We start from the raw sequence: 111,335 nt of genomic DNA, 5'->3' as shown, positions 1-111,335 counted from the left end.
TGTGCACATCGGCACGCCAGGATTGCCGCGCGCAAGTGCAGCAAGCCACGGAAAACGATAGCAGCCCCATCTTGTCGATGAAGCCCAGCAGCAATCCCTACGCTGCCGCGAGCCGCGAAACGGGACCCCAGTCGCAGCAGCTGCAACCGACGCAAGCCCAGGCCTTCCGCGCCCGGCGCGCCGAACGCCAGCAAGCGTGTGAAGTGCAATACCGCAGCTGCACGCGCGCCTGCGGCTAAGTCACACACCAACGCATGCGCAGTGCGCCAAAAATCAAATAATCTAGATTAACTTGGTGACGCAAGCTATTGATTTCATTGGCAACTTGAGGCGTAGTCGAGCAACATGTCTTCCAGGAACAGCTTGGGCGATAAGGGGTGTTCGGCAATCGCCCGGCGCTCGTTGGCGGCCTTGATGGCGGCCATCAGGCGGCTGACGTTGATGCGCCCGGCCAGCGCTTCGAGCTCGCGCCGGTGGCGCGGGTAGTAGCGGATGGTGCCCGACAGCTTGACGGAAAACACGTCGTACAGCCAGCGCTGCAAGGACGCCACCAGCGGCGCCAGCGGCGCCTTCTGCAATTTGTCCGCCGCCTTCAGGGCCGCTTCCACGCCGGGATTGGCCAGCACTTGCAGCAACTGTTCCGTTTCTTCGCGGCCACCCGATTCGGACTGGGCCAGCGCGGCCAGCGGCGCGCCGCCCTGCTCGCGCAGCCAGCTGTCCGCATCGTTCAAGCCTTGTTGCTTGAGCCAGCTCAAGGCCTGCTCATGGCTGGGCATGGGCAAGGCAAATTTCCTGCAGCGCGACAGGATGGTCGGCAGCAATCGGTCCAGGCTGTTCGATGCCAGCAAGAACAAGGTGCCCGGCGGCGGCTCTTCCAGGGTCTTCAGCAAGGCGTTCGAGGCGGGTGTGTTGAGCGCTTCGGCCGGATACAGCACCACCACGCGCAAGCCTTGCCGGTGCGTGGAAATGTTCATGAAGTCGGCCAGATTGCGGATCTGCTCGATCTTGATGTCTTTCGACGGCGTCTTGGTCTTGGCGCTTTTCTTCGCGCCGTCGCCCTCTTCGCCATCGTCGGCCACCTCGTCTTCCAGCGCTTCCGGACGGACCCTGCGGTAATCGGGATGGTTGCCCTGGCTAAACCAGCCACACGAGGCGCACGCGCCGCATGCATGGCCATCGGCACGCACGTCTTCGCACAGCAAAGCCTGCGCGAAATGCTCGATGAAGTCGGCCTTGCCGATGCCTTGCGCGCCATGGAACAGAATGGCGTGCGGCATGCGCGGGCGCAGGGCTTGCAACTGCTGCCACGCGTCCTGTTGCCACGGATAGAGAGGATTGTTCATTTTATTCCTTGTCAATCAGTGGCTTGCAATACTTTTCTCAAGCAATACATCAAGCAGTTTTGCCAGCTGCACCTGGATATCGGCAATGCTTTGCGTGGAATCGATGATGCGGAAGCGTTCAGGGAACTGCGCCGCGCGGCGCAGATACTCGTTGCGCGTGGAGGCAAAGAAGTCAGATCGCTCCTGCTCGAACTTGTCGAGCGCGCGCGTGGCGTCCAGGCGGGCGCGGGCCACGGCCAAGGGCACGTCGAACAGGAACGTCAGGTCCGGCTGCAAGTGCGGGTGCACCCACGCTTCCAGCGCTTCCATCTTGCGCAAATCCATGCCCCGTCCGCCGCCCTGGTAGGCGAAGCTGGCATCGGTAAAGCGGTCGGAAATGACCCATTCGCCCCGCTCCAGGGCGGGCGCGATGACTTGCGCGATGTGTTCGCGGCGGCTGGCGAACATCAGCAAGGCTTCCGTTTCCAGGTGCATTTTTTCATGCAGCAGCAGTTCGCGCAGCTTTTCACCCAGGCTGGTGCCGCCCGGTTCGCGCGACGCCACGAGGGTCACGCCCCGCTGCTGCAGGTAGTCGGTGACAAAGCCAATATGCGTCGACTTGCCCGCGCCATCGATGCCTTCGAAGGTGATGAAGCGGGGTTGATAGTGTTGTGTCATGAAACTCTTAATCTGGTGATGATGAATGCTGCCAATTACCGCTGATACTGGTTCACGGCGCGGTTATGGTCGGGCAAGTTGGCCGAGAACTGGCTGGTGCCGTCGCCGCGCGCGACGAAATACAGCGCTTGCGTGCGTGCCGGCGCCAGCGCCGCCGTCAGCGATTGCGCGCCAGCCAGAGCGATCGGCGTGGGTGGCAAGCCACCGCGCGTGTAGGTATTGAAAGGGGTGTCCGCTTCCAGGTCGCGTTTGCGGATCTTGCCCTGGTAGTTATCGCCCATGCCATAGATCACGGTCGGGTCCGTCTGCAGCAGCATGCCTGTTTTCAGGCGGTTGACGAAGACGCCGGCGATCATGGCGCGCTCGGACTTTTGTCCCGTTTCCTTTTCCACGATGGAAGCCATGATCAGCGCCTCGTAAGGGTTTTTATATGGCAGGGCCGGATCGCGCTTGAACCACGCCTCCGACAGGCGCCCTATCATGGCCGTGTGCGCCTGCTTGAAAATCTGCATTTCGCTGGCGCCCTTGGCGAACAGATAGGTATCCGGGAAGAACAGGCCTTCCGGCAACATGTATTCCGGGCTGATCTTCGCCATCAGTTCCTTGTCGGAGAGACCGGCCGTATCGTGCTTGAGGCCCGGGTGGCTGGCCATCGCCAGGCGCATCTGCTTGAAAGTCCAGCCTTCGATGATGGTCAGCGACTCTTGCGCGAATTCACCGCGTGCCAGCTGCGTGATCAAACGCTGTGGCGTGGTGCCCGGTTTCAGCTCGTAGGAACCGGCCTTGATCTTCGAAGTCTTGCCTTCGACGCGCGCCAGCAAGTTGAACAGGATGGGCACAATGGGCACGCCCGCATCCGCGATCTGCTGGCCGGCCGCATGCGCGCCGCTGCCCGGGCTGATCGTAAACGGGATCGCTACACCTTCCGTGGTGATGGGCTGCTGCGCCCAGTACACAAAAGTACCACCGACGCCGATGGCGGCGATGACTGAACTGACTACAAGTTTTTTAAAGAAAGCCATTGTTCCGATTCTTGTGATGCGGGCGCTGGCGGGCAGCACGCGCTTGTTATGATCGTTCATTTGTGAAGAAAGTGCGCGCAAAGCGGCGCCAGCACTGGCAATCTTGCCGCCGCCGACGCAATCTGCGCGACATCACTATAATGAACCCGTAATGATAATGCTTAATCGCTGATCTAATGGAAATTATGAATAACTGGAATCAATTTTTAACTGCCCAAGGCGCCCGCCCCGCTGCCATCGATGGCGCGCCTGACAGCACAGCCCCCATCGCCGCCGCCACTATCCACGATTTCGGCCAGTCCCTGACAGTGCCCCAGTTGCAAGAAGGTTTTGTCGCGGCCATCACGGACCAGGGCTTGATCGGCTTGAACGGCGACGAGGCAGCCAGTTTCCTGCACGGCCAGCTGACCAACGATGTGGAACACCTGGACCAGGAGCAAGTGCGCCTGGCCGGCTACTGCACGCCGAAGGGCCGGCTGCTGGCCAGTTTCCTGATGTGGCGCAATGCCACCACCATTTATTTGCAATTGCCGCGCGCCATACAGCCTGCCATCCAGAAGCGCTTGCAGATGTTCGTGCTGCGCGCCAAGGCCAAGCTGCATGACGCGTCCTCCGATGCGGCGAACCAGGTTGTGCTGGGCCTCGGCGGCAAGCAAGCCAGCGCCGCCCTGTCCGCCTGGTTCCCGGTGCTGCCCGCCGTGCCGTTCAGCAAGGTCGAACATGCGCTGGGCACCCTGCTGCGCGTGGCCGATGCCTTTGGCAGCGCCCGCTATGAATGGCTGACCTCCGCCGCCACGGCGCGCGAGGTGTGGCCGCCACTTGCGCAACAGCTGGCGAAAGGCGGCAATGATTGCTGGCGCCTGTCGGAAATCCACGCGGGCATCCCGCAGATCACGGCCACCACGCAAGAGCAATTCGTGCCGCAAATGATCAACTTTGAGCTGCTGGGCGGCGTCAATTTCAAGAAAGGCTGCTACCCGGGCCAGGAAATCGTCGCGCGCAGCCAGTACCTGGGCAAGCTCAAGCGCCGTACCACCCTCGTCAGCATCGATGATGCCTCTGTCGTGGCCGGCGGCGAACTGTTTGCCGTCAGCGACCCCGAGCAACCTTGCGGCATGGTCGTCAACGCCGCGCCGAACGGTGCCTGCGGCATCGACGCCCTCGTTGAAATGAAGTTGGGGGCGATCGCAGAAGGTTCAAGCGCAGCCGGCGCCGTGCGCTACGGCTCGGCCCAGGGTGCTCACGTGCATTTCCTGCCCATGCCTTACGTGCTCGACGCACTCGACTTGTGAGAATGCCATGAAAGATTTATACATCTACTATCAAGTGAAGGAAGAACACGCCCAGGCGCTGGAAGCGCGCGTGCGTGCCTTGCAGGCGAAACTGGCCGCCGCCTCTGGCGTGGCGCCGCAACTGAAGCGCCGCCCGGAAGTGAAGGATGGCTGGCAGACGTGGATGGAAATCTATCCCGTCGTCGGCGAAGGCTTTGCCGAACTGCTGGCCGCTGCCGCCGACGAGGCAGGCTTGCTGGCCCTGACGGCCGGCGCGCGCCATACGGAAGTGTTCATGGATTTGCCTCCATGTGCCTGATCGTTTTTGCCTGGAAAGTCAATCCGCACATCCCACTGATTGCCGCCGCCAACCGCGACGAATTCTATGAACGCGCCAGCGCCCCCGCCGGCGCCTGGTCCGAGCACCCGCAAGTGTATGCGGGCCGCGACCTGCAGGCGGGCGGCAGTTGGATGGGTATCACCCAGGCCGGCAGCGGCAGCTCGCGCTTTGCCGCCATCACGAATATCCGCAGCCCGCAAGACCGCAACCCGGACGCCCCCTCGCGCGGCGCCCTGGTGGCCGACTATCTGGCCGGCAATATGTCGCCGCAAGACTACATCGCGCAAATCCGCCCCGGATGCAAAGCCTACAACGGTTTTAATCTGGTGTTGGGCGACGCGCATACGCTGATCTGGTTTTCCAACCGGGGCGATGGCGATGCGCGCAATGGCCTGCCCCTGGAACCGGGCATCTACGGCTTGTCGAAGGCCCTGCTGGACGCGCCGTGGCCAAAGGTGTTGAAGACCAAGGCTCAGTTCGCCAGCCTGCTGTGCCAGGGCGCGCCCGACGACGCCTATTTCGACATGCTGGCCGACACCACGCGCGCGCCCGACTTCCGCTTGCCCGACACGGGCGTGCCGCTCGACCTCGAGCGCGTGCTGTCCGCCGTCTGCATCGAAACGCCGGGCTACGGCACGCGCACTTCCACCGTCGTGAAACTGTTCCCGGATTCCCCCGGCGAATTGCATGAGCTGGTAATTCAGTAATTTTTAACGGAGCCGGCAAAGCCCGGCTCCACCCTGTTTTCCTCCCGTTTCCCCTCCCCCTTGCATCTGCAACCGCTGCTCGCACAAAAAAAGAAAGCGCTTGCGCAAGCGCTTTCTTTTGTTTACGATAGATTCAAACGCGGCGACACAGCCGCACCCAATCGCAGCACACAATAATAATAAAAAATCATCAGGAGACACCATGGCCACCATGGAAGATGTAGCGCGGGCGGCGGACGTATCGCTGTCGACCGTTTCGCACGTACTCAACGGCACCCGCAAGGTCAGCCCGAAAACCGTCGCCGCCGTCAACGCGGCCATGCAGCAGATCGGCTATGTACCGAACATGCTGGCCCGTGCGCTGGCCGGTTCGTCCTCGGGCACCATCGGCGTGGCCATTTCCGCCTTCACCAATCATTACTTCAGCGAAACCGTGCGCGCCATCGAGGCGGCCTGCACGCGCCACGGCTTGATGATGCTGTTTTCCGATACGCATGATGATCCCGCGCAAGAACTCAAAGTGGTGCAGAACTTGCATCAGCGCCGGGTCGACGGCATCGTGCTGGCACCCTCCGGCGATCCGCATAACCGTACCCTCGACTATCTGACCAGCAACAAGATCGCTTCCGTGCTGGTCGACCGCATGTCGGAGCAAGCGTTCGACCAGGTGGGCGTGGAAAACATCGAGGCGACGGCCCAGCTGGTCAGCCATCTGATCACGGCCCACGGCCACCGCCGCATCGGCTTCATCGCCGGCGCGCCCGGCCTGTCCACGACGGACGAGCGCATCGAAGGCTACCGCCTGGCCTTGCAGCGCGCCAATATCGCCTTCGATGCGGATTTGCTGCGCTCGGGCGACTCCAATCTGGAGCGCAGCGGCGCGGCCACGCGCGAACTGCTGGCGCTGGCGCCCGGACAAAGCCCCACGGCCATCGTGGCGGGCAATAACCTGATGACCATCGGCACCATGCACGCCTTGCGCGACGCGCACATTGCGGTACCGCAAGACGTGGCCCTGGCCGGCTTCGATGATTTTGACTGGGCCGATTACTTCAGCCCGCGCCTGACCGTGATGGCCCAGCCGCTCGAAGAGCTGGGCGCCATGGCCGTCGACCTGTTGATCGAACGTATCGCCAACCCGGGCCACGCCCAGCATGTGCAGCGCTTGTCACCGACCTTGCGCGTGCGCAATTCCTGCGGCTGCCCCTGACCTTTTACACTAAACAAATATGCATCCAGCGATTTCCCTCGGTATCGACCTCGGTACCTCCGAACTGAAAACCGTGCTGATGGACAGCACTGGCAGCGTGCGCGGCCAGGCGTCCGTGCGCCTGGACGTGAGCCGCCCGCAGCCGGGCTGGTCCGAACAAGCGCCGCAGGACTGGTGGGCCGCCTGCGTCAACGCGCTGGGCCAGCTGCGCGCCGGCTGGCCGCAGGAATATGCCCAAATTGCCTGCATCGGCCTGTCTGGCCAGATGCATGGCGCCGTACTGCTCGACGCCAACGATAGCGTGATCCGTCCCGCCATCCTGTGGAACGATGCGCGCGCCGAGGCCGAAGCGGCCGCCCTGGCGCGCGACTATCCCGCGTATGCGGACGTGACGGGCAGCCTGCCAATGGCGGGACTGACGGCGCCAAAACTGCTGTGGCTGCGAGCCCACGAGCCTGAGGCCTTTGCCGCCATCGCCTGCCTGCTGTCGCCGAAAGACTATCTGCGCCTGCGCTTGACGGGGCTCAAACTGACGGACATGTCCGACGCGGCCGGCACCCTGTGGCTGGACGAAGCCAAGCGCGCCTGGTTCCCGCCCATGCTGGCCGCCTGCGGCTTGGCGTTGGATCAGATGCCGGCGCTGGCCGAAGGCGACGCGGCCACGGGCACCGTGCTGGCATCCATCGCCGACCAGCTGGGCTTGCCCATGGACGTGGTGGTGGCCGGTGGCGGCGGTGATAACCCCGTCTCAGCCGTGGGCATCGGCGCCGTCAACGGCGGCGACAGTTTTATTTCCCTGGGTACCAGCGCCGCCATCGTTTCCGTCACCGAAGCGCCTTTGGGCAACCCGGCCGGCGGCGTGCACAGCTTTTGCCACGCCCTGCCCGGGCGCTGGTATGCGATGGGCGCAATCCTTTCCGGCGCCAGCTGTCTGCGCTGGGCGACGACCGTGCTGGGCCAGCCCGACGAGGCGGCCCTGCTGGCGCTGGTGGAAGCGGGCTTGCCACTCGATACGCCTGTCGCGCCGTCCGCGCCCCTGTTCCTGCCGTATCTGTCGGGCGAGCGCACGCCGCATAACGACCCGCAGGTGCGGGGCGCCTTCCTGCAGCTGGGCCACGACAGCACGCCGGCGCAGCTGGGCTATGCCGTGCTCGAAGGCGTGGCCTTTGCCTTGCGCGACGCCATGGCGGCAGTCACCTCGACCGGTGCAGTGGTTCCCCATTGCATGCTGGTGGGCGGCGGCGCGCGCAGCCAGTATTGGGCGCAGCTGCTGGCCAATGTGCTGGGACGCGAAATGCGCACCCTGCACAACAGCGAACTGTCGGCCAGCCTGGGCGCGGCCAAGCTGGGCTTTGCCGCCATCGGCGACACCAGCCTGCTGACGCAGGGCTTGCCCATCAAAAACACTTTCCTGCCCGATGCCGCGCACAGCGCAGCCTTGAGCATCCGCTACGGCCGCTACCGTAGCCTGTTTCCAGCCGTGCAAGCTCTGCACCAACTCAGTGATAAGGAATAGTAATGACTCAGCTGCAACATCAACTGCAACAATTGAAGCAATACAGCACCGTCGTCGCCGACACGGGTGACTTCTTGCAACTGGCCCGTTTCGCCCCGCAAGACGCTACCACCAACCCGTCGCTGATCCTGAAGGCCGTGCTGCAGCCCGATTACGCGCCCTTGCTGGAAAGCACGGTCGCCGCGCATAAAAGCGCGTCGCTGGACGATATCGTCGACCAAGTGCTGGTGCGCTTCGGCCTGGAAATTTTAAAGGTCGTGCCGGGCCGCGTATCGACGGAAGTCGATGCCCGTCTGAGCTTTGACCGCGACGCCACCGTCGCCCGCGGACGCCGCCTGATCGCCCTCTACGAGCAAGCTGGCGTCAGCCGCGAGCGTGTGCTGATCAAGGTCGCCGCCACCTGGGAAGGCATCCAGGCGGCGCGTGAACTGGAAAAAGATGGCATCTTTTGCAACCTGACCCTGCTGTTCGCGTTTTGCCAGGCCGTCGCCTGCGCCGATGCCAAAGTACGCCTGATTTCGCCGTTTGTGGGCCGCATCTACGACTGGCACAAGAAATCCCTGGGCGCGGCATGGGACGAAACGGCGCGCAGCCTGTCCAACGATCCAGGTGTACAGTCGGTTACGCGCATCTTCAATTACTACAAACAACACGGCATCGCCACGCAAGTGATGGGCGCCAGCTTCCGCAACGTGGGCCAGATCACGGCCCTGTCCGGCTGCGACTTGCTGACCATCAGTCCCGACTTGCTGGCCAAGTTGGAAGCATCAAGCGCACCGTTCGAGCGCGCGCTGGGCGGCGACCTGGGCCCAGCGCAGCCGGCCATCACGTATGACGAGGCGGCCTTCCGCTACGCCTTGAACGACGATGCGATGGCAACAGAGAAACTTGCCGAAGGCATCCGCGGCTTTGCCGTCGACGCTGGCAAGCTGGACGCCATGATCGAGAAATTACGCAACCGCTAGCTTGCACGCAGTTTTCACCCGTAGCACCGTTTGTTTTTACAATAAAAACCCTTGGAGATCCTCATGAAAAAAGTCATTACCGCCACCCTGCTGCTGTCCGCCGCCTGCGGCGCCTTTGCTGCCGACAAGCCATTGAAATCGATCGGCGTGAGCGTGGGCGACCTGGCCAACCCGTTTTTTGTGGCGATTGGCCGCGGCGCGGAAGAAAGCGCGAAAAAGCTGGGTGGCCCTGGAGTCAAAGTCACGACTGTTTCCAGCAAGTATGACCTGAACACCCAGGTGGACCAGATTGAAAACTTTATTGCCAACAAGACCGACATCATCATCCTGAACGCCGTCGACTCCAAGGGCATCGCCCCAGCCATCAAGAAAGCGCGCAACGCGGGCGTGGTCGTGATCGCCGTCGACGTGGGCGCCGTGGGCGCTTCGGCCACCGTGATGTCCGACAACACCATGGCGGGCGACGTGTCATGCGCCTACCTGGCCAAGCAGATCGGCGGCAAGGGCAATGTGGTGATCCTCAACGGCCCACCGGTCACGTCCGTGATCGACCGCGTCAACGGTTGCAAGAAAACCCTAGCCGCGTTCAAGGATATCAAGATCCTGTCCGACAACCAGAACGCGGGCGGCAGCCGCGACGGCGGCATGACCGTGATGTCGAACTTGCTGACGGCCTATCCGAAGATCGATGCCGTGTTTGCCATCAATGATCCGACGGGCATCGGCGCCGAACTGGCGATCAAGCAATCGAAGCGCACGGACGTGAAACTGATCACGGCCGTCGATGGCGCACCGGACGGCCAGAACGCCCTGAAAAACAAGGCCGGCCTGTTTGCCGCCACCTCGGCGCAAAACCCCTACCGCATGGCCACCGACGCCGTGCAGATGGGCTACGACATCATGAATGGCCGTACGCCGAAACAGACCATGGTGCTGCTGCCGACCCCGGCCATCACCAAGGAAAACGTCGCCACCTACACGGGCTGGGTAAAGAACTGATCTGCCTAACCTGAACCACGTGGCGCCGCCGGCCAGTTGGCAGGCGGCGCCAGTTTCACCAGCTAGGAAGGACAGTCATGAGCGACGATATTATTTTTGAAATGCGCGGCATCGAGAAGCGCTTCGGCGCCACGCGCGCGCTGCGCGGCGTGCACCTGACGGTGCGCAGCGGCGAAATCCATGCCGTGATGGGCGAGAATGGCGCCGGCAAGAGCACCCTGATGAAGATTTTATCGGGCGTGTACACGCCGGACGCGGGTGAAATCATCCTCGACGGTAAACCGATTCGTATCCGCAACCCGGGCGAGGCCCGCGCGCTGGGCATCAACCTGATTTACCAGGAACTCAGCGTGGCCAAGAACATGACGGTGGCGCAAAACGTCTTCATGGGCAGCGAGCCGCAAGGACCGTTCTGGACCGTCAAGGGCGGCGAAATGCGCGCGCGCACCAATGCCATCCTGGCCGACCTCGGTTCCCGTTTCGACGCCGACACCATGGTGGCCAGCCTCTCGATCGCCGAGCAGCAGCAGGTGGAAATCGCCCGCGCCCTCGTGCATGAAAGCCGCATCCTGATCATGGACGAGCCCACTGCCGCCCTGTCCGACCGGGAAACCGAACAATTGTTCCGCATCATCGAAGAGCAGCGCGACAAGGGCCTGGCCGTGCTGTACATCAGCCACCGCATGGCCGAAGTGGAACGCCTGGCGCGCCGCATCACGGTGCTGCGCGACGGCGCCTATGTAGGCGAGCTGGGCAAGGATGAGCTGGATCAAAAGAAAGTCGTGCAGATGATGGTGGGCCGCCCCGCCGACGACTTTTATGCGCACCAGCGCCGCACCACACGGGGCGCCGAGCGCCTGCGCGTGGAAAACGTGGGCGGTGGCAAGGTCAAGCCCGCCTCGTTTGCCCTGCATGCGGGCGAAGTGACGGGCCTGGCCGGCCTCGTCGGCGCGGGCCGCACGGAACTGGCGCGCCTGATCTTTGGCGCCGACAAGAAGCAATCGGGGCAAGTCTGGCTCGACGGCCAGGAAGTGCATATCCACCGCCCGCTGACGGCGATACGCCACGGCATCGGCTACCTGCCGGAGGACCGCAAGAGCCTGGGCTTGTTCATGCAATTGTCGGCCATGGAAAACATGTCGATGAATATCCTGTCCAAGCATTCCACGGCGGGCGTGGTCAACCGTGGCGCCCTGACCCAGCTCACGCGCGAGGCGATTGCCAACCTCAACGTCAAGGTATCGGGTCCGGAAGGCATCGTGGGAGGCTTGTCTGGCGGCAACCAGCAGAAAGTCTTGCTGGCGCGCTGGCTGGCCATCGCGCCGAAAGTGCTGATCCTCGATGAACCGACACGGGGCGTGGACGTAGGCGCGAAGAGCGAAATTTACAAGATCATCCACCAGCTGGCGGATGCGGGCACGGCCGTGCTGTGCATTTCCAGCGAACTGGCCGAACTGGTCGGCATCTGCGACCGCGTGATGGTGATGTGCGAGGGACGACTGACGGGCGAAGTGACAGGCGACGACATCACGCAGGAAAACATCCTCGCTTATGCCACCCAGCTGGAAGCGGCATAAGAACGCACAACAAAACCTACTGCGCGTCGCGGGTCGCGGTTTCCGATGCTCACTGTGCATTCGCACAGTTCCGCTTCTCAACCACAACTCGCTTCCGCTCGCTACGGTTTTGTTAGGCGTTCTAAGAATACGTATTAGCATAATCATTCAGGAGATTGACCATGACAACGAGTACCACCAGCGGCGCCGCGCGCGCCGGCGAACCCTTCAATGCCTCGAACCTGATGCGCCGCCTGGGCATGTTGCCCGTGCTGGTCGTGCTGTACCTGGCCATGTACGGCCTGACCGTATATTTCTCGGCCGACGGCACGTCGACGTTCATGACCAGCAACAACACCATGAACATCTTCCGCCAGGTGTCGATCAACATCGTGCTGGCCTCCGGCATGACCTTCGTCATTCTCACCAGCGGCATCGATTTGTCCGTCGGTTCCGTACTGGCCGTTTCGGCCGTGGCGGGCATGCTGATGTCGCTGTCGGCCCAATTCGCCGGCTTTTCGATTCCCACCTTCCTCATCGTCGGCCTGCTGCTGGGCGCGCTGAACGGCGTGCTGGTGGCCCTCGTCGGCCTCAACCCCTTCGTCGTGACGCTGGGCACCATGACGGCCCTGCGCGGCGCCGCCTATTTGCTGGCCGATGGCACCAGCGTGCTGAACACGGAAATCCCCAGCTTCGAATGGATGGGCAACGGCAGCTTCCTGGCCATTCCCTGGCTGATCTGGCTGGCGGCGGCCGTGGTGGTGCTGACGTGGTTTATCCTGCGCAAGACAACCCTGGGCCTGCATATCTACGCCGTCGGCGGCAATATCCAGGCGGCCCGTTTGACGGGCATCAAGGTCGGTCTCGTGTTGATGTTTGTCTACACCATCAGCGGCCTGTTCGCGGGCCTGGGCGGCGCCATGTCGGCCAGCCGTTTGTATGCGGCCAACGGCAACTGGGGCACGGGCTATGAGCTGGATGCCATCGCGGCCGTGGTACTGGGCGGCACCAGTCTGATGGGCGGCGTGGGCTCCGTCTGGGGCACCGTCATCGGCGCGCTGATCATCGGCGTGATGAACAATGGCTTGACGATCCTGGGACTGTCGTCGTTCTGGCAATATGTGGCGAAAGGTGTCGTGATCGTGCTGGCGGTGATTCTGGATAAATGGCGCCAGTCGCACGCGCAGAACTGAACCCGTAAGCCATGAACTGCAGGGGTCGGACTCGGTGGGGGAATGCGTCCCAATGGGACGTATTCCGATCGCGAAGCGACTGACCCCAGCAGTTAAAACTGCAAGCGCATCTCCACATGCGCAATCCCCGCCTCTTCAAATACCTCCCCCTGCTGCACGAAACCGTGGCGCGCATAAAATGGCGCGGCCACGGTTTGCGCGTTCAGCACGACGGCACGATCACCGCGCTTGCGCGCTTCATCCATGAGCATCTGCAGGATGGTGCCGCCCACGCCCGTGCCACGGCCCGGCTGGCGCACGGCCATGCGTCCGATATGGCCGTCAGGCAATAGCCGGCCCGTGCCGATGGCGGCACCAAAGTCGTCATAGGCGACGGCGTGCAGGCAGACGGCATCCATGTCGTCGAGTTCGATCTCGGCCGGCACTTTCTGTTCATCGACGAAAACTTCAAAACGGATGGCGGTGGCGTCTGGGCCCAGGGTGGCCCAGTCGCCGAGGCGGATGGTATGCTTGGTCATGGTGTAATGTAGAAAGAGACAGGCCGTTATTGTCGCACGGCCTGCCTTTCCACAGAGAGATCAACTGAGCTTGACCAGCTGCTTGCCGAAGTTGCGGCCTTTTAACAGACCGATGAAGGCATCGGGCGCGCTGGCCAGGCCGTCGGCCACGGATTCACGGAATTTCAGCTTGCCCGTCGCCACCAGGGTGCCCAGTTCCGTCAAGCCCTGCGGCCAGAATTCCGGCTGCTCCGAGACGATGAAGCCGCGCACGGTCAGGCGGTTGGTGAGGATCAGGCGCGCATTGTCGAGCGGCGTCGGTTCGCCGTTGTAACCGGCAATCCAGCCGCACACGGCCACGCGGCCAAAGGCGTTGGTGCGCGCCAGGGCCGCATCGAAGATGGCGCCGCCCACGTTTTCAAAGATGGCGTCGATGCCGTCCGGCGTGGCCGCCTCCAGGTCGGACGCCAAGCTGCCCGCCTTGTAGTCGACGCAGGCATCGAAACCCAGTTCCTTGACGACGTAGGCGCACTTGTCGGCGCCGCCGGCGATGCCCACCACCCTGCAGCCTTTCAATTTCGCCAGCTGGCCCACGACGCTGCCCACGGCGCCGCTGGCGGCCGACACCACCACGGTTTCGCCCGCTTTCGGCGCCATGATCTGGTTCAAGCCATACCAGGCCGTCATGCCGGGCATGCCGACGGCGCCCAGGTAGGCGGAGGCGGGAATATGCGTCGTATCGACCTTGCGCAGCATCGTGCCGTCCGATACAGCCACTTCCGTCCAGCCCAAAGTCCCCACGACGGTGTCGCCCACGGCGAACTTCGGATGCTTCGATTCCAGCACCACGCCCACCGTGCCGCCTATCATGGTTTCATCGAGCGCTTGCGGCGCCGCATAGCTTTTGTTGGCACTCATGCGCCCGCGCATGTAGGGATCGAGCGACAGGTACTGGTTACGCACCAGCAATTCGCCATCCTTGATGGCGGGGATCTCAGCCGTTTCCAAGCGGAAGTTATCTGGCTGCACTTCGGCCGTGGGGCGCGAGGCGAGGACGATGCGTTGGTAGGTGCTCATGAATGCTCCTTGACGATAGGTAGGATCAGCGGAAGGCTGGGGTCAGACCCGCCGGGTCTGACCCCGGGTGTCTGTTGCGTAACGATTAAATCTCATAATCCATGCACTGTCGCGCTTCCCGCACGGCGCCAAAGAACGGCTTGATTTTCACGTGCTCGGGATGGTTCTGGTAGGCGTCGAGCGCTGCGCGGCTGGCGAACTCGCTGTACAGGACGATGTCGTAGGTGGCTTCCAGGCCCGGCTGGGCCACGGCCGCCTCGAATGTCAATATGCCGGGCACCAGGTCGGCGCAGGAATCGAGCAAGGCTTTCAGTTTCAGGGCATTCGTGGCGCGGTCGGCGCCTTCGGCGTGGTCTTTGAGTTTCCAGAAAACGATGTGCTTGATCATGGTGGCAGGCTGCTTGTTTATCAATGAAGCATTACTGTACCCGCTATCGGCGCGCCTTGCAGAAAGTGGCCAGCGAAAGAAAACGGGCGGCCCTGGAAGCCGCCCGCAGACTGGGTTTGATCTACATCACAGGACTTCGAACAGGCCGGCCGCGCCCTGGCCGCCACCGATGCACATGGTCACCACCACGTATTTGACGCCGCGGCGCTTGCCTTCGATCAAGGCGTGGCCCGTCAAACGCGCGCCCGACACGCCGTACGGATGGCCGACGGCGATTGCCCCGCCATTCACGTTCAAGCGGTCCATGGGGATGCCCAGGGTGTCGGCGCAATACAGCACTTGCACGGCAAACGCTTCATTGAGTTCCCACAGGCCGATGTCGGCCACCGTCAAGCCCGCCTTTTTCAGCAGTTTCGGAATCGCGTAGACGGGGCCGATGCCCATTTCATCGGGTTCGCAGCCGGCCACGGCAAAACCGCGGAAGATGCCCAGCGGCTGCAAGCCTTTCGCTTCGGCCACTTTCGCGTTCATCACGATGGCCATAGCAGCGCCATCGGAAAACTGGCTGGCATTGCCAGCGCTGATGACGCCGCCCGGGATGGCCGGGCGGATCTTGGCCACGCCATCGTAGGTCGTATCGGCACGGATGCCCTCATCGCTTGAAATCGTCACTTCGCGCGACACCAGCATGCCGCTGGCCTTGTCGGCCACGCCCATGATGGTGGTCATCGGCACGATTTCCGCGTCGAACAGGCCGGCAGCCAGGGCGGCGGCGGCGCGCTGCTGGCTTTGCGCGCCATACACGTCCTGGCGCTCGCGCGAAATCTGGTAGCGCTTGGCCACGGTTTCGGCCGTCTGCAGCATGGGCCAGTACACTTCCGGCTTGTGCTGCTGCAGCCAGACATCGCGATACATATGCGTATTCATTTCATTTTGCACGCAGGAAATCGATTCCACGCCGCCCGCCGCATAGATATCGCCTTCGCCGGCGATGATGCGCTGCGCTGCCAGGGCAATCGCTTGCAAGCCCGACGAGCAGAAGCGGTTGACGGTCATGCCGGCCGTCGTGACAGGGCAGCCGCCGCGCAAGGCGACCTGGCGCGCGATATTGCCGCCCGTGGCGCCTTCCGGGAAGGCGCAGCCGACCAGCACGTCTTCCACCTCTTCCGCCTCGATGCGCGCACGCTCGATGGCGGCCGCCAGCACATGGCCGCCCAGTGTGGCGCCGTGCGTCATGTTGAACGCGCCCTTCCAGGACTTGGCCAGGCCCGTGCGGGCGGTCGATACGATGACGGCTTCATTCATGCTGTGTCTCCTTGTGGGAATGTTATATGGTCAATGATGGTGTCTCGGAAGCAGAATAGCACATTTAAGTACGGTCGTTCGCAAAGTTATGGCGAGCATCAATTTGTAAGCATCGTGTAAGTTTCAAGCAAGCATGACGTAAGGTTCGGAGAACACACTCGGCTCCAGCTGTTGCAAGAATGGTCAAAAAGACCTCGGCACCAGTTCACTATAAAACATAGGGAGACAAACCATGGCAACACCATCCGGCTCGGCCGACGTACGGAAATTTTCCACCAAGGGAACGCCGATCACGCCCGAAGAACGCAAGGTCATCTTTGCGTCCTCACTCGGCACCGTCTTTGAATGGTACGATTTTTACCTGTACGGTTCGCTGGCATCGATCATCGCCAAGCAATTTTTCATCGGCGACCCCACCACCACCTTCATCTTCGCACTGCTGGCCTTTGCCGCCGGCTTCATCGTGCGTCCCTTCGGCGCGCTGGTCTTCGGTCGCCTGGGCGACATGATCGGCCGCAAGTACACCTTCCTGATCACCATTTTGATCATGGGCGGCTCCACCTTCATCGTCGGCTTGCTGCCGGGCCATGCCTCCATCGGTATCGCCGCACCGATCATCCTCGTCTTCCTGCGCATCCTGCAAGGCCTGGCGCTGGGCGGCGAATACGGCGGCGCAGCCACCTATGTGGCCGAGCACGCACCTGAAGGCAAGCGCGGCGCATTCACGGCGTGGATACAAACGACGGCAACCCTGGGCTTCTTCCTGTCGCTGATGGTCATCCTGGGCACCCGCCTGGCGACCGGCGAGAAGGATTTCGAGGCCTGGGGCTGGCGCATTCCCTTCCTGGTCTCCGTCATCCTGCTGGGTATTTCCGTATGGATCCGCCTGGCCATGAATGAATCGCCCGCGTTTTCCAAGATGAAGGCTGAGGGCAAGACTTCGAAAGCGCCACTGACGGAAGCGTTCGGCAAGTGGAAAAACCTGAAGATCGTCATCCTGGCCCTGATCGGCCTGACCGCCGGCCAGGCCGTCGTCTGGTACACGGGCCAGTTCTACGCCCTGTTCTTCATGATCCAGACCCTGAAAGTGGACCTGGCAACGGCCAACGTGCTGGTCGCCGTCGCCCTGCTGCTGGCTACGCCATTCTTCCTGTTCTTCGGCAGCCTGTCCGACCGCATCGGCCGCAAGTACATCATTCTCGGCGGCTGCCTGATTGCCGCCCTGACCTACTTCCCCATCTTCAGCGGCCTGACCCACTTTGCCAATCCACAACTGGAAGCAGCACTGAAGAACTCGCCAGTGGTGGTGGTGGCCGATCCCGCATCGTGCCACTTCCAGTTCAACCTGACGGGCCAGAAGAAATTCCCCTCGTCGTGCGACATCGCCACGGCTTTCCTGTCGAACAGCTCGGTGAACTACACGAAGGAAGATGCACCGGCCGGCAGCGTGGCCAAAGTGCGCATAGGCGCCAAAGAATTGACCTCGTTTAACGCCGTCATGACGGCCGACGGCTTGAATTTCGATGCGGACAGCAAAGCCAAGGAAGCCGCGTTCAAGAAAGAAATCGGCGCCGGCATCAAGGAAGCGGGCTACCCGGCCAAAGCGGACCCTGACCAGATCAACAAGCCGATGGTCGTCTTGCTGCTGTTCATACTGGTGTTGTACGTGACCATGGTGTATGGCCCGATCGCCGCAATGTTGGTGGAAATGTTCCCGACGCGTATCCGTTACACCTCGATGTCCCTGCCCTACCATATCGGTAACGGCTGGTTCGGCGGCTTGCTGCCGACCACGGCCTTCGCGCTGGTGGCCTTCAAGGGCGATATCTATTACGGCCTGTGGTATCCGATCGTCATCGCCCTGGCGACTGTCGTGATCGGCACCCTGTTCGTCAAGGAAACCAAGGATAACAATATCTACGCCGACGACTGATCCGACGCCAGCCCCGGCCGCAAAGCCGGGGCCCGCAATGCAAAACGCCGCTGACTGGTCAGCGGCGTTTGTTTTTTATGCGGCGTATGCGGCGGCGAGCTTACTTGTCGCTCTTGCTCTTTTTCAGCTGGTCGCGCTGCTGCACGTATTCCTGGTAGCTGGTCTGGTTACGCTTGCGGCAGGCATTGCGGTCGTCAAAATTATTGAGGCTGTTGCAATACTCACCGATCTTGTCCCGGTTCGCGTCATACAAAACTTCACAGCCAGTCATGGCCAGCAAGAAGGGAACGATCAGATATTTCATTGCTACTCTCATGGATAGGGAAGGATTGCGCGTAAAAACACCAGATTGCCCACTTGATAAGCGAGCAAGCTTTATCTTAACGCGATCCTGACGGAAAGTACAAGCGCTCGGTATTAGTGGAAGGGATCAGGGCAGTGCGGCGCCCTGCCCGTCCAACGCCCCGTTCAACAGCGGATTGCCCGCCGCAAACGCCGCCAGGTGCTCAAGCAGCACGCGCACGCGGGCCGGCAGGTAGCGCCGCTGCGTCCACACGGCATATACGTGGCGCGGCTGCGGCATCCAGTCGGGCAAAACGCGCACCAGGCTGCCCCGAGCCACTTCTTCGCGGCACTGTAAAAGCGGACACAGCAGGATGCCGATGCCCACGTCAGCCATTTCCACGGCCAGGCGCATTTCATTGACGCGCAGGCGCGCCTGCGGTTCGATCAGCATTTCGGCGCCGTCGCCGGGCCGCAGCAAGCGCCAGCTGCGCAGCGGCTCGGCCACGATCAACTCGTGCCGTGCCAGTTCCTGCAAGTCGCGCGGCATGCCGGCGCGCGCCAGGTAGGCTGGCGCGGCCACCATCACCAGCGCGGCGCTGCCCAGGCGGCGCTGCATCAGCGAAGAATCGTCGAGCGCGCCCACGCGGATGGCCAGGTCGGCGCCGCTGCCCACCAGGTCTTGCAGCAGGTTCGACAGTTCCAGCTCCAGGCGGATGTCCGGATACTGCTGCATGAAGCTGACCCAGGCGGGCGTCAGCAAGCCGCTGGCGAAGTTGACTGGCGCCAGCACGCGGATGCTGCCCGAGACAGCCGACAGGCTGGCGTCGAGCTGCTGCGTCGCTTGCCGCAGCGCGTGCACGAGGGGGCGGCACTGCTCGTAGTATTGCCAGCCTTCCGCCGTCGGCTGCAAGCGGCGCGCGCTGCGGTTGAGCAAGCGATAGCCCAGCTGGCTTTCCAGCTTTTGCAGCCGGCGCGTGACGGTGGCGGCGGGCAAGTCTTCCTTGACGGCGGCCGCATGCAGGCTGCCCGCCTCCACAATGGCGACAAACAGGGCTAAATCGTCGAGCATGATTGCATTTTCGAAATTTGAAATTAAAAATATGGCTCTAGTATAGATTGCTGCAAGTCGTTACGCTGCCATATCCTCAACTTTTCTGAAAGTGCCCCATGTCCGATGCCCTGCGCCTGCGTTGCGTGTTTGCCTTCCTGATGTCGCTGGTGATGACCCTGCTGATGAGCGCCTGGGTCACCTGGCTCAATATCGGCCTGCAGGCGGACTTCCTGCCCCGCTGGCGCCATGCGTTCTTTGCCGCCTGGCCCGTGGCCTTCTGCGCCGTGATGCTGTTCGCACCCCGCGTGCAGCTGATGAGCCGCAGTATCGTGGCCCGGCTCGCGCGCCCCGCACCTGCCTGCCCCGTCTGCTCGCCCGCTGCGTCCGCAGGAGCGCAGGCGGCGCCCTGTTCTTGCGCCAGCTGACTGGCCTTAACCGGCAGTCAGCCGCCGGCAGTGTCACTCGGTTACTTCGGCCCACGGCCGTCCTGATCCGGGCTATGCTATGGCCTTCCTTGTTTTTACAGTGGAATGCCCATGCTCGATCACGTTTCCCTCACCGTTAGCGACCTGGAACGCGCCGAGCGCTTCTATGACGCCATCTTCGCCGCGCTGGGCGTGCCCAAGGTGGGTAGCGACCATGCCAACGCCTGGGTAGGCTATGGCGAGCGCAGCGATGCGGAACACCCCGAACGCAGCTATTTTTCCGTCCGCCTTGGCCCCCGGCCCGACGACGCGCCGCGCCGCCATTGCTGCTTCAAGGCCACCTCGCGCGCGGCCGTGGAAGCGTTCTGGCATGCGGGACTGGCGCATGGCGGCATCGACCTGGGCGCGCCCGGCCTGCGCCACTATCACGCCAGCTATTACGCGGCTTTTTTGTTCGATCCGGACGGCAACCGCATCGAAGCCGTCTGCCATCGCGCCGAGACCGGCTGACAGGACGGGAAATCCCCCTCTGTTCGGCATTTCCACTTGCATATGTTTTGCCTATAATGGCTGGAACGCCATACCGGCCCCCGGTCCCTGCACCAAGAAGGAAATTCATGCATCATCTATTCGTCGGCCGCCCCGCGCGCACCATGCTCCTTTCCAGCGCAGGCTTGCTGCTGGCCGGCTGTTTTTCCGGCTGCTCCTTGCTGCCGTCGTCGCCGGCCACGCCAGGCGTGCCGGCTACCGCCGCCCTGCCCGACGCCAGCATCGCCTACACCCTGAGCGGCCAGGGCGGCTTGCCCGTGGTCTTCCAGTCGGCCATGGGCGACGGCAAGGATGTGTGGGCCAAGGTGGTCCCCGAAGTGGCAAAGCAGCACCGCGTGCTCGTGTACGACCGTCCCGGCTATGGTGACAGCCGCAAAACCACCACGCCGCGCGACCCCTGCACCATTGCCGCCCAGCAGCGCGCCCTGCTGGCGCAAGCGGGCTTGAAACCGCCGTATGTGCTGGTCGGCCAAGGCTTGGGCGGACTGTACCAGTATGTGTATGCCAAGTTGTACCCGCAGGACGTGGCCGGCCTGGTCTTGCTCGATCCCACGCACCCGCAGCAATGGAGCCGCATGCAGACGGACGCGTCCACCTACGCCATGCTCGTGAAAACCCGGCGTAAACTCATGTTCAACAGTACCGAATCGGCCGAATTCGATGCCCAGGCGCAGTGCCTGCAGCATGTCGACATGGCCAGCCCGCTGCGCGTGCCCGCCATGCTGCTGGTGCGCGACAAGTTCGGCATCGAGGAAATGGGCTCGTTTGAAGACGTGGTGCGGGCCCAGGAAAAGGATTGGCAGCGCCTGTCCGGCGCGCCAGCCATCGAGCGCATCACGGGCGCCGGCTATTACATCCAGAAAGACAACCCCGTCATCGTCAACGAGGCAGTCAAGATGGTAGCGAAGAAGAAATAAAAAAAGGGCAGAGAAATCTGCCCTTTGCCATTCAACAGCCCAGCATCAGCTATTGAAGCCCTTGCCTTCGCCCGCCAGTTTCACCAGCAGGGGCGCCGGCGTCCACGCTTCGCCGTGGCGGCCTTTGGCGTAAGCGCCAATCGTGTCGAGCACGTTCGGCAAGCCGACCGTATCGGCATAGAACATGGGGCCGCCGCGGAACAGGGGGAAGCCGTAGCCCGTCAGATACACCATGTCGATGTCCGAGGCGCGCAGGGCGATGCCCTCTTCCAAGATGCGCGCGCCTTCATTGACCAGCGCATACACGAGGCGTTCGACGATTTCCTGGTCGCTGATCTTGCGCCGCGCCACGCCGATGTCGGCGGAGTGCTGAACGATCATGGCATTGACCTGCTCCGACGGATACGCCTTGCGGTCGCCCGCCTTGTAGTCATACCAGCCGGCGCCCGTCTTCTGGCCGTAGCGGCCAAGTTCGCACAGCAAATCGGCCGTCTTCGAATACGTGACGTCCGGCTTTTCCACAGTGCGGCGCTTGCGGATGGCCCAGCCGATGTCGTTGCCGGCCAGGTCGCCCATGCGGAACGGGCCCATGGCGAAGCCGAATTTCTCCACCGCCTTGTCCACCTGTTCCGGCAAGCAACCCTCTTCCAGCAGGAAGCCAGCTTGCCGGCTGTACTGCTCGATCATGCGGTTGCCGATGAAACCGTCGCACACGCCCGAGACCACGCCCGTCTTTTTCAATTTTTTCGACAGCGCCAGCGCCGTGGCCAGCACATCCTTGCCTGTTTCCTTGCCACGGACGATTTCCAGCAGCTTCATGACGTTCGCCGGGCTGAAGAAATGCGTGCCGATCACGTCCTGCGGGCGTTGGGTAAACGCGGCGATCTTGTCCAGGTCCAAAGTGGACGTGTTCGAGGCGAGGATGGCGCCCGGTTTCATGACGGCATCGAGCTGCCTGAAGACAGTTTCCTTGACGCCCAGCTCTTCGAAGACGGCTTCGATGACGATGTCGGCTTGCGCGATATCGGCATAGGCTAAGGTGCCGCTGACCAGGGCGATGCGCTGCTCGGCCTTGTCCTGCGTCAATTTTCCCTTCTTCACCGTGTTTTCATAATTCTTGCGGATGGTGGCCAGGCCCTTGTCCAGCGCTTCCTGTTTTGTTTCCAGCAGCATCACGGGAATGCCCGCGTTGGCGAAATTCATGGCGATGCCGCCGCCCATGGTGCCGGCACCGACGATCGCCGCCTTGGCGATCGTACGCACGGGGGTGTCGGACGGCACGTCGGGCACCTTGCTGGCGACGCGTTCGGCAAAGAAGGCGTGACGCAGGGCTTTCGACTCGGGCGACTGCACCAGTTGCATGAACAGTTCGCGCTCGTACTTCAAGCCATCGTCGAATTTCATCGTCACGGCGGCCGCCACGGCATCGACGCATTTCAGCGGTGCGGGGAACGGGCCGGACATGGCTTTCACCGTATTGCGCGAAAACTGCAAAAAGGCTTCGTGATTCGGATAGTCGACCTTGCGCTCGCGCACTTTCGGCAGCGGGCGCACGTCGGCCACTTTCGTGGCGAAGGCCACGGCGGCGGTCAGCAAGTCGGCGCCGGGTGCGATGACTTCATCGAACAGGGCCGTGCCGGCCAGTTTTTCGGACGCCACGGGTGTGCCGGAAACGATCATGTTGAGGGCCATTTCCAGGCCCAGCACACGCGGCAGGCGCTGCGTGCCACCCGCGCCCGGCAAGATGCCGAGTTTAACTTCAGGCAAGGCCATCTGCGCGCCCGGTGCGGCCACGCGATAGTTGCAGCCCAGCGCCAGCTCCAGGCCGCCGCCCATGCAGACGCTGTGTATGGCCGCCACCACCGGCTTGGTGGATTGCTCGACGACGTTGATCAGGGTGTGCAGGGTCGGTTCCGTGAGCGCCTTGGGCGAATTGAATTCCTTGATATCGGCGCCGCCCGAAAAGGCCTTGCCGGCGCCCGTGATGACGATGGCTTTCACGGCCTCGTCCGCCAGCGCCTGGCGGATGCCGGCCACGGCGGCCGTGCGCGTTGCCAAGCCCAGGCCGTTAACGGGTGGATTGGCAAGGGTAATGACGGCAACGGCGCCGTTTACTTGATATTCAGCACTCATGTCTCTTCCTTATTGGTTTTTGCTTAGCGATGAGGTGGTTGCAAGGGATGAAGCTTCACTATACCGCATAAAAGAACGCTCGTATTATTTTTTATCGCGGCGCGTGGAACACCGGTGCCGGCCATCATGGTACAACATCGCCGGCTCCGGCCTGCGGCACCGGCGACGGCAGGCGCCAGCAACTATCAATTGCATATCCATTTTTAATAAAAAAAACATAATAATAAAAACGCCGTTTTATTATTCGGTAAATGCTCTGCCATATGCTGGCGCGGGCCAATAACGACACTTTCAGCATTATTTATTCACGCCCCTTGTTTTTCGCCGGGCGCTGGGGAATAATAAAATTATTGATTCAAATCAACACTCTGCAATTGATTTAATATTATGTAGCAGTGCCGCCGGATATCGCCTGTGTGCGCTTATGTTATATCGGGCAGATTCTCACCGATTATCACACCGGCTCATGTGCGGGTCATTATGCAATCATTTTATATCGTTATTAACTGTCAGCATTAGCGCCACCCATTCCTCTTCCCACACTGAAGGAAATACTATGGACGCAGCCAGCCATGTCAGCCACTCCCAGGATCTGGACTTACAAGCGATAAATACTGCATTAAACCGTGTCCAGGCCGTGATCGAATTCGAACTCGACGGCACCATCCTGCATGCGAATGACAATTTCCTGCGCGTCATCGGGTATACCCTGGCCGAGGTGCAAGGCAAGCACCATGCCATCTTCTGCGACCCCGAGTATGTGAAAACGGCCGAATACGCCGACTTCTGGGCCAAGCTGGGTCGCGGCGAATTCGACCAGGGCGAATACAAGCGCCGCGCCAGGGATGGCCGCGAAGTGTGGATCAATGCTTCCTACAACCCCATCCTCGACGCCGATGGCAAGCCGTATAAAGTCATCAAGTTTGCCACCGACATCACGGCCAGCAAGCGCCGCAATGCCGATTACGAAGGCAAGATCGACGCCATCAGCAAGGCCCAGGCCGTGATCGAGTTCCGGCTCGACGGCACCATCATCCGTGCCAACGACAACTTTCTTGCCTCGGTCGGCTACACGCTGGCAGAGATCGAAGGCAAGCACCACCGCATGTTTTGCGAAGCGGAATACGCCAGCAGCGAGGAATACGCGCAATTCTGGCAAAAGCTGGGCAAGGGCGAGTTCGACGCGGGCGAATACAAGCGCGTCACCAAGGACGGCCGCGAAATCTGGCTTAACGCTACCTACAACCCCATCCTCGACTTGAACGGCAAGCCGTATAAAGTGGTCAAGTTCGCCATCGACATCAGCGAACAGGTGAACCTGGAAAACAGCATCCAGGCCAAGGCCGCCAACGACAGCCGCAAGGTCAATGCCCTGCTCGACTCGGTGGCGCGCGCGGCGCAAGGCGACCTGACCTGCAATATCGTGCCAGAGGGCGACGAGCCGATCGACCTGCTGGCCGGCGGCATCAGCAAGATGATCGTCGACTTGCGCGGCGTGATCGGCAATGTGGTATCGGCGGCGAACGGCTTTGCCGACGCCTCGCACGCCATCGCCGAGCGGGCCACGGGCGTGGCCGTGGGTACGCAAGCGCTGGGCGCCACGGTGGAAGAAATGAATGCCTCCATCGATGGCCTGACGTTTTCCATCAATTCCATCGCGGAAAACACCTCGAACGCCGATTTCCTGGCGAAAGCCACGCAGCAGGAAGCGGAAGCGGGCGCGCGCGCCGTCGCCAAGTCGATCGAGGCGATGGACTTGATCAACCGCTCGTCGGAAGACATCGGCGAAATCGTCAAGGTCATCAGCGAAATCGCCAACCAGACGAATATGCTGGCGTTCAATGCGGCCATCGAGGCGGCGCGCGCGGGCGAACACGGTCTGGGCTTTTCCGTCGTCGCCGACGAAGTGCGCAAGCTGGCCGAGCGCTCCTCGCAGGCAACCAAAGAGATTTCCAAGCTGATCAACGAATCCGTCAAGCGCGTCTCGACGGGCAGCGAGATTTCGCGCCAGGCCAGCGATGCCTTCGACAAGATCGTCTCGGGCGTGGCGAAGACCACGCTGGCCATCTCGGATATCTCGAAGGCAGCCAACGAGCAGTTGCTGACGGCGCGCGAAGTATCGACGGCGATCCAGTACATCGCCGAGGAAACGGAAAAGTCGGCCGCCAACTGCGACAGCATCGCCCGCTCGACGGATGGGCTGAACGAGCGTGCGGGCAGCCTGAACCAGACTGTCTCCGGCTTCGTGGTGTAAGCGATGAGCCACGCGGCCACCTTGACGCCCGAGGTGCTGACGAGCCTGATCGCGCTGGTACGCCAGCATACGGGCATCGCCATGACTGCGCGCAAGAGCGTGCTGCTGGAGCGACGCTTGCAGCCACGGCTGCAAGCGCTGTCCCTGCTCAGCTACCAGGCTTACCTGGAACGGGTGGCCAGCGACCGCGACGAGGTGGCCCATTTCATCGATCTGGTGACCACCAACGACACCCTGTTTTTCCGCACGCCATCGATCTGGGATTACTTCCGCGACCGCTACCTGCCCGGATGGGCCCGCGCCCATCCGGACGGCTGCCTGGAAATCTGGTCGGCGGCGGCGGCCAGCGGCGAAGAGCTGTATTCGATCGCCATGCTATGCGAGCAATTCAGGCTGCAAACTCCCGCTTTCCGCTACCAGATCCTGGCCAGCGACATTTCGCAGCAAATCCTGGGGGTAGCCAGAGCCGGCCAGTACAGCGGGCGCTCCGTCGAGCGCATCCGCCTGTCGCACCCGGACTTGCTGCGCAAATATTTCACGCCTTCGCCGTATGGCGTCAAGGTCAACGAGGAACTGCGGCAACACGTCAGCTTTGCGCAGCACAATTTACTGGAAGCGCTGCGCCCGGCCCGGCAGTTCGACCTGGTGTTCCTGCGTAATGTGCTGATTTATTTCGATGCCGAGCACCAGGAAACCGTGCTGCGCCAGGCGCGCCTGAGCCTGAAGAACGAGGGCCGGCTGATCCTGGGCGAATCTGAAACCATCGCCCGCCTGGGCACCGGCTATCAATTCGAGTTTCCCATGATTTATAAGGCGGGAACGGCATGATCCACACGCACACTCTGGCGGAGGCCCCGCCGCTGCACCTGGTTGGCATGGGGCAACTTAGCGTGGGCACGCAGGGCGAACAGCTGCAGGCGCTGCTGGGCTCCTGCATCGGCATCGGTTTCATCTGGAAGAACGGCCCATGCTGCGGCCTGGCCCATTGTTTGCTGCCGGAAGCGCCCGGAGCAGACAGCGCCCTTCGCACCCCGAATGCACGCTATGTGAGCCAGGCCGTGCCCTCGCTGCTGCGCCTGATGGGCGTGCGCGAGGCCGATTATTCCGATATCGACGTGGTGCTGGCGGGCGGCGCCAGCATGTTCGGCCCCGATAATGGCCATGGCCGCCTGCAGGTGGGGCGGCAAAACGCGGCAGCGGCGCAAAAATACTTGGACCAGTGCGGCTTGCACGTCAGTTTTTGCGCGCTGGGCGGACGCCACGGGCGCCAGTTGCTGATCGATTGCGCCCACCACAGCTACGCCGTCACCGATGTGGTGGCGCAACCCGGCTTGACTTCACGCAAGGAAGGCGCATATGGATAGGCATGAAGGGTACAAGGGTGAGCGCGACGGCGCCACCGAACTGTTCGGTTCCTTCCACCTGGGCGGCGATGAATTCGCCCTGCCCGCCAGTTGCATCCGCGAAGTGGTGAACTACCCCGCGAAAGTCACCGCCCTGCCCTTGTCGCCCGCGTATCTGGAAGGCATGTTCACCTTGCGCGGCAGTGTCATTCCGGTGGTTAACCTGGGCCGTTTGTTCCGCGCCGATGCGCCGCGCGCCTTGGCCACCGACAAGATCGCCATCCTGGACTTTCAGCAAGTACTGATCGGCATCGTCTTCCAGGATACGGGCGACATCCTGCGCGTGCCGGCCAGCGCCCGCAGCGCCCTGCAGTATGCGGCCGGCGACGCGCACGCCATCATCGCCGGCACGATATTGCTCGACGGCGGCGCGCGCCTGCTGCAAATCCTCGACCCGCATGCCCTGCTGCGCATCGAAAACGTGCCCCATGTGCTGGCCCTGCAAGCGACGGGCGCCAAACTGAGCACAGCCCGCTACCACGCGCAAAGCGAACGCCGCCAGTGCGTCAGCTTTCACGCGGCCGGCGCCACGTTTGCCTTCGAAATGCTGGCCATCCAGGAAATCATCCGCGTGCCAGAACTGCACAGCTCCCTGCTGAATAGTGAACTGTGCCTTGGCCGCATGCATTTTCGCGGCAGCCAGGTGGCCGTCATCGATTTCGGCGCCCTGCTGCAAGCGGCAGAACCGGGCAAGGAGGCGACCAGTGAGCAGCGCATCATCGTCGTGCGCCTGGCTGACACGACCGTGGGCTTTCTCGTCGATTCCGTCGACAGCATCGTGCATTTCTTTGGCGACGAGGTGCTGCCGATTCCCCTGCTGAGCAAGGCGCGCGCGGCCATGTTCGCAGGCTGCATCACGAAAGAGGGCCTGGGCGACATCATTTTCCTCGACCACAAGGGCATCCTGTCGCAGGCGGAGATCGTCGAGATGCGCGACGGCCACAAGCGCCTGTATCCAAACGACACGGAAACGGCCACTGCCGCCACACGCAAGGCGCAGCGCCGCGTCTACATCACGTTTACCGTGGAAACCCGCTTCGCCGTGGAAATCGGGCAAGTGCGCGAAATCATCGACTTCAGCGGCGCCATCACCACGCCACCGGGCATGCCGGCCTGCATGCGCGGCATGCTGAACTTGCGCCAGCAAATGATCAGCATCATCGACTTGCGCCAGCTGTACGCCATGCCGGTCCTGCCGGACGCGAGCGCCGGCAAGATCCTCATCGTGGAACGCGGTAGCGAGCGCTACGGCTTCCTTGTCGACCATGTCGACAACATCATGACCATTTCCGACAGCCAGCGCTTTGCGGCGCCGCAAATCATCCGCACGGGAGAACATGACGACTTGCGCAGCGAAATGGATGAAATGATCGATATCGGCACGGACGCGCAGCGCCAGACCCTGTCCGTCTTCCAGTGCGATCATCTACTGGAGAAGCTGGGCTCGGCGCTGCCGCAGGCTGCGTAAGCGCGGCGTAGCGCTACATGCCGGGCAGCTGGTGGCCCTTGAACTGCTCGCGCAGCTTGTTCTTCTGGATCTTGCCCGTCGCGCCCATGGGCATGGCGTCGATGAACAGCACGTCGTCCGGCGTCCACCACTTGGCGATCTTGCCCTCGAAGAACTGCAGCAACGCCTCACGCGTGACCGCCATCCCCGGGCGCAGCACCACCACCAGCACGGGCCGCTCATCCCATTTCGGGTGGAACACGCCGATGCAGGCCGCCTGCAGCACGGCCGGGTGCGCCATGGCCAGGTTTTCCAGGTCGATGGTGCCGATCCACTCGCCGCCCGACTTGATCACATCCTTGCTGCGGTCCGTGATCTGCATATAGCCATCCGCATCGATGGTGGCCACGTCGCCCGTGGGGAACCAGCCATCCTGCAGCACGTCGCCGCCCTCGTTCTTGTAATACGAAGAAATGACCCACGGCCCTTTCACCAGCAAATGGCCGTAGGCAACGCCATCCCACGGCAATTCCTTGCCATCGTCGTCGACGATCTTCATGTCCACGCCATAAATGGCATGGCCCTGTTTTTGCAGGATCTTGCGCTGCGCGTCCTTCGGCAAGTCCAGGTGCTTGGTCTGCAAGCCGCCTGCCGTGCCCAGCGGCGACATTTCCGTCATGCCCCAGGCGTGGATGACCTCGATATCGAACTTGTCGATCAGGGTATCCATCATGGCCGGCGGGCACGCCGCGCCGCCGATCACGGTGCGGCGGAAGGTGGAAAACGTCAAGTCATTCTGCAGCGCATGGCTCAACAAGCCCAGCCAGACGGTGGGCACGCCGGCCGAGAACGTCACCTTTTCCGCCTCGAACAGCTCGTACAAAGACTTGCCATCGAGCGCCGCGCCGGGAAACACCATGCGCGCGCCGGACAAGGGCACGGAATACGGCAAGCCCCAGGCATTCACGTGGAACATGGGCACCACGGGCAATACCGTGTCGGAGGCGCGCACGTTCAGGCCGCTGGGCATGGCCGAGGCATACGCGTGCAGCACGGTCGAGCGGTGCGAATACAGGGCGCCCTTGGGATTGCCCGTCGTGCCGGACGTGTAGCACAGCGTGGCGGCGGAATTCTCGTCGAACAAGGGCCACGTGTACTCGTCGGAATGCGTGGCGATCAAGTCTTCATAGCACAGCAGGTCGGGAATGGTGCTGCTGGCGGGCATGCGCTCGCGGTCGCACATCAGCACGAAGTGGCGCACAAAGGTGCAGTCGGCGGCGATTTTCTCCACCACGGGCAAGAACGTCAGGTCGAACAGCAGCACCTGGTCTTGCGCGTGATTGGAGATGTAGGCGATCTGGTCGGGAAACAAACGCGGATTGATCGTATGCAGCACGGCGCCCGAGCCGGACACGGCATAGTAGGCTTCCAGGTGACGATAGCCATTCCAGGCCAGGGTGGCGACCCGGTCGCCCATGCCGACACCGAGGCCATGCAAGGCATTGGCCAACCGGCGCGCGCGCTGGTGGCAATCGCGGTAGGTGTAGCGGTGCATATCGCCCTCCACCCGCCGCGAAATGATTTCGCTGCCCCCATAATGACGCGCTGCAAACTCGATAATGCTGGAAATCAGCAGGGGCTGATCCATCATCTGGCCCATCACTGGGCTCAAGGGAAATGCCGACATCGTGTCTCCTGGTTTGGCTACTCGGTTATTGTTGGAATTTACAGACTTTCCCTAGTTTCGTACGGTCGTGCGGAAATCGTCAACGCATTTCGATATTGCATTGCAGCATGGAATTTTCGGTTCCGTTTTTTACCCACCCGGACATCCGCCACGCGCCCTGGCGCTGTGCGGTAAAATCGCATTCCAGGCTGGCGCTGCTTGCCGCCACATCGCCACATTTGATTTGAATGGAATCGCCATCACCGCTCCTACCTTACCACTGGATAACGCCTTTGCGGCCTTGCCGCCAGCGTTCTATACGCGATTGATGCCCACGCCCCTGCCCGCCCCGTATTTCGTGGCCGCCAGCGCACCGGCAGCAGCCCTCATCGGCCTCGATGCGGCGCGCCTGGCGCAAGCCGATTACGTGGAGCTGCTGAGCGGCAATACGGTTGCCGAGCGCTCGATGCCCCTCTCGGCCGTGTACTCGGGCCACCAGTTCGGCGTCTGGGCCGGCCAGCTGGGGGACGGCCGCGCCATCCTGCTGGGCGATATCGCCACCGCAGACGGTCCGATGGAGCTGCAACTGAAAGGTGCCGGCGCCACGCCGTATTCGCGCATGGGCGACGGACGCGCCGTGCTGCGCTCATCCATCCGCGAATTCCTCTGTTCGGAAGCCATGGCGGCGCTGGGCATTCCCACTTCACGCGCGCTGTCCATCATGGGGTCGCAGCAAGGCATCATGCGCGAAACGGTGGAAACGGCGGCCGTCGTCACGCGCATGGCGCCTACGTTTGTGCGCTTTGGCTCGTTCGAACACTGGTTTTACCGCAAGAAGCCGGACGAGCTGAAAATCCTTGCCGATTACATCATCGACGGTTTTTATCCCGCATTGCGCGCCGCATCAAATCCATACCAGGCATTGCTGGCCGAAGTGTGCGTGCGCACGGCGCACATGATCGCGCAGTGGCAAGCCGTGGGTTTCATGCACGGCGTGATGAACACGGACAATATGTCGATTTTGGGCTTGACGCTCGATTACGGCCCTTTTGGCTTCATGGAAGCGTTTGACGCGGAACATATCTGCAACCATACGGACCAGCAGGGCCGCTATTCCTATGCCAACCAGCCGCAGGTGGGCCACTGGAACTGCTACGCGCTGGGCCAGGCGCTGCTGCCGCTGATCGGCGAAGTGGCCGAGGCGCAGGCGGCACTGGACAGCTACCAGAGCGCCTTTGCGGACAAGATGAATGCCTTGCTGCGCGCCAAGCTGGGCTTGCAGACCATCCAGGACGACGATACGGCGCTGTTCGACAGCATGTTTGCCCTGATGCAAGCCAATCACGTGGATTTCACCAATTTTTTCCGCGCCCTGGCGACACTGCAGGTGGCTGCCCCCGAGCATGATACGGCGTTGCGCGACATGTTCATCGACCGCCCCGCCTTCGATACGTGGGCAGAAACTTACCGTGCGCGCCTGCGGCAGGAAGACAGTGTCGATGCCAAGCGGCAAGTCGCCATGAACGGCGTCAATCCAAAATACGTGCTGCGCAACTACCTGGCGCAAGTGGCCATCGAAAAAGCCCGGCAGCAGGACTACACGGAAGTGGCGACATTGCTGGAAGTTTTGCAAAAGCCATTTGACGAACAGCCCGAACACCAGCACTATGCGGCCCTGCCGCCCGACTGGGCCAATCACCTTGAAGTCAGTTGCTCATCCTGAGGAGTCATTATGACCACGAATAAAGTCAAAAAAACCGACGCCGAATGGCGCGCCATGCTCGATTCCATGCAATACGACGTCACGCGCCACGCGGCCACGGAGCGGGCCTTCACGGGCAAGTTCTGGGACCACCATGAACACGGCATCTACACCTGCGTCTGCTGCAACACGCCCCTGTTCGCCTCCGATACCAAGTTCGATTCGGGCTGCGGCTGGCCCAGCTATTTCCAGGCCCTCGACCCGGCCAATGTGACGGAGATCGTCGACCGCAGCCACGGCATGGTGCGCACGGAAATCGTCTGCGCCGTCTGCGACGCCCACCTGGGCCACGTCTTCCCGGATGGCCCGCCGCCAACCGGCTTGCGCTATTGCATCAATTCGGCTTCCTTGCGCTTCGATCCGCAGCCTTGAGACACAGGAACGCCCGGGAGCACCTCAGTTGCTCCTAAGCCATTCCTAAGATGAATTTAATAAGACCAGTGTAAAGTCTCGCCATGAAATTTCTATTCGACCTATTCCCCCTGATCGCCTTCTTCGCCGCCTTCAAGCTGGGCGGCATGTATGAAGCGGTCACGCACGATTTCGTGCAGCAATATTTGTCCGGCTTCGTGTCTGGCGGCCTGATCAAGGCTGACCAGGCGCCGTGGATACTCGCCACTCTGGTCGGCATCGTCGCCACCGCCTGCCAGGTCAGCTATCTGCTGCTGCGCGGCCGCAAGGTCGACGGCATGCTGTGGCTGTCGCTGTTCATCTTTGTCGTGTTCGGCGGCGCCAGCATTTACCTTCATGACGATTTCTTCCTGAAATGGAAGCCAACCCTGATCTACTGGCTGTCAGGCCTGGCCCTCTTGATCGCCCATGTTGGCTTCAAGAAAAACCTGATCCGCAAGACCATGGAAGCGCAAGTGCAATTGCCTGATGCCGTCTGGAACCAGTTGCTGGCCGCCTGGATCATCTTCTTCGGCGCCATCGGCGCGCTGAACTTGTTCGTCGCTTTCGTACTGTACAAGGGCGACATGGCTGCCTGGGTCAGTTTCAAGGCATTTGGCGCGACGGGCATTTTCTTTGCCTTCATCGTGGCGCAAACCCTGTTCCTGGCCAAACATATCAAGGAAGACGCATGATGAATACCACCACAGCGAATACTTCGCCGGAAACGCGCATGCAGCGCATTCGTAGCCGCCTGGAAACGGCACTATCCCCTCTGGAATGCGTGCTGGAAGACGACTCGGCGCGCCACCGGGGCCACGCGGGTGCCGCCTCGGGCGGAGGTCATTACAATCTACGCATTATTTCTAGTCAATTTGAGGGGCTCAGGCTCGTCATGCGCCATCGACTGGTGTATGATTCCGTGCACGATATGATGCATAATGAGATACATGCATTGGCGATTGTGGCCTTGGCGCCGTCCGAAGTAGTGTAAGGATGGCGTTTTGGCGTACCGGGGCAACCTGGTATGCCGCATGCCGCAGCGTCATGCACGCGTTTTCTTTCCATGCGTTTTTTACGAAACTTTCCCTAACAGGATTTAATAATGACTTTTAAGCCAGCCCGCTTGCTGATCGCACTACTCGCCGTTGTCGCGGTACCTGTTTTTGCGCAAAATGTTGCCGTTGTTAATGGCAAGCCTATTCCATCGTCGCGCGTTGATGCAGTCGTCAAGCAAGTCGTCGCCCAAGGCCAGCAACCGGATTCGCCGCAATTGCGCGAAATGATCAAGAAGGACTTGATCGGCCGTGAAGTGCTGATGCAAGAAGCGGAAAACAAAGGTTTCGGTAAAGATGCAGCCGTCAAGCAGCAAATCGAAAACGCGCGCCAGGCCATCGTCATCAACGCCCTGGTCGGCGACTACCTGAAAAAGAACCCTGTCAACGACGCTGAAATCAAGGCTGAATACGACCGCTTCGTAGCTCAGACGGGCGACAAGGAATACCACGTGCGCCACATCCTGGTGGCCACCGAAGCCGAAGCGAAAGACATCATCGCCAAGCTGAAAGGCGGCGCCAAGTTCGAAGACCTGGCCAAGCAATCGAAAGATGCCGGCTCGGCCGACAACGGCGGCGACCTGGACTGGGCAGCGCCATCGTCCTTCCCGAAAGTGTTCTCCGACGCCTTCGTGAAGCTGCAAAAAGGCCAGGTCACCGATACCCCGGTGCAAACGCCTAACGGTTTCCACGTCATCAAGCTGGACGACACCCGCGCGGCAAAACTGCCGACCCTGGAAGAAGTCAAGCCACAGATCGCCGAAGCGCTGCAGCAAAAGAAACTGCAAGCGTATCAGGAAGAAATGATCAAAAAAGCGAAAGTTCAATAAGAACTGACCTCCCCGGCGCCCCTTTCGGCGCCGGTCGTGTATTCTGCGCCTGAATGCGCACTGCCCGGCAGACGCAAACTTTTTGTATATCTATTAGGAATGAACATGATTTTGAAGCCAGCCCGCCTGATCTTAGCCCTGGTCGCCGTTGTCGCGATCCCTGCGTTCGCACAAAACGTGGCCACCGTGAATGGCAAGGCCATCCCATCGTCGCGCGTAGACCAGGTCGTCAAGCAAGTCGTCGCCCAAGGCAAGCAAGCCGATTCGCCGCAATTGCGCGAAGCCATCAAGAAAGACCTGATCGGCCGTGAAGTGCTGATCCAGGAAGCCGACAAGCAAGGCTACGGCACGCGTCCGGAAGTCAAGTCGCAAATCGACAATGCCCGTCAAAGCATCATCATCAACGCCCTGCTGGCCGACTACGTCAAGAAAAACCCCGTCAAGGACGCTGAAATCAAGGCCGAGTACGACAAGTTCAAGGCACAGGCGGGCGACAAGGAATACCATGCACGCCACATCCTGGTAGCCACCGAAGCGGAAGCGAAAGACATCATCGCCAAGCTGAAAGGCGGCGCCAAGTTTGAAGAACTGGCGAAAGTATCGAAAGACGGTTCCGCGGCCAATGGCGGCGACCTGGACTGGGCTAGCCCTACTTCCTACGTGAAGCCATTCTCCGACGCCATGGTTGCCCTGAAACCAGGCCAGGTCACGCAAACGCCCGTGCAATCGCAATTCGGCTTCCACGTGATCAAGCTGGAAGAAACCCGTCCGACGAAGCTGCCGGCACTGGAAGAAGTCAAGGGTCAAGTGGCCGAGTCGCTGCAACAGAAGAAACTCGCCGCTTACCGCGACGAACTGATGAAAAAAGCCAAAATTCAATAAAACCGCCTGATATAAGCTACTGCGCGTCGCGCTTTGCGGCCTGCGATGCTCACCGCCTCGGCGGCCCCGTACTTTCGTACGGTTGCGCGTCTCGGCCACAAATCGCTGCCGCTCGCTACGCTTCTATCAGCCGTTTGGATGACTGGACAAGAGCGCTCTTCGGAGCGCTTTTTTTACGCCTGAAAAAAGCGAGATGCGATGGATTTACATGCAGAACTGAAAGCCGCGCTGGAAGCGGCTGCCGAACCGGGCCGCGCGGCGCCCATGCAGGCGTATATGCGCGACCAGTTCGTGTTCCTGGGCGTGGGTGCGCCGCAGCGGCGGCTGGCCGCCAGGGCCTTGCTGGCGGGATTGAAAGGCGTGGGGGCCGATACCTTGCTGGAACACGCGCAACTACTGTGGCAGCAGCCGCAGCGCGAATACCAGCATGTGGCGCTCGACATGCTGGCCATGCACGTGCGCCAGCTGAGCATCGATCACCTCCCCGCCCTGCTGGCACTGGCGCGCCAGCGCGCCTGGTGGGACAGCGTCGACGGCATGGCGGGCATCATCGGCGACGTGCTGCAGGTGGAGCTGCGGCGTGGCGGCGATGGCCATGTGCACATGGATGCGGCCTTGCGCCACGACGACTTCTGGCTGCGCCGCATCGCCATGCTGCACCAGCTGGGCTGGCGCGGCGACACGGATGCCGTCTGGCTATTCGACGCGGCGCTGGCGCTGGCCCATGAAGACGCGTTTTTCATCCGCAAGGCCATCGGCTGGGCCCTGCGCGATTACGCGCGCCACGCGCCCGCGGCCGTGACGGCGTTTGCCAACGCCCACCGCCAACAGCTCTCTCCCCTCAGCCGCCGCGAAGCGTTGAAGCATCAGCCACCTTGAACGCCTGCCCGCCCAGCAGCCGCAGCGCCGCATCGATGCGCGGCGCAGCATCCCAGGCCGGCACGGGTGCGAGCAAGCCCAACGCCATCTGCCGCAACGGCTCGGCGATCACCATGGCCAGCAGCAAGCCGGCCAGTTCGTAGCCATCGTGCCCATCGCGCCCATCCTGCAGCCGCAGATGGCCGCGCGCGGCCTGGCGTCCCAGCCACTCGGCCAGCAAAGCCGTGCCCCGCTCGATGCCGTTGCGCTGATACACGGCCAGCAAGTCCGCGCGGGCGGGAAACTCCGTGCACAGCAGGCGGAACAGGCCCACGGCGTCCGTCGTCAGCACGCGCGCCGCCATCGCCTGCAGTATCTCTTTCAATAGCGGCAAGACCTCGCCAGGCGCGGCCGCATCGTGCGCCATGGCCGGCAGGAAGGCATCCGTCCAGCCGCGCACCACCAGGGCGACGAGGTCCTCGCGGTTGGCCGCGTACTGATACAGCGACTTTTTTGCCATGCCCGCGTGGCGCGCCACCGCTTCCATGGTCGTGGCCGCATAGCCTTCGTGCAGCAGCAGCCAGGTGGCCGCCTGCACGGCCGCTACGCGCGCCTCCTCGGGTGGGCGCGCCGGACGGCCCCGTCCACGCAAGGCCTTGCTCTCTTCTTCCTGCATGCCAGCTCCAAACTTGATCGATGGGCAATTTTACACTGAAACATATTTAGGAAACGCTGTACGTTTCTTTAATATATAATTGTTGCACCTCAACAAAGGAGAACGACATGACGAACCCTATTGCATCCCCATGGCACATCACCGGCACGGGCGACTTGCTCGCCCCGTTTCCCCTGCACCTGGAAACGGGCATCACGCGACTGCCCGACGGCTGCCTGCTGGTAGCGGCGCGCACGGAATTGCACGGCTGCAGCGGGCGCATGCTGGACTGGTGGTTTACGTTTTTCGAGACGACGCAGCACATCAAGTGGTGGCATCCGCACGACCACGTGGCGCACCATGGCTGGGACAGCGCGTGGAAAAAGGGAGAGCGTTACTATGGCGCCTCGATCGAGGCGGTGGAGTCCTTGGGCGACATTCCGCCCGTGAAAGCCAAGCTGAAGTTCCATGATCCGAAAGACGTGTTTGATCCGGCGCAACTGCAACAGGCTAAGGACAGTGGCGCCCTGTCGGCCGCCATCTGCGCGCGCATCGGCTTTGGCGAGCACGTGCAGATGGACCCGCAGGGCAACCCGCTCGACGGCGAAATGCTGCATTTGACGCGCGACACGCCCACGGGCTGCGTGCTGCGCAGCCGCTTCCTGCTGGGCCGCAACAGCCTCGATCCCGTGCGCGATGTGCCCGACGTGCTGGGCCTGAATTTGCTGCGCCATTGTTACAGCGAATTTACCTATCTGTCGCGCTTCCTGCCCTCGCTGTATTACGGCGAGCATGCCAACGGAGAAAAGGCGCCGCTGCCCTGGTAAGCCGGCGGCTCACAGCCGCTTGTGCATGCGCGCCAGCGGCAGTTTGATGTCATCGGGCAAGTCCAGATGAAACTCTTCAGTGACGGCAAAGCCGCTGGCCAGGTAGAGCGGCACGCCGGGCAAGGTGGCAGCCAGTTCCAGCGCGCTGAAACCGGCGGCGAGCGCCTGCCGTTCGCAATGGCGCATCAGCATACTGCCCAGGCCCTGACGGGCGGCCTCGGGTTCGACAAAGAATGCACGGATGCGGCCCGGCTGGCTGGCCGGGTCGAGCAGCGGGTCCGACCCGCTCTTGGCGCGGTCGGCGCCATACAGGGTGGCGCGCTGGCTCCAGCCACCACAGGCCAGCATGGCGCCATCGCGTTCGATCACGAAATACGTCCGGTCGGCCACCAGCTGCGTATCGACGCCGAACACATGGCGCGTCACGGCCTCGGCCTGCTCTTCACTATAAAACCCCGCGCTCAGTGCCACGCCGGAGCGGGCGATCAGTGCGTTCATGTGCGGCACATCGGCCGGCAGCGCCACGCGCAGGCTGGTCAAGGCGCCAAAGCTGAACCAGGCACGCGCGATGCGTCCCTGCTCCACCTCGTATGTCGCCACCAGTTCCTGCGCGGAAACACCGTCCGGCGTGTCGCCATGGACGATTTCATGGTCGATCACCAGCTTGCCGCAAGCGATGCGATTGAGCAACTGCGCCTGCGGCCGGCTGGCGGCGAAACGGGCCGTGAAACGGGGGCCGATCTGCGCACTGCCCGTGGCCAGCAAGGTATCGGGATGCTGGAATTGCTGCGCATCATCGGCGTAGATGGCCAGCAAGGCCGGCACGTCGTGGGCGTTGTAGGCATCCAGTTGTGCCTGGACCACCGCCGTGGGCGAAATGCGTGTATCGTTGGCAAGCGCCATGCGTGCACCTGTTGTGATGTGGTTGGAAAGTTGCAAAGCGTAACACTGTCGCTCCTGTCGCGGCACAGTTTGCTGCGATAATTATAAGATTCGTCCCAAGAGCCATCTTGAGGCGTTACCAATTAATCGCAAATCGCAGCAGGAGTAGATATCATGAAATGGGATGGCAATCGCGAAAGCGACAATGTGGAAGATCGCCGTGGCGAAGACGGTGGTGGCGGCGGCGGTGGCGGCGGCTTTGGTTTTGGCGGCCGCTCGATCGGCATCGGCACCATCGTCATCGCCCTCGTCGGCTCGTATGTGCTGGGCGTCAATCCCCTGACCTTGCTGAATCTGCTCAGCGGCGGTGGCGGCCAGGTCAGCACCCAGCAAAGCCAGGCGCCCGCGCGCCAGCCGCCCGAATCGGACGAAATGGCCCGCTTCGTGAAAACCGTGCTGGCCGATACGGAAGACACCTGGGGCGCCCTGTTCAAGGCCGAAGGCGGCAGCTACGTGAAACCCAAGCTGGTCCTGTACTCGGGCAGCACGCCGACGGCCTGCGGCACGGGCCAGAGCGCCAGCGGGCCCTTCTATTGCCCCGGCGACCAGAAAGTCTACCTGGACCTCGATTTCTTCAATCTGATGCAGCAGCGCTTCAAGGTCTCGGGCGAGTTTGCAGAAGCCTATGTGATCGCGCATGAAGTGGGCCACCACGTGCAGAACCTGCTGGGCTTGTCCGAGAAGGTTGACAAGGCGCGCCGCACGCAATCGGAGCGCCAGGCCAACGCCATGTCCGTGCGCCTGGAATTGCAGGCCGACTGCTTTGCCGGCGTGTGGGCCTACCACGCGAACCAGGACCGCAAGATCCTGGAACAGGGCGACGTGGAAGCGGCCCTGAAAGCGGCCACGGCCATCGGCGACGATGCGCTGCAGCGGCAGTCGCAAGGCCATGTCGTGCCGGACTCGTTTACGCACGGCACCTCGGAGCAGCGCGTGCGCTGGTTCAGCAAGGGCATCGAGAGCGGCCAGATTTCCCAGTGCAATACCTTTGAGGCGCGGCAACTGTAACCACGGTTCCTGCCCGTGCCGCCCCGCAGCGGCACGGGCCTGCCTGCACCCGATTACTGCAGGTCGATGCGTCCATATTGCCCATGCGCCTCGTCATTCGGCCCCGCCGCAAAGAACAGGGTAGTCGCGGGCTGGCTGTTGAGCCCATTGCCGAAGGCGATGCCCCACAAGCCATCGACCGCCAGCGGCGTGCCGTCCATCTTGCGCAGCGGGCTGCCAGCGCCACCCGTGGCGGGGTCATAGGCATTGATCTTGCCATCGCCAAAATTGCCTATCAACAGCATATTGCTGGCAGTGCCGAAATCGGCCGGCGCCAGCGCCATGCCCCATGGCGCATTCAGGGCGCCGCCGCTCACCAGCCGCTTGATCAGCTGGCCGCCGCTGTCATACACATTGACGATGCCGAGGCCCGCGCCAGCCTGTTCATCGTCGCCGCTGGCCTCGCGCATGGCATAGGCAACATAGATGCGCTCACCAATAGCCTGGATGCCGAAAGGTGCATAGCCGGCCGGCAAGCTGGGGTCGCTGAACGCGCCGGGCAAGGCGACTTTGGCGAAGCTGGCATCGAAGACATCGACGCGCCGGTTATGGAAATCGGCCGCATACAGGTAGCTGGCGCCCGCATAAGCAGAAATCGCCAGGCCCTTGTAGACGCTGCCACCGGCGCTGCCGTCGAACACGACCACGGCTGTCGTGGGACTGACCGTGGGCGACCAGGCGGAAATGCTGCCGCTTTTGCTGGCGAAGATGAAGGGACTGGGCGCCGTCACGCCGTTCTGGCTCAGCTTGAAATCCTGCGTGCCGTTAAATACGATGCCCGTCGGCCCTGGCGGCGTGCTGACTACCAGCGCTTGCGGCACGCCGTTGCCGTCATACAAGGTGGACTTCGCCGTGCCATTCGCAGCTACCCAGACGAAACCGCGTGGATTGAAGGCCACGCCCCAGGCGTTGACGAGCTTGGGGTCCGTATGCGCGGCGGGCAAGGCTGCCGTGTCCGACACCAGGCTGGTGGCCGCATAGGCGCTCGCAGCCGGCGGGTGGTGATGATGGCCGCCACCGCAGGCAAACAGGGCTGCGGCCAGCGCGATGGCGAAACCGATGCAAAGCATGTTGCTGAAGCGCTGCGTACTCATGGCATTCTCCCTCGGCGTGATGGGCAGTGTTGTGCCGCCTGCTTTCAGGGTAGAACCCGGCCGTGCCGGATGCTTGAGGTGCGTCAAACGCGACGAAAATAGCCAGTATCAGGGTATGCCGACGTCGTAGCGCTTGCCCAGCCTTTTCAGCTCGCCCGTCTCGATCAGGCCATTCAGTTCCTGGTCGAACTGCAGGCGCAGCTTGTCGAAGGCGGGCGAGCGGGGAAAGGCGAAATAGCCATTCTGTACTTCGATGACCTTGGGTAATGGTTTCACCTGGCGCCCATAGCCGAGGCGGGCGATCGCGGGGTCGGTATTGCGGCGGTTGCTGACGAACACGTCGACGTGGTTATGCACCAGCATCTTCAAGCCATTTTCCACATTGTTGGCCACGCTGACCTGCAAACTGGGCCGCATGCGCTCCCAGTCCGCGCCATACGCCCAGCCGTTGAGCAGCACCACCCTGCGGTTCTTCAGTGCCGCGTAATCGCCGTCCCAGCCGAAGCTGGCGTCCTGGCGCGTATAAAAGACCATCTGGTCCTGGTAAAACGGCTTGTCGGAAAACCCCATGCTGGCGATGCGCTCGGGCGTCTTGTAGGGGCCGATCAGGATATCGGCCTGGCCCTGCGCCAGCATGGCTTGCGCGCGCGCCCACGGCACCATGCGGAAACGCACGGTATTACCCGTGCGCGCCGCCATCAGGCGCAGCAGTTCTACGCCCAGTCCGCCATATTCGCCGCTCTCCTGATACTCGAACACGCGCTCGAACTGCGCGCCCACGGCCAGCAGTTCGCGCGCCTGCGCGGGCAAGGGCGCGGCAAGCGCCGGCCACAGCAGCGCCAGGGCCAGCAGGCGCCGCCCTGCTCTTCTCATCAGCCGACGATGCGCAAGGAGTAATCGGTGGCCCGCACGTCCTTGGTCAGGCTGCCGATCGAAATGCGGTCCACGCCCGTTTCGGCAATCGCGCGCACGGTATCGAAGTTGATGCCGCCCGACGCTTCCAGCAAGGCGCGGCCATTCGTCAAGGCCACGGCTGCGCGCATCATGTCGTTGCTGAAGTTATCCAGCAGCACGGACACGGCGCCCGCGTCCAGCGCTTCCTGCAATTGCGCCAGGGTTTCCACCTCGATCTGCACGGGCACGCCCGCGTCGAGCTTGCGCGCGTTTTCCAGGGCCTGGCTGACGCCGCCAGCGGCCGCGATATGGTTTTCCTTGATCAGGATGCCGTCGTACAGGGCCAGGCGCTGGTTCTTGCCGCCGCCCACGCGCACCGCATACTTTTGCGCCAGGCGCAGGCCCGGCAAGGTCTTGCGCGTGTCGAGGATGGATGCCTTGGTGCCGGCGATCACATCGACATACTGGCGCGTGGCCGTGGCGACCGCCGACAGCAGTTGCAGGAAATTGAGGGCGCTGCGCTCGGCCGTGAGCAAGGCGCGCGCTGGCGCCTGAATCGTGCACACGACGCTGTCGGCCGTCATCATGTCGCCTTCGGCGTAATGCCAGGCAATATTGATGCTGCGGTCCAGGCTTTTCATGATGCCTTCAAACCACGGAGCGCCGCACAGCACGGCTGCTTCGCGCACGATGACGCGGGCCGTGACGATGTGGTCGGGCGGCACCAGTTCGCCCGTCAGGTCGCACTGGCCCACGTCTTCCAGCAGGGCGGCCAGCAGATTGCCCTCGAACGCGCGCGCCAGGGCCGCATCAAAGGGAGCGAAAGAATTAACGAGGGTACTCATGCTGGACCGATTCCTTGGAACAATGTGGTTTCTTTTGCCAGGTCCGCGCCCGGCTTGAGGCCCGCCTTCTTGGCGGCGGCGAAGTCGAGCATGCGGTTGATCGAACGCACGGCCAACTGGCCGACGGACGGATCGACGTGGATTTCGTTGTGCATGTTTTCCAGCGTTTGCGCCAGGTTCAGCAAGCCGTTCATGGCCATCCACGGGCAGTGCGCGCAGCTTTTGCAGGTGGCGCTGTTGCCGGCCGTGGGCGCTTCGATGAAACGCTTGCCCGGTGCGGCCGCGCGCATCTTGTGCAGGATGCCGTTGTCGGTGGCGACGATGAAGGTATCCGTATCCATGGTTTGCGCTGCCGCAATCATTTGCGACGTCGAACCCACCATGTCGGCCAGCGCCACCACGTTCGCGGGCGACTCCGGATGCACGAGCACCTTGGCTTGCGGATACTCTTCCTTGAGCAAATCGAGTTCGATGCCCTTGAACTCGTCGTGGACCAGGCAACTACCCTGCCACAGCAGCATGTCGGCGCCCGTTTCCTTCTGGATATACGAACCCAGGTGTTTGTCTGGCGCCCAGAGGATTTTCTTGCCCTGCGCATGCAGGTGAGCAACGATGTCCAGGCCGATCGACGACGTCACCATCCAGTCGGCGCGCGCCTTCACGGCGGCGCTGGTGTTGGCGTAGACCACTACCGTGCGGTCCGGATGGGCGTCGCAGAAGGCCGTGAATTCGTCCACCGGGCAACCCAGGTCGAGCGAGCAGGTCGCGTCGAGGTCCGGCATCAGCACGGTTTTCTCGGGACTGAGGATCTTGGCCGTTTCCCCCATGAAACGCACGCCGGCCACGACCAGGGTCTTGGCCGGATGGTCGCGTCCGAAGCGGGCCATTTCCAGGGAATCGGAAACGCAGCCGCCCGTGGCTTCGGCCAGGTCTTGCAGGTCGGCATCAACGTAGTAGTGGGCAACGAGCACGGCTTCGCGCTCGATTAGCAGGCGCTTGATGCGCGTGATCAGTTCGGCTTTTTCAGCCGGGGATGGCGTCGCTGGCGTGCGTGCCCAGGCGTGGGCAGTGCAGCTGGCGCCGTCTTGTGGATGTTCATACTCGACGGATTTGATGGCTAGAGTTTGCATGGCGTAGGGTAGCTGGGTGAGAATACACGATGGCATATCGGCAGACCGATTGCCCAGCCTGCGACACTGCATGCCGGAAGCGCTGCATGCGCCATCCGGCAACCCATCGAATTAATCGATGCCTTGGCTCTTCAAGTAATCTTCGTAATTGCCGCTGTAATCGACAATGCCGTCTTCCTTGATCTCGATGATGCGGTTGGCCAGCGAGGACACGAATTCGCGGTCATGCGAGACGAAGATCAGGGTGCCCGCGTACTTTTCCAGCGCGATGTTCAAGGATTCGATCGATTCCATGTCCATGTGGTTGGTCGGTTCATCGAGCATCAGCACGTTGTGGCGACCCAGCATCAGCTTGCCGTACATCATGCGACCCTTTTCACCACCGGACAACACCTTGACGGCTTTTTTCACATCGTCGCCGCCGAACAGCAAACGGCCCAGGATGGAACGCACGGCCTGGTCGTCGTCGCCCTCTTTCGTCCACTGGCCGATCCAGTCGGTCAGGTTGGTATCCTTGGCGAAATCTTCCGTCGGGTCTTGCGGCATGTAGCCGACGTTGGCGTTTTCCGCCCACTTCACGCGGCCCTGGTCTGGCTGCAGGCCGGCGATGTCGCCCGCGATGCAACGCAGCATGGTGGTCTTGCCGGCGCCGTTGGCGCCGATGATGGCGATGCGCTCGCCCGCTTCGACCATGATGCTGAAATTCTTGAACAGCTGGCGGTCAAAACCCTTCGAGATATTCTCGACTTCCACGGCCAGGCGGTGCAATTTCTTTTCGCCGTCGAAACGCACGAACGGATAGGCGCGCGACGATGGCTTGATGTCGTCGACCTTGATTTTTTCGATCTGCTTGGCGCGCGATGTCGCCTGGCGGGCCTTGGATTTGTTGGCGGCGAAGCGGCGCACGAATTCCTGCAGCTCGGCAACCTTGTCTTTCGCTTTCGCGTTGTTGGCCAGCTGCTGGTTGCGCGCCTGGGTCGAGGCGAACATGTATTCGTCGTAGTTACCCGGGTAAATCTTCAGCGTGCCGTAGTCCATGTCGGCCACGTGGGTGCAGACCTGGTTCAGGAAGTGGCGATCATGGGAAATGATGATCATGGTGGAGTTGCGCTCGTTGAGCACATCTTCCAGCCAGCGTATCGTGTTGATATCCAGGTTGTTCGTCGGCTCGTCGAGCAGCAGGATGTCCGGGTTCGAGAACAGCGCCTGTGCCAGCAGCACGCGCAGCTTCCAGCCTGGCGAGACATTGCTCATGGGGCCTTGATGCAGATCAATGGCAACACCCGCGCCCAGCAGCAGTTCGCCGGCGCGCGATTCGGCCGTGTAGCCGTCGTATTCGGACACTTTGCCTTCCAGATCGGCCGCCTGCATGTAGTCGTCATCGGTCGCATCCGGGTTCGCGTAGATCGCGTCGCGCTGCTGGATGGCGGCCCACATTTCCGTATGGCCCATCATGACCACGTCGAGCACGCGCATGTCTTCAAAGGCAAATTGATCCTGGCGCAGCTTGCCCAGGCGTTCGTTGGTATCGAGCATGACATTGCCGCCCGACGGGTCCAGGTCGCCACCCAGGATCTTCATGAACGTCGACTTGCCGCAGCCGTTGGCGCCGATCAAACCATAGCGGTTGCCGTCGCCGAACTTGACGGAGATATTCTCAAACAATGGCTTGGCGCCAAACTGCATCGTAATATTAGCTGTAGATAGCATTCGTATTGGGTCTTTATCCAGTGAAAACAGGTAGTTAGGTACTTTTCTCCCATTATACAGCACCGCCCCTCTTCCCTCTATAGAGACAAGTTTAAACAGCCGCTGGGCGCAAGCAGGAAGGGCATGGCGCTTCGCACCGCGCCGATGGCCGATATTTCCATCAAGCAGCACGATCATTCCCTTACGCAATATTGCCCGATAAAAATATCATAGCAAATGATCTATGTTTTGTTACAATCAACTCTCCTCTTCAACGAATGTGTATCGTCACGAAAGGCAATAAGCATGAAATTGTTTTCTGGTTACCATTATTTATTGATCAGTATTTCTGCATTATCGCTCGCTGGCTGCGCGACCCCCGAACCCGCTGCGGCCGACGGCGCGCCCAAGCTCGCCGCCATCAAATGCAAACCCAGCTCTAATGTCTCGCTCGGCACATGGATCGCCAAGAATTGCGGCAGCAGCACGGAAGCAAAAACCGTGGATACCAAGGAATTCCTCGACTCCTTTCAGACGCCAGGGTCGATTCCAGGCAAGCCGTAATCCCGGCCTGCATCAGACTGGCGCACTGGCACGCAGCCTTCGCCAGGCAGGACGTGACAAGCACATCGCTTGCGACCCGATACGCCATGCGGCACGACCGGGTCTGCAGCGCAGACCATCATGGCACCGCGCCGCCAGGCGCACGGTAAAATGGTGCGATACACGCCCATCACTTTTCACCTCACAGGCATCACTTGAAAAAAATCACCATCGCGGCGGCCGTGGCCGCCATTGCCATCGCCGCCACCGCCTATGCGTCGCCGTATTACGCCTTGCGCCAGATCAAGACCGCCCTGGCCGAGCGCGACGCCGAAGCCCTGGCCGGGCATGTGGACTTCCCCGCCCTGCGCGCCAGCGTCAAGGCGCAGCTGGAAGCGAGCATGGCCCGCAGCATCGAGGCGACCGCCGGTAGCGGCAACCCGCTGGCCGCCCTGGGCCAGTCGATCGCCAGCGCCATGCTGGGCAAAATGGTCGACACCATGGTTTCCCCGGCCGGCGTAGTGGCGCTGGTCAACAAGAGCGCCGTCAGCCCGCAGGCGGGAGCAGAAGGCAATGCGGATGCGCCCGCCGATGGCGCGCAGAAAAAAGCCCGATATTCCGCAGGCTATGCCGGCGCGAACACCTTCATCGTGCGGGCGCAGGACGGCAGCCGCCAGGACGGCGCGCTGGTCCTGCAACGCCACGGCGTGTGGGGCTGGAAGCTGAGTTCGATCGAGATTGCCTCGGCGATGGCTGGCCGCTAGCAGCGCGGCAGCGGCAGCCTGCCGGGGCTGCCTTGCCCGCCGCCCGCAATCAAAAGGTCATCGGCAACCTGACCGATATGGAAACATCGGGCGTATCGCGCGTCAGACCGGCGCCCACCGACACGTTCAAGCTCCTGTCCTTGCTGAGGCGATACGAAAACCCCATCAGCAAGGTACCGAGCTGCGTGCGCACGGAACCTGGCACGGTCACGCCATTCTGACGCGTGCGTCCGACGCTGCTGTGATCGTAGCCCAGGCTGAGCGATGCCTTTTCATTCAGCGCCAGGCCAATGCCGAAATTCACGCCGAAAATTTTCCCCGGCTCGATGGTGCCCAGCGGTTCGCGCACGCCATCGAGCACCAGGCGGCTGACGTCGGTGCGCTTAAAGCTGTGCAGATAGCTGATGCTGCCAAATAACACGGCTGGATCGGAGGGAAACAGCCAGGTCAGGCTGGGCTGCAGGGAATAGAAACCGGAACCGGTGGGCAAGTCCAGCGGCAAGCCCGTGCCAGTCGCATTCTCGCCCACACAACGCTGCGTACAGTCGGTAACGACCTGGAACGGATCGCGTCCGGTGCGCGACTTGAAGCGCAGCCCGGCCACGTAGTACGCTTTATCGGCGCCGCCATCGTTCAGTTGGTAACGGGCGGCCACCTCGATATCGCCCAAGGCGCGGCCGCTGGTGTCGAACACCCGCTCCGAGGCCGTGCCGGTAAACAGTTCGCGGCTGACGGTGGCATCCGAGCGATACACATAAGGCACCCGGGCTTCGACTTCCAGACGGTTGGTCAAGCCGGTGCGCACGGCCAGCGCGGCGGTCAGGGTATTACGCTTGACCTCGCGCACATCGATCAGACCGATCAACAAGGCGGGAATAATGGTGTAGCCGACCAGGGCGACCCTGTTGCTCGACGAGTAACCGAATTGCATCGACGGTTCCAGCACGTATGTCCCCTTGGGCGTCAGCACCCCGGGCTGCTCGAACAGGGGCGCCACTTCCGGCGGCCGGATGGGCCGGCTGGGCGCTTGCCCCACGGGCTGGGGCGTCGATGGTGGAAGCGTCTCCGGAGCGGACCCGGCGTCCTGGAGGTCCGCCAGCGACAAGTACGCCGCCCGCAAACCCGTGCCCCGCTGCCTGGCCAGGCGGCTATTGTCGACAGGTTCGCTGCCTTGCAACACATCGATGCGGCGCTGCTGCTCATGCATCGATGTACGCAGCGCCTCCAGCAGGTGCCGCTGTTCTGCCAGTTGCGCCTTCAGGCTTTCCAGCTGCGCCGCCAGATCGTCCTGGCCGGCGCCGGGTGCTTGCTGGGCCTGAACGGCTGTACATAGCAGCAAAGCCGATACACCCGCCGTGCCAAATCGCAGTAAGTAAAGATGCCGCATAGTCTCTCCCGATGACAAGCCCTGCCTGTCAGTAGCCGGCCCTGGCAGCACAACAGCAATGGCCCGGCGTACTGCACGATGCCGCCCGGGGAATCCGGGCGGCTTGCTGAAAACCCTATCTGGGACCTGCCACCGTGCCTAGTGCATTTTGCAAGGTGTCCTGAAAATTCGCCAGCTTCAGCAATTGAAGACTGTTCACACTGGTATTGACGATCGTCTGGGTACGCAAGACCTGGTCATTCAAGCTGTTCTGGATCACGGTACCGGCCATCGTTTGTGCCATCGGACCTGGCAAAAACACATTGCCTGCGCCGTTCTGCAAGACATTCATCGACGCCACTGCCGTACGCGCCAGATTCGCTTCCTCGACGCTTAAGTGCGCCACGTCGGCAATCGTGAACGCCACGCTGGAAACCACATTGCCATTGATGCTGACCAGGCGCTCTATCCCAAGAGACAGGCTCAGGCCACCTGGCATGTCGAAACCGCCCCGTGCCTGCTCCAGCGTTTCTTCGCTGACCGCCGTCCATCCCGCTGACGGCAGAACGGCGCCAGCATTTTGCGTGGCAACGAGCAGGCACGCCAGGCTGGCAGCCATCCACCGCTCTTTCTTGTGCATACATCCTCCAGCGTGGCGTTTGCCCGCCATTAGAAATTCCCACCGTCATTCTTCGGCATGGTGATCTGATCGAGGCCAACGCGGCTGATCGCCAGTCCCAGTGGCGCTTGCGGCGCCGCGCGCCAGTCATCGGCATCATTGAAGCGGGCAGCCTGCATCGCCACGTCAGCCACAGGGCCCGGTGCGGACGGCGTCGCACGGCCATGTATCACAAACAGCAAACGGCCCTGCCAGATTGCCTCGAAGCTGGCACGCGGCATCGCACGGGTGCCGCCGGCAGGATCGCCGATCAACACGCGACTCTGGTTCAGCCCCTTGACCACGACAAAATGCCGATAGCCTTTTTCAGCCACCAGCACGATGGCGGGAAAACCCGCCTCAGCCAATTTATCCAGCGGCAACTGAAACCCGTCGGCCAGAAAGCCACGGGCGGCAAGAAAATGCTTGATATCGAGCAAGGAGAATCCCTCTTTGCGAATCTTTTGCTGATCACCTTGCTGGTACATTTGCTCAAAAACAAACTCTTCCGTCACAGGATAGTCGTAATGATGGGTCAGCAGGGTGGCTACCGCGGCGGAACCACAACTGAAGTCGTATTGCTGGTGCAAGGTGCGCTGAAAACGCGCCTCGCGCATGCTGACCAGCGGCACATCAAAGCGGGCGCCGAATGCGCCGATATCGGCCGCGCGGGCGCCTGAAGATGCCAGGCCGCCAAACAAAGGCAAGCACAGCATGAACAGCGAGAATGGGCGGGTCGTGGCCATGCCTAGCGCAACTGCAAATTGATGATGGTGGCGTTCTGGATCAGCACATTGGCGCCCGAGTTCTGAATGACGATCGGGATGCCGGCGGCGTTGGCAAATGCGGCGCCATCGATCGTGTTGGCTCCCGTGCTGACGTAGCTGGCCGAGTTGCCGGTGACAAAGCCACTCAGCCGCGCTTCATTGGTGATCGTATCGGTACCGCCACGCGCCTGATCCAGCGCGTATTCGCCAGCGGCCCGGCCAAGCCCCCCGGCAAACGTTCCACCCACCGTCAGCGGCATCAGCGCGGTCAGCGACGTGGTCGGAGCAGCAATAATCGGCAGACTCAGCTCTGGCCCGGCAAGCAAGGGCAACGCCCTTGCTTCCTGTGCAGCCATGGCGCCTGTGGAAAGGCAGGCCAGGCTGGCACAGCATATCGAATGAAAGAAAAGGCGCATGCTCATCCCCTTGTTCAGACTTGCGATGCTCCGCCGCAGCATTGCCACGGCGGAGCCTGACACCAAGCAGCCGCTAGCCTAGTGTCCCACTGCCAGATTGGCCTGCACCGTCACACTTTGCTGTATCAGCGAAGAAATACCGCTGTTCTGGCTGATGACCAACAAGCCTGCCGCCGACTGCGCGGTACCGCTCATGGTGTTGGACATGTCGAACATACCGGCATTCACGGCCACCGCACCGCCGGCACCGCCAGCGCCGCCAGCGCCCGCACCACCAGTTGCCGCACCGCCAGTGTTGCTGCCACCGCTACCGGCGGCGCCACCGGTATTGCTGCCACCGCCCGCACCGCCCGCACCACCCGCACCGGCAATAGCGCTGCCGTTCGAAGGCGAGCCGTTTGTTGCGCTGCCATTGCTCGAACTGCCGCCCGCCGCACCGGCGCCACCCGTGTTTTGCGCCAGCCCGCTGCCGCCGCCATTGCCGCCCGCTGCACCCGCGGCGCCGTTGCCGCCAGAGCTGGTACCGGCCGCACCGGCACCACCAGCACCACCGGTACCGCCTGTTGCCGCAGCCCCGGCGCCGCCCGTGCTCGTCAACGCAGCGCCAGCACCGCCAGCACCGGAGCCACCAGCACCGCCTGCGGCACCAGCACCACCCGTATTGGTGCCGCCGGCACCACCGGCGCCGCCCGTCGCGGTACCACCCGTCGATGTGGAGAAGCCACCACCCGAATTTTTGGCCAGACTGCCGGCACTGCCACTGCCGCCAGAGCCGCCAGCGGCGCTGCGGCTGCTACCACCGTCGCCACCAGCACCGCCGATGCCTTTGCCGCTATCACCGCCGTTGCCGCCTGTCGTGCGACCAGTACTGCCGCCTGCGCCGCCAATGGCATCGCCTGCCAAGCCGCCCTTGCCGCCGTTACCGCCATACACATCGCCGCCGGCCGCACCGCTGCCACCTGCGCCGCCTTTGCCGCCGGCACCGGCATCCCCGCTGGTGGCGTTCTTGGCCAGTCCGCCCGCGCCACCTGCCCCGGCCGTGCTGTCACCCACAATCGCGGCGCCATTGATGGCGCTGCCATTCCTGGCGCTTCCGCCTTTCGCACCCGCTGCGCCATCGCCCCCCATGGCAGCACCACCCGAGCCGCCCTTGCCGTAGGCATCGCCCCCCTGTGCGCTGCCGCCGATGCCGCCCTTGCCTGTGCCGCCGCTGGTATTGCCATTATTGGTGGCGACATTGCCAATGTTAGTCACCCTGTTGCCCGACACCGCACCACTCAGGGTGCTCGCTGCCGTTGCCGTCGATGTATTGAAGGCATTTGCCACGCTATTGCTGCTGGTGCCGCCATTGTTTGCCGCCGATGAACCCAGCGCACTGGCACTCGCATTGCCGCTGCTATTGTTTTGCCCCGTGCTCTTGTCGTTATTCTGGTCAGAGTTATTGTCTTGCGTAGCGGTGGAGTGCGCGTTGGCCCCTGGCCCGGCACCGGACTGCGCAGAGGAATTGCTCGCTGTCTGGGTATTGACACCCGTGACATCGTCAACGTTGGTCGTACCATTGTTTTGGGCATGAGCGCTGAAACCGAAGGCCAGCGCTATCGCTGCCGCGATGAGAGTTCTTTTCATTGCAGTTTCCTCTTTAGAAGTTAATTAGGATGCTGGCACCAGACTGAAGCGTCGGGTCCACAGCTACACTGCATATTTGGTGCCAGCAATAATCAACTTAAGCAAGCCATTGAATTAAAACGCATTATTCGATGACTGCAGGCATGCATGGTATTCCCCATCGGAAACTTGGCTGACTGAGGCCTGGAAACTGTCACAGCCATGCGCCACCTGCTTTTCTGTCCCCGCTTGTAAAAATAGAGATATCTGCGCTGAATCAAGCACTTGCAAGATGGCATACCCGTCGCGCCGCTGTCTCAATCCTGTTACACCCCTTCAGATGTAACGATGCGCACGCATGGCGGAGACTTGCCCCTCAGGCGTCAGGTTCAACATTCAATATTGAGCTTTTTGATCATCCGGTACAGCGTCATGCGCGACACGCCCAGGTCACGCGCGGCCTTGCTGATGTTGCTGCCGGCACTGAACAGGCTGGCCTGCACGGCTTCACGGTCCGCGCGCCAGCGAATACTGTCGAGTGCAACATCGGCGCCTGGCTCGTCCGCAACGGACAAGCCCAGGTCCTGCGGTCCGATCGCCCTGCCTTCCGCCATCACCATGGCGCGCCGCACGCGGTTGATCAATTCGCGCACATTGCCCGGCCAGGAATGGTTGCAAATAGCTTCGACGGCAGCGTTGCTGAAGCCTTTGACCATCGGCGCCCGTTCCGCCACATAGGCGGAAAAAAAATGGTTCGCCAGCAACATCAAGTCTTCCTTTCTTTCGCGCAAAGGGGGGACATCGAGCGCCAGCACGTTGAGCCGGTAGTACAAATCTTCCCGAAACATCCCCTGCTTCACCGCCTCCAGCAAATTGACATGCGAGGCCGCAATGACGCGTGCGTCGACGGCCGTACTGTGCGTGGCGCCGACACGGTAAATTGTCTTTTCCTGCAGAAAGCGCAGCAAATTGGTTTGCAAGGAAAGCGGCAAGTCGCCTATCTCGTCGAGAAGTACCGTGCCTCCGGCCGCCGACTCGATCAAGCCCCGCTTGTCGCTCGTGGCCCCCGTGAATGCGCCCCGTTGATGGCCGAACAGCTCGGATTGCGCCAGGCCAGCTGGAATCGCGCCACAATTGATGGGCACGAAGGGACCCGCCGCGCGCGCGGAATGGACGTGTATGGCTCGCGCTGTCAGTTCCTTGCCGCTGCCCGACTCGCCCCAGATCAGCACCGGCGCGTTGGCGCCGGCGACCTTGAGGATCTGGCGCCGCAAGCGGCAAATGGCGACGCCACTGCCCATGAGCGACATATCAGGCTGCTCCAGCGCACACAGTGGCGCGTCCGGCATCTCGCGCAAAGTGGCGTAGCCATAAGCATGGCCCAGGGTATGCCGCAGCCGCAGCATGTCGACAGGTAAAGTGTGATAATCATAGCAATGGTCACGTACCAGGCGCCGGCATGCAGCCGTCTGCAAGGCGCGTGATGGAAAAATGCCCACCCATTGCATATCCCAATGCTGATGCAGGAAACTGTCGATTTCTCCCAGCCCGTCGAGCGGGGAAATCAGTACACCAACCGGAAACGCCTGCGTGCGCAGCGCCCGCGCGGCAGCCGTCAAGCTCGTCATGGTGCAGACTTTCCAGCCTTCCCACGCCACACCAAACTGCTGCATGCCTGCCTCATGCAGCGAGCCATTGCCACTCAAATCGATACACAATAACTGTCGTTTCAACATCCAGCCTCCGAATGGACTGTAATCAAAAGAAAATATCGCGCCGCTGCGTCCCGCAAGAAGAAGCGCCGTGCCGGGCAGCCAAATAAACGGTGGCACTCATGCAAGCCTGTCTTGCTTTCCGGAATGATAAAAACCAATGAAAAGGATGCTGCAAATTACACACCATTACAGCCAAAAGCTCCATTACAGCTTGCACAAGCAACTATCTGCAGTGCATAGCACAACCCTGGCAGCCTATGACTTAATATAATGACTGGCAAACAGGCGCACGCGATGGAACAGCTCCCTGGCAAGGTAGCGAGATCTGTGTATATGTGTGACAATCTTATTAATGTATATCAATGTGGCACTAAAAAATACTTTTCTTTTATAAGTGTTGGTATTCTCTGCCACATTACATTTCCCATTGACATCAAATCAGCACAAATCATTTCAAATTAGAAATTAATATTTCCAACATTTAATACACCCTGTCGTTTTCCAGAAAATAGAGCGCCAAATAGATAGCCCGCTGATTTGACGTTGAAACATATTCCCCGGACATGCTGATTGTGTTTGCGCGCCGCCGATCTACGTCTGACCGGCAAGGCGCAGGAAAGTCATTCGACACCTTTTTTCATCAAGAAAGACGCATCCCACCAGACCCTATGCTGACAAAACATGTTTTTACGCTGGCCATCGCCGCCTGCCTCGCCAACACGGGCCTTGCTGCCGGCCCGCTGAATCAAGCCGAACGCAGCCACTCTGTGGCCGCGCGCATGCAGGCGGAAACGTCCAGCGCCGCCGATCCGGACGCCCCCGCGCCTCTGCCCGTGGCGAGCGATATTTCGCTGGCCGAGCTGGAACGCCGCTGGGCGCTGGGCCTGGCGCAGGCCGAAGAAAAAAACTTCAGCAGCGCGCTCGACCCGGCCGCGCTGACTGCCCTGGCGCAACAGATGGGGTGCATGGATATCGTCGGCGTGCAGCCGTTCGGTTTTCCGCTGGAACAAGCGCAAGCCACCGTCCTGAGCGGCGCCCACCTGCTGGCCCGGTGCCCGGACAGGGCCTACGTGACGATCACGGCGATGTCGATGGCAGGCAAGACGGGCAAGCGCGTCACCATTTCGCCACAGGCGTTCAAGCAGACGGTGGATGGCAGGCCCGCGCGGCGCCTGTATTACAAGGCGCCCAACGGACGCCAGAAGGAATCGCTGACCATCGTCGACGGCAGCTATGTGTATGCGCTCGAATACTGGTCGCTCGATGATGGCCAGCAGAGCGGCATCGCGGGAGTACGGCGGCTGGAACAAGTATCGTCGTTGCCCCCCGCCCAGTCTCGCGGCGGCGCGCACGATGTGCTGGCATGGCCGGCAATGAGATAAGCAATGAATTTCAACTAGATCATCAGGACAGCAAGGAATGCCGACGCCCTCACTTGCAGCGTGCTGGCGACAGCGGGCGTGTATGCTTTTTTAATCGCGCCCCTGTGCCGCATGTTCTTTGACATGGCGTCAGATACGGCCCTGGCATGCATCGGCGGCCCGCTATGTGTTGTGTTTGGTATTCGGGGCGGTATATTTTTGCCAGACAGCTTGCGCAAGGCAAACATCATCGACGAGCGGCGGCAAGCATGCCGCCGCTCGTGGCAAGGCCCGCTTACATGCCCAGCGACTTGAGCAAGTCGGCGTTGTCGTCGTCTTCCGGTTCCACTGCCGGCGCCGGGGCGGCACCGCGTTCGCGGTTTGCGTATTCCGTATCCATCAGCGAGTCGGTATCGACTTCGCGCGAATCGAAATCGTGCAACTTGATGAACTCGGTACGGTCGATCGCCAGTTCCAGATAGAAAATGTTGTTCTTTTCCGTGTAGAAGGTGACGCGGCGCATTTCCGGGCGGTCCAGCGGCGTGTCAACGCTGAGCATCACCTGCTTGTTCAGCACCAGCATCTTCGGCTGGCTCTGGGTGATATTCGTTTGCAGTTCGCGCCGCACCTTGCCCGTGAAGTCGCCCACGATCTGGTTCATCAGCTCGCCCATGATGTTCGACACTTCGTCCGACGTGTAGAAATTGGCCAGTTCCGACTTCGGCATACCCATGTGCAACATGTAGCGCTCGTAGATTTCCATCGCCGTATCGGCGGCAAAATTGAGCACCACCAGGCCCGTGAAACCGCCATCGAACATCACGAAGCAACCGATGTCCGGCTTCAGGCCGGTCTTGGTGATGCGCTGCACCATGCCTGAATAATTGACTCTGCTTTGCGTTGCAACGTTGAGCACCCGAACCACCGAGTTGCACAAACTCATCAACAAATCTTCTGTACCGTACACAACATCCTTTTCTGCATCCATGAGCAACCTCTCCTACTATTTTTAAAGATGACAGCACTGTTTCCCTGCCCGTCGCGCGCCGAAACACGATAGTTTCGCTCAGCAAGCGGACGACTTCACCTTTGCATGCCTGACCTTGCCTGGCCGTGCGAGCCGCGTTGCCGCTGGCACGAACCGCCCTCTTACCTTTTTCTGTATAGAAATAAGTATCAGATGCGCAGAATACCCAGATGTAACATTTCCGTCCAGCCATACCTGCATTTACTTGACGATCTGTGCCGAAATACCATATCTGGCCAGGGCATGGGCGTCAGCACAGGAAATAGTAACTAAAAATCAAGTGCCCGCAAGACCACGCTGCTGACCAGCAGATCGCGGCTCAGATACGCGAAGGCGCGCTGGCCAATGCGCAGGCGGTGGGTGTCGAAGATGGTCAGCAAGTCGCCGCCCTGACTCTGGTCCAGGCTGCGCAATGCCGTCACGGTGATGCGGCAAGACTTTTCCACCCCGAAAACGGCCAGGTGAAAGCGGATGGCCTCGCCTGCCGGCTCGAGCGCGATGCTGTCACGCAGAATGTCATAGGGCATGGCCGCCGCGCCCGTTCATGTGGCGAACGTGGCGACAGCAGCGGCATGCCGGGGCAGGTCGATGATGAAGACGCAGCCATGGCCAGGCACGCTTTCCATGCTCAAGGTGCCGCCATTCGCTTCCACGCTGCGCCGGGCTATCGACAGGCCCAGGCCCGTCTTGTTGGCGCCGCCTTGCGTAAAGGGCAAAAACAAGTCATTTGCGGCCTGCGGCGACAGGCCGGCGCCGTTGTCTTCCACTTCGATCCTGATCCGTTCGCCGTGTGCATACGCGCGCAGCACCACCGTGCCATTCGGCGCGCCAAACTTGAAGGCATTTTGCAGCAGGTTCCCCACGGCACAGAGCAGCAAATCCTGGTCCGCATCGAGCTGCAGCAAGGGAGCAACCTCTTCCACAACCAAGATACAGCGCAGCAAGTCCGCTTCCAGGTTGGCCGAATAACTCAGTTCACTGATGAAGTTGCTCAGGAAGAACACCGAACGCTGCAAGGTCAGGCCCGCCTCCACACGCACTTCCGCCAGCGAGCGGTCAATCAGGGTACGCAAACCCACGAGGCTGCGGTCGAGCACGGCGCCAGTCGCGCCCGTCACGCCCATGCTGCCCTGCTTGATGGCCGCGACGGCCAGGCTGGCCGTGCCCAGGTGATTGCGCAGTTCATGGGCAAAGTAGCCGATGCGCTGGCTCAATGCCAGCGCCTGTTCATTCGCAATCAGCACGTCGCGCCGCTGGGTAAATTCGGATACGGCTTCGGCAATGCCGTTGTCGAGGCAGCGGTTCAGCGTCCTGAATTCCTCGACGGCGAATTCCTCGCCCAGCGCTACGGCAAGATCGCTGACGGCCTGGCACAGGTCGCCATAATCGTGCACCACCTGGCTGACGGAGTAGCCCAGCGCCAGCAACTGCCCGCCGTGCGTGGTGGCGCTGTCGGCCAATTCCGATGTCGCCAGCGCATTGCCATCGGCGGGGCCTGAAATGGCCAGGCTCTTCGCCATCTGGCCCGATTCCTCCGCCTTCAGGGTGCGGATCAGCTGATCAAGGAAGATGGGTATGCCATGTTGCAACTGTTGATCGGTCGGCAATCGCAGCGGCCTCTTGGCAACTTTATCTCGGCAACGGCGCTCCAGCTCGGCGCGATTTTCAGCTAGGAATAGATGCATCATGGCGTTTCCAGCAATCTCAATGATTAAGAATAAGCAAGCCTAGCGTGGTGAGCTGACAAGTACCGTCTGCTACCGAACATAGTTGCGCGCACGCCCACTTGGCGCCGTGCAGCGCACGCGCCGGCCATCTCCATGTGCTATTGTCATCAGATACATAACCAAGCAGGTGCTACGCATGCAAAACATCGTTACCAGCGTCTCGTTCCGCTACATCGATCCACGCCATAAGGAACCGGGCCCGAGCAGGGAATTCATCAACCAGAACATTCTGCTACCGCCGGGCGCCCATTTGCCGCGCATAGGCGAAGCCATCGAACTGATGCACTGGGACTTGAACCGCGACATGAAATCGGGCGTGTATTCGGTCCTGTTTGTCCACACGCGCATCGCCTTGTTTGACGGCAAAGACAAGCCTTCCGGCTGGCATACCACGATCACCGTGGGACCGCAGTCCGATGATATCGATGTACGCTTCCTTACCGCCCCTTCCTGACAACCGTGCGGCCCTTGTTGCGGCCAGGCACGAACACCTAAAATGGTGCTTTATATTAAACATGACCGTGACGGCAGCCGGTGGCACTGTCACGCGCAATGCAAGGAAGTCAATGAATACACTTTTAGAGCAGGCAACGGCGGAAATGATGGCGGCCGTGGAGGCGTGGTTTGTCGAGCGCTTGAAGCGTACCGACCTGGAAGCCGCCGTGAACCGGACCACCTTGCAGATGGGTATCTTTAATGATTTTTTGCTCGACTACATACCCGGACGCACGACGGCCGACGATTTCCAGCTGACTGATACCGATGACTTCGCGCCAAGGACGTCATCGCGCCTGGACGAAGCCGTCGTGCGTGACACCATCGCGCCCCAGTTGGCTGCCATGGTACTAGCGAAGCTGGAGAAACTGGCCGACACGCCACTGATCGACTACCGCTTCAGCTTTCGCGGCAAATTCCAGACGGCACAGGGCAAGCTGCACCTGAAGCTGATCGACTACGTCAACGAAGGCAAGCGCCAAACCTTGCTCGAGCACATACACACTTACATCACGCAAAAACTCGAGCGCGGCAGCAGGCCGACAAAAAAGCTGGAAACGTTTTTCCTGACGCGCCACCTGCTCGATCCTTACCTGTTTCCGCAGCCAGATATCGCCTGGACGATTGCGCAATTCGAACGCATCGAGCAGCTGAACAAGTCACGGCCGCAGGCGCTGGCAGAACATCGCAGCGATATCATCCAGGCCGTGTCGGCCTGGGCGGAGCAGCAATTTCTGCCGCAGTTTTATGATGTGCAGCAATCGGCCTATTGCACCACGGAATACACCTTGAAAACGGGCGCGACGCCCAATACACAGGCGCTGCAACCGATCGACCTGCTGCTGTATGGCGCGGTGATGATATTGCGCCATGAACCGAGCTACGCCAAATCAAAAGGCCTGAAATTCCTGGAAATCGCGCGCGAACTGGGCAGCGAACGGGCCGTGCGCATGCTGGCAGAAGGCAGCGGCAGCTTCCCCGATGGCGACATCCATGTAAAAAATGCACTACTGGAATGCCGCGCCAATGATGTGTTTGCCACCATCAGCATCAGCATCGCCCGGGAAGAGGAAGACGCGTATGCGCAGGCGCTGGCGTTCATCACGCATTTGCTGCAGAACGGTTTCCCGAAAAGCTACCGGATCAAACTCAAATCGAAGGTGAAGCAATATCTTCCCTTGAAAGGCCTGGCCAAGTCCGACACGCACCGCTTTTTTGCCAACGCCCTCGCCTATGCAGCCCTGCAGCCGCAGCTGGAAGCGTATGCGCGCGCGGCCATCGAAGAGTTCGAATTCTATGCCGACACGGAAGGGGAAAAGAATTGCATGCCCGGCACTTACGCCACGTTCGGCTTGGGCTTGCTCGATGCGCGCTATTTCCCCCTGGTGCAGCACTATATGACCAACATCGACGAAGAACACCAGTCCGTGCAAGACCAGTTCACGGCCGCCTTTGCCGAAAAACATGGCGTCACGCGCGACTCTGCCCCCGTGCTGGCCACATGTCTGCGCGCATGCACGGATAACGCAAAAGTCAGGATACAGGCGGAACTGGAGGAGGTAGAAAAACTGGAACTGTTCTGCCAGCAACTGCAGGGGCTGGAAGGCTATCTGGTGGAGCACATGCTGTATCCGGTCTGGGGCAAGCTGGAAAAACTGGCGGCCCTGGCCCGCAAGGCGCAGGGCCCGCGCAAGGAACTGCTGCTGGCCTTGCTGGCAGCGGCGAGCAAGGCGGACGCCTAATGTGCGCAACGTTATGACTTTCACCATATATAATGCGCGCGCCAGAATTGCCGTAAGGCATTTTTTGGCGCCTGACGTCGAATCGTGGAGAAAATACATGCATCAAACACAAGAAACATCGCGCGCTGCCCTGCTGGCAGCCACCTTTGCGGCTACCGTGGCGCTGGCCCAACCCGCCATCGCCGCCGAAACCGCCGTGGAACTCGCGCCGCTAGCCGTCGCCAACCTGTACATCAAGACCATTATCAACCAGGATGAAGCCAGCGTCGCCAAGCTCAACGCCTACCTGCGTCCCACCCGCCTGGCGGGCAAGCAAAGCGCCGAATACGCGTCGTACAGCGCCTTGAAAGAAGCGGATGCCAAGTTTCCAACGGAAACTGGCAAGCTGATTGCCGACCTGTTCCCGGCCGCCATGCAGGCAGCCGTGACACCGGCGGCCGAACTGCTGGCCGCGAATGTCATCGCCGCCAAGAATGGCGCCGCGTGCCAGGCCACCAAGGCGGACCCGGTGACGGTGGAAAACGGCATGCAGACGGCCGCCGTCAGCTTCGAATGCCAGGTCGTCAAGGTGCCCGTGGCATGGGCGGCTGCCGCCCAGCAACTGGCGAAGAGCGGCTGCAAGGTCGAGCAATGCACGGCCGGCCTGAAAAAGATCGCCGCAAGCTACACCAGTGCACCGAAGCAGACGTGGCGCGCCGTGTTTGCCGTCAGCCGCGAAAAGAATACGGAAGCCTGGCGCAACGATTTCGCGCGCGAAACTTTCGATGAAATCTGGGATTACCTGTAATCCTGGCGTCGTTTAGAATGGCCGGATGAACACATTCACTCCGGTACCACAGCCCGCCGGCCTGGCCTTGCTGCGCCTGCTCGACCCCGACCATGTGGAAGGCGCGGTGGCCAGGCAAGTGCTGGCGCAGGACTTGCCTGGCCTGCACGGCAAGCAATTGCTGGCGCTGCTGCGCCGGCTGCGCGCCGCCCAATCCAACCAGCAGCACTATGCGGGCGCCAGCGTCGAGCAGGCTGAACAGCTGTTCGGCGCCGCCATCGCCGCTGTCAAGGCGGAGCTGGCCACGCGTCCGCACATACTCAACAAGCAGGAAGCCAGGGCCTTGCGCCAGGCGGCGGCAAAAAAGCGTTAATCGAGGCGCAAGCGGCCCGCCAGCCGTGCGCGCAAGCACGCCGCCCCCTCCTATAATCGGAAACTCTATCGTTTCCGCTATTGAAAGGCCCCACCATGCCCACACGATTTTCCCGTCACGCATTCGGCTGCGCCGTCCTTGCTTGCTCCGCCCTGAGCACCATGCAGGCGGCCCATGCCCGGGAGACGGGCCCCATCGACGCGCGCGCCGTGTGGACGGAACGCTCGCTGTCGGCCTGCCGCAGCGGGCAATCGCACTCCGCGCCCGACGTCTGCCTGCTGCGCACCATGCAGCGCGCCGGCGCGCGCCCGCAAGCGATCGCCGCCGCCAGGATGCTGGTCAAGGCAAACAAGGCGGGCTTCATCTCCGCCTGGCGCCCGCTGGGCAAGGTGGCCCTGGCCACTGTCACCTATCCTTTCCGCGCCAACACGAATGAAGGCAGCCTGCTGATCGGCAGCGATGGCGCGGCCATCGACGTCGACGAGGACTCCGTGCGCGAGGAAGACCGCGCCACACCCGCCTGGCGCGCGTTTACCGCCGCCCACCCGGACGCCGTGCCGTTTGCCCCCGCCGATTTCGTCGGCAGCACGGCCACCGACGATGGCGGCCAGCGCCTGCTGTTTTCCACGCCCCTGAAGAGCTGCCATGCCTGCGTCGACGATGGCGCGCTGCTGGTCGCCTATACGGTGGACAAGGCGGGCATCGTGCTCGAACGGGAACTCTTGACGATCAAGTAATACTGCGTCAAAGATAAGATAAAATTGCCCGATGGCATGACCATACGAGTCATACGCCATCGATTCAACAACTTATCACAGGAAAACATGCGCCTTTCACGTTTTGCACGACACCTTGCCATCACCCTGCTGTTTGCCTCCGGCAGCGCCTTCCACCTTGCCCATGCCGTACCGGCCGCGGCCGCCAGCACCGCCACCCCGCTGGTCATCGGCGAAAGCTTTGTCATCGATTCGCAGGCGCTGAAGGAAAAGCGCCACATCAATGTGTACATGGCGCGCGCCTGGGATACGCCGCCCGACGCACCGTTACCCGTGCTGTACATGCCGGACGGCGGCGTGGCGGAGGATTTCCTGCACGTGGCCGGCTTGCTGCAAGTGTCGGTGGCGAATGGCACGATGCGCCCCTTCATGCTGGTCGGCATGCAAAACACACAGCGCCGGCGCGATCTGACGGGGCCGACGGACAGTAGCGAAGACCGCAAGATCGCCCCCGTGGTGGGCGGCGCGTCCGCTTACCGGGCGTTCATCCGCGATGAACTGATGCCGGAAGTCAAACGGCGCTACCGCACAACAGGTGAAACGGCCATCGTCGGCGAATCGCTGGCGGGCCTGTTCGTGGTGGAAACGTACTTGCTGGAACCGCAACTGTTCGACCATTACCTGGCGTTCGACCCCAGCCTGTGGTGGAACCATGGCGCCCTGCCGCGCCAAGCGGCAGCCCTGCTGGCCAAGGGCAAGCCAGGCAAGCACACCCTCTACCTGGCCTCCAGCAGCGAAGCGGGCATCGCCGTTGAAGTGCAGCGCCTGGCCGAAGTGCTGGAAAAACAGGCGCCGCACGGCTTGCAATGGCACCAGGAAAAGATGCCGGAAGAAAGCCATGGCACGATCTATCACCCGGCCGCCTTGAAGGCATTCCGCGCCGTGTTCAAGCCGCAGTTGCCGGTCAGCCAATAAAACATGGACAAACTGTAATCTGGCGCAGGACGCGCCCGCCGTCACTGGCGGGTAAAATCGGCGGCCCATCTTCCCCCGCCTGAGTCCAGATTCCCATGAGCTTTTTGCAATTATTTATTCTTTCCATCGTCCAGGGCTTCGCCGAACTGCTGCCCGTTTCCAGCTCCGCCCACGTCATCATGGCGGAAAAATGGATGGGCTTGGACCCCACGTCACCGGAACTGACCATGTTGCTGGTGATGCTGCACACGGGCACCATGTTTGCCGTCATCGTGTATTTCTGGAAATCCTGGCGCGCCACCTATTTCAGCTCGGCCACCGCCTTCCGCAGCAATGTGTTGCTGCTCGTGGCCGCCACTGCGCTGACGGGCATCGTCGGCTTCGGCTTGCTGAAGGGCATTACGCACATCATGAGCAAGGATGCGCCCGGCTTTGAAATCGAGCACCTGTTCGGCAACGCCAAACTGATGGCCGCCGCGCTGGCCGCCGCCGGCGTGCTGATCATCGTTTCCTCGCGGCTAAAGGCGCGCGAAGGCGGCAGCCTGTCCATCGGCAAGGCCATGGTGATCGGCGCAGTGCAAGGCCTGTGCCTGCCCTTCCGGGGCTTTTCCCGCTCCGGCGCCACCATTTCCGCCGGCATCGCCATGGGCGTGCCGCAGCGCCGGGCCGAGGAATTCAGCTTTGCCCTGGCCGTGGTGCTGACGCCCGCCGTGCTGGTCAAGGAAGGCTGGCGTTTCTACCAGGCCGTGGCAAATGGTAGCCTGGACCATCTGGAACACGGCAACAGCCTGCTGCACCTGCTGGGCCCCAGCCTGCTGGGCATGCTGCTATCCTTCCTGGCCGGCTTGCTGGCTCTGCGCTGGCTGTCGCGCTGGCTGGAGCAGGGGCGCTGGCATTTCTTTGGCGCCTATTGCCTGCTGGCCTCCTTGGTGGTGCTGTACGTAGGGTAAAATCGCCGGGTTTCCAGTTTGTACACACATCCCAGCCAGCTCCACTGAAAGCCAACGATGAATTTCGCCGCCACCGCCGCCCTCTCCCTTGCCATGTCCACCGATGCCTTCGCGGCCGCCGTGGGCAAGGGCGCCGCCCTGCACAAGCCGCAATGGCGCGAGGCGCTGCGCACGGGCCTGATTTTTGGCGTCATCGAAGCCATCACGCCCATCATCGGCTGGGCCCTGGGCAGCGTGGCAGCGCCCTACGTGGAAGCATGGGATCACTGGATCGCCTTCAGCCTGCTGGGCATCATCGGCCTGTTGATGATACGCAATGCCCTTTCCGACGCCGACGAGGAAGAAGCGCCCGCGCAGTCGCATTCGTTCTGGGTGCTGGCCATCACCGGCCTGGCCACCAGCATCGACGCCATGGTAGTGGGCGCTGGCCTGGCCTTGCTGGGCGCCAACATCGTCGTGACGGCTGCCGCCATCGGCTTTTCCACCTTCGTCATGGTGACCCTGGGCGTGATGCTGGGCCGCGTGCTGGGCACGGTGGCGGGCCGGCGCGCCGAATTGGTGGGCGGCCTGGTGCTGATCATCATCGGCTGCGTGATTTTATACGAACATATCGGCCATCCGGCCTGAGGATGGGCCGACCAACGGGCGCGCACGCCACAGGTGCCGGCATGGCGGGCGGCGCGCTTTGTGCTACATTCATGACTCTGCATTCCTGTCTCGCAAGGTGACCACCATGGAAACTCTGGAGCTGCTTTTTGCCTCGCTGGTGCGCGAAACGGCCGTATCGATACGCGACCATCACATCCCTTTTGCCATCAAGCACGATGAGCGCGCCTATTTCGAGTGGATGGACGGGCACCCGATCAATGGTTATGTGCAGGAAGCATATCGGGAGATCGAGGAAACGGCCCAGCAGATCCGCGCCATTCGCGCTGGATGATAACGCTTGCCGCAAGCTACTGCGCGGGGCGCCTTGCGGCTGGCGATGCTCACCGCACTTTAGTGCGGTTGCGCTTTTCAGCCACAAATCACCGCCGCTCGCTACGCTTGCAGAAAGCGTCGATACGCTAGTTGAACGCTTTCAAGGAACGTATTGATACGGATCAAACACTCAGCTGTTCGATACACATAAAAAGGTCTGGGCCACGACAATCAGGTCTGGAGGCGGGAGACATGGATCAGCACCAAAAACACCAGATCAGGGGCTATGAATTTCATGTGGCGGCGGCGCTGGAGAAGGATGGGCGCTACAGGGGGATGATTTTGATCGGCAAGCGCGGCGATACGCAGCAGGTGTACGCCAAGCCCATGCTGATTGAAACGCTCAGCAGCTTCAAGTCCGTGCATGCGGCCTTGATCGAGGCATCGGCCTACGCCCAGGAACTCATCTATAGCAAGGCCATCACGGCGCTGCTGCCCGCCGATGCACCGGCCGGCGGCAAGCAGGCGCCACAACCGCCTGACCTGGTCGGCAATTAAGACTGGCAAGGCCACGAGCGGCGCCACCCGGGTGGGCGGACGGCAAGTATAATCATGTTCCCATTGTCAAGAGTGCGTCACCATGGAATATGTGAATTTACCGCTGGTCTTCCTGATCGGCTGCGCCCTGATTGCCTTGCTGGCTAAAAAGAATGGCTACTCGTGGTACCTGTTTTTCTTTGCCATCGCCGTGCCCGCTCCACTCTTACTGCTGGCCCTGCCGCACGTGTTGGGTGTGGAGACGGCTACACTGAGCGCCGTACGCCTGGCCGCCGCCCTGCTCTTCCCTGTGGCAGGCTTGCTGGTGGCCTTGCAGCGTAACAGCTGATGCAGCGCCCAGCTTAACGTGCCTGTATGCCATCGGCCAGGCGCCAGCCGACGGACAGCGCCAGTTGCTGCGCCTCTTTTTCATTGCTGCAATCATCGTAATCGCAGGTATCGGCATATGCGCCGCGCGCCTGGTTCTGGCTGACATACGAACCGACCCAACGGCCATCGCGGCGCTGGCTGGCCGTGGCGCTGATGGTAAAACCTTTGTGGATGGTGGGATTCTCAAAAGACATATTTCCTCCGATGCAAGAAACGTCAGCCAACTGACTGGCTTCCACTGTGCGCCATATGCCGATCACAGTCTGTACGTTTGACCACACACAGAAAGTACACACGCGCCTGTCCTAGCAGCGCCGGGCGATAGGGTATGATTTCGCCATGTGTGGACGATTCGATCAAAATGACACGGCGCGCGCTCTGGCGTCATCCTTCGGCTGGACCGACGCGGTGTTCGACAGCGAGGCCGAGCCGCACCTGAACGTCTCGCCCGGCACGTACCGGCCCGTGCTGCATATCGAGGACGGCGTGCACCGTGTCGACGACGTCTTCTGGGGCTACCGCCCCGCCTGGGCCGCGCAAGCCGTGCCCGCGCCCGGCAAGAAAAAAATCCCCATCGCCATCAATGCGCGGCTGGAAAAACTCGCCGGCGCCTATTGGAAACCCTTGCTGCGCGCGGGGCGCGGCATCGTCTGCGTCGATGGCTGGTATGAATGGACGGGTGAGAAAGGCAGCAAGCAGCCGTGGCACATCCACCGCCGCGACCGCGCGCGCCTGTTCCTGCTGGTGCTGGCCCAGTTTGGCCCCTACAAGCACAACCGCGAGGAAGCGGGCTTCGTGCTGGTGACGGCCGACAGCCTGGGCGGCATGGTAGACATCCACGACCGCCGCCCCGTGGCCGTCCGCCTGGAAGACGCGCACCGCTGGCTGGACCCCGCGCTATCGCCCGAAGCGGCGCTGCACCTGGCGCGCACCTGCATGCTGGACGTGGAACTGTTCGAGTGGCATGCCGTGGATAATCCGCTGGTGCCCACGGCCAGGCCCAAGGCGCCGCCGCCGGCATCGCCGCAAGGCGCGTTTGACTGGGGAACGGATTAAGGCAGCCGCGCCAGGCGGCGCCACAGCGCTTCCAGCGGCCCCTGGCGGAAATGGCGCAGCCAGTAGCGGCTGAGCATCACCTGCCCCGCCATGATCGCTACGGCCAGACCCAGCATCTCTGTGGGACGCAACCTGGCGCCCCAGCCCAGACCCGGCCCCTGCAGCAGCCAGGTGCCAATCAGCGATTGCAGCAGATAATTGCTCAGCGCCATGCGTCCCACGGGCGCCAGCCATGCGCCCAGCCAGCGCAGCATGAAGGGACTGGCCAGCATCAGGGCGGCCACATAGCCGGCCGCCAGCACGGGGCCGCCGGCGAACAGGCCCACTTCGAACAGGGCCGTATCGAACACGGTTTGATAGGGATCAGCCACCTGCCAGGCGATGGCGCCCGCCGCCAGCAGGCTGAATGGCAAGCCCACGCCCAGTCCCACGGCACGCACGCGGCGCCACAGGCGCTGGTGGCGCTGCGGCTGCGTCAGCCAGCCGCAGCGCACGGACAAGATGCCCATCAGGAACAGCACTATGATATGCGGCAACATGACGATGGCATACAGCAAGGAGACGAGGAAATCGTTGGCGCGCAGCCTGGCCACGGCCCACGCGCTGCCTTGCGTGTAAATCGCGTAACGCTCCGCAAAACTGTGCAGATCGCGCGCGATGTCCGGCGCGCCGCCCTGCTGGCCCACGGGAATGAGCAAACACATGAACAGCAAAAAGCCGCCCGCCACCAGCCAGGCGCGGTTGCGCACGCGGCTGAGCCTGGCGGCTGCCAGCGGCAGGATCAGCATGCCGGCGACGGCATACGACGTCAGCACGTCGCCGCTCCAGATGAGGAAACCGTGCAGCAATCCACCTACCAGCAGCCAGCGCAGGCGGCGCCGGTAGGCGGCTTGCGCGGCCTCCCAGCTGCCCAGCTGGCGTTGCAGGGAACGTGTCTGCAAGGCAAAGCCGGCGCCAAACAGGAAGGCGAAGATCGGATAGAACTTGAATTGCGCCAGCGCCGCCACGCCGAAAATGACGAGCTGGTCCAGCACTGGCGGCTGCGCGGGCAAGGTGCCGTAACGCAAGGAAATCGTGCCCCAGGCAAAACCCCAGATATTCACCAGCAAGATGCCAAACACGGCGATGCCGCGCAGCACATCGAGCTGCAGCAAACGGCGGGGTTTGGCGGACATGGCGTTCAGGGCGGGCGTTCAGGGGTGCGACAAGGTGGGGTAGTCGCTCACCTGCAAGCTGAAGCCGGACGCATCCGAACGCAGCTGCGCGTGGCCGCCAAACGGCAAGGTGACCCTACGGCGGATATGGCCGAACTCCAGCCCCGTCAGCACGGGCACGGGCAAGCGCTGGCGCACATAGGCCAGCATGGCGTCAACATCGTAGCCCTTGTCCATCGGGCTCAATTTATAGCCGGAAAAGTCACCGAGCACCACCGCTTGCTGGCGGCCAATGACGCCCGCGTGCAGCAATTGCAGCAACATGCGCTCGACCCGGTACGGGTGTTCGTTGACGTCTTCCAGGAACAGGATGCCATTCTGAATCTCGGGGAAGTACGGCGTACCCAGCAGATGCACCAGCATGGCCAGGTTGCCGCCCCATAATTTCCCCGTCACGTCAACCTGCGGATTGCCAACGGACGTGCCCGTCACCGTGTGCGTGGGGCCGGCCAGGCACGACCACAGCTGGTCGAGCGTAAACTGCTCGGGCTCGTCGCGGGTGAAATCGTCGCAGAGCATGGGGCCGGCAAAGCTGGCGCGGCCCGTTTTCGCCAGCAAGCCCATGTGGAAGGCCGTGAAGTCGCTGTAGCCGACAAACAGCTTGCGGCTGGCAGCCATGGCGGTGAAGTCGATGTCGGGCAGGATGCGGCTGATGCCGTAGCTGCCGCGCAAGGCGATCACCACCTGCACGGCCGGGTCGCTTGCCGCCGCGTCAAGCTGCGCCAGGCGTCCCGCATCCGTGCCGCCGAAGCGCTGGAAGGTGTGCTCGGGGTCGTAATAATTGTGGACAGTGGCGCCTTGCGCCTGCAAGCGGGCGATGCCGCGCGCCACGGCCGCTTCATCGGGCGCGCAACCGCCCGGCGCCACAATGGCGATGCCAATCTCAGGTGTCTTCAAAATATGCCCGGCTAGTCAAATGGTGGGCGCGCCTAGTTACTTTTAAGCTGGCTGGGAGCGCATCTGGGGCGCCATCTTACCTTGCAGATGCACATCGATCAAGGCGAGCAGGCGCTCGATCAGCTGGGGCGGCATATCGTGCCCCATGCCTTCGATCACCTCCAGTTGGGCGCCCGGGATCAGTGCCGCCGTATCGATGCCGCAGGCGACGGGGATCAGGGGGTCGGCCGCGCCATGGATCACTAGCGCCGGACAGCTGATGCTCGGCAGCAAGGCCGTGCGCTCGCCCGAGGCGGCAATCGCCACCATTTGCCGCGCCACGCCTTCGGGGCAGCTGCCCCGCTGCAACGCCGCCTCGATGCGCTGGTACAGCAATTTTTCCGAGACGGGATAGGCGGGGCTGCCGATGACGCGCACGGTGGCAGCCATGTGCGCCATCAGTTCGGCGCGGCTGGCATTGCGTTTCGGACGTTGCAACATGGCGTTGCGCGCCGCCCGCGTGGGGCCGGGCAAGCCGCGCCGGCCGCTGCTCGACATGATGGAGGTCAGGCTGAGCACCTGCTGCTGCGCGCGCGCCGCCATCACTTGCGCGATCATGCCGCCCATCGACACGCCGATCACGTGCGCCTGGGTAATGCGCAGGGCCGCCAGCAAGCCCAGCGCATCGTCCGCCATGTCATTCAGGGTGTAGGAAGTTTTCAGGGGCCAGCCGACAAGGTTTTTCACGTAGGCCAGCGGCAAATACGGCTTGCCCGCCAGCGCCATCTTGCTCGACAGGCCACTGTCGCGGTTATCGAAACGCACAACCCGAAAACCTTGCTCGACGATGCCTTCGACGAAGTCCGCCGGCCAGGCGATCAGTTGCATGCCCAGGCCCATGACCAGCAGCACGCACGGATCGTCAGGGTCGCCGTGACTTTCATAAGCTATGTTGAGGCCGTTCGCCATGATGGTTGCCATGATTGCCTCTCTTCAGGAACCAGCACGCAGACACGATCGCTGCGGCCTTGGAATCAGCATACCACTATTGTGATCTTGCCATCACGACTCATGCGGAAGACGAACTGGAGTGTTGCTCTATTTGCACATGACAGTACCTACTGCGCGTCGCGACTTGCGGTCTGCGATGCTCACCGTACTTCAGTACGGTTGCGCTTCTCGACCACAATTCGCTTCCGCTCGCTACGGTCCTGTCATGCGCTGTGACTCACCAATTGGTAAAAGACTTTATTTTGCTTTCGGCAAACTGTCTGCCAGGTCCACCCACGCCTGCGGCTGCGGCTTGCCGCGCTCGCGCACGCCGAAGAAGGAGACCACTTGCGTGCCATCGTTATCGAAGAATTCGACTGAAGTGACGCCGCCGCGCTTGACGACCCAGCCGCTGCGCAGGGCCGTGTCGCGGATGTGCAGGTTGAAGTCCGGGTCCAGCACGTTGAAGAAGCCGCCGGCAGCCATGGTTTTCTCGATCTTGCCGCTGTAGATCTGCGTCAAGCCGTCATTGCCCAGGAAGACCATGATGGCGACCTTGTCCTTCGCCGCGTTTTCCAGCAAGGTGCGCAGCGCTGCGGGCGTCACGCGCTCGACCACGCCAGCCGGCGCCAGGCGCAGCGCCTGTTCGCGCGTCAAATGGAATTCGCGCATGATTTGCGCAAACTGGTGCACGTCCGTCATGTCTTTCCAGGCCAGCTGGAACTCCTTGACGTCGATCTCGCTGTCCGGCTTCTCGGCCGCTTTCGGCGCCACGGCCAGCACGTTCAATTCCCCGCTTTGCTGAGGCGCGCGGAAGTTTGCCACCAGCTTGTCGTAGACGGCCACGCCCGGCTCGTTGCGCAGGTAGATCTTGTGCACGGCCGTGCCGTTGGCGTCAAAGAATTGCAGGCTGCGCGTCGGCTTGCCGTCGCGGCCTGCTTGCTCCACGGCAAATGCGTATTTCCAGTTTTCAAAGTGGAAACGCAGGTCGATCTGGCCGCCCAGGTAGCCGCCGGCGATATTGCGCTGGCGCGCTTCCGTTTCCGGGTCCTGTTTGGCGTCGGCCTGTTCCGACTTGTCGCCCGCCTGCTTGAATTTGCTGGCAACGCCCGTCGTTTCGATGACGCCATTTTCATTGCGCGTGATCGCTTGCACGAGGCCCAGGTCCAGCGCGGCGCGCATGATTTCGCGCGGCTGGTTGCCGTCCGCCTGCAATCGCGTGACGCCCTTGCCGATGTTGGTGGCCAGCAATTGCGCTTCGGATACGCCGAGCGCGCGCGCCGCGTCGCGGATCTGCAGTTTCGGCTGTTCCGTGCGCAAGGTGGACCAGCGTTCCGCCAAGGTGGCTGGGGCCGCGGTTGCGTTTGCAATCAGCAGGCTGCATAGCAGGGATAGAACGAGTTTGGATAACTTCATAGAGGGACCATTCAATCAAACATGGAAAAAAAGAGGGGCAAGCACCCCTCCCCGGTAAAAATCAATAGTTGATGCTGAGGCTGGCTGCGACGTTGCGACCCGGCTTGGCGTAGCGTTCGATCTCGGCGCGGCTGGCCACCGTGGTGCCGGCAGACAGGCTGCGCGCGGCGGCGTAATCCCAATACTTGCGATCCGTCAAGTTGTACACGCCGACGATAATCTTGGCGTTCTTGTGCACGTTCCAGTAAGTCGACAAGTCGAAGATGGTGTAGGACGGCACGGTGAAGCGCGGCGCGGTCGTGCCCATCAGCAAGTCGTTCGGCGCCTGTTTTTCACCGGCGTGCACGGCCGTCAGCGCCAGGCCGAACAGTTGATTCGCGTGATCGTAGCCGAAGGTCAGCGCAGTCTTGGCCGGCGCCACCGAGGCCAGGCCGCCGCTCTCGCCCGTCAGGGTATTGAAGGAGCGGCCCTTGGCCACGCCCGTGGCCAGGTCGACGCGGTAGCCCTGCATGGCCGGCAACCAGGTACCCAGTTCCGCGCGCAGGCTCAGCTCGGCGCCCCAGGTGCGCGCATTGCCGATGTTTTCCGGACGGAACAAGCCCTGGGTGAGGGTCGGGTAATTCACCGGGTCCAGGTCTTGCGCCACATACTCGATCATGTTTTTGTATTCCGTCTGGTAGACGGAAGCGTGCATGCTCAAGCCCCTGGTCACGTCGCCTTTCAGGCCCAGTTCATACGCCTTGCTGGTTTCCTTGCCCAGATTTGCATTGCCCAGAACGGCGTAGCCCTGTCCCGAGCCCGTGTAACTGATGGAATCATAGGTGCCCGTGCGCTCGACCGCCGTCGGCAGGCGCGTGCCGCGCGTGAACGTGGCGTAGGCCTGCATTTGCGGCAGCACTTCCACGGACAGGCTCAGGCTCGGCGTGAAGTAGGTGTCGCTGTCCTTGCGCACTTCCTTGGCGGCACCCGGTACGCCGATGAGGTAGTTTTGCAGGTTTTTCGGCTCCAGCTTGCGGTAGTCGGCACGCAGTCCCGGCGTCAGCACGGCCTTCTTGCCGCCCAGGTCAAAGCTGTAGTCGTCGCGGACGTACAGGGCCAGTTTGCTGCTGTCCATGTCGGCCATGCGGTTCTTGCGTGTGATCTGGTGCTCGCCCGTGGCGACCACCGTGCGGTCCTCCAACCAGGGACGGCGCGATTTTCCCTGCTCCAGCTGCACGCCATACAGCAGCGCGTTATCGGCATTGAGCTGCTTGAAGGCTTCCGAGCTCAAGCCGATGATGTCATTCTTGAAGCTGGTGTCGATGGCGCGCTGGAAGTTGCCGCGGTAGGTATAGCGTCCCTTGCTCTTGTCGTCGATCTTCGCGTTCTGCAGATAGACTTTCGAGGTCAGGCGGTCGAACAGGGCGAAGTCCTTCAGCACCACCTCGTGGCCCAGACTGACGCGGGTACGCTTGGTGGTGGAATCCTGCTGCACACCGTCCGGGTACATGGCGCTGACTTTATTGTTGAGATCGCGCTTGTTCTTGCGTTCGAACATGTCGACCGTCAAGTCCAGCTTTTGTTCGCCCGGCAAGGCCCACACCAGCTTCGACAGCAAGGCGTTCGAATGCCAGTCATCCGGGTTGACGGGCGCGCTGCCACGGCTATCGAGCTGCTCGCCATCGCGATGCACATACACGGCCAGGCCTTGCAGACTGGCACCGATCCTGGCGGCGCCCGTCAGGGTGTGCGCATTGCTGCGGTCGGCCGTGGCGCGGCCGTACTTATAGGCCACATAGTGGTCTTGCCCTTCGCCCAGGTAATCCTCGGGCGACTTGGTGATGAAAGCCACGCCGCCACCCAGGCCGGGATTGGCGCCGCTGGCGGCCGTCGTGCCCGAATCGATGCGCACTTCGCGGAAAGTTTCAGGATCGAAATAATCGCGGCCCATGCCGAAGGCGTTGAGGGTCGTGCTGTCCGGCTTCGGCGCCGCATCCGGCAGGGAAATGCCATCGAGTTCCAGGCTGACCCGGTTGCCTTCGAGGCCACGGATGTTGTAGCCCGTATTGCCGGCGCCGTCCCAGATGCCGCCGCCGCCCGAGGCCGCCATCGGCGCGCTGATCAAGCTCTGGTAGCGCACGATGCCGCCCATGTCCGTCACGTTGCGGCGCTCCAGGTCTTCACTGCGGATGACAGTCTTGGTGCCGGCGCGGCGTTCATAGTCCTGTTTGGCATTGACGACGATTTCCGGAAACACGGGCAGCTTGGCCGGCTCCTGGGCCGCCGTGCCCGCGTTGATGGCGGTGGTTTGCGCATGCAGCGGCAACAGCGGCGCGGCGAACAGGCCCAGCAAGGCGGCGCGCAACACCAGGTTGTGGCGGCGAACGGGAAGTGGCGCGAGGGATACGACGGGTGCAGCGGAGCGCTGCAGAAGCACTGTAGTCATGATGATCCGGTCTAAGAGTAAAGGCTGGCTCTTGAACCCGAATCAACGACAAGGCGTCAGGGAAGTTTGCTGGCGAAAACAATACTGTAACACGAATCATTCTCATTTGAGAATGGTAAAGTGGTCTATATAGATGTTATTTCGCAACAGTTGCAAAAATGCCAGCCGGGAGGGCTGGCAGGGATGGCATGCTGGGCAAGGCCATGGCGGCCCTGCCCTGTCATGGCTGGTGTCAGGCCTGCGGATTGGCCAGCTTGCGCGCTTCCGCCTGCGCACGGCGGCGCTCGGCAAAGAAGCGCTTGAGGAAGGCCCCGCACTCGTCGGCCAGTACGCCGCCTTCGATGGCCGTCTGGTGGTTCAGCGCCGGCTGCTCGAACAGGTTCAGCACGGAACCGCAGGCACCCGTCTTAGGGTCGCCCGCACCGTACACCACGCGCGCCAGGCGTGCATGCAGCATGGCGCCCGAGCACATCACGCATGGTTCCAGGGTCACGTACAGCTCGCAGCCGGGCAGCCGGTAGTTGCCCAGCTTTTCGGCGGCCGCGCGCAAGGCCATGACTTCCGCGTGCGCCGTGGGGTCGTGGCGGCCGATGGGCTGGTTGTAGCCCACGGCGATGACTTCGCCACCCTTGACGACGACGGCGCCGACGGGCACCTCGCCCAGATCCCACGCGTGCTGGGCCTGCTCCAGGGCGAGTTGCATGTAGCGCGCGTCCTGCGCGCTATCGTGCGTTTCAGTCATCGGTCACTTCTGCCCAGCAATTCGGCGTTTCATGCAACACCAGCTTATGCAGGTGCAAGCCTGTGCCGAAATGGTCGGTAAATGCCGCTTTCAGTATCTCGAAGGCGATGCGCGCCAAGTTTTCCACGGTGGGAATGCGGTCGATGACGACGGTTTTATGGTCGGGCAGGCTGGCCAGGAAGTCGCGCACGGCCACATCCTTTTCATACACGAGGAAGGCGTGGTCCCACACATCGACCAGATGCTGCTTGGCCAGGGTTTTCACGTCGGAAAAGTCCATGATCATGCCATTGTCGGAATTGCCTTCCGCTTCGATGACCTTGCCGACCAGGGTGATTTCCACCGTGTAACGGTGGCCGTGCAAGTTACGGCACTGGCTTTTATGGTCGGGAATGCGGTGGCCCGCGTCGAATTCGAGCTTGCGTGTGATAGTCAGCATATTGTTTTGTTAAGGTATTTGCAGGAGTTTATGGGTTTGCAGGCTCAGCTTCCACTTCGGGTTGCTTTTGCACGTCTCGATGGCCAGCTGCATGTTGTGCGCGGCCAGGGGGCCGTCCATCGCCTGCACGAAGAAGTTCTCGAAATCCAGTTGTTCGTAGGCGGCCAGGTCCTGCTGAAACTGGGGGATGACGACCTTGATTTCATTGCCTTTGTGCACCACCAACGTGGAACCCATCTTCGGGCTGACGCAGATCCAGTCCACGCCGTCCGGCACGGGCAAGGTGCCATTGGTTTCAATGGCGATGGTAAAGCCCACCGCATGCATGGCGGCGATCAGGGCCGTGTCCAGTTGCAGCAGCGGCTCGCCACCCGTAAACACCACGTATTTACTGGGCGCGTAGCTGGCCGGCCACAGGCTGTCGATCAGCGCGGCCAGTTCCTGCGGCGTCTTGAACTTGCCGCCCAGTTCGCCATCCGTGCCGACGAAGTCCGTGTCGCAGAACTGGCACACGGCGGTGGCGCGGTCGCTTTCGCGGCCCGTCCACAGGTTGCAGCCGGAAAAGCGGCAAAACACGGCCGGACGGCCCGCGTGCGCACCTTCGCCCTGCAGGGTGTAAAAAATCTCTTTGATGCTATAAGTCACTGTATTTCCTAAGAGCTGGCTGGCGTCCTCGCGCAGGGCGACCGCAGTGGTGCCGGCGCACAGCGCCGTCACTGCAAAAAGCCGATTGACAACCCTCTATTATATGCCGGCGCGACACTTCCCGTGCAAATGCCGTGGCCGCCACCTGGCGCCGCGGCGTCAACGGCCAAGAAAGCCACAGCGGCAGGCATAACTGCGTAGCTTTTGCGTTTAGACAATATTAATAAGTCAAAGTTAATATATTTTCTGTAAGAACATTGCCTACTGGAAAATATTTAGGGAGCAAGGACATGCTGCAACGCTGGCTACGCCCGCCGTACCGCCTGAGCACCCTGGCCTGCCTGGCGGCCGGCGCAATCACTGCCCTGCACACCGTACCGATGCTGCCGGCAGACACACCCGCCACCTGGATGGCGGCATGTGACATCCTGCTGGGCGCGCTGACCCTGTTGCTGTGGCGCCAGCACCGGCTGGCGCTGCGCCGGCAGGCGCTGGAACAACTGCGCGCGGACGCCGAGCAGGCGCGCCTGGCCAGCGGGCAGTGCAAGGCGCGCGAGCAGGAACGCCTGCGCATCGGGCGCGACATCCACGACGACCTGGGCCAGCATTTGCTGACCCTTAAAATCGACCTGTCCCTGCTGCAGGCCGGCAAGCCTGGCGCGACGCCCCAGTTGGCGCAGCAACTGGCCATGATGGCGCGCAATGTCGACCTCAGCATCGCGGCGCTGCGCCGCGTCATCCACGACCTGCGCCCGCCCGCCCTCGATGCCGGCCTGCAAGCGGCGTGCGACGGCTTGCTGGCGGACTTCCAGCGCAGCACAGGCATAGACTGCAGCTGCGATTACCGGCTCGACGCCGCCGCCGGCAGCGCGCACGGTCCACTGCTATACCACGCGCTGCAGGAAGCGCTGGCCAATATCGCCCGCCATGCGCGCGCCACACATGTCCAGCTGTGCCTGCAGCAAGCGGGCGACACCCTGGCATGCCGCATCAGCGACGATGGCGTCGGGCTGTCGGGCTCGCCGCCGCGCCTAGGTTGCGGCCTGTCCGGCATGCATGAGCGCGTGGCGGCCGCCGGCGGCAAGCTGCACATCGACAGCCGCAGCGGAGCCGGCACCACCTTGCACCTGTCGCTGCCCCTGCCCCTGCCAAGCAGCCACGAAGAAGCGATGGTCCATCGCTGAAAATATTGCTCAATATCAACACCATCGCCTCCCCACGCTGCATCATGGCCAACGAGCCAGCCCCCATTCACGCCCAAGAAGGATGCATACATGCCGGATAGCCATGCACATGCCAGCGCATCGCCCTGCGATGAAGCCCAGGGTTTCGCCGTCAAGATGATGGAGTTGCTGGTGGTGCCCACCTTTGTCCTCGATGTGCATGGTCGGGTCATGATCTGGAACCGCGCCTGCGAGCAACTGACGGGCGTGCCGGCCAGTGAAGTGCTGGGCACGCACGAGCCGGGCCGCTGCTTTTACAACGACGAGCGCCCCACCCTGGCCGACCTGCTGTTGGCCGGACGCGGCGGCGACCTGCGCGCGCTGCATGCGCAGCAGCAATACCGCAGCAGCACGGGCAGCAATCTGTGCGCGGAAAACTGGTGCGACATGCCGCGCACGGGGCGGCGGCGCTACCTGGCCGTCGATGCCAGTCCCATCTACGGCAATGGCGACGAACTGATCGCCGTAGTCGAAACCCTGCGCGACATGACCGATGAAAAGCGCGCGCAGGTGGAACTGCAACGCCTGGCCACGCGCGATGGCCTGACGGGGCTGGCGAACCGGCGCTGTTTCGACGATACCATCCTGGCCGAGTGGCAGCGCGCCCAGCGGCAGGGCCAACCCCTGTCGCTGCTGATGGTCGATGTCGACAATTTCAAGGAGTACAACGATAGCCACGGCCACCAGGGCGGCGACCTGTGCCTGCGCAAGGTGGCCGGCGCCGTGGCCAGCGAAATGCGCGCGAACGACATGGTGGCCCGCTATGGCGGCGAAGAGTTTGCCGTCATCCTGCCGAACCAGTCGCTGAAGGGCGCTGCCATCGTGGCCGAACGCATCCGCCAGCGCGTGGAACGGCTGCAACTGCCGCGCAAGCGCCCCGACGGTGCCTGCGTCACCGTCAGCATCGGCGCGGCCACAGCCCTGCCCGGCCCCGGCACGGAACCGGGGCAGCTGATCCACACGGCCGACTGCGCCCTGTACCGCGCCAAGCACCTGGGCCGCAACCGCATCAGCCTGCCGGAAACGACGCTCTCGTAAGCAACAAGTGTCGGCCCCGGAAAACACGACCAAATTTGGTGTATATTTAGTCCTGCCACAGTTTTCTTTCTTATTCGGAGCCGCCATGGACCTCAAGGAACGCATCAAGCCGATTTCCTACCTCAAGGCCAATACCACGGAAATCGTCAACAGCTTTGACGCGGGCCAGGACGAGCCCATCATCATCACGCAAAATGGCGAAGCGAAGATGGTTGTGCTGTCCATGCACGCGTATCAGGAAGGCAAGCGGCAAGCGCGGCAGATGCAGGAACAGCATGCGTTCATGAAGCTGATCGCCATGGGCAACCAGGAAATCGCGCGCGGCGACGTGGTGTCCGAAGAAGGCTTCCTGGCCAGCCTCGACCAGGACTGACATGGCGCGCATCGTCGTGCTGAAAAGCGCCGAGGCCGATTTCTGGGAATTGCGCAGCGACTTCAAGACACGCCACACAGCGGCGGCGTACGCACACTTCAGCTGCGCTTTCCGGCAATTATTCGCTGATATCAAGACCTTGCCCGACAGCGGCGCCCCCATCGAGGCCGCCCGCGAAGTCGGCATGGATGTGCGGCAACGCCTGTGCAAAGAGATCCGCATCGTCTACCACCATGAGCGTGCGCATGACATCGTGTATATCCGCATGTTCCTGCCCACCCGGCGCGACTTCCTCAGCCACCTCACCACGCGCATCCTGCGGCCGGACTTTTAGCCCCTATGCAGGGCGACACGAATATTCTATGCTGCGGTGTTGCACTTTCATAACATCCAAAAAAGAAGGAGCCTTCGTGTCAAGAATCATGCCCGCTTTATTACCTGCTTTCGCCCTGGCCCTGTCGGCCATGGCCTCGTCCAACTTGGGCGCCGCGCCCGTCAAGCCGGCTGCCACCCACAGCGCCACTGCCAGCAAAGCCGACTTGCTGCCGTTCAAGGCCACGGAAAAGACCTTGCCCAACGGCTTGAAAATCATCATCGTGCCGACCGGCTTCCCGAACCTGGTCTCGCTGCAGATTCCCGTGCAGACGGGTTCGCGCAATGAAGTCGAGCAGGGCAAGTCCGGTTTCGCGCACTTTTTCGAGCACATGATGTTCCGTGGCACCAAGGCCTATCCGCCCGAGAAATACCAGGAAGTCATCACCCGTGCCGGCGCGCGCCAGAATGCCTATACCAGCGACGATTTGACCAATTACCACACCACGTTTGCCAAGCAAGACCTGGAAACCGTGCTGAAGGTGGAGGCGGACCGCTTCCAGCACCTCGATTACGCGGAAGATGCGTTCAAGACGGAATCGCGGGCCGTGCTGGGCGAATACAACAAGAACAGCGCCAATCCCGTCTCGAAACTGTTCGAAGTGATGCGCGACAGTGCCTACACCACGCATACCTACAAGCACACGACGATGGGCTTCATCCAGGACATCGAAGACATGCCGAACCAGTACGCGTACTCGAAGCTCTTCTTCGACCGCTGGTACCGTCCCGAGCGCACCACCATCATCATCGCCGGCGATGTGGAGCCGCAGCAAGCCATCGCGCTGGTGGAAAAATACTGGAGCGGCTGGCAACGCGGCAAGCAGCAGGCGGCCGTGCCCGTGGAGCCTGCGCCGCGCGGCCCCGTCTACAAGCACGTGGCCTGGCCGACGCCGACCCTGCCGTGGGTGGCCGTGGGCTTCCACGCGCCCGCGTTTTCCGTGAAGGACAAGGACCAGGCGGCGCTGGCAACGCTGCTGTCGCTGTCGTTCGGCCGCACTTCACCGCTGTATAAACGACTGGTGCAGAACGAGCAAAAGGTCGACCAATTGTTCGAGATGACGCCGGACCGGGTCGACCCGACCCTGGCCGTGCTGGGCGCGCGCGTGAAAAACATCGATGACGCCGTCTACGTGCGCGACGCCATCCTGGCCACCGTGGCGCAGCTGCGCGACACGCTCGTTAGCGAAAAAGACCTGGCGGACGCCAAGTCGGCCGAAAAATACGGCTTGATCCGCTCGCTCGACAACACGGAGCAGATCGCCGGCACCCTGGCGTCCTTCGTGCATTTCGACCGCTCGTACGCCACCATCAACCAGTACTACCGCCTGATCGATACGCTCACGCCGGCCGACCTGCAAGCCGCCGCGCGCAAATACCTGACGGACGACGGCCTGGTGGTGACGACCCTGTCGAACCAGCCGATGGCGGCCGCCATCGCCACCACGCCGAAGCTGGCCAGCCTGCTGCCGGCAGCCTCGAACGCCAAGTTCGACGTGCTGGTGCAAAAATCCGCGCTGCCGCAAATCCGCTACAAGCTGCTGTTTACGGCCGGTTCCGCGAAAGATCCGCAAGGCAAGGAAGGCCTGGCCGCACTGACGGCCGCCATGGTAGCGTCCGGTGGCTCGTCCGAGCGCAAGATCGACGAGGTCAATCAGGCCCTGTTCCCGCTGGCCGGCAGCTTTTCCCAGCAGGTGGACAAGGAAATGACGACGTTTACGGGCTCCATCCACAAGGATAACTGGACGCAGTTCAACGCCATCGCCCTGCCGCTGCTGCTCTCGCCCGGTTTCCGCGAGGAAGACTTCCGCCGCCTGAAGGATGCGCAACGCAACGCGCTGCTGCTGGACCTGAAGGACAATAACGAAGAGGAATTCGCCAAGGAACGCCTGCAAACGAATGTCTACGCGGGCACGCCGTATGGCCACCCGGTGCTGGGTACGGTGGCCGGCATCGACGCCATCACCCTGGACGATGTGAAACAGTTCTGGCAGAGCGCGTATGCGCAAGGCGCCGTCAAGGTGGGCATTTCCGGCGACGTCTCCGACGCCATGACGGCCTCGTTGACCCAGGCACTCGGCAAACTGCCGGCCGGTGCCGGCTTGCCGGCCACGCTGAAACCTGCAGGTCGCAAGGCGCAGGGACTGGAAGTGGAAATTATCGAGAAAAACACGCGCGCCACGGCCATTTCCTTCGGCCTGCCTTTGGAAGTGACGCGCACGCACCCGGACTTTCCCGCCCTGTGGCTGGCGAAGACCTGGCTGGGCGAGCACCGTGCCTCGAATTCCTACCTCTACCAGCGCATCCGTGAAATTCGCGGCATGAACTATGGCGATTACGCGTATATCGAAGCCTTCCCGCGCGGCATGTTTCAGTTCTTCCCGAACCCGAACCTGGGCCGCAAGGCGCAGCTGTTCGAAATCTGGATACGCCCCGTGGCGCCGGACAACGCCCACTTCGCCCTGCGCGTGGCCCTGACGGAATTGGGCAAGCTGGTCGACCATGGCTTGACGCAGGACGATTTCGCCACCACGCGCGACTACCTGATGAAAAACGTGTTTGTCATGACCTCGACGCAAGACCAGCAACTGGGTTACGCGCTCGATTCGCAATGGTATGGCACGCCCGAGTTTACCAAGCTGATGCGTGATGGTTTGTCCAAGCTGACGGTGGCCGATGTCAACCGTGCCATCAAGCAGCATTTGTCGGCGAAGAACCTGTCCGTGGTGATCGTCGCCAAGGATGCGGCCGGCCTGAAGGAAAAGCTCGTCAGCGACGCGTTTTCTCCCATCAAGTACGACAGCAACAAGCCGCAGGCGCTGCTCGATGAAGACAAGGTCATCGGCGCGATGCAGCTGCACATCAAGCCGGAAGCCGTCACCGTGACGCCAGCGGCGCAGGCGTTCGCCAAGTAAGTTTGTGCCAGGCCAACCTCGTCCGATGCAGCTTACCGGATGAGGTTGACCTGGTATTGGGCACGGCCAAACGCGCCTTCAAGCCGCAAATCCCCGCCTTGGTCGCAAAGTATCATCTTGGCAATCTAGTTATCCCCATAATGTTTTTCCACTCGTCCCGAGTGAGAACCATGACAAGGATCTCCATGCATCTGCTCCCTCCCCACCTTTACGCCAGTTGCGTCCTCGCCGTTGCCGCGCTGCCTGGCGCCCTGTACGCCCAGACGCCGGCCCTTGCGGGACACTGGCAATTCCAGACGGCGACGGGCACGACAACGACGAACGGCGTCGACGTCGACCTGATCGACACGGGCATACTCGACATCAGCGAAGACCAGGGCAGCTTGCGCGCGACGATATCCTGGCTCGACGAGCGGGGCCAGCTTACCTCGCCGCGCACGGTCAACGGCACGCCCGGCCCCGCCGGCACCGTCTTCCGGCATGGCGGCAAGCGCGTCAGCACGGGGCGCAACGGCAAGGAAGTGAGCACCGAGGTGACGATACGCTGGACCTTGCAAGCCAAAGGCAAGGTGCTGAGCGGCGTACGCCTGGTCGAAACCGATGAGAACGAACCCAAGCCCGTGACGGGAACGCGGCTCAGGGAACGCTATGTGCCGCCGGCGCTGCCAGCCGCACCACTGACGGCAAGCGGTGCCGCACGCGGCCCTTCGACGCCGGCCGAACGCGCGCGCGTGGTGCAGATGGCAAGTCAAGCGCAGCACGATCCGCTGGCGCTGCAACAGCGCGATGGCGCCTGGCTCAGCGCATGGATCGAGGCCATTCCCGACCTCACGTTTGGCGCCAGCATGCCCGATGACTGGCTGAACACCGCCCCCACGCCGGCCACGCGCGAGGCGCTGCGCTTCCAGTACCTGGCTAGCGTGATGGCCTTCCAGATCGAACACCCGGACCAGGCCCGGCAGCAGAGCGCCAGCGACCTGGCGGGCATGCAGGGCGTGTTGCGCGCCTACGACACACTGCTGCGTCAGGATAGCCGCTACCGTTCCGCAAAGCTGGACGCAGCGCTGGCGGCGCGCCAGCAGGACAGGCTGCCCGCCTTCCTGGCCACGCTGTCCGGCAGAGATGCCAGCATCGAGGCCGGCATCGAGGCCACATCGTCGCCGTCCAGCGACGCCACGGCTCGGCGCATTGTGGCGCTGGGCACCAGCGACCCGCGCGCCATGGACTGGCTCGACATCCTGAGCAACCGCTTCGGCGGCCGCATGACCGGCAGCGATGCCTACACGCATGCGGCGCAATGGGCGCGCATGCAACTGCATCAATGGGGCGTGCAGGCCGAACTGGAAGAAGCCGGTGCCATGCCCGTCGGCTTCAACCGCGGCCCCTGGTCGGGCAAGATGCTGGCGCCCCGGGAACAGCCCTTGCGCATGGCGACGCCCGCCTATTCGGCCGGCACGCGTGGCGTGCAGCAAGGGCTGGCCACCCTGGGACCGGCCACCCTGGAAGAAGCGCAGGAGCGCGCTGCGCAATTCAAGGACAAATGGGTACTGATCGGCGGTGAAAACAGCGGCGGCGGGCGCGATGGCAGGGCCATCCACAAGCCCGGGGCCATCACCCGGGTACTGATGGAAGCCGGGGCTCTGGGCACCATCCAGTCTGGCGAAGAACCACTGTATGCCGCCAGCGCGGCGCCCGCCACCTGGGCGACCCTGCCCACCCTGCCTGACATCAAGCTGGCCGCGCCACAATACGCCGACATCCGCCAGCGTTTGGCGCGCGCCGAAGCAGTCACCCTGGAGTTTGACATCCGCAACTGGTTCTATCCGGGCCCGGTGACGTATCACAACGTGGTCGCCCGCATCCCCGGCACGGAAAAGCCGGAAGAAGTCGTGCTGATCGGCGCCCACCTCGACAGTTTCGATGGCGGCACGGGCGCGGCCGACAATGGCGGCGGCGTGGCCACCATGCTGGAAGCGATGCGCCTGCTGGCCAAGTCCAATGCCAGGCCGCGCCGCACTATCATGCTGGCAGCCTTTGGCTCGGAAGAAATCGGCCGCAAGGGTTCGTTTGCCTTTGCCGAGCGGCATGCGGGTGAATTGAACAATATCGTCATGATGCTCAACCGCGACGGCCGGCCTGGCGCCATCGACGGCATCGCGGTCCCCACGGCATGGCAAGCCGTGTTTGGCCGGGTCGAACAGGCCCTGCAAGACGTCCATCCCGTGTTCGGTTTCGCCGCGAGCATCAATGACGTGCCGCGCGATGCCAGCAAGGCGATGAGCGCGCGGGCCGGCAGCGATGACGCCGTCTTCAGCCTGCATGGCGTGCCGACGCCGAAATTTACCGTGCTCGGCGATTTCGACTATGCGCGCGTGCATCACACGGTGCTCGACACGTACGAGAATGTGCTGCCATTTCGCTCAGCGCAGCAATATTCCGCCATCGCCATCGCCCTGACCGCGTATGAAGTCGCGAATGCCCCGGAAGAACTCAGCCGGAAAGGCTACTATCGCGCCGCCAGTCCGGCAAAATAGGCGTCAGCCCCAACGTCACTCGAAGGGATTGGCCACCGACGTCACCTCGGGCGGCGGCAGCTGGTCGGGCAGCGCCTGCTTTTCCAGCTGCGCCACCACGTCGCCCAGCAGTTTTTGCAGCTGTTTCGCCAAGGCCAGGCCCGGCTTGTCCAGGGTCAGGTCGATGTCGCCGCTGATGCTGATGCGGTCGATGCGGTTTTCGATGCTCAGGCCGCCGATCTCCAGCACATCGCTTTCATTGGCATACGGGACGAATTTCTTTGCGCACATGGGATTTCCTTTCAAGGGGATTATTTTTTGGACTTGCTATTGATCTTCGGCAAACTCAGCATGCGCAGCTTTTGCTGCCGCGTCAGCGACGGTAACAGATCGATGCCTATCCTGTCTTCCAGTTGCGCAATGCTCAGTATTTCATATGCCTTGGTATCGACGTTTTCTATGAAATAGGCGGCGCCGGAGCGCTGGCGCGGGCTGTACACGGCCTTGTACAGATGGCTGGGCACGATCACCCTGCCCACCTTGCGCAAGTTGCCGCCAATAAAAGCCGGTCCCGTGATCACGTACAGGTCGCCCTCTTTCTTGGCCATCTTGCGCACGGCGCCTTCGATGCCGGCCCACACATAGCGGTTGTTGCGAGAGTCTTGCGGCACCATGTTGGCCAGGGTAAAGCTGTCGCGCTGGCTCTGGCGGTCCGGCATGTCGCCGTTGGGCGCCATATGGCCACGGTCGAAGCCGCTGCGCGCATAATCGGCCAGCTCCGCGCGCTGGGCGGCGGGCAGCTTGCGTTCTGCATGGAAGGAATTTTCGCGCGACAAGTCCTGTGCCGCTTCCAGGTTGTTCGCGGTCAAGTGCTCGGCCGACCACAGCGGCGTGCGCGTAATACCCGAGTGCATGACTCCAAACACGTTGTAGCACAGCTCTTTCGTCGCCACGTCCAGCTTGGAGTTGGTGATTTCCGGCTTGCGGCCATCGACGTAATGGGCAGGACAGGCATCGGCATGCGCCAGGTTCACGGCAAAGGCGCAAGCCAGCAAGCCGCACGCCAGAGTCAGTCTGGCGATCGATCGTTGAATCATATTTCCCTCTGAAATCTTTGCAGGCCAGCATTCTAGCGGACGCGGGCCCTCGCCACAAACCCGCACAAACCTGGCGTGCGCGCCGGTATGCGATGGCGAACTGGCGTGCAGGCGGGCGGGCAGGCGGCCCTGCGCAGAGCTGGCGCAAATAAAGGCCAACAGGCTGCGCACAGCCATTCATATCTGCTAAGATTGCCTTGATTTGTTCGCATCGACCATTCAAGATTTGGAGAGCATATGATCAAAAAAACCCTGCTGCTGATCGTTGTCGTCGTCGCCGCCATCCTCGGCTATGCCACCACCAAGCCCGACACCTTCAGTGTCCAGCGCGAAATCACCATCAAGGCGCCACCCGAGAAAATCGCCGCCCTGATCACGGATTTCCACTACTGGGCTGCCTGGTCGCCTTGGGAAAAGCTCGATCCGGCCATGCGCCGCACCTTTGCGGGCCCGGCCAACGGCCTGGGCGCGCAATATGCGTGGCAAGGCAATGACAAGGTGGGCGCCGGCCGCATGGAAATCACGGAAGCGGCCCAGCCCGAGCGTACCGTCATAAAGCTGGACTTCCTGAAACCGTTCGAAAGCCATAACACCACCACCTTCAGCATGACACCCGAGGGCGACAGCACCAAGGTGAACTGGACCATGACGGGCCCCAGCCCTTACGTCAGCAAGGTCATGACGGTGTTTGTCAGCATGGACAGGATGATAGGCAAGGATTTTGAAAAAGGCTTGAACAACCTGAAGGCGGCGGCAGAGCACTAAGCCCCCTCACCGCCAACAGAAACAGGGCCCGCGCGGCCCTGTTTCTGTTGGCGCCGCCCTTGCGGGCCGGCGCCGTCAGAACTGTTCGATCCAGGCGGCCAAATGGTCCGGCGTGAGCGCCGGTTCAGCCTGCACTACCTTGCCTTGCAAGCCTTGTTCCGTCTTGCTCAGCTGCAAAGACCAGCCGCGCCGCGCCAGCCACAGCAAGCTGGCCAGCCAGAATGCGTGGATGGACGAGACGGGCGTGGTGGTGGGCGTTTCCAGGAATTCCGTCAGCAGCCGGCCATCGAGGAACAGCGCCGTGCCGCCCTGGTTTTGCAGTGCCGCGCCAAACACGGGCAGCAGCATGTCGATCGCTTGCTCCACGCCACGCCCCGGATGCTCGCGCTCGAGCGTGTCGAGCTGCTGGCGCACGGCGGCCGCAAAGGCGGTGCCGCGGAAGGCTTCCGAACTGACCAGGTCGGCATAATCCATCAGCAACCAGTCCGGCTCGGGCGGCGTGACGCCGGCCGTCAGGGCCGCCGACAGATACGCTTCCACGGGCAGTTGCTGTTCCGGCCCGGCCAGGCTGGCGCACAGGGAGTACAGGGTGCCGATGCGGTTGGCGACGGCTTGCCGCTGGCGCACCATCAGCTTTTCGCGCAGCAACTGGGCGTGTTCATTGCGCAGCCGCGCCAGCTCCAGCGCCTGCTTCAATTCCATGCGCAGGGCCGCGATATCCCACGGCTTCTGGATGTAGCGGTGGATCTGCCCCTGGTTGACGGCTTCCACCGTGTGCTCCAGTTCGGAATACGCGGTGGTCAGGATGCGCACGATGTGCGGATGGCGGTCCCAGGCGTATGACAGCAGCTCGTTGCCGTAGGCGCCTGGCATGCGCTGGTCCGACACCAGCACGGCGATGCGGTCGGCCTGCTCGTCGAGGATGCGCTTGCCCTCCTCGACCGAGGTGGCCGTCAGCACGTCGGCCAGCGGCGCGATGGCGCGCTGGAAATATTTGAGGGCGTTGGCCTCGTCATCGACATAGAGTATCGTCGGCAAGCCTTGCGCCGGCTCACGCTGAGCCGGTAAACGCAGATTGGCGTCAATCATGCTCGTTCCTTATATGTACTGGAAAATTCAGGGTTACCGTGGTGGAACTGCCAAACTCGGTGGCGATATCGAGGTTGCCGCCAAACGACTGCATCATGCGATGGCAAAACACCATGCCCCAGCCCTTGCCTTCGTCGCCGCTGGCACTGACGGGGTCGATCAACAACTGCGCGACAATCTCGGGGGCGATACCGGCGCCATTGTCGTGCACCGTGATGCGGCCGGCATCGATGCGGATGCCGATCGCAGGATGGGCTTGTTCACCGGCCGAGCGCAAGGCATTCGCCAGCACGGACGACAGAATCAGCGCGACGCAATTGGGCGACTCGGCAATGGCAAAATCTTCCCCCTGCTCGAGCGTGATGGCGGCGCGCTGGGCCGTGCTCAAGGGGTAGCTGTCGAGCAAGGCGGCCAGCAACTGGCGCGCGCTGCCGGCGCGGCGTCCGCCCTGCATGCCCGGCCCGGCACTGGCCAGGCGCACCGTGTCGACAAAGCTGGCCAGCACGGACAAACAATAGCGCGCATTGTCGTGCATCAAGGTGGCCGCTTCGCCGATCTCGGCCTGCGGTGCGGAATCCGCCTGCGCGCGCCGCGCGATGCCGCGCGCAAAATTGGCGATGGCCGCCAGCGGCGTGTTCAATTCATGCGCGAGGAAAGCCAGCGACTCTTCCATCGCCACCAGCCCCTGGCGGCGCGCGGCGCGCTCGCGTCCCGTCTGCACGGCCAGTTGCAGCGCCGTTTGCATGGCGGGCAAGTCGAGCGGCTTTTCCAGCAGGCGGAACAACGAACCGCCATTGATCAGTTCCAGCAGCACGTCCTTGTCCGCATACGCCGTCACCAGCATGCAGACGATGTGCGGATAGTGCTGCGCCACTTCCTGCAGCAGCTCGCTGCCCAGGCGGTCCGGCATGCGGTAGTCGGTAACGAGCACGTCGACCTGAGCGCCATTGTCTGCCAGCACAGCGAGCGCCGCATCGACGCTCTGCGCCGTCAGCACGCGGTAGCGCGGTCCGATGGCACGCTCGAAATACTTGCAGGCCAGCGCTTCGTCATCCACGTACAGCACGCTGGCGCGGCTATCGTTGTCCATGCTAACGGCCCTCCCAGTCGGAGCGCTGCAAATCGAAATTCATGCTGGCCCAAACGCCCAGCTCGCTTTCGGCGCTGAGGGTGCCGCCGTGGCGCTCGATCACGCCATAGCTAATGCTCAGGCCCAGGCCCAGCCCCTGCCCCACTTCGCGCGTGGTGAAGAACGGCTCGAACACGCGCGCCAGGTTTTCCGGGGCGATGCCGGGGCCGTTGTCGCGCACACTGATGCGCAGGCGCTTGTCATCCCAGCGGGCCGTGATGCGGATCTCGAACGGCGGCGCATTGCCCTTGCGCATGGACAGCACGGCATTGCCCAGCAAGTTAATCAGCACGCCAACGATGGCCGCCTCGTCGCCGCGCACCAGGGTGTCGACCGGCAAGTCGTGGCTGATGCTGACATTCTTCGTTTCATGCCCCACCAGGCGAATGGCGGCATCGAGCGCGCTGCGGAACTGGAAGTGCCCCGTTTCCAGCTGGTTGCCGCTCTTGCGGTAGGCAAAGGTCTTCAAGTCGGAAACGATGTGCTGCACGCGCAGCATGCCCTGCTTGGCGTCGGCCAGGCATTCGCTCACCAGCGCACTTTGCTGGGCGGCCGGGTCTTCGATGGCCACCTCGATGGCCATCATGCAGAAATTCACGGGATTGTTTACTTCATGCAGCATGCCGGCGGCCAGGGTGCCGATGGCGGCCATTTTCTCTTGCTGCAGCATCTGGCCCTTGATATCGGCCAGGCTTTTGTTGGTTTCTTCCAGCTGCGTGTTCTTTTGCGCTACTTCCGCCTTCAGCTGGAACAGCATGAAGCGGGCGCGCTCGTTGAAATAGGTAAACACGGCACTGATGCTGGCCGACATGATGAGGAACAGACAGTTGACGACAAACGTGCCCGGCAAGTCGAAACCGCCCGCATGCCAGGCGCAGGCGGCCACGTACAACAGGCAAGAGACGGCGCCAAAGACCATGTTTTGCCACAAGCCGAAGGCCAGCACGATGCCCGACGAGTAGATGGCCAGGGTCATGCCCACGTAATAGATCGAGGCGGCCCCTTCCGTGACGGCGATCATCCAGGCAATCATGATTTGCGGCAGGATCAGCCACACAAAAGTCAGGCCCTGGATGCGGTCTTGCGCCCAGCGCGTGCGCATGGCCAGCACGACGCAAAAGATCAGCGCCGACACGAGGATGCGCGCACCGGTGAAGGCCGACTGCTTGTCGGGATACAGGGCCGAATCGAGGCCCATGCCCAGCAGGATCAGCACGATGCCCGTGTAGGCCCCGCCGCGGCTGAATTCCAGGCGGAAGTCGCGCAAAACGGCCGTGTAGCCGGCGTGCAGGCCTGGAGTATCCATCAAGGAATGCTCACTTCCGCAAACACATTCACGCCCGTGGGGTCGACATAGATTTTCGGCGCCATTGCATGTTCGGGCAGCAAGGCCGACAAGCCCGCTTCATTGCGATAGATCAAATGCCACTCCAGCAAATGCTCCATGCCGAACTTGCCCGGATTGTCGGCGTGCACATTGGTGACGAGCAAACGTCCGCCCGGCCCCACGCGCGAGGCGAAGTGCAGCAACAGGCGCGCGCACACCTTGTCGGACAGGTAATCGAACAGGCCGGCGCAATACACGGCGTCAAAACTGCCGGGCAAGCCCGCGGCGCCCGAGCCGTGACGGCGCTTGAGCAGGTTGTGCACGGAATCGTGCACGTAATCGATCTCGACCACGCGTCCCGTGCGCTGCATGATGGTGGTCAGGCGCGCGCGCGTCCAGTCCAAGGTCTCGCTGCTGAAGTCGACCAGTTCAAAGGCCAGCCATTGCGCGTCGGGGCAAGTCTCGAGAAAACGCTGCACCTCGATGGCCGGGCCGCAACCCACGTTGAGTACCTTGAAGACGCGCCCGGCAACACGCGCCGCAGCCGCCTTTTGCGCCAGGAATTCCGTCAGGATATCGATGCGGTTGCGGTGCGCCGTGGCCACGGCCGCCTGCAAAAAGGCCGCATTGACGATCTGAAAATACGTGCTGGGGCCCTGGCGCGGGTCGTCCAGTAGCTGATTGACCATCTGGTAATCGCCCGCATAGCCGAGCGGCTTGGTAAACGTGCGGAAGACGAACGGCGCGCGCAGGATCAGCGGGTGCAGGGCCGCCTGGGCGAACGCGCGGTGGGCCGGCGCCCGTTCTTCCTCGACGAGGGAAGCTTCCACCTCCAGCTGGCGCAGGTACAGCTGGGTTTGCTCCATCAGCGGCAAGGCCAGCTCATCGAAGATGTCGGCGCGCAGGCGGCCGTTTTCCTTGGGCAGCGAATCGGACAAGTCGACCTGCTCGACCCAGCGCGCCACTTCCGACAGGAAGGCGCGCATTTCGTTGACGACGATCTGGTAGTCGCGGCGGATGCGGAAGCGCTCGCCCCAGCCGGCGACAAAGGCGCTGGACTCTTTCGCCACGGCGCCCTTGACCACCACCACGTCGCTCAGCTCGCGCCACTCGTCGATCAGGGTCACGGAAACGATGGCGGTCAGGCCCGTGTTGACGCTGCTGATGACGACGGCCTTGCCCACATAGGCGTTCTTCGCCCCCATGCGCACCGTCAGGTCATTGAGCACCTCGCTGACCTGCACAATCGAGTAGGGATTGTAGATTTCCATGACCAGCGAATTGCGCTGCAAGTTGAAAATCGTGCCGCGCACCGCCTCACCCTGGGTGTTACGGAAACTGACGACTGGATCGATCTGCGATTGTGAATACACGATTGAGCATTATCAAGTTGCCCGGTTTCCGGCGCACCATACTGGTGACGCCAGTTTCCAGGCTGGGTTAAGGCACGGCACACCGGTCGTCTGCCGCCGTGTCGGAGCGCCTCAAAGCGCGTCTGTTCGCTCTCTGATCGAGTGTACTATGGATGTAGCAGAACGGGCAATTGTTCCCTCTGGAACGACTGCCTGTGGCGCTGGCGCGCAACGCCGCCTGGCAGTTGCCCAAAAATCGTCTTCAGCCAGCAACAAACAAGGCCAGCGCGTGACGCAACAGCTGCGGCGTTTGCCCCGTCCAGCGCTTGAACGAGCGGCGAAAGTTGGTGGCATCATGAAAGCCGAGGTAGGCAGCCACGGCATCGTTGTCGTAGCCATGCGCCTGGAACAGGTAGATGGCCTTGTGCGCGCGCACCTGGTCCAGCTCGGCCTGGAAATGCGTGCCATGGCGCGCCAGGTGGCGCTTGAACGTGGCGGGACTGACGCCGAACTCCTGCGCCGTGCGTTCCAGGGTCGGGGCGCAGCGGATATTGGCCAGCAAATAGTCGTACAGCGCGCCCAGCAGGCTGGCAGCGGGCACGGGCGCCAGGGCCGCCGCCCGCAAGGCCAGCGCGGCCGCCGTGGCATTGCCGCGCGGCCAGGGCTTGTCGAGCCAGCTGGAATCGATGAGCATGGCGTCGACCTGGCAATCGAAACGCAGCGTCTGGCCCAGGTGCACTTCATGCTGCTCCACATGGCGGGGCCGCGCGCGGTTGAAGCAGAAGCGCCACGGCAGAGCCTCGCCGGCCAGCCAGCGGCACATGGCGGCCAACGCCGTCATGTGCATTTCCACCAGAAAAGGCAGCTGGCTCGGCGCGCCGAACGCGTCCGTCCAATACAGCACGTGCATGTCGCCCGCCTCGCGCAAACGGGGCTGCAACAGCGGACACAGCAAGGTATGAAAATCGCACAGGATGCCCAAGGCCTGGCGCAAATTCTGCGCCTGCAACAAGGCGTGGCTGGCCGCGCCGTAATGGCCGGGCAGCATTTGCTGGCCCAGCATGAAGCTGGTGTCGGCACTGTCCAGGCCGCGTGCCACATTGGCCAGCAATTGCAGGTATTGCGCGGCGCTGACCTGGCTTTCCGCGGATGGCAGCGCGCCACCGTCCAGGCCCGTGCCCTTGAGCAGCGGCGCCGTGGCCAGCTCGCGGCTGCGCGCATAGTCGAGCACCAGCGCCGGCTGGTGATGGGCCGCGATGCTGGGGTCGCCTTGCTGGTTCAGCGGCATCAGGCAGGTGCGGCGGAACTGATCCCGGAAGCGGGCCGCAGCGTTTCCACGGCACGGCTCAGCTCGGCCAACACCACTTCCGGCACGCCATCGGTGAGCGAGCAGGCATGCCGCAGGCTCAGGCGGATTTCGCGGTTATCGTTGGCATGGTGGCGCATCTGCCCCACCATGGCGCACAGGTGGCGCGCCTTCACGGCCGCATCCTCGCGCGACACGCCCGGCATCAGCACGGCAAAGCGGTCGCCCGCATAGCGGCACAGCAAATCGTCATTACGCAAATTCAACAGCAGCATGTGACCCACGGCTTGCAGCACGCGGTCGCCTTCGCGGTGGCCGTATTCGCGGTTAATCAGGTGAAAGCTGTCGATGTCGAGCAAGACCAGCGCGCAATCGAGGCCGGGCCGGCGTTCCTGTTCCAGGCGCATCTGCGTGCGCAGGTAGCTGGCGTCGGCCAGCTGCGTGATGCGGTCGAAGGCGCGGTGGTCGCGGAACAGGCGTTCGCGCTTTTGCAGGTGTTCGTTCAGGCGAAACTGTTCCTGGCGCCAGTAATACATGCCGATCGTCAGCACCAGCATGCCAAACGGAATCAGGGCTTCCAGCCAGTTGTCCCACACGGCGCTCTTATCGACGGCAAAGAATTCATCGAGGCAATCTGCCCAGGAACCCAGCATGATGGCGCACAGGCCGCCGGCGATCAGGCTCGTCACCCGGCCGCGCGGACGGCTGCTGAGCGTAAACAGGAACCAGATGCCCGCCATGACGGCCGTGCCGCCTTCGCAAACGATATCCATCCACTTCCAGATGGCGAACGGTTTAACGTGGCCCAGTGTGGCGTACAGGAAAAAGAACAGAGGCAATGCCAGCGCGGCGGCAATCAGGCTGTTACGGTGCAACGGCAGCATGTGGGAAACCTTTAAAAGTGGTGCTGCCGCCACGATAGCGCCCGCCCATGACGGCACGATGACATGCGCCGCGCCCATGCGGCAGGTGCAAACGGCTCAGCATTACTAGTGACGATCCTGCAAATACGGCATGCCGCGCCCCATGCGCCCTGCGCTGGCAGGTCATTTCAGCTCACCACGACTCATTTCCGGCAGGAAAGCGTTTATATGCCGTTGTTTTCAGGGTGACAAGCCCTTGCCTGTCACGCAACCGTCATATTTGCTGCCTAGAATCCGCCCGGTTCCCTCCTCCCTAACCGAGCTCTTCATGAAAACCATGCACACTTCCTTCCCCTCCCCGCTGCGCCTGACGGCCCTGTCCCTGGCCATCATGGCCGTCTTCAGCGCTCAAAGCCATGCGCAAGCGCAAGATGCGGACGGCCAGCCGGCCGCCACCGTGGTTGTCAGCGGCCAGCGCGCCAGCCTGCGCAACGCCATCGCCGCGCAAGAGAAAGCCGACAACATCATCAGCGTCATCAGCAGCGACGATATCGGTGGCTTGCCCGATAAAAACGCAGCCGAGGCGCTGGCCCGCTTGCCGGGCGTATCGGTGCAGCGCGACCAGGGCGAAGGCCGCTACATCACGGTGCGCGGCCTGGGCCCGGACCTGAACGCCGTCACCATCAACGGCGCGCTGGTGCCGTCGCCGGAAGCGGGCCGCCGCGCCGTGGCGCTCGACATCCTGCCTGCCGGCCTGATCCGCACGCTGGAAGTCTCGAAGACTTTACTCCCGGAAATGGACGCCAACTCGCTGGGCGCCACCATCGAAGTCAAATCGCTGTCCGCCTTCGACTTGCCGGGCAAGCTGCTGTCGGCCAACGTGGGCGCCAGCCATGATGAAAAGACGGGCAAGACCAGCCCCAGCGGCGGCGCCCTGTGGGCCCAGCGCTTCCTCGACGGTAAGCTGGGCGTGGCTGCCGGCCTGAGCGCGGAAAAGCGTTCGTTCGGCTCCGATGACGTCGAAACGGGCGGCGCCTGGAGCAAGGGCAAATTATCGGGCCTGGAATTGCGCGACTATCTGCCCGTGCGCAAGCGCGGCGCCCTGGCCGTCAACCTCGATTACCGCCCGGAAGGGGGCAACAGCTGGTTCTTGCGCTCGTTCGTCAGCGAATTTTCCGACAATGAAGTGCGCGACCGCCTGACCATCAGCAATATCGCGGGCGGCAGCCTGGCCGAAGGAGCAACGGCCAGCGCGCGCGCCGAGCGCCGCATCCGCCAGCGCAAGTACACACAGCAAGTGCGCTCGCTCGTGCTGGGCACGCAGCAGAAATCGGGCGACTGGACCCTGGACGTGAAAGGCGGCATGAGCCGCGCCACGGAAGACACGCCGGAATCGCTGAACGACGGCCGCTTCCGCGGCATCAGCAATTTCGCCGGCATCAGTTTTACGGATACGCAGGAGCCAAAATTGAGCGGCCCCGCCTCGCTGTACGATCCGGCCAATTACGCGCTGAACGCCATCACCCTGCAAAAGCGCTATTCGAAGGACAATGAACACCACGCGCGCATCGACCTGGCGCGCAAGTTCGACGTCGCCACCCTGAAATTCGGCGCCAAAGTCAGCCGCCGCGAAAAAAGCAATGACACGGATCAATGGGCATATAACAGCAGCAAGGCCACCAGCGGCAATTACTGGGGCGCCGGTTCCACCTCGATGAGCAACTTCGTGCAAGGCCACACCCTCGACTATGACCTGGGCAACATCGGCGTGGCGCTGGACCCGGCTCTGATACGCGCCAGAGTCGCCGGCTTGGACCGCGACAAGGCGCGCCTGGCCACGGAATCCATCATCAATGATTACCGCATGCATGAAGACATCAACGCCATGTATGTGCAGAACAGCTACGACTTCGACGCCTGGCACATCCTGGGCGGCGTGCGCGCCGAGCGTACCAGTTTCGAAGCGGCCGGTTCGCAAGTGGACAGCGCCGGGATTGCCACGGCATTGACGCGCGAACGCTCGTACACCAACTGGCTGCCGAACCTGCAAACCCGCTATGACCTGGATCAAAAGACCAGCGTTCGGGCTGCGTGGACGCAAGCCGTGGTGCGCGCCAACTTCAGCCAGCTGGCGCCCGGCATCAGCCTGGCCAGCAACACGGAAGCCGTGATCGGCAACCCGGACTTGAAGCCCTTGAAAGCGAACAACCTGGACCTGGGCATCGAGCGCGTGCTGGGCAATGACGGCGTGATGTCGGCCTACGGTTTCTACAAGGACATCAAGAATTTTACTTACACGACGAATCTGGCCGGCACGGGCCAGTGGACAGGCTACACGACGGCCACCTCGTATGCAAATGGCGACGCGGCCAAAGTGAAGGGCATCGAACTGGCTTACATGCAGCCGCTGCGCATGCTGCCGGCACCATTCAACAAGTTTCTCGTCGGCGTGAATGGCACCTTGAGCACCTCGAGCGCGCAAATCGGCCGCTTCGACAAGACGACGAACAAGCAGCTCAAGCGTGACATCCGCTTGCCGGGCCAGTCGAACCAGGTAATGAACTTGATGCTGGGCTATGAAACAGGCCCCGTCAGCGCCCGCCTGGCCCTCAACTACAAGTCGCCTTACCTGCTGGAAATGGGCGCCGACATCCTCGATCAAAGCCAGGACCGTATCGTCGCCAGCCAGAAACAGCTCGATTTCTCGCTGTCGTACCAGATCAGCAAGCAATTCCAGGTGATGTTCGAGGCGGCCAATCTGAACAACGAGAAATACTATGTGTATCAAGGCACAAAGCAATACAACGTGCAGAACGAACAATATGGCCGCACTTTCAAGGTGAGCCTGAAAGCCAGCGCCTTTTGATGATGATTGCAAATAACATGAAAAAAACCGTACTCTGCAGCGCTTTGCTGGCCGCCTTTGCTTTCAGCAGCCTGGCGCTGGCGGCCGCCGCCAACGCTTTGCCTTCCACTTTACCTTCCGTCATGCAGGAAGCCGAGGAACTGGCGCGCCTGCCCGGCGGCGGCTGGCTGACCCTGGACAAGCACGGCTTGCGCCTGTTCGACGCTGCCGGCCAGGAACAGGACCGCATCGCCGTGCGCGCCAAGCAGCTCGACACGCGCATCGACGCCAATCGCGTGCTGGCCGTGTTCCTGGAAGCGGATACGCAGCGCCCGCTGCCCATCTCCGTGGACGTCCGGGCCGGCAAGCTGGTCAAGCTGGCGCCGTTTCCCGTGCCGACGTTTTCCGTGGAAGCGTCCTGCCTGTACCGCGACGCCCAGCAGCTCGATCACCTGTTCTTGATCGGCAAGGATGGACAAGCGGAACAATGGGTGATGCAGGGCGAGCAGCGCCAGCTGGTACGTAAACTGGCTTTGCCACCCCACGCGAAACATTGCCGCGTCGACGATGGCGCCCAGCGCCTGCTGGTGAGCGAGTCGAACATGGGCGTGTGGGCGTATGACGCCGAGTCCGAAGGCATGGGCAACCGCGAAGTGGTGGCGCTGCGCAAGCCATATGGCCAGCTGGACGGCGGCGCCGGCGCGCTGGCCGTGCTGCCGGGCGGCGTAGCGGTGCTCGACGGCAAGGCGGAAAAGCTGCACCTGTTCGCCCATCAGGGCGGGCAGTGGACGGCGCTGCCGCCGCAAGCTGTCGCCTTGACCGTGCGCAAGGGCGATAGCCAGCTGGCACTCGACGGGAATTCGTTGATGTTGCGCGGCAAGAGCGGCTGGCAAGCGCGGCCCTTGAAATGGAGTGGCAAGGCGGAAACATCGCCTGCGGTCGCCATCATCGCCCCGCAAGCGCAGACGGCGCCGATGGCGCGCCAGGGCGATGCAGCCGACGATCCTGCCATCTGGCTGGCCAGCGATCCGGCCAATGCGCGCATTCTGGGCACCAACAAAAAACAGGGTTTATTGGTCTACGACCTGCAAGGAAAGCAGACCCAGCTGCTGGAAGTGGGCCGCCTGAACAACGTCGATATGCGGCAGAACATCCAGTTGGGCGGCAGCAAGGTCGACCTGGCCGTGGCCACCCAGCGCGACGACAACAGCATGATGTTGTTCACGATCAATGCCAGCGGCGAAGTGGCGGAAGCGGGCCGTTTTCCGACCGGACTGAAAAGCATCTACGGCATGTGCCTGTACCAGCCGGCCAGCGGCGGCGTGCAAGCGTTCATCAACGACAAGGACGGCACCTTCCAGCAGTACAGCATCGGTTTGAGCGGCAAGCAGTTCAGCGCTACCCTCTTGCGCAGCTTCAAGGTCGCCACGCAACCGGAAGGCTGCGTAGCCGACGATGCCAACGCCCGCTTGTTCCTGGGCGAGGAAACGCGCGGCGTGTGGACCACCTCGGCCGACGCCGCCAAGCCGGATACCCTCACCATGGTCTTGCCGGTGGGCGCGAACCTGACGGCAGACGTGGAAGGCATGGCCATCTACCGCAAGCCAGGCGCCAAGCCGGACACCGGCTACCTGATCGTTTCCAGCCAGGGTGACAGCAGCTATGTGGTGCTCGATGCACAAGCCCCCTACAAGGTGCGCGGCCGCTTCAAGGTGGGATTCAACTTGCCGGCCGGCATAGACGGCACATCGGAAACGGATGGCCTCGACGTCACCTCCGCCAACCTGGGCGGCGCGTATGCGCAAGGCATGCTGGTGATCCAGGACGGCTACAAGCGCCTGCCCGATGGACCGCAGAACTTCAAGTATGTGGCGTGGGGGGATGTGGCGAAGGCGTTGGGATTGGAGTAAGGGAGGCAGCGAGAGGGGGCGGCGGCGTTCGCACCGTGACGCCTGCTTGAGCCAGAGAGGCACACGAGTATGATCGTGTCTGTTTAGCCCCCCATCCCATCTGACATAGCAGTTGCCGCCTGCCACGCGTCCGGGCCAAAGGGGGCAGCAGTTTTTCCTACCCACGCGATTATGATGCAGTGGCATTGCAGACTGAAATGCGTAGTGTACGCTGCCTACGCTTTGCGCTTGGCTTAAACGGTATTGTGCCGCCCCAAGCCAGACAGTTTAATGACGAGTTCGTGTCTGTCTTGACTTTCTGCACCGTTAAGCCTTTTTCAGTATCGTGCCCCTATTTCCCCGTTATTTGATTCGTCTATTGTATTTCTTGAAGACTATTCATCCTTTCCCGATAGGATAAAATTAGACATTCAACATCCTGGCACCTGTCCCGGTTAAATTTTATCCATGAATCCTGAAAATCAGCCAGATCATTTTTATTTTTACTACGACGAAAAGCAGCCCGATAAGCGGAAGTCATATCAGAATCTGCAACAACAAGTTCAGGAGCTGTGCAAATTAAATTTTCAACATGCGACTTCGCTCTGGAACAATCAATACCTGGATCTTCTACGGTGATTGAATTTTCAATCACGTCATCTGAAGTCTGTTTTCCACTGGCATCATTTTTGATCTTACCATCACGAGTCAACGTTTCTCCGACGGCTTCGTATGCACCTACCTCTGGCGACACTGTATTCACCGCTTCCCCATCCATCAAGGCTTTCTTTTTATTAATCTCCCTCACATTCTCCATGCGAGGACTGATGATTTCCCCATGTTTTAAAGCTATAATGTTTTCAAATTCAATTTTGAATTCTGGGTTTTTCAAACTACCAGACTCTGTAAAACTTCGCTCCCACTTTCCACTCCCACTTTGTTGAATAACTCCTGTAAATAAGACAGTTTGACCTTCTCTCAAACTGGAAAGTTGCCGATATATTGGTGAATAATCCGGAATATCATGCATCCGATAACTTACACCATTAGACGATACAATTTCCGTCCAAACCTCATCTCCTCCGTGAGAAGTTGCAATATGAGTTATATCACCAGTCCAGTTAACGATGCGCTGCCCATGCTCTTTGATAAACTGAGCAGTATCAGAAGTAGCTCCATTAAAAATGGCGGATTTCTGAATTTCATTTAATGCCGTCTGATACCCAGTTTTTGTGCGCAACAACTCAAAATCATTTTGAATATTTGACTTATCTAAGGTGCCATATTCACCTTCTGAATTCTGGATATTATTAGCATTCTCAGTTTCCTTGCAACCAGCCACAAAAAAAGCAAAAAACATCACGAGCACAAAAATATATTTTTTAATCATTATAACTTCCAGGCTGTAGATATTTTATTAACTATGCTTGTGAAATAGAACCGACTGACGAATAACTGAGACGTTCTTTTGCTTGCCAGTATTTCAGCGCTTGAAGCGACGTCATCTTTTTAACACCCACCGCGAAAGACCATAAATCTACAACAAAGGCAGGCACGGCACTGCTTCGAGTTGCACTTGCGGCAGCGCAACCGACCTGAACGCAAGCTGCCCATCAATCTCCCTGCTGTTGCCAAACTGCCTTGCCACCCTTGATATAGATCAAGGCACTGGCAGAACCCTCTTTCGCCACCACGATCCCATCCGTTTTCAGCCTCAGGGATTTTTCATGATAGCTGTGCTGCAGCGAACCCTTGTCGTCCACCTGCCACACTTCCAGCCAGGCGAAATCGTCGCCGCCGTTGGACAATGCATGGCCGGCACCGACGATGAGGGGCGCCGTCTTCTGTCTGAACAGGAAGACGATGCCCTCTTTCTTGCTGTCCTTGCTCTTGATGAGGACGGCCAGATCGCCTTTGCCGTCGCCGTCGAAATCGCCGCGCAGGACGAAGGGATTCATGCGCGCATTGACTTCGATGGCCTCGCGCTTGGCCAGATTATCAAGCTGCTGTGTCGCCCAGACCGGCAATTGCGCCTGCGGCGGCAAAGCCTGGGCACCGGCCATGCCGGCGGAGTACAACAAAACAACGGTCAGTGCCATGCTTCTGCAATTCATGGGCGGCTCCATCAAGATGAAGAATCGGGGTGGTGCCCGGTGGCGCCGGGCATGCAGGAAGAATAGCATTATCAGAAAATACTTGCACTGTTACAACAGTGCCCGCCCGATCAGTGCCCCCCACCCCATATCGCAGGCCAGTGCCGGCGGATAAATGCCGTCCGTTGCAGATCTGCCAGCGACTGGCGGCCTGTTGCGTATTAAAATGGCGCCCCATGACCTCCCCCGCCTCGACCTCCCCCCTGCCCGACAGCATCCTGCTCCCTTCCCTGGCCGTCCTGGGAGGGCAGATTTCCGTCAATCTGGGGGCGGCGATTGCGAAAAACCTGTTTCCTGTCATCGGGGTCGAAGGGATCACGGCATACCGGGTGGGGTTTTCGGCGCTGATCCTGCTGGCCATCTTCCGGCCCTGGCGTTTCCGGCTAACGCGCAAGGATGTGCTGAACTTGCTGGTCTACGGTTCCGTGCTGGGATTGATGAACTTGCTGATTTACCGCGCGTTTGCGTTGATACCGATCGGCATTGCCGTCGCCATCGAGGTGACGGGGCCGCTGGCCGTGGCCATGCTGTCGTCGCGCCGCCCCCGCGATTTGCTGGCCGTCGCGTGCGCCGTGTTCGGTCTGTATTTATTGCTGCCGCTGCAAGGCAGCCCGGGCAGCCTGGACCCCGTCGGCGTGGCATATGCGCTGGGGGCGGCGCTGTGCTGGGCCTTGTACATCATCTTCGGCAAGCGCGCCTCGACCTTGCAGGGCGGGCAAGCCGTGGCCTGGGGCATGACGGTGGCAGCGATGGTGACGGTGCCCATCGGTATCACGTATTCGGGCACGGCCCTGCTGGCACCATCGATTGCGCTAATGGGCCTGGCCATCGCCATGCTGTCCAGCGCCCTGCCATATTCGCTGGAGATCTTTGCCCTGCGCCGTTTGCCGCAAGGCGTGTTCGGCATGTTCAGCAGCGCGGCGCCCGCCGTCAGCGCGCTGGCTGCCATGGCGGTGCTGGGAGAACTGCTGAGCGTGACCCAGTGGCTGGCTATCGCCTGCATCGTCTTCGCGTCTTCCATGGCGGCGCTGGGCGCCCAAGGCGGCAAGCGCTAGCGATACTCAGTCCATACTATGCCGCTGTCTGCGCTGCGTCCTGGCATTGCTGCGTAGCTGGCGGGCAGGTTTTGATGCCTGCCTGTAAAATGCGCCATCCCTTGCCACGTACGGCATGCCCGCATGTATGCCTGCCTCACCAATGACATTCGCAGTCCTTTTTCGCTTGTTCTCTCCTTTCACCGCTGCAGCCTTGCTGCTGGCGCCTGGCGTCGCCGCGTACGCAGCAGCCGCGCCCGCCACCCTCACGGGCAATGCCGAAGCGGGCAAGGCGGCATTTCGCAAGTGCGCCTCCTGCCACCAGGTGGGGCCATCGGCGCGCGGCGGCTTCGGCCCCAAGCTGACGGGCGTGATCGGCCGCAAGGCCGGCTCCACCACCGACTACAAATATTCGGCGGCCATGAAAAACGCGAATATGGTCTGGACCGAGAAAAACCTGGCCGGCTTCCTCAACGCCCCCAGCGATTTCATTCCTGGAAACAACATGCGCTTCTGGGGCATCGGCAATGCGCAGCAAGTGGCCGATTTGCTGGCCTACCTGCGCACGCAGTAAGTAAGCAATAAGTAAGCAGTCAGTAAGCAGGGCACGCACTGGCCTGCCCGCGCGCACGCGGACAGGCAAGCAGGCAGACAGGCACGGCCCATCAAGCCATGACAGCAATTCAAGCCTCCAGCGCTTGCAGCAAGCCCTTGCGCTTCTTGTGCGCCGCCCGGGTAACGCCCTTCCTGCTTGAAATTCTGTTCCAGTTGCTTGAATTCGCGTTCGCGCCGGGGATGGGCACCGACAGGCATAGCTTCCCCTAGGACTTGGCCGGCAGCTTGCGCACGCACAGGTAAATGGAATACACCGCCGCCAGCCCCACCAGCACATACACGCTACGCGACGCCGTCGTCATGGCACCAAGGATGCGGGCCACGATGTCGATGTCGAACAAGCCCACCAGCGCCCAGTTCAAGCCGCCCACGATCAGCAGGATCATGGAGATCCAATCGACCACGTTCAAGCGTTTTGCCGTCATTTCCTCGTTTGCCGCGCCGTCCGATCCTGCCTGGATATTCGCCATCTCAGCCTCCTGTAAGAAGATAGGACCCGCTGCCGGGTCTGTGCAAAGATCAGTGTAGGCGCGGCACCGGTATACGCCAGTCAGACGATGCCCGGGATCGAGGTAGGACGAGTCTGTAATAAGGCGGGTGATTTTATCTGGCAATAATTTCGGCAATAGTTACCCGCTGTTGCTAAACAAGCAGTGACCAATTCCAATATGGAAATATTTATAGATTACTTAGTATTGCACTGCTACACTCGTTTCACCCCGGCAACGTCAGGGGCAACAGCGCCGCGCCGTGCTGCCCGCATGGGTAGCGGCCACCATGGGACAACAGCTGAGGGGACATGAATATTTCAAACATACGCATCGGTGTACGCCTGACCACGGGTTTTTTGCTGGCATCGCTGCTGCTGGCGGTGGTCGTCAGCATCAGCACGTGGCAGCTGGCCACAGTGAGCGGGGAAATTGATAGCAGCGTGAACCAGCGCTATGCGCGCATCGAGCAATTGCAAGCCACACGCAACAGCACGCAAGAGCAGCCCGCCCTGCGCGACATCGACCAGCAGATCGCCACGCAGTCGGCGCAGATGCGCGCGGCGGCCCAGGCGGCCATTGCCCGCGCGCGCAATACCAGCGTGCTGATCATCGCGCTGGGCCTGATCGGCGGCGTACTGAGCCTGGTCACGGCCTGGTTCATCAGTAGCGGCATCGTGCGGCCCCTGCGGCACGCCGTCAAGGTAGCGCGCAAGGTGGCTGGCGGCGACCTGAGCGGTAATATCCGCGTCGAATCCGGCGATGAGGTGGGCCAGTTGCTGCAGGCGCTGAAAGACATGAATGCCAGCTTGATCCATATCGTGGGCGACGTGCGCGGCGGCACGCAAGACATCGCGGGCGCCTCGGGCGAAATCGCGGCCGGCAACCTGGACTTGTCGCAGCGCACGCAGGCGCAAGCCAGCTCGCTGGAGCAGACTGCCGCCTCGATGGAAGCGCTGACCGGCACCGTCAAGCAAAATGCGGACAATGCGCGGCAAGCCAACCAGTTGGCGCAATCGGCCGCCGATGTAGCCGGCAAAGGGGGCAAGGTGGTGGCACAAGTGGTCGATACCATGAGCTCGATCAATGCGTCATCGAAAAAGATCGTTGACATCATCGGCGTGATCGACGCCATCGCCTTCCAGACGAATATCCTGGCCCTGAATGCGGCCGTGGAAGCGGCGCGCGCAGGCGAACAGGGACGCGGCTTTGCCGTCGTGGCCGCCGAAGTGCGCACCCTGGCCCAGCGTTCGGCCGGCGCGGCGCGGGAAATCAAGCAGCTGATCGGCGACTCCGTCGAACGGGTCGACGCGGGCGCGCGCCTGGTCGATACGGCGGGTGCCACCATGCGCGAAATCGTTGCCAGCGTTCACCGCGTGACGGACATCATGGGCGAGATCAGCATGGCCAGCGGCGAGCAATTGTCCGGCATCGAGCAAGTCAATGCCGCCATCGTGCAGATGGAGCATGTGACGCAACAAAACGCCGCGCTGGTGGAACAGGCGTCGACGGCGGCGGCGAGCATGCAGCAGCGCGCCCAGCAGCTGTCGGGCACCGTGGGCATCTTCACCTTGGGCAATGAGGTGGCGCCCCTGCACGCGGCACCGGCCATCAGCCTTGCTGTGGCGCAAGACACGAGGCAAGACAAGGCAGCATCCGCCCTGGCACGCTCGCGAGCCCCCGTCGTTAGAGCGCGCCTGAAAGCCTGAGTTCCCGTTGATGGCTCATCGCTTATAGCGCATTGCGCGCATTGCTACAGTTGCTTGTACATGATGGTGGTAGCGTCAAGCCGGTCGCCGGCCGGCGCCAATGCATAGGCGGGGATGCTGCCTGCCACGACATAGCCCAGCGACAAGTACAGCGCTTGCGCATGGTCGCTGCTGCGCGTGTCGAGGGTCAGCAGGCTGCGCGGTAGCTGGCGCGCCCGCACTTCCAGCGCCTGCATCAGCAAACGGGCGATGCCGTGCCGGCGAAAAGCGGGCGCCACCAGCAGCTTGCGTACTTCGGCCCGGTGCGCCTGGTTGGGATTGGTGTCCCAGTCCAGCTGCACGGCGCCCGCCACCTTGCCTTCCACCTCGGCCACCAGCAACAGGCGCACGCCGCGCGTGACGGCTGGCAAGACATTATCTGTCCAGAACGCCTGGCTGGCCGCCGCGTCGAAGGGCAAGATAAAGCCGATGCTGGCGCCGTCGTGCACGCAGTCTTGCAGCAAAGCGCCCAGTTCCGGCAAGCGTGCACGAATATCGGCGGAGGTAAAATGGTGCAGTGATGGAGACATATCAACCTCAGACGATGAACAAAAAATAGCGGGCGCCGCTGTCGGCTGGCGTGACAAAGGTGCTGGCGCCATGCAACTGGTAACGCAGGCAATCGCCAGCCTGCAAGGCATGGGAGCGGCCATCGACGGTCACGTTCAGCCGGCCTTCCTGCAGCAACAGATGATGTTCCATGCCGGGCCGGGGCGAAGTGGCATAGGCAATCGTTACGCCAGCGCCCAGTTCGCATTCGAGCGCTTCGCCGGCCAGCGCGCGCGACGGCGGCGAGACGCAGCGGCGCCGGAAACCAGTCTCCGGGTCCGTCCACACGCTTTGCTGTGCCCGCAGCAGCAAGGGTGCGAAATCGTCTTCCACCATGCGCAGCAGGCGCGACATGGCAAGGCCATACGCGGCGCACAGCTTGCCCAGCACAGCCGTGGTCGGGCTGACTTCGCCATTTTCCAGGCGCGACAGGGTGGCGCGGCTGACCTGGCTGGCACTGGCCAGCTGGTCCAGCGACCAGCCCCGCTCCACGCGCAACTGCTTTAAACGCGCGGCCAGCCGCTGTTCCGTATCGTTATCAGTCAATTCCATATTTTCCATATGTGGGAATTTATCCCTAAAACGGGAATTTAGCAAGCAATCGTCGCACAGTTGCTCAACGCACAGACCCGCACCCGGACTCCAGGCACCATGGCGCCACCACTTCAAGGAGAAGCCATGTCCGCCACTCCCCCCACTCCCCAGCCGCGCCAGGGCCAGGCGCCCGCGCCGCTGGGCAGGGTCGAATTTCATTTGCAATTCATCCGCTCGTTTGCCGACCCCACGTTCGACGCCGTGCGCGGCGCCTTGGTGCAGGTGGAAGAAGTGGCGTGGAAGAATTACCAGGATGGCCGCAAGGCGCCCGTCACGCAGAAGGCGGGGCCTGGTTTTGCCGACCCCGACTACGAGCTGTCGGTGGAGTGGCTCGCCACGCGCGACCGGCTGCTGGCCGCCGAGGCGCACCAGAAAGATCCCGCCACGCCGTCGCGCGTGCTGCTGATCTGCGGCGCGGCGCGCAACGACGGTTCTTGTCCTGGTGAAATATCAAAGAGCTGGCGCATGACGCAATGGGCGAAAGAAGTGCTGCAGGCGGACGCCATCGAAGCGGACGTGCTGGACTTGAGCTTGCTGACGTCTTCGTATGACTTGCACATCCATCCGTGCAAAGGCTGCGTCTCGACGGCCATGCCCCTGTGCCACTGGCCGTGCAGCTGCTACCCGAACCATGGCGAACGCCAGACGAATGACTGGATGGCGGACATTTACGAGCGCTGGACGGCCGCGCACGCCGTCATCATCCTCACGCCCGTATATTGGTACCAGACGCCCGGCGTGCTGAAACTGATGATAGACCGGCTCGTCTGCGCCGACGGCGGCAACCCCGACCCCACGTCCACGCACGGCAAGAAAGCCGTGGAAGCGAAGGCCCTGGAATTGCAAGGCTGGAACTACCCGAAACACCTGGCCGGGCGCGCGTATGGCCTCGTCGTGCATGGCGACGTGGCCGGCATCGAAGGCGTGCGGCGGGGCTTGTCGGACTGGCTGGACTGGATGGGCCTGCTCGACGCAGGCGCCAAGTCGCGGCTGGACCGCTACATCGGCTATTACGACAGCTATGCGCAAAGCCATGAGACCTTGGACCGCGATACCAATCTGCAAGAAGAAGTGCGCAACGTGGCGCGCGCCGTGGCGGAAGCCGTCAAGCGGCTGCGCACAGGCACGCTGGCGCCGCCCGATGCGGCACTACAAGCTCCGCGGCCAAAATGACGCCGCGCATACCTACCCCGCCATGCGCGAGGCGTGGCGGCACAGTTCCAGGAAACCCGTCAAGCGGGGCGAGAGGATCTTTTTAGACTGGCGTATCAAATAAAAGTTGCGCTCCAATGGCGGCAGCATGGTTTCCAGTTCCACCAGTTGCCCGCCGGCCAGCAGATCGGCCACCACGACCCGCGACAGGCAGGCGATACCGAGCCCGGCCGCCGCGCCATACTTGATGGCTTCCGAGTTGCTGAATTCGCCTGCGGGGCGCAGATAGTGCAGATACGGCACCAGCGCCTGCTCCACCGCTTCGCGCGTGCCCGAGCCCGCTTCGCGCAGCAACCAGCCCGCCTGGTTCAATTCCGTGAAACTGAGCAAATGACGCAGCTGCGCCAGCGGGTGCGTGGGCGCGGCCACGATCAGCATCTGGTCCGTCAGCCACGGTTCCACCAGCAAGCCCGCTTCGTGACACGGCCCTTCGATCAGGCCGATATCGACACGAAACTCCGCCACGGCGGCGGCGATGTCGGCCGTGTTGGCAATCGTCACCTGCGGGATACTGCGCCCGTACTGCTGCGCCGCCTGGGCCAGGATCTGCGGCAGCAGATAAATGCCGATGGTGGTGCTGGCGCCGATTTGCAGGCTGACGGGCACGGACGGGTCGGCGCCCGCGAACTGGCGCTCGATGCTGGCGGCCCCGTCACGCATCTGCCGCGCCTGCGGCAACAGCAAGCGGCCATTGTCGTTAAGCAGCAATCGCTTGCCCACGCGGTCGAATAGCTGCGCGCCGAGCAAGGTTTCCAGCTCGTTCAGGGCCGCGCTGGTGGCCGATTGCGACAGCGCAATGTGCTCGGCCGCCGCACTGGTGCTGCCCGTGTCCGCTACGGCGAGAAAAATCTGCAGTTGCCGCAAGGTCAATGCCATCCTATTTACCTATTTTTCAGGTTAAACATACAAAAACAATCCGTTTTACCATTTAATCAGCGAACTGTACAGTCATGCCATACGAACCAGTAACCATGGAGTACGGCATGTCATCTCTATCTACAACGAATACCACCAGTGTCAGCGACCGCTATGGCCGCCTTCTGCCAGGCCTGCTGCTGAGCGGCGTCATCGCCTGGGGCGCCATCGCGCTGGGCAAGCTGGAATGGATGCAAAGCCACGGCATGAGCGCCCTGACCCTGGCCATCATGCTGGGCATTGGGCTGGGCAACAGCGTGTATGGCCGCCTGGCGCCCACCTGCGGCGCGGGCGTGGCCTTTTCCAAGCAGACTTTATTGCGCCTTGGCATCATCCTGTATGGCTTCCGCCTGACTTTCCAGGATATCGGCCAGGTGGGCCTGGCCGGCATCGCCATCGACGCGCTGGTGCTGGCGTCCACGTTTGGCCTGGCCATGTTTCTGGGCATCAAAGTGTTCAAACTGGAACGCAACAGCGCCATTTTGATCGGCGCGGGCAGCTCCATCTGCGGCGCGGCAGCCGTGATGGCCACGGAACCCATCGTGAAAGGCCGCAGTGAGGACGTCACCGTGGCCGTCTCGACCGTCGTGGTGTTCGGCACCATCGCCATCTTTCTGTACCCCTTGCTATACCAGCTGAATCAAGGCTGGCATGTGCTGGCGGCCACGCCCACCGCCTTTGGCGTGTACATCGGCTCGACCGTGCATGAGGTGGCGCAAGTGGTGGCGGCCGGCAAGTCGATCGGCCAGGAAGCGGCGAATGCAGCCGTGATCGCCAAGATGGTGCGCGTGATGATGTTGGCGCCCTTCCTCGTCATCCTGTCGGCCGTGCTGGCGCGCGGCAAGGCCAAAGGTGGCGGCCACGACAAGGCAACCAAGCTGGCCATTCCCTGGTTCGCCTTCATTTTTATTGCCGTGGTGGCCTTCAATTCCCTGGGCCTGCTGCCAGCAAGCACGGTGGCCACCATCACCGACATCGACACGGCCCTGCTGGCGATGGCCATGGCGGCCCTGGGCTTGACGACGCATATGTCGGCCATCCGCCGCGCCGGCATCAAGCCCCTGCTGCTGGCCGGCCTGCTGTTCTGCTGGCTGATCGCCGGTGGCGCGGCCATCAACCACTGCGTTGGCGCGCTGTTCCTGTAAGACTCCGCGAGCCACCGCTTCAGTTTGCTGCGTCACTACTCAACAAGCTGAAGCGGCAAGTTAGGCTGGATCCGGCTCGCACTGCCTCAGGATTTCCCCGCGCTGGCGGGATCGGACGGATGCCACAGCATGCGCAGCACTAATCCTTCGCTGCGGCAGCACTCGCTGAACCAGCTCCCGCTCACCTGCACGGAAAAATTGCTATCTAGCAAGGATGGCAGCAGCACTTTCGTACTATCACTAAGCATGAAGTCGAGCAGCACCTGCGATGAACGAGAATCGGGAGCGCCGCTGAACATGCAACCGCAGATGACCTGGAACCGATCTTGTTGCAAGTTCTTACCAAAGACCAACCATCCATACGGATAGGCACTTACATAGCTATTCGCCTCGCCGTCATACATGGCAGCATGACAATCATCGCTGAGCATCTGCCATATCTCAGGCATGAGCGTTGCCTCCGCCACCGCCGTCGGTATGCCTTGCTGGACGCCCAGCAGCGTGTGCAAGCAGGTCCAGTCCACGCATTGCAGGGCATCGAACTTGCGGCCTGCGCGCGCGGCGCCTTCAGCATCCTTGGCCAATGGCAAGGCAATATAGTCATAGCTAGACAACCATTTGCGCACTGCAAGCTTAGCCGCCGGCAAGGGTAGTTTGTACAACTTCACGTCCGTGCCGCCGATGCCTGTGGCCCAGAACATGCCCTGCTGTTGACCATAACTGAGCACGGCCTGCGGGTTGGCCACCAGGTGATGATGGCCAGCAAGCATGGCCTGAGCTTCCAGCTCGCGCCAGGACACGGGCGTAAGCCAAAGAGCATCGGCATACGCTTCCTTCGACTGATGCAGGGTCGCAGCGACCTGCTTGCTGCTGCCTTCAAGTACGCCGGCCACCCATTTGGCGTATTTATATACCTCTTGGCTGGTCCAGCGCAGGAACGACTGGTCTGGTTCGATAACGCGTTGCTGCAGCACGACGATCGGTTCCATGCCCGAGTGGCCACTGCCAGACAGGCAAGCGGCGTTGTCGGCACCCGCCCCGGCGATCGACAAGGTGATGCTGGTTTTTGCGCGCTGCATCGCCCTTCTCCCCTGACTGCATGCGTATCCCGTATGACAGGAAACACTGTTCGCAGCCGCGCTGGCGCCGGCGCTGAGCGGTTCGAACCCACGCGTATTCGGACACAGCAGAGTAGCGCCTATTCTGCGAATCGCATTGTGGAAGGTCATGTTTGGCAAATCATGCAAACCGGAGGCGCTGACCGCTACCGTGCGTGGTCGCATCCACAGATAGAACTGATCCACGGCATCTTCACACTTATCCGACAAATACACGCGGCCACCATGATGGGGCGCTTTCAGTACATCGGGTGCCAAGCCATGCGGATGCTGGAAGGCGATATAGCTCCAGTTCACCTGGTCGCCAGTGAGCAAGACGCGCCGGCGGTGCTTGCGCGCCAGGTGAAAATCGACGGTAAACACCAGCGACGTGTCGTTCAACACGCCATTGCCAAAAAAATCCGGATCGAATGCATCGCCGATTGCCGCCTGCGCCCTGCGCAATACCTCGTCGCCATCGAGGTTCGCAGGGACCGGCCGCAGCAGCGCCCGATGCTGCTGATTCACGGCACCGGCCAGGTCGATTGGAAGCCCAGTTTCAGGCTGCGCCTCGCTGCCGGGCGTAAATAACCATTCCAGCGGCAAGGCCGGACTCACCAACAACTCCGCCAGCGCTTCGCCAGATGCGGTCAGCAAACGCTGCATCAATCGCGACGCCGGTGAAATCATGGAGACGACAACCTTGTTGTCGCAAGCACGGAAAACATAACCTTCGAGAGGATAAATGACAGGTATACCCTTTGCCCGGAACTGTACCTCCAGCGCCTCGGCACGCTTCAGGGCAGCAGGTATGCTGCCCGTTTTGAATATCCCCAGCAAACGCCGGAAAGCCGCCAGGCATGGCCCCCAGTACTCGCCGATGGAGACATCGTTTTCCAGCAGATGTGCCAGGCCACCCTGATGGTCCGCATCGACATGCGTCAGTACGACTACATCGATATGACGCGATTGCAGGTCAGCATGAAGATGCGCGTCGAGGTGGCCGCACAAGTCAGCTGGCAGCGCGGTGCCGCCATCGACCAGCATGCGGAATGTCACCACGCCATTTTGCACAAATTCCAGCAGGGTGCAGTCGCCATGACCGACGCCAAAGCTGTGGATCAAGGCCTTCTCATCATCTTCTTCAGACACTGCGATGTTATCGGACATGACTTCCCTCTTGTTGAATAAAAGAAACACAGTATCTTGCCAGGCCGCTCATCAAAGAGAAAGATTTGAAAGATTGACATGCATCAATACTAAAAACGCGCACGGCACTGGCCCCGCTGCTCTGCGGCTTAGGCTCACGGCAAAAACGGCCGAAGAATTGTACAATGCTGAATAATTTCGCTTAAATCCATTCCCCGTTACTTCAGGAACATCCATGCATCTCTCGAACTGGCTGCTTTTTTGCAGCGTCGCCCTGCTCGTCACGTTTTCTCCCGGCCCGGCCGTCTTGCTGGCCATCTCGAATGCCATCGCCGTCGGCCCGCGCCGCGCGATGATCAGCAGCATGGGCAATGGCTTTGGTTTGTTCATCATTTCCGGCGTGGCCATGGCCGGCATGGGCGTCGTGCTGGCCACCTCGGCCACGGCCTTCATGCTGTTGAAACTGGCTGGCGCCCTGTATCTGGTGTATCTGGGCATCAAGCAGTGGCGCAGCAAGACCAGCATCGTGGCCGATGCGCCGGTGGCGCTTGGCGCGGCGAATCCTAACTCATTCTGGAAACTCTTCCGCCAGGGCTTGACGGTGGCGCTGACCAATCCCAAGGCCATCCTGTTCTTCTCGGCCCTGTTTCCGCAATTCATTACGCCGGGCGAACCCGTGGCCATCCAGTTCACCGTGCTGACGACCTCGTTTGTCGCCTGCGCCATGCTTGCCCACTTGTTCTACGCCAACCTGGCGCGCCTGCTGAAAACCCAGCTGGCCACGCCGGGCCGCGCCAAGCTGTTCAACCGCATTTCGGGCGGCGCCTTCGTGCTGCTGGGTCTGAGCCTGCTGCGCCTGCGCGCCAAGGCGGCGTAACTAGTCCTTTTCCGTCAAAAACGCCTCGATGCTGGCCGCCAGGGCCAGCGGCGTTTCATTCATCGGATAGTGTCCCGCATTGGCCAGCACTTCCAGCCTGGCTTGCGGGTACCACGCCAGATACGTGCGGCGCATCAGCGCCGCGTCAAAACGGGGGTCGTGCTCCCCCACCAGCGCCAGCAAGGGCAGCGCCACGCGCGCCGCCTTGACCTCTTCACTGAAATCCGTCCCGCTCCACGCCAGAAAATAGGCGGCAAACGCGGCTGGATCCGCACTGTCCCACGAGTATTGCGCCTTCCAGTCCAGCCAGGTGGCTGGCAGGCGCCCGCCCGTGCTGCGGTCGATGATGGCGCGCCGCGCATCCACGTTCGCACTGGCGTCGAGGAACAGTTGCAGCCCCGCCCCGTCCAGCGCCACGCCGCAGCTGGGCACGGGCGCCACGGCCACCAGTTTGCGCAAGCGCAAGGGCGCCAGCAAGGCCAGCCGTTCCAACGCCATGCCGCCCATGGAATGGCCCACCACGCTGAAGGTGGCAAAGCCCAGCGCATCGGCCAGCGCCAGCGCGTCGCGGGCCACTTCGTCCATCGAGTAGTCGCCTTGCGCGCCGCGCATGCCGCCATAGCCGCGATTGTCCATGAAGACATAGCTGAAAGCGCCGCCATCGAGGGCCATTTCCATCGACGCAAACGCGTGCGCGTCGCCAAACCAGCCGTGCAGAACGATGACAGCGTGGGGTCCATGGCCCACGCGATGATAGCTATTGTGCATACACACTCCTGACAAAGAGTGGATGGTAAGGACAAATAAAACGGCCCGCCTTCGATGCCAGGTCAAATACTGTAGAGTATGGGCCATGGATGATTTTTATACGGAAGTGCCGCGCGCCTTGATCGCCACCGCGCGCGACTATGCCCCCGGCGACATTTTCCCCAGCCACAGCCATACGCGCGGGCAATTCGCCTATGCGGCACGGGGCGTCATCAGCGTGCACACGCCCCACGGCAACTGGCTGGTGCCGCCGCAACGGGCCTGCTGGG

At 61.9% G+C, this 111,335-nt stretch carries 110 protein-coding genes (2 of these 110 only partly in view); 58 read left to right on the top strand and 52 right to left on the bottom strand.

Translation table 11 applies throughout. The annotated features are described in order from the left end of the window. Nucleotides 1-239, top strand: the 3' portion of a protein-coding gene (locus ACQ4W0_RS20190) for a hypothetical protein (protein WP_436578376.1). It extends 127 nt beyond the left edge of the window; the window shows 239 of its 366 coding nt (coding positions 128-366); its start codon lies beyond the left edge, outside the window; it ends in the stop codon at nt 237-239. 75 nt (nt 240-314) lie between these two features. On the opposite strand, the gene ACQ4W0_RS20185 is transcribed toward ACQ4W0_RS20190, so the two are convergent. From ACQ4W0_RS20185 to mltG, 3 genes are read right to left on the bottom strand one after another with little or no spacing between them, the layout of a single operon-like run. Then, nucleotides 315-1,343: a DNA polymerase III subunit delta' gene (locus ACQ4W0_RS20185; protein ID WP_436578375.1), complete on the bottom strand. Its 1,029-nt coding sequence runs from the start codon at nt 1,341-1,343 to the stop codon at nt 315-317. Between the two features lie 15 nt (nt 1,344-1,358). After that, entirely contained in the window at nt 1,359-2,000 is a 642-nt protein-coding gene (gene tmk, locus ACQ4W0_RS20180; RefSeq protein ID WP_436578374.1) for a dTMP kinase, read from the bottom strand. A gap of 35 nt (nt 2,001-2,035) precedes the next feature. Then, nucleotides 2,036-3,022: an endolytic transglycosylase MltG gene (gene mltG / locus ACQ4W0_RS20175; RefSeq protein WP_436578373.1), complete on the bottom strand. Its 987-nt coding sequence runs from the start codon at nt 3,020-3,022 to the stop codon at nt 2,036-2,038. A 176-nt stretch (nt 3,023-3,198) separates the two neighbouring features. Here mltG and ygfZ point away from each other — a divergent pair, with 176 nt between their 5' ends. From ygfZ to ACQ4W0_RS20130, 9 genes are all read left to right on the top strand, one after another. Next, a complete protein-coding gene (gene ygfZ / locus ACQ4W0_RS20170; protein ID WP_436578372.1) occupies nt 3,199-4,314 on the top strand; it encodes a CAF17-like 4Fe-4S cluster assembly/insertion protein YgfZ in 1,116 nt (371 codons plus the stop codon). A gap of 7 nt (nt 4,315-4,321) precedes the next feature. After that, on the top strand, nt 4,322-4,612 hold the full coding sequence (locus ACQ4W0_RS20165; protein ID WP_436578371.1) for a DUF4936 family protein: 291 nt from the start codon (nt 4,322-4,324) through the stop codon (nt 4,610-4,612). Next, a complete protein-coding gene (locus tag ACQ4W0_RS20160) occupies nt 4,603-5,340 on the top strand; it encodes an NRDE family protein (RefSeq protein ID WP_436578370.1) in 738 nt (245 codons plus the stop codon). Before ACQ4W0_RS20165 ends, ACQ4W0_RS20160 begins: the two co-directional genes overlap by 10 nt. Nucleotides 5,341-5,542: 202 nt before the next feature. Continuing rightward, nucleotides 5,543-6,550, top strand: a complete 1,008-nt coding sequence (locus ACQ4W0_RS20155; protein ID WP_436578369.1) for a LacI family DNA-binding transcriptional regulator — start codon at nt 5,543-5,545, stop codon at nt 6,548-6,550. Between the two features lie 31 nt (nt 6,551-6,581). Then, nucleotides 6,582-8,066: a xylulokinase gene (gene xylB, locus ACQ4W0_RS20150; RefSeq protein ID WP_436578399.1), complete on the top strand. Its 1,485-nt coding sequence runs from the start codon at nt 6,582-6,584 to the stop codon at nt 8,064-8,066. 2 nt (nt 8,067-8,068) lie between these two features. Further along, nucleotides 8,069-9,031: a transaldolase gene (tal, locus tag ACQ4W0_RS20145; RefSeq protein WP_436578368.1), complete on the top strand. Its 963-nt coding sequence runs from the start codon at nt 8,069-8,071 to the stop codon at nt 9,029-9,031. 63 nt (nt 9,032-9,094) lie between these two features. Continuing rightward, entirely contained in the window at nt 9,095-10,030 is a 936-nt protein-coding gene (locus ACQ4W0_RS20140; protein WP_096235540.1) for an ABC transporter substrate-binding protein, read from the top strand. A 77-nt stretch (nt 10,031-10,107) separates the two neighbouring features. Next, nucleotides 10,108-11,607: a sugar ABC transporter ATP-binding protein gene (locus tag ACQ4W0_RS20135; RefSeq protein WP_436578367.1), complete on the top strand. Its 1,500-nt coding sequence runs from the start codon at nt 10,108-10,110 to the stop codon at nt 11,605-11,607. 161 nt (nt 11,608-11,768) lie between these two features. After that, the gene (locus tag ACQ4W0_RS20130) at nt 11,769-12,779 is read left to right on the top strand and encodes an ABC transporter permease subunit (RefSeq protein WP_436522386.1); all 1,011 of its coding nucleotides are present in this window, start codon (nt 11,769-11,771) and stop codon (nt 12,777-12,779) included. 92 nt (nt 12,780-12,871) lie between these two features. Here ACQ4W0_RS20130 and ACQ4W0_RS20125 read toward each other — a convergent pair whose 3' ends face one another. From ACQ4W0_RS20125 to ACQ4W0_RS20110, 4 genes are all read right to left on the bottom strand, one after another. After that, entirely contained in the window at nt 12,872-13,297 is a 426-nt protein-coding gene (locus ACQ4W0_RS20125; protein WP_436578366.1) for a GNAT family N-acetyltransferase, read from the bottom strand. A gap of 60 nt (nt 13,298-13,357) precedes the next feature. Continuing rightward, nucleotides 13,358-14,353: an NADP-dependent oxidoreductase gene (locus tag ACQ4W0_RS20120; protein WP_436578365.1), complete on the bottom strand. Its 996-nt coding sequence runs from the start codon at nt 14,351-14,353 to the stop codon at nt 13,358-13,360. A gap of 85 nt (nt 14,354-14,438) precedes the next feature. Further along, a complete protein-coding gene (locus ACQ4W0_RS20115) occupies nt 14,439-14,741 on the bottom strand; it encodes a Dabb family protein (protein WP_436578364.1) in 303 nt (100 codons plus the stop codon). Between the two features lie 126 nt (nt 14,742-14,867). Continuing rightward, nucleotides 14,868-16,046 carry an acetyl-CoA C-acyltransferase gene (locus ACQ4W0_RS20110; RefSeq protein WP_436578363.1) on the bottom strand — a complete coding sequence of 393 codons (1,179 nt, stop codon included), beginning with the start codon at nt 16,044-16,046 and terminating at the stop codon, nt 14,868-14,870. A gap of 232 nt (nt 16,047-16,278) precedes the next feature. On the opposite strand from ACQ4W0_RS20110, the gene ACQ4W0_RS20105 reads away from it, so the two are divergent. Further along, a complete protein-coding gene (locus ACQ4W0_RS20105; RefSeq protein WP_436578362.1) occupies nt 16,279-17,979 on the top strand; it encodes an MFS transporter in 1,701 nt (566 codons plus the stop codon). Nucleotides 17,980-18,079: 100 nt separating this feature from the next. Here ACQ4W0_RS20105 and ACQ4W0_RS20100 read toward each other — a convergent pair whose 3' ends face one another. Further along, nucleotides 18,080-18,283, bottom strand: a complete 204-nt coding sequence (locus ACQ4W0_RS20100) for a hypothetical protein (protein ID WP_046682764.1) — start codon at nt 18,281-18,283, stop codon at nt 18,080-18,082. Nucleotides 18,284-18,409: 126 nt separating this feature from the next. After that, a complete protein-coding gene (locus tag ACQ4W0_RS20095; RefSeq protein WP_436578361.1) occupies nt 18,410-19,333 on the bottom strand; it encodes a LysR family transcriptional regulator in 924 nt (307 codons plus the stop codon). A gap of 98 nt (nt 19,334-19,431) precedes the next feature. Here ACQ4W0_RS20095 and ACQ4W0_RS20090 point away from each other — a divergent pair, with 98 nt between their 5' ends. The 3 genes from ACQ4W0_RS20090 (at nt 19,432) to ACQ4W0_RS20080 (ending at nt 21,206) form a co-directional block, all read left to right on the top strand. Beyond that, entirely contained in the window at nt 19,432-19,740 is a 309-nt protein-coding gene (locus tag ACQ4W0_RS20090) for a DUF2798 domain-containing protein (RefSeq protein WP_436578360.1), read from the top strand. Nucleotides 19,741-19,845: 105 nt separating this feature from the next. Continuing rightward, complete coding sequence (locus ACQ4W0_RS20085; RefSeq protein ID WP_436578359.1) at nt 19,846-20,250, top strand: VOC family protein; 405 nt, start codon at nt 19,846-19,848, stop codon at nt 20,248-20,250. A gap of 107 nt (nt 20,251-20,357) precedes the next feature. After that, entirely contained in the window at nt 20,358-21,206 is an 849-nt protein-coding gene (locus tag ACQ4W0_RS20080; RefSeq protein ID WP_436578358.1) for an alpha/beta fold hydrolase, read from the top strand. Between the two features lie 45 nt (nt 21,207-21,251). Here ACQ4W0_RS20080 and ACQ4W0_RS20075 read toward each other — a convergent pair whose 3' ends face one another. After that, entirely contained in the window at nt 21,252-23,339 is a 2,088-nt protein-coding gene (locus ACQ4W0_RS20075) for a 3-hydroxyacyl-CoA dehydrogenase NAD-binding domain-containing protein (protein WP_436578357.1), read from the bottom strand. A gap of 556 nt (nt 23,340-23,895) precedes the next feature. Between ACQ4W0_RS20075 and ACQ4W0_RS20070 the strand changes: the two genes are divergently transcribed. The 4 genes from ACQ4W0_RS20070 to ACQ4W0_RS20055 are packed head-to-tail and all read left to right on the top strand — an operon-like array spanning nt 23,896 to nt 28,464. Continuing rightward, entirely contained in the window at nt 23,896-25,593 is a 1,698-nt protein-coding gene (locus ACQ4W0_RS20070) for a methyl-accepting chemotaxis protein (protein WP_436578356.1), read from the top strand. Nucleotides 25,594-25,596: 3 nt separating this feature from the next. Then, on the top strand, nt 25,597-26,421 hold the full coding sequence (locus ACQ4W0_RS20065; protein ID WP_436578355.1) for a CheR family methyltransferase: 825 nt from the start codon (nt 25,597-25,599) through the stop codon (nt 26,419-26,421). Next, on the top strand, nt 26,418-26,957 hold the full coding sequence (locus ACQ4W0_RS20060; RefSeq protein WP_436578354.1) for a chemotaxis protein CheD: 540 nt from the start codon (nt 26,418-26,420) through the stop codon (nt 26,955-26,957). The genes ACQ4W0_RS20065 and ACQ4W0_RS20060 overlap by 4 nt, the downstream gene beginning before the upstream one ends. After that, the gene (locus ACQ4W0_RS20055) at nt 26,950-28,464 is read left to right on the top strand and encodes a chemotaxis protein CheW (RefSeq protein WP_436578353.1); all 1,515 of its coding nucleotides are present in this window, start codon (nt 26,950-26,952) and stop codon (nt 28,462-28,464) included. The genes ACQ4W0_RS20060 and ACQ4W0_RS20055 overlap by 8 nt, the downstream gene beginning before the upstream one ends. Before the next feature lie 13 nt (nt 28,465-28,477). Here ACQ4W0_RS20055 and ACQ4W0_RS20050 read toward each other — a convergent pair whose 3' ends face one another. Next, complete coding sequence (locus ACQ4W0_RS20050; protein WP_436578352.1) at nt 28,478-30,130, bottom strand: 3-(methylthio)propionyl-CoA ligase; 1,653 nt, start codon at nt 30,128-30,130, stop codon at nt 28,478-28,480. A 223-nt stretch (nt 30,131-30,353) separates the two neighbouring features. Here ACQ4W0_RS20050 and ACQ4W0_RS20045 point away from each other — a divergent pair, with 223 nt between their 5' ends. The 7 genes from ACQ4W0_RS20045 to ACQ4W0_RS20015 all read left to right on the top strand — a co-directional run bounded on the left by ACQ4W0_RS20045 (nt 30,354) and on the right by ACQ4W0_RS20015 (nt 35,907). Further along, on the top strand, nt 30,354-31,832 hold the full coding sequence (locus ACQ4W0_RS20045) for a protein adenylyltransferase SelO (RefSeq protein WP_436578351.1): 1,479 nt from the start codon (nt 30,354-30,356) through the stop codon (nt 31,830-31,832). A gap of 9 nt (nt 31,833-31,841) precedes the next feature. Next, complete coding sequence (msrB, locus tag ACQ4W0_RS20040; protein ID WP_436578350.1) at nt 31,842-32,243, top strand: peptide-methionine (R)-S-oxide reductase MsrB; 402 nt, start codon at nt 31,842-31,844, stop codon at nt 32,241-32,243. An 83-nt stretch (nt 32,244-32,326) separates the two neighbouring features. Further along, nucleotides 32,327-32,956: a septation protein A gene (locus tag ACQ4W0_RS20035; RefSeq protein ID WP_436578349.1), complete on the top strand. Its 630-nt coding sequence runs from the start codon at nt 32,327-32,329 to the stop codon at nt 32,954-32,956. Then, on the top strand, nt 32,953-33,255 hold the full coding sequence (locus ACQ4W0_RS20030; RefSeq protein ID WP_436578348.1) for a BolA family protein: 303 nt from the start codon (nt 32,953-32,955) through the stop codon (nt 33,253-33,255). Before ACQ4W0_RS20035 ends, ACQ4W0_RS20030 begins: the two co-directional genes overlap by 4 nt. 111 nt (nt 33,256-33,366) lie before the next feature. After that, a complete protein-coding gene (locus ACQ4W0_RS20025; RefSeq protein WP_077404793.1) occupies nt 33,367-34,146 on the top strand; it encodes a peptidylprolyl isomerase in 780 nt (259 codons plus the stop codon). A gap of 105 nt (nt 34,147-34,251) precedes the next feature. Beyond that, nucleotides 34,252-35,028, top strand: a complete 777-nt coding sequence (locus ACQ4W0_RS20020; RefSeq protein ID WP_436578347.1) for a peptidylprolyl isomerase — start codon at nt 34,252-34,254, stop codon at nt 35,026-35,028. Between the two features lie 198 nt (nt 35,029-35,226). Continuing rightward, a complete protein-coding gene (locus tag ACQ4W0_RS20015; protein ID WP_436578346.1) occupies nt 35,227-35,907 on the top strand; it encodes a DNA alkylation repair protein in 681 nt (226 codons plus the stop codon). On the opposite strand, the gene ACQ4W0_RS20010 is transcribed toward ACQ4W0_RS20015, so the two are convergent. Then, nucleotides 35,870-36,562 carry a TetR/AcrR family transcriptional regulator gene (locus tag ACQ4W0_RS20010; RefSeq protein ID WP_436578345.1) on the bottom strand — a complete coding sequence of 231 codons (693 nt, stop codon included), beginning with the start codon at nt 36,560-36,562 and terminating at the stop codon, nt 35,870-35,872. The two genes, ACQ4W0_RS20015 and ACQ4W0_RS20010, sit on opposite strands and share 38 nt — an antisense overlap. Nucleotides 36,563-36,669: 107 nt before the next feature. On the opposite strand from ACQ4W0_RS20010, the gene ACQ4W0_RS20005 reads away from it, so the two are divergent. Further along, nucleotides 36,670-37,368: a DAPG hydrolase family protein gene (locus ACQ4W0_RS20005; RefSeq protein WP_436578344.1), complete on the top strand. Its 699-nt coding sequence runs from the start codon at nt 36,670-36,672 to the stop codon at nt 37,366-37,368. Nucleotides 37,369-37,377: 9 nt separating this feature from the next. Here ACQ4W0_RS20005 and ACQ4W0_RS20000 read toward each other — a convergent pair whose 3' ends face one another. Next, nucleotides 37,378-38,271, bottom strand: a complete 894-nt coding sequence (locus ACQ4W0_RS20000; protein WP_436578343.1) for a GNAT family N-acetyltransferase — start codon at nt 38,269-38,271, stop codon at nt 37,378-37,380. A gap of 153 nt (nt 38,272-38,424) precedes the next feature. Here ACQ4W0_RS20000 and ypfJ point away from each other — a divergent pair, with 153 nt between their 5' ends. Beyond that, a complete protein-coding gene (ypfJ, locus tag ACQ4W0_RS19995; protein ID WP_436578342.1) occupies nt 38,425-39,318 on the top strand; it encodes a KPN_02809 family neutral zinc metallopeptidase in 894 nt (297 codons plus the stop codon). 53 nt (nt 39,319-39,371) lie between these two features. On the opposite strand, the gene ACQ4W0_RS19990 is transcribed toward ypfJ, so the two are convergent. From ACQ4W0_RS19990 to ACQ4W0_RS19970, 5 genes are all read right to left on the bottom strand, one after another. Beyond that, nucleotides 39,372-40,451 (bottom strand): TIGR03118 family protein, encoded by a 1,080-nt coding sequence (locus tag ACQ4W0_RS19990; RefSeq protein ID WP_436578341.1) that lies wholly within the window; start codon nt 40,449-40,451, stop codon nt 39,372-39,374. Nucleotides 40,452-40,559: 108 nt separating this feature from the next. Continuing rightward, nucleotides 40,560-41,324 carry a substrate-binding periplasmic protein gene (locus tag ACQ4W0_RS19985; RefSeq protein WP_436578340.1) on the bottom strand — a complete coding sequence of 255 codons (765 nt, stop codon included), beginning with the start codon at nt 41,322-41,324 and terminating at the stop codon, nt 40,560-40,562. Continuing rightward, nucleotides 41,324-42,190: a carboxylating nicotinate-nucleotide diphosphorylase gene (gene nadC / locus ACQ4W0_RS19980; protein WP_436578339.1), complete on the bottom strand. Its 867-nt coding sequence runs from the start codon at nt 42,188-42,190 to the stop codon at nt 41,324-41,326. Before nadC ends, ACQ4W0_RS19985 begins: the two co-directional genes overlap by 1 nt. Continuing rightward, complete coding sequence (gene nadA / locus ACQ4W0_RS19975) at nt 42,187-43,320, bottom strand: quinolinate synthase NadA (protein ID WP_436578338.1); 1,134 nt, start codon at nt 43,318-43,320, stop codon at nt 42,187-42,189. The genes nadC and nadA overlap by 4 nt, the downstream gene beginning before the upstream one ends. A gap of 111 nt (nt 43,321-43,431) precedes the next feature. Further along, on the bottom strand, nt 43,432-45,030 hold the full coding sequence (locus tag ACQ4W0_RS19970; protein ID WP_436578337.1) for an ABC-F family ATPase: 1,599 nt from the start codon (nt 45,028-45,030) through the stop codon (nt 43,432-43,434). 285 nt (nt 45,031-45,315) lie between these two features. Between ACQ4W0_RS19970 and ACQ4W0_RS19965 the strand changes: the two genes are divergently transcribed. Beyond that, nucleotides 45,316-45,573, top strand: coding sequence for a hypothetical protein (locus ACQ4W0_RS19965; RefSeq protein WP_436578336.1), 258 nt, complete (start codon nt 45,316-45,318; stop codon nt 45,571-45,573). Between the two features lie 194 nt (nt 45,574-45,767). Next, on the top strand, nt 45,768-46,316 hold the full coding sequence (locus ACQ4W0_RS19960; protein ID WP_436578335.1) for a DUF2939 domain-containing protein: 549 nt from the start codon (nt 45,768-45,770) through the stop codon (nt 46,314-46,316). A 49-nt stretch (nt 46,317-46,365) separates the two neighbouring features. Here the strand turns inward: ACQ4W0_RS19960 and ACQ4W0_RS19955 are convergent, their stop codons facing one another. From ACQ4W0_RS19955 to ACQ4W0_RS19930, 6 genes are all read right to left on the bottom strand, one after another. Further along, on the bottom strand, nt 46,366-47,703 hold the full coding sequence (locus ACQ4W0_RS19955) for a transporter (RefSeq protein ID WP_436578334.1): 1,338 nt from the start codon (nt 47,701-47,703) through the stop codon (nt 46,366-46,368). A 115-nt stretch (nt 47,704-47,818) separates the two neighbouring features. Further along, nucleotides 47,819-48,322 (bottom strand): hypothetical protein, encoded by a 504-nt coding sequence (locus ACQ4W0_RS19950; RefSeq protein WP_436578333.1) that lies wholly within the window; start codon nt 48,320-48,322, stop codon nt 47,819-47,821. Between the two features lie 29 nt (nt 48,323-48,351). After that, the gene (locus ACQ4W0_RS19945) at nt 48,352-49,056 is read right to left on the bottom strand and encodes a C39 family peptidase (RefSeq protein ID WP_436578398.1); all 705 of its coding nucleotides are present in this window, start codon (nt 49,054-49,056) and stop codon (nt 48,352-48,354) included. Nucleotides 49,057-49,088: 32 nt separating this feature from the next. Further along, entirely contained in the window at nt 49,089-49,523 is a 435-nt protein-coding gene (locus tag ACQ4W0_RS19940) for a hypothetical protein (protein ID WP_436578332.1), read from the bottom strand. A 78-nt stretch (nt 49,524-49,601) separates the two neighbouring features. Continuing rightward, entirely contained in the window at nt 49,602-51,149 is a 1,548-nt protein-coding gene (locus ACQ4W0_RS19935) for a hypothetical protein (protein WP_436578331.1), read from the bottom strand. A 368-nt stretch (nt 51,150-51,517) separates the two neighbouring features. Continuing rightward, nucleotides 51,518-52,801, bottom strand: a complete 1,284-nt coding sequence (locus tag ACQ4W0_RS19930; RefSeq protein WP_436578330.1) for a sigma-54 dependent transcriptional regulator — start codon at nt 52,799-52,801, stop codon at nt 51,518-51,520. Between the two features lie 710 nt (nt 52,802-53,511). Here ACQ4W0_RS19930 and ACQ4W0_RS19925 point away from each other — a divergent pair. Further along, nucleotides 53,512-54,225 carry a hypothetical protein gene (locus ACQ4W0_RS19925; protein ID WP_436578329.1) on the top strand — a complete coding sequence of 238 codons (714 nt, stop codon included), beginning with the start codon at nt 53,512-53,514 and terminating at the stop codon, nt 54,223-54,225. A gap of 274 nt (nt 54,226-54,499) precedes the next feature. Here the strand turns inward: ACQ4W0_RS19925 and ACQ4W0_RS19920 are convergent, their stop codons facing one another. The 3 genes from ACQ4W0_RS19920 to ACQ4W0_RS19910 form a co-directional block, all read right to left on the bottom strand. After that, nucleotides 54,500-55,192, bottom strand: coding sequence for a DUF3334 family protein (locus ACQ4W0_RS19920; protein WP_436578328.1), 693 nt, complete (start codon nt 55,190-55,192; stop codon nt 54,500-54,502). Nucleotides 55,193-55,500: 308 nt separating this feature from the next. Further along, nucleotides 55,501-55,758, bottom strand: coding sequence for a DUF1488 family protein (locus ACQ4W0_RS19915; RefSeq protein ID WP_436578327.1), 258 nt, complete (start codon nt 55,756-55,758; stop codon nt 55,501-55,503). A gap of 15 nt (nt 55,759-55,773) precedes the next feature. After that, nucleotides 55,774-56,919 carry a sensor histidine kinase gene (locus ACQ4W0_RS19910; RefSeq protein WP_436578326.1) on the bottom strand — a complete coding sequence of 382 codons (1,146 nt, stop codon included), beginning with the start codon at nt 56,917-56,919 and terminating at the stop codon, nt 55,774-55,776. Nucleotides 56,920-57,094: 175 nt separating this feature from the next. Here ACQ4W0_RS19910 and ACQ4W0_RS19905 point away from each other — a divergent pair, with 175 nt between their 5' ends. The 11 genes from ACQ4W0_RS19905 to ACQ4W0_RS19855 all read left to right on the top strand — a co-directional run bounded on the left by ACQ4W0_RS19905 (nt 57,095) and on the right by ACQ4W0_RS19855 (nt 64,782). Beyond that, nucleotides 57,095-57,412: a hypothetical protein gene (locus tag ACQ4W0_RS19905; protein ID WP_436521749.1), complete on the top strand. Its 318-nt coding sequence runs from the start codon at nt 57,095-57,097 to the stop codon at nt 57,410-57,412. A gap of 112 nt (nt 57,413-57,524) precedes the next feature. Beyond that, nucleotides 57,525-59,195, top strand: a complete 1,671-nt coding sequence (locus ACQ4W0_RS19900; protein ID WP_436578325.1) for a DUF6138 family protein — start codon at nt 57,525-57,527, stop codon at nt 59,193-59,195. Nucleotides 59,196-59,292: 97 nt separating this feature from the next. Further along, on the top strand, nt 59,293-59,982 hold the full coding sequence (locus ACQ4W0_RS19895) for a hypothetical protein (RefSeq protein ID WP_436578324.1): 690 nt from the start codon (nt 59,293-59,295) through the stop codon (nt 59,980-59,982). A gap of 25 nt (nt 59,983-60,007) precedes the next feature. Then, nucleotides 60,008-60,334, top strand: coding sequence for a hypothetical protein (locus ACQ4W0_RS19890; protein ID WP_436578323.1), 327 nt, complete (start codon nt 60,008-60,010; stop codon nt 60,332-60,334). Nucleotides 60,335-60,429: 95 nt separating this feature from the next. Then, a complete protein-coding gene (locus ACQ4W0_RS19885; RefSeq protein ID WP_436578322.1) occupies nt 60,430-61,071 on the top strand; it encodes a hypothetical protein in 642 nt (213 codons plus the stop codon). A gap of 87 nt (nt 61,072-61,158) precedes the next feature. Next, on the top strand, nt 61,159-62,025 hold the full coding sequence (locus ACQ4W0_RS19880) for an alpha/beta hydrolase (RefSeq protein WP_436578321.1): 867 nt from the start codon (nt 61,159-61,161) through the stop codon (nt 62,023-62,025). 95 nt (nt 62,026-62,120) lie between these two features. Then, nucleotides 62,121-62,975 carry an undecaprenyl-diphosphate phosphatase gene (locus tag ACQ4W0_RS19875; protein ID WP_436578320.1) on the top strand — a complete coding sequence of 285 codons (855 nt, stop codon included), beginning with the start codon at nt 62,121-62,123 and terminating at the stop codon, nt 62,973-62,975. 57 nt (nt 62,976-63,032) lie between these two features. After that, nucleotides 63,033-63,602 (top strand): manganese efflux pump MntP, encoded by a 570-nt coding sequence (gene mntP / locus ACQ4W0_RS19870; RefSeq protein ID WP_436578319.1) that lies wholly within the window; start codon nt 63,033-63,035, stop codon nt 63,600-63,602. A 106-nt stretch (nt 63,603-63,708) separates the two neighbouring features. Next, nucleotides 63,709-63,915 (top strand): hypothetical protein, encoded by a 207-nt coding sequence (locus ACQ4W0_RS19865; protein ID WP_436578318.1) that lies wholly within the window; start codon nt 63,709-63,711, stop codon nt 63,913-63,915. A 233-nt stretch (nt 63,916-64,148) separates the two neighbouring features. Next, a complete protein-coding gene (locus tag ACQ4W0_RS19860; protein WP_436578317.1) occupies nt 64,149-64,454 on the top strand; it encodes a hypothetical protein in 306 nt (101 codons plus the stop codon). An 82-nt stretch (nt 64,455-64,536) separates the two neighbouring features. Next, entirely contained in the window at nt 64,537-64,782 is a 246-nt protein-coding gene (locus ACQ4W0_RS19855) for a hypothetical protein (protein WP_436578316.1), read from the top strand. 13 nt (nt 64,783-64,795) lie between these two features. Here ACQ4W0_RS19855 and ACQ4W0_RS19850 read toward each other — a convergent pair whose 3' ends face one another. Then, entirely contained in the window at nt 64,796-65,017 is a 222-nt protein-coding gene (locus ACQ4W0_RS19850; protein WP_436578315.1) for a hypothetical protein, read from the bottom strand. Nucleotides 65,018-65,162: 145 nt separating this feature from the next. On the opposite strand from ACQ4W0_RS19850, the gene ACQ4W0_RS19845 reads away from it, so the two are divergent. Next, a complete protein-coding gene (locus ACQ4W0_RS19845; RefSeq protein ID WP_436578314.1) occupies nt 65,163-65,879 on the top strand; it encodes an SOS response-associated peptidase in 717 nt (238 codons plus the stop codon). On the opposite strand, the gene ACQ4W0_RS19840 is transcribed toward ACQ4W0_RS19845, so the two are convergent. The 8 genes from ACQ4W0_RS19840 to queE all read right to left on the bottom strand — a co-directional run bounded on the left by ACQ4W0_RS19840 (nt 65,876) and on the right by queE (nt 74,626). Then, nucleotides 65,876-67,054: a DUF418 domain-containing protein gene (locus ACQ4W0_RS19840; protein WP_436578313.1), complete on the bottom strand. Its 1,179-nt coding sequence runs from the start codon at nt 67,052-67,054 to the stop codon at nt 65,876-65,878. The two genes, ACQ4W0_RS19845 and ACQ4W0_RS19840, sit on opposite strands and share 4 nt — an antisense overlap. Nucleotides 67,055-67,072: 18 nt before the next feature. Continuing rightward, nucleotides 67,073-67,990, bottom strand: coding sequence for a muramoyltetrapeptide carboxypeptidase (gene ldcA / locus ACQ4W0_RS19835; protein ID WP_436578312.1), 918 nt, complete (start codon nt 67,988-67,990; stop codon nt 67,073-67,075). Nucleotides 67,991-68,032: 42 nt separating this feature from the next. Beyond that, the gene (locus tag ACQ4W0_RS19830) at nt 68,033-68,950 is read right to left on the bottom strand and encodes an alpha/beta fold hydrolase (protein ID WP_436578311.1); all 918 of its coding nucleotides are present in this window, start codon (nt 68,948-68,950) and stop codon (nt 68,033-68,035) included. A gap of 267 nt (nt 68,951-69,217) precedes the next feature. Next, a complete protein-coding gene (locus ACQ4W0_RS19825; protein ID WP_436578310.1) occupies nt 69,218-70,375 on the bottom strand; it encodes a hemin-degrading factor in 1,158 nt (385 codons plus the stop codon). Nucleotides 70,376-70,436: 61 nt separating this feature from the next. Next, nucleotides 70,437-72,800, bottom strand: coding sequence for a TonB-dependent hemoglobin/transferrin/lactoferrin family receptor (locus ACQ4W0_RS19820; protein ID WP_436578309.1), 2,364 nt, complete (start codon nt 72,798-72,800; stop codon nt 70,437-70,439). A gap of 232 nt (nt 72,801-73,032) precedes the next feature. Then, entirely contained in the window at nt 73,033-73,542 is a 510-nt protein-coding gene (gene tadA / locus ACQ4W0_RS19815; protein WP_436578308.1) for a tRNA adenosine(34) deaminase TadA, read from the bottom strand. Beyond that, on the bottom strand, nt 73,535-73,981 hold the full coding sequence (gene queD / locus ACQ4W0_RS19810; protein WP_071077189.1) for a 6-carboxytetrahydropterin synthase QueD: 447 nt from the start codon (nt 73,979-73,981) through the stop codon (nt 73,535-73,537). The genes tadA and queD overlap by 8 nt, the downstream gene beginning before the upstream one ends. A gap of 9 nt (nt 73,982-73,990) precedes the next feature. Beyond that, nucleotides 73,991-74,626, bottom strand: a complete 636-nt coding sequence (gene queE, locus ACQ4W0_RS19805; protein ID WP_436578307.1) for a 7-carboxy-7-deazaguanine synthase — start codon at nt 74,624-74,626, stop codon at nt 73,991-73,993. Nucleotides 74,627-74,916: 290 nt separating this feature from the next. Between queE and ACQ4W0_RS19800 the strand changes: the two genes are divergently transcribed. From ACQ4W0_RS19800 to ACQ4W0_RS19775, 6 genes are all read left to right on the top strand, one after another. Beyond that, nucleotides 74,917-75,810, top strand: coding sequence for a sensor histidine kinase (locus tag ACQ4W0_RS19800; protein WP_436578306.1), 894 nt, complete (start codon nt 74,917-74,919; stop codon nt 75,808-75,810). A gap of 90 nt (nt 75,811-75,900) precedes the next feature. Next, nucleotides 75,901-76,887, top strand: coding sequence for a sensor domain-containing diguanylate cyclase (locus ACQ4W0_RS19795; protein WP_436578305.1), 987 nt, complete (start codon nt 75,901-75,903; stop codon nt 76,885-76,887). A gap of 85 nt (nt 76,888-76,972) precedes the next feature. After that, nucleotides 76,973-77,260, top strand: coding sequence for a type II toxin-antitoxin system Phd/YefM family antitoxin (locus ACQ4W0_RS19790; protein ID WP_436578304.1), 288 nt, complete (start codon nt 76,973-76,975; stop codon nt 77,258-77,260). Between the two features lies 1 nt (nt 77,261). Further along, nucleotides 77,262-77,594 carry a hypothetical protein gene (locus ACQ4W0_RS19785; RefSeq protein WP_436578303.1) on the top strand — a complete coding sequence of 111 codons (333 nt, stop codon included), beginning with the start codon at nt 77,262-77,264 and terminating at the stop codon, nt 77,592-77,594. Nucleotides 77,595-77,670: 76 nt separating this feature from the next. Continuing rightward, on the top strand, nt 77,671-80,547 hold the full coding sequence (locus ACQ4W0_RS19780) for a M16 family metallopeptidase (protein ID WP_436578302.1): 2,877 nt from the start codon (nt 77,671-77,673) through the stop codon (nt 80,545-80,547). 185 nt (nt 80,548-80,732) lie between these two features. After that, entirely contained in the window at nt 80,733-83,081 is a 2,349-nt protein-coding gene (locus tag ACQ4W0_RS19775; RefSeq protein ID WP_436578301.1) for a M28 family metallopeptidase, read from the top strand. Between the two features lie 15 nt (nt 83,082-83,096). Here the strand turns inward: ACQ4W0_RS19775 and ACQ4W0_RS19770 are convergent, their stop codons facing one another. Then, nucleotides 83,097-83,351 (bottom strand): nucleotidyltransferase family protein, encoded by a 255-nt coding sequence (locus ACQ4W0_RS19770; protein ID WP_102122935.1) that lies wholly within the window; start codon nt 83,349-83,351, stop codon nt 83,097-83,099. Between the two features lie 20 nt (nt 83,352-83,371). After that, nucleotides 83,372-84,157, bottom strand: coding sequence for a DNA/RNA non-specific endonuclease (locus tag ACQ4W0_RS19765; RefSeq protein WP_436578300.1), 786 nt, complete (start codon nt 84,155-84,157; stop codon nt 83,372-83,374). A 237-nt stretch (nt 84,158-84,394) separates the two neighbouring features. On the opposite strand from ACQ4W0_RS19765, the gene ACQ4W0_RS19760 reads away from it, so the two are divergent. Next, nucleotides 84,395-84,922 (top strand): SRPBCC family protein, encoded by a 528-nt coding sequence (locus tag ACQ4W0_RS19760; protein WP_436578299.1) that lies wholly within the window; start codon nt 84,395-84,397, stop codon nt 84,920-84,922. Between the two features lie 75 nt (nt 84,923-84,997). Here ACQ4W0_RS19760 and ACQ4W0_RS19755 read toward each other — a convergent pair whose 3' ends face one another. The 6 genes from ACQ4W0_RS19755 to ACQ4W0_RS19730 form a co-directional block, all read right to left on the bottom strand. After that, nucleotides 84,998-86,011 carry a response regulator gene (locus ACQ4W0_RS19755; protein WP_436578298.1) on the bottom strand — a complete coding sequence of 338 codons (1,014 nt, stop codon included), beginning with the start codon at nt 86,009-86,011 and terminating at the stop codon, nt 84,998-85,000. Beyond that, nucleotides 86,004-87,101, bottom strand: coding sequence for a hybrid sensor histidine kinase/response regulator (locus ACQ4W0_RS19750; RefSeq protein WP_436578297.1), 1,098 nt, complete (start codon nt 87,099-87,101; stop codon nt 86,004-86,006). Before ACQ4W0_RS19750 ends, ACQ4W0_RS19755 begins: the two co-directional genes overlap by 8 nt. A gap of 1 nt (nt 87,102) precedes the next feature. Then, on the bottom strand, nt 87,103-88,446 hold the full coding sequence (locus ACQ4W0_RS19745) for a sensor histidine kinase (RefSeq protein WP_436578397.1): 1,344 nt from the start codon (nt 88,444-88,446) through the stop codon (nt 87,103-87,105). Further along, entirely contained in the window at nt 88,446-89,840 is a 1,395-nt protein-coding gene (locus ACQ4W0_RS19740; protein ID WP_436578296.1) for a class I SAM-dependent methyltransferase, read from the bottom strand. The genes ACQ4W0_RS19745 and ACQ4W0_RS19740 overlap by 1 nt, the downstream gene beginning before the upstream one ends. Before the next feature lie 241 nt (nt 89,841-90,081). After that, on the bottom strand, nt 90,082-91,107 hold the full coding sequence (locus tag ACQ4W0_RS19735; protein ID WP_436578295.1) for an AraC family transcriptional regulator: 1,026 nt from the start codon (nt 91,105-91,107) through the stop codon (nt 90,082-90,084). Next, nucleotides 91,107-92,009 carry a GGDEF domain-containing protein gene (locus tag ACQ4W0_RS19730; protein WP_436578294.1) on the bottom strand — a complete coding sequence of 301 codons (903 nt, stop codon included), beginning with the start codon at nt 92,007-92,009 and terminating at the stop codon, nt 91,107-91,109. The genes ACQ4W0_RS19735 and ACQ4W0_RS19730 overlap by 1 nt, the downstream gene beginning before the upstream one ends. Nucleotides 92,010-92,316: 307 nt before the next feature. Between ACQ4W0_RS19730 and ACQ4W0_RS19725 the strand changes: the two genes are divergently transcribed. Together ACQ4W0_RS19725 and ACQ4W0_RS19720 are read left to right on the top strand one after the other, a co-directional pair. After that, the gene (locus ACQ4W0_RS19725; protein ID WP_436578293.1) at nt 92,317-94,854 is read left to right on the top strand and encodes a TonB-dependent receptor; all 2,538 of its coding nucleotides are present in this window, start codon (nt 92,317-92,319) and stop codon (nt 94,852-94,854) included. Between the two features lie 17 nt (nt 94,855-94,871). Then, complete coding sequence (locus ACQ4W0_RS19720) at nt 94,872-96,743, top strand: phytase (RefSeq protein WP_436578292.1); 1,872 nt, start codon at nt 94,872-94,874, stop codon at nt 96,741-96,743. 355 nt (nt 96,744-97,098) lie between these two features. Here the strand turns inward: ACQ4W0_RS19720 and ACQ4W0_RS19715 are convergent, their stop codons facing one another. Both ACQ4W0_RS19715 and ACQ4W0_RS19710 read right to left on the bottom strand, forming a co-directional pair. Next, on the bottom strand, nt 97,099-98,112 hold the full coding sequence (locus ACQ4W0_RS19715; RefSeq protein ID WP_436578291.1) for a lysozyme inhibitor LprI family protein: 1,014 nt from the start codon (nt 98,110-98,112) through the stop codon (nt 97,099-97,101). 223 nt (nt 98,113-98,335) lie between these two features. Further along, on the bottom strand, nt 98,336-98,836 hold the full coding sequence (locus ACQ4W0_RS19710; RefSeq protein ID WP_436578290.1) for a hypothetical protein: 501 nt from the start codon (nt 98,834-98,836) through the stop codon (nt 98,336-98,338). 215 nt (nt 98,837-99,051) lie between these two features. Between ACQ4W0_RS19710 and ACQ4W0_RS19705 the strand changes: the two genes are divergently transcribed. Both ACQ4W0_RS19705 and ACQ4W0_RS19700 read left to right on the top strand, forming a co-directional pair. After that, nucleotides 99,052-99,930 (top strand): EamA family transporter, encoded by an 879-nt coding sequence (locus ACQ4W0_RS19705; RefSeq protein ID WP_436578289.1) that lies wholly within the window; start codon nt 99,052-99,054, stop codon nt 99,928-99,930. Between the two features lie 142 nt (nt 99,931-100,072). Continuing rightward, nucleotides 100,073-100,483 carry a c-type cytochrome gene (locus ACQ4W0_RS19700; protein WP_436578288.1) on the top strand — a complete coding sequence of 137 codons (411 nt, stop codon included), beginning with the start codon at nt 100,073-100,075 and terminating at the stop codon, nt 100,481-100,483. A 247-nt stretch (nt 100,484-100,730) separates the two neighbouring features. On the opposite strand, the gene ACQ4W0_RS19695 is transcribed toward ACQ4W0_RS19700, so the two are convergent. After that, on the bottom strand, nt 100,731-100,994 hold the full coding sequence (locus ACQ4W0_RS19695; RefSeq protein WP_219725992.1) for a DUF378 domain-containing protein: 264 nt from the start codon (nt 100,992-100,994) through the stop codon (nt 100,731-100,733). Nucleotides 100,995-101,323: 329 nt separating this feature from the next. Here ACQ4W0_RS19695 and ACQ4W0_RS19690 point away from each other — a divergent pair, with 329 nt between their 5' ends. Next, a complete protein-coding gene (locus ACQ4W0_RS19690) occupies nt 101,324-102,721 on the top strand; it encodes a methyl-accepting chemotaxis protein (RefSeq protein ID WP_436578287.1) in 1,398 nt (465 codons plus the stop codon). A 44-nt stretch (nt 102,722-102,765) separates the two neighbouring features. On the opposite strand, the gene ACQ4W0_RS19685 is transcribed toward ACQ4W0_RS19690, so the two are convergent. Continuing rightward, nucleotides 102,766-103,290: a GNAT family N-acetyltransferase gene (locus ACQ4W0_RS19685; RefSeq protein ID WP_436578286.1), complete on the bottom strand. Its 525-nt coding sequence runs from the start codon at nt 103,288-103,290 to the stop codon at nt 102,766-102,768. A 7-nt stretch (nt 103,291-103,297) separates the two neighbouring features. Continuing rightward, nucleotides 103,298-103,870, bottom strand: coding sequence for a helix-turn-helix domain-containing protein (locus ACQ4W0_RS19680; protein ID WP_436578285.1), 573 nt, complete (start codon nt 103,868-103,870; stop codon nt 103,298-103,300). A 117-nt stretch (nt 103,871-103,987) separates the two neighbouring features. Between ACQ4W0_RS19680 and ACQ4W0_RS19675 the strand changes: the two genes are divergently transcribed. Next, on the top strand, nt 103,988-105,076 hold the full coding sequence (locus ACQ4W0_RS19675; RefSeq protein ID WP_436578284.1) for a flavodoxin family protein: 1,089 nt from the start codon (nt 103,988-103,990) through the stop codon (nt 105,074-105,076). 12 nt (nt 105,077-105,088) lie between these two features. Here the strand turns inward: ACQ4W0_RS19675 and ACQ4W0_RS19670 are convergent, their stop codons facing one another. Next, the gene (locus tag ACQ4W0_RS19670; protein WP_436578283.1) at nt 105,089-105,991 is read right to left on the bottom strand and encodes a LysR family transcriptional regulator; all 903 of its coding nucleotides are present in this window, start codon (nt 105,989-105,991) and stop codon (nt 105,089-105,091) included. A gap of 107 nt (nt 105,992-106,098) precedes the next feature. On the opposite strand from ACQ4W0_RS19670, the gene ACQ4W0_RS19665 reads away from it, so the two are divergent. Beyond that, entirely contained in the window at nt 106,099-107,175 is a 1,077-nt protein-coding gene (locus ACQ4W0_RS19665) for a YeiH family protein (RefSeq protein ID WP_436578282.1), read from the top strand. 86 nt (nt 107,176-107,261) lie between these two features. On the opposite strand, the gene ACQ4W0_RS19660 is transcribed toward ACQ4W0_RS19665, so the two are convergent. Continuing rightward, the gene (locus ACQ4W0_RS19660; protein ID WP_436578281.1) at nt 107,262-109,442 is read right to left on the bottom strand and encodes a ComEC/Rec2 family competence protein; all 2,181 of its coding nucleotides are present in this window, start codon (nt 109,440-109,442) and stop codon (nt 107,262-107,264) included. Between the two features lie 214 nt (nt 109,443-109,656). Between ACQ4W0_RS19660 and ACQ4W0_RS19655 the strand changes: the two genes are divergently transcribed. After that, nucleotides 109,657-110,298, top strand: coding sequence for a LysE family translocator (locus ACQ4W0_RS19655; RefSeq protein WP_436521838.1), 642 nt, complete (start codon nt 109,657-109,659; stop codon nt 110,296-110,298). Here the strand turns inward: ACQ4W0_RS19655 and ACQ4W0_RS19650 are convergent, their stop codons facing one another. Beyond that, nucleotides 110,299-111,066 carry an alpha/beta fold hydrolase gene (locus tag ACQ4W0_RS19650; protein WP_436578280.1) on the bottom strand — a complete coding sequence of 256 codons (768 nt, stop codon included), beginning with the start codon at nt 111,064-111,066 and terminating at the stop codon, nt 110,299-110,301. A gap of 85 nt (nt 111,067-111,151) precedes the next feature. Between ACQ4W0_RS19650 and ACQ4W0_RS19645 the strand changes: the two genes are divergently transcribed. Then, nucleotides 111,152-111,335 carry the 5' end (the start) of an AraC family transcriptional regulator gene (locus ACQ4W0_RS19645; protein ID WP_436578279.1) on the top strand. It continues 578 nt past the right edge of the window, so only the first 184 of its 762 coding nucleotides appear in the window; its start codon is at nt 111,152-111,154; its stop codon lies off the right edge, out of view.

It is taken from the genome of Janthinobacterium breve (assembly GCF_051380895.1).
Classification (GTDB): domain Bacteria; phylum Pseudomonadota; class Gammaproteobacteria; order Burkholderiales; family Burkholderiaceae_D; genus Janthinobacterium.
This window is presented reverse-complemented; position numbering and strand designations above follow the sequence as displayed.

Excerpts from the sequence above, each read along its gene's own strand:
- ACQ4W0_RS20140 (WP_096235540.1), top strand. The coding sequence starts at position 9,095 with ATGAAAAAAGTCATTACCGCCACCCTGCTGCTGTCCGCCGCCTGCGGC.
- ACQ4W0_RS20030 (WP_436578348.1), top strand. The coding sequence starts at position 32,953 with ATGATGAATACCACCACAGCGAATACTTCGCCGGAAACGCGCATGCAG.
- ACQ4W0_RS20120 (WP_436578365.1), bottom strand. The coding sequence starts at position 14,353 with ATGAGCACCTACCAACGCATCGTCCTCGCCTCGCGCCCCACGGCCGAA.
- queD (WP_071077189.1), bottom strand. The coding sequence starts at position 73,981 with ATGCTGACTATCACACGCAAGCTCGAATTCGACGCGGGCCACCGCATT.
- ACQ4W0_RS19885 (WP_436578322.1), top strand. The coding sequence starts at position 60,430 with ATGCCCACACGATTTTCCCGTCACGCATTCGGCTGCGCCGTCCTTGCT.
- ACQ4W0_RS19800 (WP_436578306.1), top strand. The coding sequence starts at position 74,917 with ATGCTGCAACGCTGGCTACGCCCGCCGTACCGCCTGAGCACCCTGGCC.
- ACQ4W0_RS19700 (WP_436578288.1), top strand. The coding sequence starts at position 100,073 with ATGACATTCGCAGTCCTTTTTCGCTTGTTCTCTCCTTTCACCGCTGCA.
- mltG (WP_436578373.1), bottom strand. The coding sequence starts at position 3,022 with ATGGCTTTCTTTAAAAAACTTGTAGTCAGTTCAGTCATCGCCGCCATC.
- ACQ4W0_RS20155 (WP_436578369.1), top strand. The coding sequence starts at position 5,543 with ATGGCCACCATGGAAGATGTAGCGCGGGCGGCGGACGTATCGCTGTCG.
- ACQ4W0_RS19755 (WP_436578298.1), bottom strand. The coding sequence starts at position 86,011 with ATGATTGACGCCAATCTGCGTTTACCGGCTCAGCGTGAGCCGGCGCAA.
- ACQ4W0_RS19795 (WP_436578305.1), top strand. The coding sequence starts at position 75,901 with ATGCCGGATAGCCATGCACATGCCAGCGCATCGCCCTGCGATGAAGCC.
- ACQ4W0_RS19660 (WP_436578281.1), bottom strand. The coding sequence starts at position 109,442 with ATGTCCGATAACATCGCAGTGTCTGAAGAAGATGATGAGAAGGCCTTG.
- ACQ4W0_RS20000 (WP_436578343.1), bottom strand. The coding sequence starts at position 38,271 with ATGGCGCTTGCCAACGATACACGCATTTCGCCCACGGCGGTGGTCCAG.
- ACQ4W0_RS19970 (WP_436578337.1), bottom strand. The coding sequence starts at position 45,030 with ATGCTATCTACAGCTAATATTACGATGCAGTTTGGCGCCAAGCCATTG.
- ACQ4W0_RS19855 (WP_436578316.1), top strand. The coding sequence starts at position 64,537 with ATGGAATATGTGAATTTACCGCTGGTCTTCCTGATCGGCTGCGCCCTG.
- ACQ4W0_RS20060 (WP_436578354.1), top strand. The coding sequence starts at position 26,418 with ATGATCCACACGCACACTCTGGCGGAGGCCCCGCCGCTGCACCTGGTT.
- ACQ4W0_RS19950 (WP_436578333.1), bottom strand. The coding sequence starts at position 48,322 with ATGCACAAGAAAGAGCGGTGGATGGCTGCCAGCCTGGCGTGCCTGCTC.
- ACQ4W0_RS19730 (WP_436578294.1), bottom strand. The coding sequence starts at position 92,009 with ATGCTGCCGTTGCACCGTAACAGCCTGATTGCCGCCGCGCTGGCATTG.
- ACQ4W0_RS20135 (WP_436578367.1), top strand. The coding sequence starts at position 10,108 with ATGAGCGACGATATTATTTTTGAAATGCGCGGCATCGAGAAGCGCTTC.
- ACQ4W0_RS19865 (WP_436578318.1), top strand. The coding sequence starts at position 63,709 with ATGGAAACTCTGGAGCTGCTTTTTGCCTCGCTGGTGCGCGAAACGGCC.
- ACQ4W0_RS19890 (WP_436578323.1), top strand. The coding sequence starts at position 60,008 with ATGAACACATTCACTCCGGTACCACAGCCCGCCGGCCTGGCCTTGCTG.
- ACQ4W0_RS20130 (WP_436522386.1), top strand. The coding sequence starts at position 11,769 with ATGACAACGAGTACCACCAGCGGCGCCGCGCGCGCCGGCGAACCCTTC.
- ACQ4W0_RS19850 (WP_436578315.1), bottom strand. The coding sequence starts at position 65,017 with ATGTCTTTTGAGAATCCCACCATCCACAAAGGTTTTACCATCAGCGCC.
- ACQ4W0_RS19685 (WP_436578286.1), bottom strand. The coding sequence starts at position 103,290 with ATGTCTCCATCACTGCACCATTTTACCTCCGCCGATATTCGTGCACGC.
- ACQ4W0_RS19765 (WP_436578300.1), bottom strand. The coding sequence starts at position 84,157 with ATGATTCAACGATCGATCGCCAGACTGACTCTGGCGTGCGGCTTGCTG.
- ACQ4W0_RS19670 (WP_436578283.1), bottom strand. The coding sequence starts at position 105,991 with ATGGCATTGACCTTGCGGCAACTGCAGATTTTTCTCGCCGTAGCGGAC.
- ACQ4W0_RS19880 (WP_436578321.1), top strand. The coding sequence starts at position 61,159 with ATGCGCCTTTCACGTTTTGCACGACACCTTGCCATCACCCTGCTGTTT.
- ACQ4W0_RS19775 (WP_436578301.1), top strand. The coding sequence starts at position 80,733 with ATGCATCTGCTCCCTCCCCACCTTTACGCCAGTTGCGTCCTCGCCGTT.
- ACQ4W0_RS19750 (WP_436578297.1), bottom strand. The coding sequence starts at position 87,101 with ATGGACAACGATAGCCGCGCCAGCGTGCTGTACGTGGATGACGAAGCG.
- ACQ4W0_RS19910 (WP_436578326.1), bottom strand. The coding sequence starts at position 56,919 with ATGATGCATCTATTCCTAGCTGAAAATCGCGCCGAGCTGGAGCGCCGT.
- ACQ4W0_RS20125 (WP_436578366.1), bottom strand. The coding sequence starts at position 13,297 with ATGACCAAGCATACCATCCGCCTCGGCGACTGGGCCACCCTGGGCCCA.
- ACQ4W0_RS20100 (WP_046682764.1), bottom strand. The coding sequence starts at position 18,283 with ATGAAATATCTGATCGTTCCCTTCTTGCTGGCCATGACTGGCTGTGAA.
- ACQ4W0_RS19985 (WP_436578340.1), bottom strand. The coding sequence starts at position 41,324 with ATGAGAAGAGCAGGGCGGCGCCTGCTGGCCCTGGCGCTGCTGTGGCCG.
- ACQ4W0_RS19675 (WP_436578284.1), top strand. The coding sequence starts at position 103,988 with ATGTCCGCCACTCCCCCCACTCCCCAGCCGCGCCAGGGCCAGGCGCCC.
- ACQ4W0_RS19935 (WP_436578331.1), bottom strand. The coding sequence starts at position 51,149 with ATGAAAAGAACTCTCATCGCGGCAGCGATAGCGCTGGCCTTCGGTTTC.
- ACQ4W0_RS19820 (WP_436578309.1), bottom strand. The coding sequence starts at position 72,800 with ATGACTACAGTGCTTCTGCAGCGCTCCGCTGCACCCGTCGTATCCCTC.
- ACQ4W0_RS20090 (WP_436578360.1), top strand. The coding sequence starts at position 19,432 with ATGTCCGATGCCCTGCGCCTGCGTTGCGTGTTTGCCTTCCTGATGTCG.
- ACQ4W0_RS20005 (WP_436578344.1), top strand. The coding sequence starts at position 36,670 with ATGACGAACCCTATTGCATCCCCATGGCACATCACCGGCACGGGCGAC.
- ACQ4W0_RS20110 (WP_436578363.1), bottom strand. The coding sequence starts at position 16,046 with ATGAATGAAGCCGTCATCGTATCGACCGCCCGCACGGGCCTGGCCAAG.
- ACQ4W0_RS20075 (WP_436578357.1), bottom strand. The coding sequence starts at position 23,339 with ATGAGTGCTGAATATCAAGTAAACGGCGCCGTTGCCGTCATTACCCTT.
- ACQ4W0_RS19895 (WP_436578324.1), top strand. The coding sequence starts at position 59,293 with ATGCATCAAACACAAGAAACATCGCGCGCTGCCCTGCTGGCAGCCACC.
- ACQ4W0_RS20080 (WP_436578358.1), top strand. The coding sequence starts at position 20,358 with ATGCATCATCTATTCGTCGGCCGCCCCGCGCGCACCATGCTCCTTTCC.
- ACQ4W0_RS19940 (WP_436578332.1), bottom strand. The coding sequence starts at position 49,523 with ATGCGCCTTTTCTTTCATTCGATATGCTGTGCCAGCCTGGCCTGCCTT.
- ACQ4W0_RS19860 (WP_436578317.1), top strand. The coding sequence starts at position 64,149 with ATGGATCAGCACCAAAAACACCAGATCAGGGGCTATGAATTTCATGTG.
- ACQ4W0_RS19650 (WP_436578280.1), bottom strand. The coding sequence starts at position 111,066 with ATGCACAATAGCTATCATCGCGTGGGCCATGGACCCCACGCTGTCATC.
- ACQ4W0_RS20095 (WP_436578361.1), bottom strand. The coding sequence starts at position 19,333 with ATGCTCGACGATTTAGCCCTGTTTGTCGCCATTGTGGAGGCGGGCAGC.
- ygfZ (WP_436578372.1), top strand. The coding sequence starts at position 3,199 with ATGGAAATTATGAATAACTGGAATCAATTTTTAACTGCCCAAGGCGCC.
- ACQ4W0_RS19905 (WP_436521749.1), top strand. The coding sequence starts at position 57,095 with ATGCAAAACATCGTTACCAGCGTCTCGTTCCGCTACATCGATCCACGC.
- ACQ4W0_RS20185 (WP_436578375.1), bottom strand. The coding sequence starts at position 1,343 with ATGAACAATCCTCTCTATCCGTGGCAACAGGACGCGTGGCAGCAGTTG.
- ACQ4W0_RS20160 (WP_436578370.1), top strand. The coding sequence starts at position 4,603 with ATGTGCCTGATCGTTTTTGCCTGGAAAGTCAATCCGCACATCCCACTG.
- ACQ4W0_RS20020 (WP_436578347.1), top strand. The coding sequence starts at position 34,252 with ATGATTTTGAAGCCAGCCCGCCTGATCTTAGCCCTGGTCGCCGTTGTC.
- ACQ4W0_RS19745 (WP_436578397.1), bottom strand. The coding sequence starts at position 88,446 with ATGGATACTCCAGGCCTGCACGCCGGCTACACGGCCGTTTTGCGCGAC.
- ACQ4W0_RS20070 (WP_436578356.1), top strand. The coding sequence starts at position 23,896 with ATGGACGCAGCCAGCCATGTCAGCCACTCCCAGGATCTGGACTTACAA.
- ACQ4W0_RS19785 (WP_436578303.1), top strand. The coding sequence starts at position 77,262 with ATGGCGCGCATCGTCGTGCTGAAAAGCGCCGAGGCCGATTTCTGGGAA.
- tmk (WP_436578374.1), bottom strand. The coding sequence starts at position 2,000 with ATGACACAACACTATCAACCCCGCTTCATCACCTTCGAAGGCATCGAT.
- ACQ4W0_RS19735 (WP_436578295.1), bottom strand. The coding sequence starts at position 91,107 with ATGCCGCTGAACCAGCAAGGCGACCCCAGCATCGCGGCCCATCACCAG.
- tal (WP_436578368.1), top strand. The coding sequence starts at position 8,069 with ATGACTCAGCTGCAACATCAACTGCAACAATTGAAGCAATACAGCACC.
- ACQ4W0_RS19770 (WP_102122935.1), bottom strand. The coding sequence starts at position 83,351 with ATGTGCGCAAAGAAATTCGTCCCGTATGCCAATGAAAGCGATGTGCTG.
- ACQ4W0_RS19690 (WP_436578287.1), top strand. The coding sequence starts at position 101,324 with ATGAATATTTCAAACATACGCATCGGTGTACGCCTGACCACGGGTTTT.
- ACQ4W0_RS20165 (WP_436578371.1), top strand. The coding sequence starts at position 4,322 with ATGAAAGATTTATACATCTACTATCAAGTGAAGGAAGAACACGCCCAG.
- ACQ4W0_RS19760 (WP_436578299.1), top strand. The coding sequence starts at position 84,395 with ATGATCAAAAAAACCCTGCTGCTGATCGTTGTCGTCGTCGCCGCCATC.
- ACQ4W0_RS19725 (WP_436578293.1), top strand. The coding sequence starts at position 92,317 with ATGAAAACCATGCACACTTCCTTCCCCTCCCCGCTGCGCCTGACGGCC.
- ACQ4W0_RS19965 (WP_436578336.1), top strand. The coding sequence starts at position 45,316 with ATGAAATTGTTTTCTGGTTACCATTATTTATTGATCAGTATTTCTGCA.
- ACQ4W0_RS19945 (WP_436578398.1), bottom strand. The coding sequence starts at position 49,056 with ATGCTGTGCTTGCCTTTGTTTGGCGGCCTGGCATCTTCAGGCGCCCGC.
- ACQ4W0_RS19695 (WP_219725992.1), bottom strand. The coding sequence starts at position 100,994 with ATGGCGAATATCCAGGCAGGATCGGACGGCGCGGCAAACGAGGAAATG.
- ACQ4W0_RS19930 (WP_436578330.1), bottom strand. The coding sequence starts at position 52,801 with ATGCAGCAGTTTGGTGTGGCGTGGGAAGGCTGGAAAGTCTGCACCATG.
- ACQ4W0_RS20010 (WP_436578345.1), bottom strand. The coding sequence starts at position 36,562 with ATGCAGGAAGAAGAGAGCAAGGCCTTGCGTGGACGGGGCCGTCCGGCG.
- ACQ4W0_RS20035 (WP_436578349.1), top strand. The coding sequence starts at position 32,327 with ATGAAATTTCTATTCGACCTATTCCCCCTGATCGCCTTCTTCGCCGCC.
- ACQ4W0_RS19845 (WP_436578314.1), top strand. The coding sequence starts at position 65,163 with ATGTGTGGACGATTCGATCAAAATGACACGGCGCGCGCTCTGGCGTCA.
- ACQ4W0_RS19790 (WP_436578304.1), top strand. The coding sequence starts at position 76,973 with ATGGACCTCAAGGAACGCATCAAGCCGATTTCCTACCTCAAGGCCAAT.
- ACQ4W0_RS20085 (WP_436578359.1), top strand. The coding sequence starts at position 19,846 with ATGCCCATGCTCGATCACGTTTCCCTCACCGTTAGCGACCTGGAACGC.
- tadA (WP_436578308.1), bottom strand. The coding sequence starts at position 73,542 with ATGACTGAAACGCACGATAGCGCGCAGGACGCGCGCTACATGCAACTC.
- ACQ4W0_RS20065 (WP_436578355.1), top strand. The coding sequence starts at position 25,597 with ATGAGCCACGCGGCCACCTTGACGCCCGAGGTGCTGACGAGCCTGATC.
- mntP (WP_436578319.1), top strand. The coding sequence starts at position 63,033 with ATGAATTTCGCCGCCACCGCCGCCCTCTCCCTTGCCATGTCCACCGAT.
- ACQ4W0_RS19925 (WP_436578329.1), top strand. The coding sequence starts at position 53,512 with ATGCTGACAAAACATGTTTTTACGCTGGCCATCGCCGCCTGCCTCGCC.
- ACQ4W0_RS19915 (WP_436578327.1), bottom strand. The coding sequence starts at position 55,758 with ATGCCCTATGACATTCTGCGTGACAGCATCGCGCTCGAGCCGGCAGGC.
- ACQ4W0_RS19680 (WP_436578285.1), bottom strand. The coding sequence starts at position 103,870 with ATGGAAAATATGGAATTGACTGATAACGATACGGAACAGCGGCTGGCC.
- ypfJ (WP_436578342.1), top strand. The coding sequence starts at position 38,425 with ATGAAATGGGATGGCAATCGCGAAAGCGACAATGTGGAAGATCGCCGT.
- ACQ4W0_RS19900 (WP_436578325.1), top strand. The coding sequence starts at position 57,525 with ATGAATACACTTTTAGAGCAGGCAACGGCGGAAATGATGGCGGCCGTG.
- ACQ4W0_RS20015 (WP_436578346.1), top strand. The coding sequence starts at position 35,227 with ATGGATTTACATGCAGAACTGAAAGCCGCGCTGGAAGCGGCTGCCGAA.
- ACQ4W0_RS19655 (WP_436521838.1), top strand. The coding sequence starts at position 109,657 with ATGCATCTCTCGAACTGGCTGCTTTTTTGCAGCGTCGCCCTGCTCGTC.
- ACQ4W0_RS19840 (WP_436578313.1), bottom strand. The coding sequence starts at position 67,054 with ATGTCCGCCAAACCCCGCCGTTTGCTGCAGCTCGATGTGCTGCGCGGC.
- ACQ4W0_RS20105 (WP_436578362.1), top strand. The coding sequence starts at position 16,279 with ATGGCAACACCATCCGGCTCGGCCGACGTACGGAAATTTTCCACCAAG.
- ACQ4W0_RS19710 (WP_436578290.1), bottom strand. The coding sequence starts at position 98,836 with ATGAATTGCAGAAGCATGGCACTGACCGTTGTTTTGTTGTACTCCGCC.
- ACQ4W0_RS19705 (WP_436578289.1), top strand. The coding sequence starts at position 99,052 with ATGACCTCCCCCGCCTCGACCTCCCCCCTGCCCGACAGCATCCTGCTC.
- ACQ4W0_RS19990 (WP_436578341.1), bottom strand. The coding sequence starts at position 40,451 with ATGAGTACGCAGCGCTTCAGCAACATGCTTTGCATCGGTTTCGCCATC.
- ACQ4W0_RS20050 (WP_436578352.1), bottom strand. The coding sequence starts at position 30,130 with ATGTCGGCATTTCCCTTGAGCCCAGTGATGGGCCAGATGATGGATCAG.
- ACQ4W0_RS19715 (WP_436578291.1), bottom strand. The coding sequence starts at position 98,112 with ATGATTAAAAAATATATTTTTGTGCTCGTGATGTTTTTTGCTTTTTTT.
- ACQ4W0_RS19955 (WP_436578334.1), bottom strand. The coding sequence starts at position 47,703 with ATGCGGCATCTTTACTTACTGCGATTTGGCACGGCGGGTGTATCGGCT.
- msrB (WP_436578350.1), top strand. The coding sequence starts at position 31,842 with ATGACCACGAATAAAGTCAAAAAAACCGACGCCGAATGGCGCGCCATG.
- ACQ4W0_RS19825 (WP_436578310.1), bottom strand. The coding sequence starts at position 70,375 with ATGAAGTTATCCAAACTCGTTCTATCCCTGCTATGCAGCCTGCTGATT.
- ACQ4W0_RS19830 (WP_436578311.1), bottom strand. The coding sequence starts at position 68,950 with ATGGCAACCATCATGGCGAACGGCCTCAACATAGCTTATGAAAGTCAC.
- nadC (WP_436578339.1), bottom strand. The coding sequence starts at position 42,190 with ATGAGTACCCTCGTTAATTCTTTCGCTCCCTTTGATGCGGCCCTGGCG.
- ACQ4W0_RS20055 (WP_436578353.1), top strand. The coding sequence starts at position 26,950 with ATGGATAGGCATGAAGGGTACAAGGGTGAGCGCGACGGCGCCACCGAA.
- ACQ4W0_RS19920 (WP_436578328.1), bottom strand. The coding sequence starts at position 55,192 with ATGGATGCAGAAAAGGATGTTGTGTACGGTACAGAAGATTTGTTGATG.
- ACQ4W0_RS20025 (WP_077404793.1), top strand. The coding sequence starts at position 33,367 with ATGACTTTTAAGCCAGCCCGCTTGCTGATCGCACTACTCGCCGTTGTC.
- nadA (WP_436578338.1), bottom strand. The coding sequence starts at position 43,320 with ATGCAAACTCTAGCCATCAAATCCGTCGAGTATGAACATCCACAAGAC.
- ACQ4W0_RS19665 (WP_436578282.1), top strand. The coding sequence starts at position 106,099 with ATGTCATCTCTATCTACAACGAATACCACCAGTGTCAGCGACCGCTAT.
- ACQ4W0_RS19720 (WP_436578292.1), top strand. The coding sequence starts at position 94,872 with ATGAAAAAAACCGTACTCTGCAGCGCTTTGCTGGCCGCCTTTGCTTTC.
- ACQ4W0_RS19875 (WP_436578320.1), top strand. The coding sequence starts at position 62,121 with ATGAGCTTTTTGCAATTATTTATTCTTTCCATCGTCCAGGGCTTCGCC.
- ACQ4W0_RS20115 (WP_436578364.1), bottom strand. The coding sequence starts at position 14,741 with ATGATCAAGCACATCGTTTTCTGGAAACTCAAAGACCACGCCGAAGGC.